The organism is Pedobacter sp. R20-19 (genome assembly GCF_000708265.2).
Lineage (GTDB): Bacteria > Bacteroidota > Bacteroidia > Sphingobacteriales > Sphingobacteriaceae > Pedobacter.
Genome location: NZ_JCKI01000004.1, coordinates 288,358 through 402,839, shown reverse-complemented (window position 1 = coordinate 402,839; position 114,482 = coordinate 288,358). Strand labels below are relative to the sequence as shown.

Sequence of the window (114,482 nt, the reverse complement as noted above, 5' to 3'; positions counted from 1 at the left end):
GGCGTTTAACCAGGACCCTTGCAGTAACAACTGCAGGGGTTTCTGCGTTTATAATAAAAAAGCTGAAAGATCAAAGTGGAAAGGTAAAAGCTTAAAGACCAAAGCGAATAGCATGGCGTACAAGCTTTTCGGCATACGCCATTAACGGACAGGTTTCCATCATCTGGAAATGCTTCGTGCCTCAGCATGACAGCAACGGAGTAGATGTATTCATCGATACCCGTCGATCGTCTTCCTCAACTTGATTCAGGATCTGATGAAAATAGGTGCTGAACTAAATCCGATAACTATCGGATCAGCATGACGGTTTGGTTAGTGTACCTATACGAAAGATCGTCTTTGCGAAGCAGATTCTTCATTTGCTGAAGCAATCTCCATCGAAGCATCTATAAAGGACATAGCTTTCCCGAAAAGAATCGAAGAATAGCTAAATACTGGATATCAGTTATTAATGGACAGGATTCCAATGCCTGGAGATCTCAAGATTACAGCAACTAAGGATTGGTTAGATTTATCTAATGAAAAAAAGTAGAAATGATCAACTCATTTCTACTTTTCTTATCCTAATAATATGAAGTATTAAGATTAGCATTTTCTTTTTCTGCCTTTTCAATAGGGGCATAATCGGATAAGATTAAAGCCTGACCTTTCTTTACACAAACATCATGTTCGAAATGTACTGATGGCTTACCATCAGCGGTTCTAATTGTCCAGCCATCTTCATCAATAAAAACTTCTTTTTTGCCTAAGTTAATCATAGGCTCTATGGCTAAAACCAGATTTTCTTTTAATAATGACCCCGATCCTTTTCGGCCATAGTTAGGTACCTGAGGATCTTCATGCATATCTTTACCAAGGCCATGACCAACTAAATCGCGAACTACACCATATCCTTGCTTTTCATTGTGTGATTGAATGGCATAACCAATATCGCCCATTCTCTTACCAGCAACGGCCTGCTCAATACCCAGAAATAGTGACTCTTTGGTCGTTTTTACTAGTTTTAGTATCTCAGCAGAAACTTCCCCTATTATAAATGTATAGGCATGATCACCATGAAAACCATTTTTTATTGTACCAACATCAACGGAGATAATATCACCATCTCTTAATTCCTGATTGGTTGGAAAACCATGAACCACCACATCATTCACAGAAGTAATAATATGAAATGGAAAACCATTGTAATTATAAAATGAAGGCACTGCCCCATGATCAAGAATAAAAGTATTTGCGAGATGATCGATTTCAAGTGTAGTCATTCCAGGCTTCAATACTTTAGCTACCTCAGCTAAGGTATTACTCACCAATTGTGCACTGATTTTCATCAACTCTACTTCCTCGTTTGTCTTGTAAATAATCATGTTGCAAATATAGTTAATATACATTAAAGGGTATTTCAAACTGAATGTGTTTATATTTTATTCATGAACGAATTAAATGGATTTTTGAAATAAATTAATGCTGTATTGTTATAGGCGAAGTATTGATGAGAAGTACATATTTATAATACTAAGATTAACAAAGATTTAAAACATACCTTATTTATATATAGCGTGTAGAATAAATTATATTTGTTACATGTTTGTTTTTTTGGATTTTAACACTATTTTTATTTAATAAAATTAAAATAACAATCTACAACATGAAAAACGGTACAGTAAAATTTTTTAACACAGAAAAAGGATTTGGATTTATTAAGGAAGAAAATGGTTCGGAAATCTTCGTTCACGTAAGCGGACTTATTGATAAAATTAGTGAAAATGACAATGTAGAATATGAAGTGCAGGAAGGCAAAAAAGGTTTAAATGCAGTTAAGGTAAGACTTGTTTAAGAAATAAATTTTAAGATTCTATACAGGCATGGCCTGTTTTTTATCTCTTTGTTTACACAATTGATTCATTTGCGTTCGGCATTATCTATTCTTGATATGAATTTATGATTGATTAATCGATGTATTTATTTTGAGGAATCAAATATTCATAATTAAATTTCTTTGTTTGAAAGTTTCAAACATTAATGATTTCCACTTGTTATTATAACATCTACCAATTATAAGATTATAATTTACTATGGAAAATCAAGAAAAAACAGTTGAGGTATTAAATGACCTTATTGAAATTAACAATGACAGAGCAGATGGTTTTGATAAAGCATCAAGTGATTTAAGCGATGAAAACATTGATTTAAAAGCTACTTTTGATAAACTGTCATCTGATAGCAGACAAAATGTAATTGAGCTTGCAGGTTTAGTAGGAAGAAGCGGTGAAAATCCTGATAGTGGAAACACTGTTTTAGGTACTTTACACCGTGCATGGATTGATATTAAAGCTAGTTTTGGCGGTGATGATCGTCATAGTATTTTAGCCGAGTGTGAGCGTGGTGAAGATGCTATAAAAAAAGCATATAAAGATGCTTTACAGGAAAATGAACTAGGTGAGCATGTTAGATCTATTCTATTAAAGCAACAAGAAGGCATTAATGTTAGTCATGATGCAATTAAAGCATTAAGAGATGCACATAAAGCTTTATAATTAAGAGAAATCTAAAATTGAAAAACCGCTGAAGATATAATTTTAGCGGTTTTTTTATGTAATTGTTTGATTTATAAATATAAACTTTTACAATACTTGTTTTTTATTAAAATGGCCTTATAGGCAACTTTCCTTTTTATGTTTAGTTTTTAACCTGCTAAAGGTTTCTTCTCTCATTAAAAGGTAGCTGGCTAAAATTCTTGCTGGTAAATTGTACCTATCAGTTGCCTTGCTAAAAACACTATAGCGATGAATTGCGGATGGAAGCCGGCAGAGCCTTGATTCGAGTACGCTTTTTTGATATTTCAATGAGAAAATTTTTCTTACCATTTTTTCAACTTCAGGAAAGTTAATATATAAATCTTCTACAAAATCCTTTGGTAGCAGAATGAGTTCTGAATCACAGATGGCTTCCAAACCTTCATCATCTAAATACTGTGAGATTTCGGTAAATCCAATCAATTCATTTTCTCCATAAAGAGAAAGTGTAATTTGCTTTTTATCAATAATAGTATATTTTCTTAATGTTCCGCTTGCAATGAAGAGCGCATTTTTTTCGGAACTACCATCTGGATGTAATCTGGTATTTTTGCAAACTGTAATCGCAGTAGCATGTTTACGAACTTGTTCTATAAGTTCATCTGATACTGGTTCTAAAGCATTAAAAAAATTAAATATAGGATAGAATTTCATGTGCACTTTTATAATTTTTTTGGAGTGCGCGGTGCAAATCTATATTTTTTTAATCAAATTTTAATGTTTAAACCTTTAAAAAAGTACTTAGGGATTAGCAAGTTAATTTGATCTATGTTAAAGAAATCATTTTCTATTCAAACTGAATAATAGATACTAAGAGCATATAGACGGTGGTATCATATGAAATTTACAGCATTGAGGTTATATAGTAATATATTAAAATTGAGGTTGGTGTATGATAAAAACTCTATTGATTAATGTTTATCAATTTAAATTTCGTCACTATTCATATTCAATTTAAATATTGCATTTTCGCATCAAATTCACCTAAATAATCTAATATGATTATTTTAAATTGGAAAAAAAAGTGTTTATGTAGAAGGAGTAGCCTGGGCTTAAAACAATCATGATATAAATTTAATATTTATTTGGATGTATTTCTTTAGTGGATTTATAAATACATTTTTAAAATAATAGATATTCTAGTTGTCTGTATCATCATACGGCTAGATTTAACCATCAATATCCGCTAAAATCTTTTCTTTAGCTAACAGTAGGTCGTCATTTGAGACCTCAAGTTGCTCATTTTGCATTTCTGCAGATGGCGTATATTTTAAATCTACACACATAGGAAAATGATCCGAACCGCAACTGGCTAATCGCTTAATAGAGCTGAGGGCAAAATCGGTTGAACAAAAAATATGATCCAATGGAAATCTAAGTAACCAATATTTGGCATTAAAACTATTAAAAAAACCTCTTCCTCTGCGTGGATCGAGCAGTCCGCTAACCTTACCGAAAAGCTCAGTGGTATAACTCCATGCAACGTCATTCAAATCGCCCATTACTATTACAGGGATGTTACTTTCTTTTGCTTTAGCACCTACGATTAATATTTCTTTATCTCTTTCTGTACTTTTTGGATTTTCCTGTGGAACAGGTGGTTCGGGATGTAAACAAAATAATTTTACTTTTTGTCCGGATCTTAATTCAACAGTAGCTTCCATAGAAGGAATATCTGACTTTACCAGATAATTTACCTTTTTCTCACTTAAGGCAAGTTTAGAGTATAATAACATTCCATAGGTATTTTCTAACGGTGCCTTTAATTGGTGAGTGTACGTATTCTGAATAGAATCCATTTCTTTTTGCCACCATTTATTAGTTTCTACCATCAGAATCACATCAGGGTCGCATATTGAAATGAGTTTATGGTATTCGCCAGATTGGCGGTTTTCCTGATATACATTGGCGATTAAAATTTTGAGATTCTGAATACCATCTGTTCTTATACCAGTAATGATTTGCTTTTTACCTAATACTGTAAATGGAAAGATTAGGTATAAAAGATAAAACATATTGAGGGTTAAAGCTGTGAATACCGACCAATCCTTTATTTGTAAAGGAAATGAAAAACAAAGAATAACAATGATTAAAAGAATATTTAGCGTTAATTTTTGTAATCTGGGATACTCAAATACCCTGAAAATCCAAAAATCGTGACGAATAAAAGGAATAATCGTAGATAGGATAACAAGAAGACTAAAATAAAAAAGGATGTCGTGTATCAAGGGCGTTCTTTTTAATGTAAGTAGCTAACAAGCAACTTGCAAAAATGTTTCCCCAGTAGTTCTAAGAAAAATAAAGAATAACCCTATTCTACTTACTGTTACACCATAAGAAAGGCAAAGGTAAAGTATGTAAAAAAAAGGAATTGTATGGATATCAATTGTTTGGCTTATACAGCCATTGAAAATTGCCTGGTATCAGTTAAGCCTATGGTAAAATCATATCTTTTTAACTCATATGCTATTGCCATTTTCTGTAGCTCAGTTAATTCCTCAAAATTGAAGGTGGTATCTTGCTGTGTTGCAGATAATGTTTTAATTCTGAAGATAACTTCAAGATAACTTTCGTGATCAATGATTTCGTTCATTTGTTTTGCTGATGGGATAAATTCAGCTGTATAACACAACAGTAAGTTAAAAGTTTTTGATTGCGAATAATTTCTATCTAACTGACTAACTAAGCATTATAAATTGGTTGGAAGGGCTTGCCTGAACAAGCCCGTTCTATTAAACTTGAGTGGACACTGGTAAGGTATCTAGCCAATTGGCAATATATTCAGCTACTTGTTCCCAACCTGGTTCTCCACAGATATAGTGGCTTCGATCAGGAAATGCTTTGAATGCTGTCGTGCTTGATGGATCTACGTAGCCTTCAAAATTTTTCTTAACGAGTGTATCTGGAATGATTTCGTCTTTTTCTGCAGCAATTAGCAGAAGTGGGGCATGGGGCAATTCTAAATCTAGTTCTCCTGCTGTACCCATGCAATCTCGAAGTACATTGCGACTATCATGAGTAGCAAATTCCTGATAAGCTAAATTTGATTCCTGCTCACTTAATGTATTTGCAAATGATCCATGAAAGCTCTTTTCATCCATAAAGAAAGGTTCATTTCCTTTAAATGGGTTTGCAATTAGTGCACTATTTTTAAAAAATCCCCAATCAAAATCCAACATGGCATTTGGGGCAACAGAGCTGATGGCTACCCCTGCGCTTGCCACACCACGATTAATTAATAACTGTAGGATTAATCCACCTACTGAATGACCAATTATAATTGGTTTATCCATCTCTAATACCTGCGTTTCGATAGGTACTATGATATCATCCAAATGCAAATCACCGAGACCAGCAGGAGGATTCTCTCGAAGGCTTACTGGCTCACCTTGATGTAATGGCCAGTCTGGAACTAAACAGTTATAGCCTCTTGTTGTGAAATAGTCTTTCCACTTATTCCAGCTTTTTGAATTCTGAAACATACCGTGTATAAAAATGATGTTTTTCATAATTTTAGTTTATTTCGAAACAGGATGAATAAAGAACTGGTTTTAAAACCAAACTGATTATTCGTATAAGGAGATTCTTTAATACTATATTTAAATATTTTCATTAATAAACACATTCGTTAAAACTAACTACCTATCATATTGGTTTACAAGAAGGAAAATGTAAGATAATATGGAAAAGCGCATCTATGTGTTAGAAGATAATGATGATATAAGAGAGATCGTTTCGATGCTGCTTGAAGAGGAAAAATATGAAGTATTTGCATATCCAAATATTGCAGCCTTTCGGTCTGGTATTGCAAAAGGCAAACCAGCAGATTTATTTTTGCTTGATGTGATGTTGCCTGATGGCAATGGCATAGATTACTGTTGTGAATTGAAATCTTCTCCAGGCACTGCAGGCAGACCTGTGGTAATGATGTCTGCTAACTTTTCAAAAGATGGTATGTATAAACGCTGTTTTGCACAGGATTACATCCATAAACCATTTGAAATTGATGATTTCGTAAAACGTATTTCTGCGCAGATTCATTAATCATACAGTCTGTAATACTTTAATCAACTTATCCTTCACTTTTTTTATCGCTGTAACTTAATCTAAGAATAATGATTACCTAAAATGTGTGTGGTAATCAGAATAAATGTCATTAAGTTTGCGGCAGAAATTGATGAAAAGAGAACAGAACGAAAACTTTTTAATGGGATATTCTCGAAAACTAAAGGATTTTGCCATCCGGATACGTTATAGTGAATATTTAACTGATGCCCTTAGAAGTACATTTGCCATCATCATTCCACTTATCGCATGTGCTTATTTCGGGCAGGTTGTAGCGGGCATTAGTATCAGCATCGGTACGCTTTTTATGAGTCTTTGTGATATTCCTGGCAATAGGAGAGACAAATTAATCGGATCAATCATAGCAATTTTTTCTCTCGCGCTCACTTCTTTTATAATAGCCATTAGCTTGCCTCATCCATACTATGTGGCTACGAGCGTAGTTATTATAACCTTTATATTTTCGATGCTTTCGGTATTTGGACATCGCTTATCACTTATTGGATTGATCGGCACAACGTTAATCGCTTTCACCCTTGGCTTACATCCAAAGCAACCCTTAGTTTTTAGTACTTATATTGTAATTGGTGCCGCATGGTATGCATTGATCAGTCTTACTCAAATTTATTTAAGGCCATATCGCTCTTTGCATCATGCAATTTTTGAAGCCATTCAAGGAACGGCAGCTTTGATGCGGTTACGTGCAAGTGCTTATAATGAGGGATTTGATCTTCGTGATTTTAATGCACAAAATATTTCTCTGCATTTAAAATTAAATGCAAGGCAGGAGTTAATCAGGAGTTTGTTGCTTCGAGACCGAATTGCGATGTCTCCAGATAACCAGACAGGAAAAAAGTTACTGGCGGCTGCACTGGATATTATTGATCTTTATGAGCAAGTAACTGCCATTCATCATGATTATGGCGAAATCAGGCAGGCCTTAGCGCCGATGGGTGCCCTTACTAAAATACAGGAAGTTATTTCGCAACTTACTGATTTGTTAGAATATAGTGCCGTGCAATTTTCCATTACCAGAAAGGTTAATCCTGTTACAGTTAATCATGGTAATATCGAAGAAAAAATTAATTTATTACTGGCGCTATCTGCTAGTATACCACTTCAGGGTAAAGACTTGCTTGCTGGAATAACCAGAAATCTAAAAGATATCTCTAAAATAGTTGAGCGCCTATCGATGAGCTATCAACTGGAATTGCCTGATACAGATATCATAGAAACAGAGGTTTATAAAGATTTTATTCCTGAAACATCAGTCAGTTGGAAAAATATAACAAGTCAGTTTTCTCTACGTGCACCAGTATTTCGGTTCGCACTCCGCCTGAGCTTACTTTGCTTAATTGCCGTAATGCCAACCTTACTTTTTCCAGATCAGCGTTACAGCTATTGGTTACTGCTTACTGTTGTGATTGTAAACAGACCGAGTTTCGGTTTAACCCGAAAACGAAATATGGAACGTTTGTGGGGAACATTAATTGGCTTAGTGATTGGATTGTTACTTGCTTTTGCATCTGTTCCGGTACAATTGGGGTTGGCTGCATTTGGCCTGCTTGGTTTTTTTCTCTTTAACAGAACGCATTACTTATGGGGGGTAGCCTGTGTAACGGTAATGGTAGTATTAGGCCTCAATGTTTACCATGGGCATGTGTCGCAGATTATTAGCGACCGCCTATTGTTCACATTAATTGGTTGCGGATTATCCTATCTTTCAATTTTTATTTTTCCAATCTGGGAAACACCACGCATCAGTGCACTCATTTTGAACGGCCTTGCCGCAAGCAGGCATTATTTATTTTGTGTGGCAACAGAAAGAAAAGGATTTCAACACTATTATTATCGCACTAAACTGGCCAGGAAAGATGCTTACATCAGCTTCTCTTTTTTAAGTGAGGCTTTGCAAAGTATTAGAAAAGAACCCCTTGCAAACCACATTGATTTAGTTGGGCTAGAAGATATTCAGGTTTTAAATTATCAGTTAAATGGTGCAATCGCAGCTCTATCGCTAGCAAAAGAGGGAAATGATGTAATGAATGACCAGGAATTTCAAGACTGTTTAAATAACCTGGATTTCTGTATTGAAAATGTACCATTGGCAGATTTAACTTCACTAACGGGATCGAAACTAAATACTACATACACGCCCAAATTACTTAGCTCCCTAACTTATCGTTTGAAAGCTTATTTTGAATAGTGTTGTTTCTTTCTTCTTGTATGATCATTAATTTAATCAATGGAATAATATTTGCAACATGATGTTTAAAATATCATTATGGATAAGCAAATCAAAAATACTGCCCGGATATTACTGGGTGCCGGTTTAATTGTAGCCGGAATTGGCCATTTAACTTTTTCTAGAAAAGAATTTCAGGCGCAGGTACCGGATTGGGTTCCATTAAAAAAAGATGATACCGTTGTGTATTCCGGTCTGGTTGAAATTGCTTTGGGTACCGCTTTAGTAGTCGCACCAAAAAAATACAGGTCAACATTGGGTTTATTCGCGGCCTCACTTTTTGTAGGTGTTTTCCCTGGCAATGTATCTCAATATGTAAACAGAAGGGATGGCTTTGGATTGGATACAGATCGTAAAAGAATGACCAGGTTATTTTTTCAACCGGTATTGGTTTTATGGGCATGGGGGAGTACGCGGAAATAATCCTCCTTTAACAAAACTTTTATTTTGATCAAGATAGCTTTAAAGTCTGGAGTCTACAGTCTTTAGGCAGAAGTCTTGGAGGTAGATGAGTTTTTATTAATAAGTACAGAGTTTGGAGAAATAGACTAAAGAATAAGGATTAATTTAAAATAATTAATCAGGGGTTTAGCAATTTATTATATTTGATGTATGAACCAATTTTACATGAAATTCCTCCAACTGGTTAAATATTTTGTACTTACCAGCCTGTTTCCGGTTGTTAGCTTTGCAGCTAGTGTAGATACTGTTACCACTTATAGTAAGGTGATGGATAAAGAAATTAAAGCTGTTGTGGTGAAACCAAACACTTATTCAGCTTCTAAAAAATACCCTACCTTATATTTATTACATGGTGCTGGAGGCAATTATGCTGATTGGGTAAATCAAACTCCAGATCGCGAAACAGTAAAAAAATTAAGTGATCTATTTTCGATGGTGGTTGTGTGTCCGGATGGGGGCGTAACCAGCTGGTATTTTAATAGTCCAATAGATAAGACTTATCAATATGAAACCTACGTATCGTCAGAATTGGTGAATTACGTTGATCAACATTATGCTACGGTAAAAGATCGATCGGGCCGTGCAATCACTGGATTGAGTATGGGTGGTCACGGTGCTTTATATCTTGCATTTCGGCATCAGGATGTTTTTGGCGCTTGTGGAAGTATGAGTGGTGGTGTAGATCTGCGCCCTTTCCCTGAAAACTGGAATATTTCTAAAAGATTAGGATCGTACAGTGAAAATCCGGAGCGTTGGGAGGCTAATAGTGTGGTAAATTTAACCCATCTACTTGTACCTAATAAACTGGCTATGATTATTGATTGTGGTGATGGCGATTTTTTTTACAAGGTAAATGTTGCTTTACATGATAAATTGCTGGATCGAAATATTCCACATGATTTCATTATTCGTCCGGGCGTACATAATTGGGTTTACTGGGGAAATGCAATCCAATATCAAATGCTTTTCTTTAGCCGGTATTTCGAAAAAAATCATTTGTAAAAACCCTTTAAAAGAAGAACGGGCCAAAGGTAAAACTACCTCCGGCCCGTATCTAAATTAACGCTCTCGGGACGAAAGTAGAAGTTTTGTGGTTACTTTCCAAACTAAATACCGATTTTTAATATTTCTTCATATTTTCTTCATTAATTTAATGTCGCAATTGTATGGTTTTATGCTATACCTTTTTTAATATAAAAAAAATGATAAAGCCTTTAATATCAATTGAGTACTGTCCGCGTTGTGGGTGGATGCTTCGGTCAGCCTACATGGCGCAAGAGTTACTCACAACATTTTCCGAACAACTAAAAGGGGTAACTTTATTGCCAAGTGAAGTGAGCGGAACATTCCAGATAAGCCTAAACGATAAGATTATATTTGATCGGAAGGAAGCCGGACGTTTCCCTGAAATTAAGGAATTGAAAAAGTTAGTTAGAGATCATATTGATCCGGAAATGAATCTAGGGCATACCGATCGGTAATTAAGAGACCTAAAATTTTCTCGCATCAAAATCAACAGAAATCTTCTGCCATGGTTAACTACTCATTCCTAAAATGATTCAGTTTACTAAAAACAATGAACTTATTTTAAAGTTATATCTGTGTCAGCTTGTTACTTTGTATTAAAGCAAGTTCACTATTTACGCAAAACAAACAGATATGAAACATTACGATGCGATCATCATTGGTGCAGGCCAGGCAGGGGTTCCGCTTGCGAAAAAAATGGCTGAAGCCGGAAAAAAAACAGCAATAATAGAGAAGAGAACTATAGGTGGTACTTGTATAAATGATGGTTGTACACCTACAAAAGCGATGATTGCTTCTGCCAAGGCTGCCTATCAGGCAAGAAAGGCATCAGAACTTGGCATTATCATCGATAATGTTAAAGTTGATTTAAAAAAGATTAAAAAAAGAGCCGACAGCATTGTTGAAAAGTTTAGAGGAAGTGCAAAGAATGGTATCGAAGAAACTAAAGGCTTAAAATTATATATGGGTGAGGCGAGTTTCACGGGTGAGAATGAGATTGTGGTTAAAAGCAAAGATGGGACAACAGAAACACTGACTGCTGATTTGATCTTCATTAATACTGGTGCGAAAACCATCATTCCTGAAATTGATGGAATTGAAGAAATTGACTATCTTACTTCTACCTCCATCCTTGAATTGGAAGAGATTCCAGAGCATCTGGTAATTATTGGTGGCAATTATATTGGATTGGAATTTGGGCAGATGTTTAGTCGTTTCGGTAGTCAGGTTACGATTTTAGAGCAATCATCTGTTATCTTATCAAAAGAAGATGATGATATATCGAAGGCAGTAACTGATATCCTGACTGCTGAAAAGATTGATATTTTTACAGATGTTAAGATTAACCACATCGGATGGAAGGGTGACCAGATTGAAACGACAATTACATCCGGAAAAAAAGATAAAAAAATTACCTCGACTCATTTACTGGTTGCAGTAGGCAGGGCACCACAAACGAAGAACTTAAACTTAGAAAATTGTGGTGTTGAAACGGACGAGTATGGTCATATCCTGGTGAATGATCAACTGGAAACTAATGTGAAAGGGATATATGCTTTAGGGGATGTTAAAGGTGGACCAGCATTTACGCATATTGCTTATAACGATTATACCATTGTTTACCGAAACCTGATTGAAAATACAAATTTATCTACTGCCAACCGACCTGTTCCTTACTGTATGTTTACTGATCCACAACTGGCCAGAATCGGACTTTCAGAACGGGAAGCGAAAGAAAAAAAATTAGATTATCAAGTAGCTGTTTTGCCAATGGAGAATGTAGCCAGGGGTATTGAAACCGATGAAACAGCTGGATTGATGAAAGCAATTGTAGATACAAAGACCAATAAGATTTTGGGCGCAGCAATTCTTGCTTCTGAAGGTGGTGAAATTATGTCGGTATTGCAGATGGCAATGCAGGGAGGTATTACTTCAGAACAAATCAGGTATGGCGTATTTGCACATCCAACTTATACGGAATCGTTGAATAACCTGTTCATGAAGATCCATAAATAATATGATAAAGCTGGAAAAGGTTAGTAAATCCTTCCATAATATACCGGCTGTTAAAGCAGTTTCATTTGAGGTGAAAGAAGGAGAAAACCTTATCCTTCTAGGTACCAGTGGCTGTGGTAAAACCACCACATTAAAGATGATTAACCGCCTTATTGCGCCTGACCATGGAACAATTACGGTTAATGGGAAAGATATTGAGCAAGAAAACCCTGAATTATTAAGAAGGGGAATAGGTTATGTGATGCAAAATAATGGTTTATTTCCTCATTACACAGTTGGAGAAAATATAGCCATTGTGCCACAGCTGCTAAAATGGGATCGAAAGAAAACTTTGGACAGAACTAAAGCGCTCATGGCAAAACTTCATCTTTCGGATGAGTATATTAATCTCTTTCCTCATGAACTTAGTGGCGGGCAGCAACAGCGCGTTGGTTTAGCGAGGGCCTTAGTTGCTGATCCTGCTGTGTTGTTAATGGATGAGCCTTTTGGTGCGTTGGATAATGTGACACGGGCCAGTATCAGAAAAGAATTTAAAGCACTGGAAGAGTTAAAGCGTAAGACAATTGTAATGGTTACGCATGATATTCAGGAGGCTTTCGAACTTGCAGATCGCATTTGTTTGATGGATAAAGGTGAAATCATTCAGATTGGAACACCAAAATCATTACTGTATCAACCAGCAAGTGATTTTGTGGTGAAATTTATGGAAAGCGAAAGGCGCTCACTTGAATTTAGAGTCACCACGCTTAATGATTTATGGCATCACTTACCAGTGAAAAATTCTGCAAATGCTACGGTAGTCAATTCAGATTTAAGTGTATGGGATGCTTTAAATTGTTTTCGTTCGGTGGGGCAGGAAATTGCTTTTTCGACAGATGAAATCCAGGAACAAAAATCACTCAATATAAATGATTTAACCGTAGCCTTTAATCATTATCACATGCAGTATCTACATGAATGAGCCTCAACAAAATTTATGGCAATTCATGTCAGGGGAGTCTGATAAATTGCTCAATCAAACCTTTCAGCATTTGGGTTTAACTTTTATTTCTCTTTTTTTAGCTGTGGCTATTGGTTTACCCTTGGGTATCTTCATTGCCAGAAAACGAAAACTTTCTGGTTCTGTTTTGGCTGTAGCCGGTGTTTTACAAACGATTCCTAGCATTGCATTATTAGGATTTATGATTCCGATACTCGGAATTGGCGCCAAACCAGCCATTGTGGCTTTATTAATTTATGCTTTATTACCCATCATCAGAAATACTTATACCGGTATAGTAGGCATTAGTACCGAAGTTAAGGAAGCTGCAATAGCCATGGGAATGAGTAAGATGCAGGTTTTGTTTAAGGTAGAACTTCCTTTAGCTATGCCTGTAATCCTGGCTGGTGTTCGTACAGCAACGGTAATTAATGTCGGTGTAGCCACGTTGGCCTCCTATATCGCGGCAGGAGGTTTAGGTGAATTTATCTTTGGTGGCATATCTCTTAATAACACCAATATGATTTTAGCGGGTGCTATTCCCGCTGCGCTACTGGCCATTATCCTTGATGCTATTTTAGCTGCTATCCAAAAAATGAATGTCAAAAAGTTCAGGAAGACGTTGTATATTTTTCCAATATTGTTTTTGGTATTGGGTGGTTTTTACCTGCTCCCAAAAGCTTATGGCAGTTCGCTTACAGCTGGTTTTACTCCAGAATTTATGGGTAGACAGGATGGTGATTTAGGGCTGAAATCAGTCTATGGCTTAAAAATTCACACGATAGTGATCAGTGATGCGGTGATGTACCAGGCTGCATATGAAAAGGAACTCGATATTATTAGCGGATACTCAACAGATGGACGTTTAAAAGCATTCAAGCTTACGATTCTGAAAGATGATAAAGGGATTTTTCCACCTTACTACGCAGCACCGATTATCAGGGAGGCTTCCTTAAAGAAATTTCCAGAGTTAGAAGGTGTGTTAAATCTTTTGGCTGGAAAAATTACTGATTCAATTATGACAGATTTGAACTACCGGACAGATTATCTGCACCAAACTCCTGAACGGGTGGCCAAAGATTTTTTAATTGGATGTGGCTTATATAAAAGTGCAAAAGGAGGCAAAAAGAGTGTGATTAGAATTGGTTCAAAAATTTTTGGCGAGCAATATATTCTCGCAGAAATGTACCGGATGCTAATTTTGGGAAATACAGACTATGAAGTGGCCACCAAAACTGGTTTAGGTGGTACTAAAATATGTTTTGATGCTTTAATGAACGATCAGATTGATTTTTATCCTGAATATACGGGTACAGGTTTACTTGTTCTGCTAAAACCTGATCCGAAGGTTTCCAAAAAAATGGCTCATGATAGAGATAGCACCTATCAGTACGTGAGCAGGCAATTTTCGCAAAAGTTTAATATTAAATGGCTTAAACCAATTGGCTTCAATAATTCGTACGCATTAATGATGCGGCAAAAACAATCAAAAGATCTTGATGTTAATAGTATAACAACATTACAACAATATCTAGATAAAAATTAATGAGCTTAGTTGATCAATTTCTGACCATCAGGAAGTATACTGAATCGATTTGTGAGCCGCTGCAAACGGAAGATTATGTAGTTCAGCCTATTGAAGATGTAAGTCCACCTAAATGGCATCTCGGCCATACCACCTGGTTTTTTGAAACCTTTATCTTAAAACCACACGCAGCCAATTATCAGGAATACAATCCCGATTATAATTTTGTGTTTAACAGCTATTATGAAACGGTTGGTGCAAGGGTTATCCGCACCGATCGTGGCAATTTAAGCCGTCCAAGTGTGAGTGAGATTTACCTGTATCGGCATTATGTAGATGAGGCGATGACTGATTTACTTAGTGAAACGATTACTGATGAGGTGATGGAACTTCTAATTCTGGGATTTAACCACGAGCAGCAGCATCAGGAACTTTTGCTTACCGATATCAAATATATTTTAGGCAACAATCCGCTTTTTCCGGTGTATTCCAATGATTGGAAAGAGCATGAGGAAATCCAAACTCAGCCTGATAGAATAGTCATAACAGAAGGGATATATGAAATAGGTTTTGCCGGAAGTGATTTTTGTTTTGACAATGAATTAAACCGCCATAAAGTATATCTGAATGATTTTGAAATCAGTGCTGTTTTAGAAACCAATGGATCTTACCTGGAATTTATTAAGGCAGGTGGCTATAGTGATTTTAATTACTGGCATGCAGAGGGTTGGGATTGGGTGAAAACAAATGGCATTAAAGCCCCCATGTATTGGCATGAAATAGATGGCGAATGGTTTAATTACACTTATGCAGGTTTATTGCCATTAAATAGTTTACACCCTGTAACGCACATTAGCTATTATGAAGCATATGCTTATGCCAGTTGGAAAGGTATGCGGTTGCCAACAGAATTTGAATGGGAAATTGCTGCAGGGCAATTTAACTGGGGTAAAAGGTGGGAGTGGACCGAAAGTGCATACTTACCTTATCCTGGATTTAGTAAGGCCCCTGGCGCTATTGGAGAATACAATGGCAAATTTATGGTGAACCAGAAAGTACTTCGTGGTGCATCTGTAGCTACGCCAAAAGATCATGGGCGTATCACCTACCGAAATTTTTTTCATCCACATTTGAGATGGCAGTTTACAGGGATTAGATTAGCAAAATAAAGTTACATGAGTACGATTATTTCAAAACAACATGTCCCTGTGGGATCAACATTTTTAAATGATGTTTTAGCAGGTTTAACGGCTGAACGCAAGTCACTGAGTTCTAAATATTTTTATGATGAAATTGGAGATGGTATCTTTCAACAGATCATGGAAATGGGGGATTATTACCTCACCGATGCGGAGATGGAAATTATGCAACATCAAACAGAGCAAATTGCTGATGTTATTGCTGCAGATCCAAGTGCTTTTGACCTGATTGAATTGGGGGCTGGAGATGCCACTAAATCAGTTCACCTGTTGCAATCATTAATTAATCGCCAGCTAAAGTTTACTTATTTACCCATTGATATTTCACGGCATGTTATTGAAGACCTGGAAGAAAATCTCCCTAAGAAGTTGCCTGCGCTAAAGGTAGAGGGTTTAAATGGCGACTATTTCGCCATGGTAAAAAAGGCAAAAACACTATCCAATCGTCGTAAAGTACTTCTGTTTATGGGAGCCAACATTGGAAACATGAATGTAACTGAAGCGGAAGAATTTTGTAAGGCATTGCGAAATGAGTTATCTGCTGAGGATATACTTATTATTGGATTTGATTTAAAGAAAAATCCACGTCAGATTTTGGCTGCATATGATGATGAGGCTGGTATAACGAAATCATTTAACCTGAATTTATTAAGCCGGATAAATCGCGAATTGGATGGTGATTTTGATGTGAGCGGCTTTGATCATTATGCCAGTTATGACCCTGAATCAGGTGCCTGCAAAAGTTATCTGATTAGTTTAAGGGATCAATTGGTTAACATTGGAGATGAAACCATTCGTTTCCATGTAAACGAGCACATTTACATGGAAATTTCGCAGAAATATTCATTAACAGAAGTGAATGAAATGGCTGCCTCAAGTGGATTTATACCCGTTGCTGATTTTTTTGATCAGCACCATTATTTTGTAGATGCCATTTGGAAAGTAAAAAGGTAAGCGATTTTAGCTTGCCTGTTGAATTTTCTTCCCATCTAAAACAGCTAAAAGCTTTTGTAAATCTTCTTCGGTGTTATAAAAGTGAAACGAAATCCGGGTTCCGGTACCTCTTGGTGAGCATAAAATTTTAGCTTCTGCCAAATGGTTAACCTGCTGTTGAGCAAGTGGTAAAATCATGATGGTAGATGCATATTTTTGGTCGGCTAGATAATCTGGCAACAGGCCGCGGTGATGAAGTTGTATCCTGGCTTGTTGGCAAAGGGCCTGTGTAGTTTGCTCTATCGTAGAAATACCAATATTTCTGATCATATTTAAACTTTCATTTAAAGATCCAAAATTCAAGGTATCGAGATGGCCGGGTTCAAAACAAAAGGCTAAAGGTTTTTTGCCTTTAACAAAGGGGGCTGAAGGAAGCTGAGCAAGTTTTCTATCTTCGTAAAGGTGGTTTTTCAATTGATCGGATAATAAGATGAAGCCATTTCCAAAGCCTGCCAGTAACCATTTATATCCACTGGCACATAGTGCATCTAACCCCGAATCTTCAAAACTAAAATCTGTTGTACCGCAAAATTGCGTGCCATCTGCAATGAGTAATAATTTGGGGTATGTTTTTTTAAGTTTTTTTATGAATTCCGGATTCATCCGATAACCACTGATGTACTGCACGATGCTAAAAGCAAAAACAGTTGGCTGATTTTTTTCAATCGCTGCTAAAACATTATCTTCCAGATTTTCATCTATATCTACATAACTGTGTGAAAAGCCACGGCTGGTTATCGGGTATGCCACTGATGGATATTCATCGTTAAGCAAAAGAAATCGTTCTGTTTTTGGCAGTCCATCAAGTAGTGTATTAAAACCAAATGAAAAATTCTGCGTTAGAAAAACATTCGAAACCGCTGTTTTGAAAAAGTCTGAAAGGTTAGATCTTAAGGTTTCTATAATTAGCGAATTATTTAATCTGAATTCACTACCACCCTCTATTAACTGTTGGTCGTGTTTTGTTCTCCAGCTCGCTAACTCAGTTGATAAGATACCGGCGTAAGCTGTGTTTAAGTAAGTATAATTCGAAAGGATCGGGAAGGAAGGGGATAGGTTCATACTCAAAAATAATAGAAATATTTCGTTTATAAATGTGCTTGCCAGTTTTTTGACAAACCTTCGTGTATTTGGTATGTTGTTTAATAAATCATTTAATTTGATGGAGAAGCATATACAGATTTTATTGGAAGAATTGAAAAAATTACTAAACGGCGGTGGTGCGCATGTTGGTTTTAATGAAGCGGTTAAGGATTTTCCGTTTAAGCTTTTAGGCGAAAAGCCATATGGCCTGCCATACAGTGTCTGGCAATTGGTTTCGCACATTCGGATTGCCCAGTGGGATATGCTAGAATTTAGTAAGGATGGGTTACATCAATCGCCAAAATGGCCGGATGGATACTGGCCGGAGGAAACGGCCCCATCAAGTGAAGAGGAATGGACACAAACACTGGAAGCTATTGATTATGATTTAAAAAGTTTTATCAATTTATTAGAATCAAAAGATCTTTATGAAACTATTCCTCACGGAGATGGTCAATCCCTGTTGCGTGAAGCTTTACAAATTGCAGATCATAATGCCTACCATATTGCCGAGATTGTGGTGATCAGGAGGTTATTAGGAATTTGGAAAAGCTAGAGCGTAAACAAATCAGAAGTTTAGCGGACAGAGAAGAAGGATTGTAATCATTATCGGTTTTAACGTAAAAGAGAATTTCGGGTAGTGCAAATGCCTGATTTCTTTTGCCCCAATTACGGGTTGATTCCCCTCTTCAGAGGGGTGTCCGCAGGACGGGGGTATTCTAATAGTCGGAAAATTCTCTTATAATTAATTCCTATCTCCAATGGATAACATTACCACACAAATAACCTCTGCAAAAACAAATACCTAAACTAAATTATCACTGCAACAAGCGATAACACTGGCTGGCAATTTCAAATTCTTCGTTGGTTGGGATGATTAGGATCTTCACTTTTGAATCATCCGTACTCACATCCACTAAACCACCCTGGTATTGTCTGTTACTTTCGCTATTCATTTCGATGCCTAAAAATTCCAGTTCTGTACAAACCGCTTCACGCATATCCCGGTCATTTTCGCCAACGCCGGCCGTAAATATAAGGGCATCCATTCCATTAAGAATAGCGGCATAAGCACCTATAAATTTCTTGATGCGATAGGCATAAAGTTCCAGGGCAAGAACAGCATATTCGTTTCCAGCTTCCGCTAGTTTTCTAATGTCCCGCATGTCGCTTGAACCTCCAACACCTAATAAACCTGATTCCTTATTAAATAAAGTGCTCAATTGATTCAGGCTGTATCCGGCATGTTCTATTAAATGAAAAATAACAGAAGGGTCGATGTCGCCTGATCTGGTACCCATCATTAAACCGCTTAACGGACCAAAGCCCATACTGGTATCAACAGACTTTCCATTTCTGATGGCGGTGATGCTACATCCATTGCCCAAGTGAATACTGATAAGTTTCGATTCTTTTTTATCCAACCATTGAACAGCTTGTTCACTTACATATTTATGACTGGTACCATGAAAACCATAAACCCTGATTCCCTCTTCCTTATAATAGCGATCCGGAATAGCATATCGGAAAGCTTGCTGCGGAATGCTTTGATGAAAAGCGGTATCAAAAATCGCTACCTGTTTGGCGTTTTTAAATGTTTCTTCTGCGACTTCAATACATTTTAAATTCACTGGATTATGAAGTGGAGCAAGGGAGAAAAGTTTCTTAATCTGTTCTTTTACTTCTGCCGTAATTAAAGTCGGACCGGAAAAATTTTCCCCGCCATGTACCACGCGGTGGCCAACAGCATTGATGTCATCCGGTGTGGCAATTACGGCAAGTTTACCTTCACTTAATAAAGCGAGCACCTGCTTTAAGCCCTCGCCATGATCGGCTATAAATGCAGTTTTTTCTGTAACAAATTTCTCTGTTCCCTGGAAAACGGTATGTTTTATATAGGAACCTTCAATGCCAATGCGTTCCACCAGTCCGCTGGAAATTGGCGAAGGAACAGGCATTTTAAAGAGTTGATATTTAAGGGAACTACTTCCTGAATTGATGACTAAAATGTTCATGTTTTATTTTTAAATGTCCTGACATTGAATAGCTGTAATCACTACCGTATTAAAAATGTCATCTACCGTGCAGCCACGGCTTAAATCATTAATGGGTTTATTTAAGCCTTGGAGCATGGGGCCAATGGCTAATGCGCCTGTTTCACGTTGTACTGCTTTATAAGTATTATTACCTGTATTTAAATCCGGGAAGATGAGCACACTAGCCCTTCCGGCTACTTCAGAATTCGGCATTTTTTGTTTGCCCACCTTTGGATCTACCGCTGCATCATATTGAATAGGACCTTCAATTTTTAATTCAGGATACCTGGCTCTTACAATAGCTGTAGCTTCACGTACGCGTTCTACATCCTCACCCTCACCTGATGTTCCGGAGGAGTAGGACAACATGGCAATGCGTGGTTCGATGCCAAATTTAGCACTACTTTCTGCAGAAGAAATAGCAATTTCCGCCAGTTGCTGTGCAGTTGGATTTGGATTAACAGCACAATCACCAAAAATAGCTACCCTTTCTGGCAGACACATAAAGAAGATAGAAGACACCACTGAAACACCCGGACGTGTTTTAACAAATTGTAAAGCCGGACGGATGGTGTGTTGAGTGGTGTGCACCGCTCCGGAAACCATTCCATCAGCATCACCTTTATACACCATCATGGTTCCGAAATAGGATACATCTGTCATCATATCTCTTGCCATTTCCAGGTTTACGTTTTTAGCTTTTCGTAACTCATGCAATGTTTCTACATATTGATCGTAGTGTTCAGAATGTGCCGGGTTATGGATGTGAATAGCATTTGGATCGAGGTTTAAGCCTAGTCGCTTGATGGAATTTCCAATCTCAAGCGGATCGCCAAGTAAGGTAATGTCAACAATATCCTGTGCAATTAATTTTTCTACCGCTTTTAAAATGCGCTCATCATTTCCTTCGGGAAGAACGATGTGCTTTTTCTCTCGTTTGGCCCATTTCACCAATTGGTATTGAAACATGTGTGGGGTAATGCCTTGATAACTAAAGGTGATAATTTTATCGTCAAGGGCTTTAAGGTCTACATGTCTTTCAAAAATATCAATGGCGAGGGCAATTTTCTTTTTATTATCGATGGTGATTTTAGAGTGGATGGAGCCAATAGTCGTAGTGGTCTCAAAAGTGCCTTTTTGTACTGAAATAATAGGAATGATGGTTTGTAAGCCTTCAATTAACCTGATCATGGGCTCATCAGGCAAACTGCCTGCGGTAAGTACAATACCTGCAATTTTAGGGTAATTGGCAGAAAGGTTAGCCTGAAGCGAACCAATAATAATGTCGCCACGGTCACCCGGAGTAACAATTAGCAAGTTATCTTTAATGTGCCTTAAAAAATTGGGCAGCATCATGGCACCGGTAACAAAATTGTCTACCTGGTTATCCAATAAGTCTGCTCCAAATAATACCTCGGCATTCAATGCCGTCGTAATTTCCTTCATGGTGGGACTCTGCAAGCCACTTTCTACCGGAATAACGGCAATTAATAATTCAGCAGGTAATTGGTTGGTTAGTGCCTGTTTAATGCGCTCCGCTTCTTCTGGTTGAACCATATTGGCCACCACACCCAGCACCTGAACATCACGCAATAAAAAGTTTTTATAAATATTAATAGCAGACTTAAACAACTGGCTGGCCGATTTTCCTTTTCCTGATACCACGACCAGAACCGGAGCGCCCAGGTTTTTTGCCATTAAAGCATTAGATTCGAACTCGAAAGCACTTCCTTCGCCCAAAAAATCACTGCCTTCAATTACGGTAAAATCATAATTATCTTCCAGTTTCTTATACTTGCTGATGATTGTGTTGATCATCGTTCCGCTATCATCAGATTGTTGAAGCATATCCTGCCTGGTAAAAGCAAAGGCATCTTCATATTTTACCGGAAGCGAAAAATAATCCAACATGGCTTCTACATGTTCGTCCCGTTTATCAGGATCTTCCTGAGCAATAATGGGCTTAAAATAACCCACCTTTTGCGTTTTGGCAAGTAGCATGTTGATCATACCAAATGCAATAACAGATTTCCCGGTGTAGGGTTCGGCAGATGCAATAAAGATATTTTTAGTCATATGTAAGAAAAGAAGGATCTGAATAATAACGAACTTGTGCCAATATAGTTGGAAATTTTTAAATAAATAAAATACTTATTTAGTTTTTACCCGATGGAAAAGATTATACAAGACAGTGCTCTGAAACTCAAGATTTTCAACCTTTGTTGCGATATATTGGATTTGGACATGAAAAATGAATATTTGTTAACTGAAAATAATAAAACTGATTTGCCAATCACGAATAAGTCATTTAAGTTTTATGATGCAGGTAGTTGATTTTTTATCGGATATTTTTGTGATCAGATTAAGAAAACCAATACCATGAATCATCAATCACTTAAAAATATACCCTATTCTGTACTCGATTTGGCAACGGTACTGGAAGGACATACTGCTGCTGATACTTTTAAAACAAGTTTAGAAATTGCCCAACAATCAGAACGTTTAGGTTACCGTCGTTACTGGTTTGCAGAACACCATAACATGGCAGGTGTAGCCAGCTCTGCAACAGCGGTTTTAATAGGTTTTATTGCCGGCGGAACCAAAACTATTCGTGTAGGCTCGGGTGGTATTATGCTTCCTAACCATTCACCTTTAATCGTGGCAGAGCAATTTGGAACGCTGGCCTCGCTATATCCTAATAGAATTGATCTAGGATTAGGTCGTGCGCCAGGAACAGATCAGGTGACGGCAATGGCCATTAGAGGTGAAAATTTTAATTCCCCACATTATTTCCCAAGAGATATTGAACGCCTTCAACAATTTTTTTCAAGTGATAACAGGGGTTCAAATGTAAGGGCTTTTCCAGGCGAGGGTCTTGATATTCCAATTTGGGTGCTGGGTTCAAGTACCGATAGTGCACGGTTAGCAGCAGAAAAAGGATTGCCATATGCCTTTGCCAGCCATTTTGCACCAACCTATTTTGAACAGGCCATAGCCATTTATAGAAATAACTTTAAGCCATCTGCATTTTTACAAGAGCCTTACGTAATGGCATGCGTGAATGTAGTGGCGGCAGATACAGAGGAGCAGGCTGAGTTCTTATCCAGCTCGGTAAAACGAATGTTCCTGGGTGTGATCACCGGGAAGCGTGAATTGTTAAAGCCTGCCTTTGATAATATCAATGGCTATTGGGATCGGATGGAAAAAGAAGCGGTTGAACAAATGCTTTATTATTCTTTTATTGGAAGTAAAGAAACCATCAAAGGGAATTTAGAAGATTTTGTAGAAAAATATGGTGTAAATGAGATCATGAGTACTTCTCATATTTACGATCAACAGGCTAAACTTCATTCTAACAAGCTATTTTCAGAGGTATTCGGTTAGTTGAATTTATTGAGGTTCTACTAAAGATTAAAATCAAACTATCCAAAACTTAATCACTTTTTTTATTGTTGAATTTTTTAAAAGATTCTATGATGAAAACAAAAACAAGTGAAGAAATTCAAAAAGGAATAGTGCTGGATGGAATGAAAGCTGTTGGCCATGGCTTAGGGATTTATGCCACTAAGCCTGCCATTAAAAATACGGTTAGGAAGAACATGCACCTGGTAGATCATTTACTACAGGTTGCATTTTCAAAAAGAAGTACGCCTGCTCACCAGAATAAAAGGGTAATTGAACTGGCCGGAATAGGCGCCATTGCTTTATACACTTTATATCAGGGTATTGAACGCAAAAATAAATCGCTACTGATTCAGGGTGCTTTTTTGGGTGCCGCATTGTTAACGGTTAGTTTAGCATCCTCAACGAGTCATCGTAAGCTGGTATATAAACGATAAATGAATCAGGCGTTAGCCTCAACTAAAAGTTTCAGCATTTTTAAGCGATGAAGCAGTGGCTGGTTAACTTTAGAATCGAGGTTTAATTTTAGGGGTAAGAAATGGCTTTCTAAAAAATAATCGTAATCTGTAATGACAGTAGCTTCATTAAGGTAAATGGGTACTTGCTGTTTGCCAGCTTTTGAAAAAAAATCTTCCAGCTCCTTTAATTCTTGTAATGTCATGCCACAAATTTACTATTCATAGCCGATGTAATCCTAGAAAAACACCATCTATTTTTCATTGGCATGATGTTCAGCCTGGTAAATATTTACTGAACCCTGCGTCGATCTATTGCTTTTAACCACTCCTCATTTTTACAGCGCTTGCAACTGTGCTTACCCATCACTTCAATTTGTTCAACCGCACCACAAAATGAGCAGGCGTAATGATCTTTGGTATTGATTAGCTTAATTTTTTTCTCAAAAAGATCAGGAAGAATAGGCAGGCCAAATTTCACGGCATCATCCGGATAAAGGTATACGCTAAGCGAACCGGAAGTTTCTAAAATGGTGATTTCAATTTGTCCAAGATGTGAGATTCCTTGCTGGCGTAAGTCTGCAAAAAATTCATCCTTAGCCAGTGCTTCTTTTCTAAAATCATCGATGTTAAATACGCCATCACGAATAAGATAAACACATTTGCCTTCAATCAGATCATCTATTTTGTCGCTTTTTGCGGTTAAATAAGTGGTGAAGCGGTAGGCACCAACAATAACCAAAAAGATAACAACGGGTATTAACAGGCCAATTTCCTTGTAGAACATGGGATCGCCGGCGGCAGAACCCAGACTAATAATAACCACCAGTTCAAATACGGAAAGCTGGCGTACACCTCGTTTGCCAAGCAACCTTAATCCAACGAGTATGATGAAGTACATGATGAATGTACGGAGGGCGATCTCTAATAAAAATTCGAAATTCTCTTCGCCAATTAAAAATTGTTTCCAGTCTATTGCCTGCAATTTGTCTTCTTTTAGAATATTAAGGGAATATAAAAACTGGCAAAGGATTCAGAAATAGGTATTTCTCAATCTTTTGCCAGCCAAATAAGGAAATCAATAATCATCCCTTATGCTTACCTACAGAAACAAATATTCATCTGTTGGTTGATTGCGATTTCGGTGATCAGATATTCATCTGGTTAAATCATTCTCTACGTTTTGAAATTTAGTTTCAAATTCTCTTTGGTAATCTTTTGCTTTTTCTTTCCATTCAGGTGCCTTATCTTTAAGATCATCTACTACTGATCTTCCGGTAATCGGATCTTTCTTGGTGATGTATTTGAAGCCTGCATAAACTGCAGCGCCAATAATTGCGGTTTTTAAAAGTCCCATATATCTTTTCTTTTTTATTAAAAACAGTACTGTAGGTTAAAGGTTTTAGAAAAAAAATAGATTTATTAAACCTTATAGGTTTTTAAAACCTATAAGGTTTGATCGTAAAAAAGTGACTTACATCATTTTATAAGGTAACCTATATCTGCCATGGCCTTAGGTACATTAAATAGGTTTGTGCTTTAAAGAAATATATTATGCCACATACTTTTCATATCCCTGTTTTAGGACTTGGATATTCTATAGACACGCCATTAAAGGTTGCCCGTTATGGCATTTCCTCTGTATTATCCATTGTAGATGATGAATTGATAGAACGGATGAGGGAGTACCACTCACGCCAGATGGAACTGGATTTTTCACCAATACTAAAATCTGCATCAAACAGTAGGGCGAAAAGAATTACTGCTTATTTAAATTTTCTTGCAGATGCCATTTCAAATCAGGTTGCACAACTTAAAAGGCAGGCCTTTGAAGCTGGAAGCGATATTTGTCGGTATTTTGAATTATTACCAGAAGGTTCCAGCTTAAAAAACGGATATGAGCTGATGATGGATTATCCTGAAGGCTCAAGTAAAGAAATGTTTCAACAGGTGCTGCGGAACAACATTAAACCTGGAGCAATTGATGTAAATATTATGGCCAAGGTTGATAAGATGAATATCGATGCTGAATTTACCAGTGATGAAAATTCTGATGCCCTTGCAGCCTTACGTGGTTTTGCACTAAGCAAACTGTCATCTTCGGTCATTTTATCCGCCGGGATGAATCCACGGTTATACAGTTATTTAACTCAGTTTGATGATTTTTTTCCTGATAAAAACGGCCATATCAGTAAAAAGATTGTGTTGAAGGTAAGCGATTTTAGGTCAGCATTAATTCAGGCTAAATTCTTAGCGAAAAAAGGATTATGGGTAGCCGAGTTTCGGGTTGAATCTGGATTAAACTGCGGTGGACATGCCTTTGCAACGGAAGGTTATTTGCTCGGACCAATTTTGGAAGAATTTAAGGTCAGAAGAAATGACATGCATGCAGAATTATTCGCCCTATATGAGCCAGCACTTAGCCAAAGAAATGTGAATATTAGTGCTGCCCCTTCACAACGAATTAGTGTGCAAGGCGGAATTGGTACCGCTGAAGAAAACCAGTTTTTAATTCATCATTATGGATTGGATGCCACGGGCTGGGGAAGTCCGTTTCTTTTGGTTCCGGAAGTAACGAATGTGGATAATGAAACCCTGGATATTCTGGCCCATTCAAAAGAAGATGATTATTACCTGAGCCATTCCTCACCATTGGGCATTCAGTTTAATAATTTTAAAAACAGTACCATTGATGCTCAGCGCTTAGGGAGGATAGATAAAAATCGTCCCGGAAGCGCCTGTACCAAAAAATATTTGTGCAACAACACCGAGTTTACCGAACAGCCCATTTGCACGGCATCCAGGGAATATCAACATTTAAAAATCAAACAATTGAAATCACAAGCACTGCCAGCAAATGAATTTCAACAACAGTTTGATACCATAACAGAAAAAATTTGTCTCTGTGAAGGTTTATGCGCATCTACCTATTTAAAATATAATATGCTTAAGCCTAAAGAAAGTAAGGCGGTAGCCATTTGTCCGGGACCTAATCTGGCTTATTTTTCAGGTATTTATGCTATGGATGATATGGTGGGTCATATTTACGGACGCTTAAACTTGTTGGAAAAAATTGAACGTCCGCACATTTTTGTTAAAGAGCTTGGGTTGTATATCGATTATTTTCAGGGAGAGTTACAGCAGTTTTGTAATCATTTTACTGAGAAAAAGAAAAAACAACTGCTTCATTTTAAATTGCAGTTATCAGAAGGGATCTCTTATTATAAACAACTATTTAATGAAATTGCTGATGGTGCAGATGATCAATTAAATTCATTGCAGACAGAGTTGAATATTTCAGAGAACAGATTAGAACAGCTGCTAATTGATTAATATTGAAAGTGGTCTCAATTAAATTTATCTTTACGACCTCAGCAAAGCAGATAATATGGACAGATCGAAATTCCTGGATGCAATTATAGAAAATGCGATTGATGGCATTATAACCATTGATGATAAAGGCATTATTGAGCATTTAAATCCGGCAGCATTGAGGCTTTTTGGTTACGAACGTGTTGAACTGGTCGGTAAAAATGTATCTGTTTTAATGCCAGCGCCAGATAAAATCAAGCATGATGGCTACATTCAGAATTATAATGAAACGGGCAAGAAACATATTATCGGCATTGGAAGAGAGGTGCTTGGGCAAAAGAAAGATGGTTCTACTTTCCCATTCCGATTGGGCGTGAGTGAAGTTAAATTTAGCGATCGTAAAATTTATACCGGGTTTATTCATGATCTGTCAAAAGAAAAGGCTAATGAGGAACAGATTAAATCCTATACCGAAAAGTTAGAGAGTAAAATTAAAGAACGTACACGTGATTTAATTAAACTGGTTTCGGAACTGGAAACAGCAAAGGAAAACATGAGCGCTCTTTTTCAAAAAGAGAAAGAGCTTAATCAGCTTAAAACACGTTTTGTTTCTATGGCTTCGCATGAGTTTAGAACCCCTTTAAGTTCAATGCAGTTATCAGCCTCATTAATAGATAAATATACGGTTAAGCAAGACGCAGTAAACGTAGAGAAACATACTGCAAAAATTAAGAATTCTATTAATAACCTCACCACCATTTTAAATGATTTTTTATCATTGGAAAAACTAGAAGCGGGTAAAGTACAAGCTACTGAGCAGGTATTCAACATCATTAGCTTTGCAGAAGAAATTACGGAAGAGATGCAATTGATTACCAAACAGAACCAGCATATCATCTACGAGCATACCGGCACCAAAGCTGATGTATTACTTGATCCAAATTTACTTAAAAACTGTATAATCAACTTGATATCCAATGCCATTAAATATTCTGGAGAGGATACCTTAATCCAATTCAATAGCCTTCTTAAGGAAAATGAACTGATTCTGGAGGTGCAGGATAATGGCATTGGGATACCAGAAATTGATCAACATAACCTTTTCGAGCCTTTTTTTAGGGCACATAATACAGGTGACATTCCTGGTACAGGTTTGGGGTTAAATATTGTAAAGCGTTATGTTGGTTTAATGAACGGCACTGTATCATGTAAAAGCGAGCAAAACACAGGTACGTTATTTACCTTAACGTTCCCCATCTAAATCAATCATAAATCCCTATTCAAATTTTCTGATGAATAAAAAAGTTTTAATAATAGAAGATAACGACGATATCCGTGAAGGAACTGCTGAGGTGCTGGATTTAGCCGGCTATGAAACCTTTACTGCCAAGCATGGTAAAATTGGTGTAGATTTGGCGTTGAAGCATTTACCAGATGTGATTCTTTGTGATATTATGATGCCTGAACTGGATGGTTATGGCGTATTATATCTGATTAATAAAAACCCGCAAACGGCCAATATTCCATTTATCTTCATTACAGCTAAAACCGAACGTGCAGATATGAGAAAGGGAATGGAAATGGGGGCAGATGATTATTTAACAAAGCCATTTGACGATTTAGAATTGTTTAAGGCCATAGAAAGCCGTTTTAAAAAGAAACAGCAATCAAAAACCATGGGTACATCAGCCGGAAGTATTGATGCCGTTTTTGAAGAACTTAAGGCAAAAGGCAAAGCCAGATCAGTTGCAAACAAACAAATTATTTATGTAGAGGATGATGAACCTTTGCATCTTTACTATATTGTGAAGGGACAAGTTAAAACATATAAACGTTTTAAAGATGGTCGGGAACTTTCCTCCGGCTTATTTCATGATGGTGATTTCTTTGGTTATGAAAGCCTTTGTAATGGTGTACCTTATGCTGAAAATGCGGCAACACTTGCACCATCAGAAATTATCCAGATTCCCAAAACAGATTTTATGGAATATCTGCTCAACCACCAGTCTGTATCCAAAAAGTTTATCAACTTGCTATCTGAAAATGTACAAGGTAAAGGAAAACAAATGTTGCAATTGGCTTATTCATCGGTAAGGAAGCGGGTAGCTGAAGCATTGGTGCAGGTGGCTGAAAAATTTGGCAGTGTAGAAAGTGATAATTGTACCATCAAAATTTCAAGAGACGATCTTGCTGCGTTGGTTGGGACTGCAAGTGAGACTGTTAGTCGGATGCTAGCTGACTTTAAGGATGAAAAATTGATTGATAAAACGGGTAATGCCATCAACATATTATCATTGAAAAATCTTAAAAATGTAAAGCAATAAATCATTTACACCTATCCTTTAAAAGTAATTAATGTCACTTTTTAGTCTAAGCAGCCTCATCCTCTCCAAGTGATGGCTGCTTTATTTTTGTGTACTTAAAAATTGTACATGAAAGCAATAGCCTATAATATTAAGCCTGTCGAAAAAGAATGGCTGGTTCTCGCAAATTATAAGAAACATGATATTACCATCATAGCCAATAGTTTAACTATTGATACTTTGTCTTTTTCTGCAGGTAAAGAAGTGTTATTGGTTTTTAATCATGACGACTTAGACGCGCAAATGATTGATGGATTAAAGTCATTGGGGATTCGATATATCGCCACATCATCTGTCGACACTGGACACCTGGATTTACTGGCCGCAGGTCGTGCCGGAATGAAAGTAGCAAATGTACCACTGCTGGATGAAAACCAGGATCCTAAATTGCGAATGGAACAGGTTATCAAGAATCTGGATCAATGGGCTGCCGGTAAATGTGTAGGCAAAGCCTGTTGCTGTCAGAATAATTGTGGTGTAGCTAAAGCCTTAAAATAATGGAAACAGCTGCACTACTTCAAAAATATAATGTTGCTGCACCACGTTATACGAGTTATCCAACAGTTCCATATTGGGATCAGACTACATTTAGTCCCGAAAAATGGATCAGTGCTGTTCAAACCATTTATGCGGAGCACGGAGATGGCGGAATCAGCCTTTATATTCACCTGCCTTATTGCGAAAGCTTATGTACTTATTGTGGATGCAATACACGAATCACAAAAAACCATACGGTGGAATTGCCTTACATCAAGGCCGTTTTAGCAGAATGGAAAATGTATCAAAATCTGCTGGGAAGTAAGCTGAAAATAAAAGAGTTGCACCTAGGCGGTGGTACGCCTACTTTTTTTCAAGCTGAAAACCTGAAGATATTAATTGAAGGTATTCTTACCGGGGTTGAAGTTTCGCCTGATGCTACATTTTCATTTGAAGCGCACCCGGCAAATACCACCGAAGCACATTTGCAAACCCTGTATCAATTAGGCTTTAAACGATTGAGTCTGGGGATTCAGGATTTCGATCCAAAAGTGCAGATGATGATCAATCGATTTCAAACACCACAACAGGTAACCTCGATCATGCGTCAAGCTAGAGCAATTGGTTTTGATTCTATAAATTTTGATTTAATTTATGGATTACCTGCTCAGAACATTGTTGGTTTATCAGAAACAATTGAAGCCGTAATTGAGATGAAGCCCGATCGGATTGCGTTTTATAGTTATGCGCATGTGCCTTGGCTTAAGCCTGGTCAAAGGCACTATACCGTTGAAGATCTTCCTGCTGGAAATGAGAAATTTGCGCTTTATCAAATGGGTAAAAAGATGTTGTTGGAAGCTGGATATGAAGACGTGGGAATGGATCACTTTGCCCTAGAAACTGATACGCTATTTATAGCAAGTGCGGAGAAAAAATTGCATCGCAACTTTATGGGCTATACTGATCAGCACACGCATTTGCTGATTGGTTTAGGTGTTTCGTCTATTAGTGATAGCTGGACTGCATTTGCACAAAACCCTAAAAGTGTTGAAGCTTATCTAGATAAAATTAATGCTGGTTTATGGCCGATAGAAAAAGGTCATTTGCTCTCTGAAGAAGACCTGGAGATCCGTCAGCATATTTTAAATATCATGTGCCGGGAAAACACCAGCTACCCCGAAGCGATACCCGATGCAATTGTTAAAAGACTTTCTCCGCTCATTCAAGATCAGCTGATTCAGGTTTGTGGAAAGGAAATTAACATCACACAAAATGGTAAATCATTCTTAAGAAATGTGTGCATGGCTTTTGATGAGAAGTTATGGGCTAGGCAACCGGAAACTAAGCTATTTAGTGCTGCCATTTAAATTCTATGCCATGAAAAACCAACAACAAACCACAACTTATACCATCTGTTATCATTGTGGAGAAGAGGTTACAGACCATGTTCATCGATTGGATGATAAAGAATTTTGTTGTGCTGGTTGCAAGGGAGTTTATCAAATCCTTTCAGAAAATAACCTCTGTAATTACTATGCATATAATCATAATCCAGGTCAGCGATTTAATCACGATACCCGGTTAGAATACCTGGATGAACAGCAGATTATAAACCAACTGATTGATTATACTGGCAAAGACTCCAGTATCATAACCTTTTATATTCCAGCAATTCACTGTAGTTCATGTATCTGGTTACTTGAGCATCTTTATAAAATCAATCAAGCCATCTTCAGCTCACGAATTGATTTCATCAGGAAGCAAGTTACCATCACTTTTAGCCATAAAGAAATCTCACTAAGGAACTTGGTAGAAACACTAATTCAGATTGGCTACGAGCCTTTAATCAGCCTTCAGGATGTGGTGAAGGAACATCAAAAGGCCTTGGATAAAGGTTTGATTTTGAAAATAGCTGTAGCGGGATTTTTAATGGGCAATGTGATGCTTTTCAGCTTTCCCGAATATTTTGGTTTGTCTGGCCTGGAAAAACAATTTCAAGTGTTATTTGGCTGGCTGAATTTAGCTTTTTCCATTCCGGCAGCATTTTATTGTGGTAAAGATTATTTTATATCCGCCATCACCAGTTTAAAACATAAGCATGTAAATCTGGATACGCCTTTAGCATTAATCATTGCCGTTCTATTTTTACGGACAGCATTTGAAATTATATTTAACACCGGACCTGGCTTCGCTGATACCCTGACGGGTTTGGTTTTTTTGCTGTTAATGGGGAAGTGGTTGAAACAACGAACTTATAACCACATTTCCTTCGATCGTGATTATCGTTCCTATTTCCCGATTGCGGTAACTACATTAATTAACGGTCTGGAAAAACCAGTTTCCATCAATGAAGTGAAAATTGGAGACCGCTTATGGATTAGAAACGGCGAATTACTCCCTGCTGATGCGATTTTAATGAAAGGTGATGCCTGGATGGATATGAGTTTCGTAACTGGCGAATCTGAACCTGTACACAAGGTTTTAGGTGAAATTATCTATGCCGGAGGTCGACAAACAGGAGAGGCTATAGAATTAGAAGTGATTAAGCCTGTATCTCAAAGTTATTTAACGGGTTTATGGAACCATGATCATTATAAAAACCATGTTCAAAAGCAGAACTTTAATGATAGCATTGCCAAGTATTTTAGCCTGGCCGTATTTACCATTGCCTTTTCAGCCACTGCTTACTGGCTTTTGCAACACGATAGCCACAAAGCCTGGTCGGCATTTACAGCTGTAATTATTGTGGCTTGCCCATGCGTACTGGCTTTAAGTACACCATTTACACTTTCAGCCATTTTATCTGTGTTTGATAAAAAAGGTTTTTATGTAAAAAATACTGATGCTGTAGAACAGCTGGCTAAGTGTGATGCCATCGTTTTTGATAAAACCGGAACACTAACCACCACCCGAAATGCGCAGGTTTATTTCAATGGTAAATTGGATGATCACGAGAAAAAAATAGTGGCTTCACTGTTCAGAAATTCTGCGCATCCATTGAGCAGGCACATTTTAAAGGAATTAAAAACAGGTGATTTTTTTCAGGTGAAGAATTATCAGGAAATGCTGGGTAAGGGTTTATCTGCAACTATTAACGGCTCAAGTGTTTACGCCGGAAGTTTATCGTCCAATTTAAAAGCGGTGGATCATCAGCCTTTCAGCGGTGTGCATGTGGTGATTGATAATGTTTACATGGGGAATTTTGTGATTGAACAGGAGTGGCGACCTCAACTCAATGTGCTGATTGCACAATTAAATCGTTCATTTGATGTACAATTGCTTTCTGGTGATACCAACAAAGATGAACGCCATTTGAGAACCATCTTTCCGGAAAAGAATCAAATCAGATTCAGGCAAAGTCCTCATGAAAAGCTCGATGCCATTTCGGCTTTGCAAGACAGCGGAAGGGCAGTGATGATGTTAGGTGATGGGCTGAATGATGCAGGTGCCTTAAAACAAAGTGATTTCGGCATTGCCATTACAGATGATATTAACAATTTTACCCCCGGATGCGATGCCATTTTAAAGGGCGATTCATTAAGCTTGCTGCCCAATTTTATTGGCCTGAGTAAAGATGGAATTAAGATTATCAAAGCAAGTTTCGCTATTGCTACTGCGTATAATTTTATCGGAATCTTTTATGCCGTTCAGGGTACGCTTTATCCCTTAGTTGCTGCGGTACTCATGCCGATAAGCACCGTAACAATCATCTGCTTTACCACTTTCGCTACACGCATTCTGGCGCGTAGAAATAAACTATTTACCTGAGTTCGATTAATATTCAACGCTTTTAACACCCCGGTCTGCGACCATCCTCCGATGTATCGGAGGGTGCCCAAAGGGCGGGGTGGTTAAAAAAAAACTGTTAAAACGGTATTCTAATAAATATTACTAACGAAAACAAGCTGTTATGAATATTCTCTATTTTTTAGTGGGCTGCAGCGTTTTAATGGCACTCATTTTTCTGGGTGCGTTTATCTGGGCTGCCAAAACGGGGCAAAACGACGACGTTTACACCCCGGGTATACGGATTCTTTTCGATGATGAGCTGGAAGAAGCAAAAAGTGAAGAAGATCACTTTTCCAGCTAAGCCACATCATCCTTTACCTGCCCCATGCAGGATACCTTTGACCTATCAATACAAACAAAACATTTCTGTTTATGCAATTAGAGCGATTTACTTACGATAACAAGATTGTCAGAAACTTCGGCATTGCCACCCTCGTTTGGGGGATTATTGGGATGACGGTGGGTTTGCTGGCAGCGATGCAGCTTTTCAAACCTGCAATGAATTTAGGAAACCAGTATACCACCTTTGGTAGGATCAGGCCCTTACACACCAATGCGGTGATTTTTGCCTTTGTAGGCAACGCCATTTTTATGGGGGTGTATTATTCTTTACAGCGCCTGCTTAAGGCCAGAATGTTTAGTGATATTTTAAGTAAAATTCATTTCTGGGGCTGGCAGCTTATCATCGTATCAGCAGTGATTACCCTTCCACTTGGTTTTACCACCTCGCATGAATACGCTGAACTGGAGTGGCCAATAGATATTGCCATTACCATCATTTGGGTAGTATTTGGAGTGAACATGTTTGGTACCATTTTTAAAAGAAGAGAGCGGCATTTATACGTAGCCATTTGGTTTTACATTGCCACCTTTGTAACCATAGCAGTGTTGCATATTGTTAACTCATTTGAGTTGCCTATCTCTTTTATGAAAAGTTATTATGTGTATGCAGGCGTTCAGGATGCATTGGTACAATGGTGGTACGGACACAATGCGGTAGCTTTCTTTTTAACCACACCTTATTTAGGTATGATGTATTACTTTCTGCCAAAAATGGCTGGAAGACCGGTATACTCTTATAAACTAAGTATTTTACACTTTTGGTCGCTGATTTTTATTTACATCTGGGCTGGTCCGCACCATTTACTCTATACCTCTTTACCAGGTTGGGCACAATCTTTAGGCGTTGCTTTTTCAATTATGCTGATTGCTCCAAGCTGGGGCGGAATGATTAACGGTTTACTAACCCTTCGGGGAGCATGGGATAAAGTTCGGGAAGATGTTACCCTGAAATTTATGGTAGTGGCTCTAACAGCTTATGGTATGGCCACCTTCGAAGGGCCAATGTTATCTTTAAAGCAAATTAATGGTGTGGCCCACTTTACCGATTGGATTGTGGCCCACGTACACGTAGGGGCATTAGGATGGAATGGCTTTTTAACTTTCGGCGTATTGTACTGGTTAATTCCAAGAATTTATAAAACGGAACTATATTCTAAAAAACTGGCCGGCTTTCACTTTTGGATAGGCACGCTCGGCATTCTTTTTTATGCTATCCCGATGTACTGGGCAGGTTTTACCCAAGGTTTAATGTGGAAAGAGTTTACCGGCGAAGGTTTACTGAAGTATCCAAACTTCCTGGCCACCACGCTACAGATAATTCCCATGCATGTATTGCGATCAATAGGTGGTGCAATGTATCTGGCAGGTGTAATTGTGATGACTTATAACCTGGCCAAAACCATGAGAAGTGCTAAACTGGTTGCTAATGAACCCGCAGAAGCAATGCCTCTGGCAAAAGAAATTGTAGATCATTCTGCTGCGGATAAAGCCTGGCACAGGGTTTTAGAGCGTAAGCCAATGAAATTTATGGTTTTATCATTGATTATCATTCTGATAGGTGGAATGGTGGAAATGATGCCTACATTTACGATACAGTCTAACGTGCCCACTATTGCCAGTGTAAAACCTTATTCTGCTTTAGAATTGCAAGGAAGAGATCTTTATATCCGCGAAGGTTGTGTAAACTGCCATTCCCAAACAGTTAGGCCTTTCCGTTCAGAAACAGAACGTTATGGCGAATATAGCAAGGCTGGTGAGTTTGTTTATGATCACCCTTTTTTATGGGGAAGTAAAAGAACCGGACCAGATTTGCATCGCATTGGCGGAAAATATTCAGATGCATGGCATTATAATCACCTGGTAGATCCCACTTCAATGTCGCCGGGCAGTATTATGCCACCGTACCCATGGCTTGTAAAACAGCAACTTGATATCACCACCACGGCAAGTAAAATTAGGGCGATGCAAACACTCGGTGTGCCATATGCAGCTGGGTATGACCAAAAGGCTAATGAAGATCTTAAAATTCAGGCTGATCAAATTGCTGCTGATTTAAAACAAAACAACATTAAAGTAAAAAGTGATCGGGAGATTGTGGCCATTATAGCCTATCTACAGCGCTTAGGTACTGATATTAAAGCCAATAAAGCAGAAATTCCAACCAACTAAAATTATGTTCAATCAAATAAAAGACCTGGCCGGAGGTGAACTTTACCTCATCAGCTCACTGATCATGTTTATGGTATTTTTCATTATCGTAGGCATTTACCTCCTTAAATTAAATAAAAAGCATATCGAAGTCATGAGCGAATTGCCAATCCAGGAAAATCAAACTCAAGGGTATGAAGAAGATTAGTTTATTTATTTTGTTGCTGCTCGGTCAGGTGTTGGCATTCGCAGCAGATGAAAAAACAGTTGCTGAAAATGTAAAGCCTTCAGCGCCATCACTTGGGCTTACGCAATCAGAATTATTGATCGTTATTTTATTGCTATTTGCTGTTGTACTGGTATTTGTGTCGCTTACCTTACTCAACGCTTTCAAGGTGATGTATAAGGAACAGCTCAATCCTACACCTTATTTATCACCAGAGAAGGCTGAACAATTAAACTATGATGAATGGTTAAAGAGCCGGAAAAAAGGCTATTCTATCTGGGAAAAATTATTGAGTTTAAAACCCATTGAACAGGAAAAAGATCTGGAAATTGATCACGCCTATGATGGTATTAAGGAACTGAATAATCCGGTTCCAGCCTGGTTTAACTTCTTGTTTTTCGGTACCATGATTATTGCGGCAGGTTACCTGTTCTATTACCACATTGGTGGCTATGGCGATCTCCAGGATCAGGAATATAAAAATGAAATAGCACAGGCGCAAGTTGAAAAAGCGGCCTACTTACAAAAATCAGCAAATGCAATTGATGAAAATACGGTGAAAGTTGATATCACAGAATCGGTATTGGCTGAAGGGAAGAATATTTTCGAAGGAAACTGTAAAGTATGTCATGGCGATAAAGGGCAAGGAATTATCGGTCCGAATTTAACTGATGATTACTGGTTACACGGTGGGGGCATTAACAACGTCTTCAAAACCATTAAATACGGTGTGCCTGAAAAAGGTATGATTAGCTGGGAGAAAAACCTGAATCCGAAACAAATCAGTGCTGTCGCCAATTACATTTTATCGCTGTCGGGTACAAATCCGGCAGGGGCTAAGGCTGCTCAGGGTGAGAAGTATGAAGAAAAAGATCCACAGGATAATGCCATGAAAGAACCCGCAGATAGTTTGAAAACAACAAATGCCACAAAATAATAAGAAAAAAGAAAGCAAGGGCAGGGATTTTCTATATCCTAAAAAGCCATCGGGAAGATTATATACTTACCGGAAATGGGTAAGCTATGTGCTGCTTTTGCTTTTATTCTCTTGCCCTTTTTTAAAATTGAATGGTGAGCAGTGGGTGCTATTAAATTTCATCGAACGAAAATTTGTATTCTTTGGATTGATTTTTACCCCGCAGGATTTTTATCTTTTCGCATTGGCGATGCTCATATTCATGATTTTTATTGTCTGTTTTACAGTGGTTTTGGGCAGGCTTTGGTGTGGTTGGGCCTGCCCGCAAACCATTTTTATGGAATTGGTGTTCCGGAGAATAGAATTCTGGATTGAAGGCGATAATCAGAAGCAAAAGAAACTAAATGCACAGCCCTGGAATAGGGAGAAGATTTTTAAAAAATCGGCTAAACATTTTATCTTTTTAGTGATTTCATTTGCCATCGCGAATACCTTTTTAGCCTATCTTATTGGTTCCGAAAAACTATTCAGCATCATCACAGAACCAGTTCATCAGCATGTATCAGGCTTTATTTCCATCTGTATTTTTACCTTTCTGTTTTATGGTGTTTTTGCCTATGTGCGTGAGGTGGTTTGTACGGTAATTTGTCCTTACGGCAGGTTACAGGGTGTTTTGCTGGATAACCAGAGCCTTATTGTAGCCTATAATGTTAATCGAGGTGAACCCCGAGGGAAGATTCAGAGACAAAATGTAGATGAAGCTAAAGGCGATTGCATAGATTGTGGATTATGCGTACAGGTTTGCCCAACGGGCATAGACATTAGAAAGGGAACACAGCTGGAATGTGTAAATTGTACAGCCTGTATTGATGCCTGCGATGAAGTGATGCTAAAAATCAACAAACCAGAGCGGCTAATAGGATTTTTCAATCAGGATTATATTAGCCAACAGAAGCCATTTAAAATAGGGGCCAAAGCCTATGGATATGCAGCTGTTTTATTTGTGGTATTCATGGTTTTTTCTGCACTCATTTATAAAAGGTCATCAATTGAAACTACCGTGTTGCGGGCGAGTGGTACGCTTTATCAAAATAGAGGAAGCAATCAAACCAGCAATCTGTATAATGCAGAGTTGATCAATAAAACCAATAAAACGATAAAGTTTGAATTCAGGGCGAAAGATCAACATGATCAAATCGAATTTATACAAGCAGCAAATGTGCTTCCAAAAGACGGATCTGCACAAATTACCTTCTTTCTCATCAGAAATAATAACCAGATTAAGGAATATAAATCTGATGCCGAATTTGAAGTGGTGGTAGATGGAAAAGTTTTAAGCCAGGCAAGCACAAGTTTTTTTGCACAGCCTGATAACCAATAACAATAAAAAAAAAGATGACAATGAACTGGGGTACTAAAATTTTATTGGGGATGGGCTGTTTCATGCTTTTCATCATCGCAATGGTCATTTATATGTTTGCCAAACATGATGGTGATGCTTTAGTGGAAGATGATTATTATGAGAAAGGAATTACTTATAATACAACTTATAACGCAGAGCAAAACATGTTGAATGCTGATGCACAGCCGAAAATTGTGATTGATCAAAAGCAATTGGTCATCAGCTTAAAAGATAGCGCCAGCTACCAGCTCGTATTGATGCGGCCATCCAATAAGGCGGAAGATTTAAAGTTTGAAGGTAAAACGATCGGAACTAATCACCTAATTCTCGTGAGCCGGTCTCATTTACCAAAAGGGATGTGGTTTTTGAATATTCAATGGCGCAGCAACGGGAAAGATTATCTGTATAAAACTAACCTTACCCTATGACAGATTTCTTGCCATTAGCTTTTTTAATGGGCCTGTTTGGCAGTTTACACTGTGCAGTAATGTGCGGACCAATTATGCTGGGTATGCCTTTTCAGAAGCAGCATTTTTTAGCTTCTGCCTCACAATTGCTGTTATATCAGCTTGGAAGAATCTTCGTTTATGTGGTTTTAGGCCTGTGCGCAGGTGCACTTGGTGGCAGTATAGCCGTTTTTAGCAATCAGCAGATACTCAGTACCATTATAGGTTTACTGTTGATTTTTTTTACCTTATTGCAACTTGTTCCGCAATATGTGAAGCGTTTTGCCGCGTTACAAAACCATTTAATACGTCCTATCAGTAAATTAATGGGCTACGTATTCAAGTTGCCGCTCTGGGGCTTTTTTGCAGGCGCACTCAATGGCATCATTCCTTGTGGAATGGTTTACCTGGCGTTTGCAACTGCCCTGAATACCGGGAGTTTTAAAGCTGGCGGTATTTTTATGCTTTTATTTGGTATGGGCACCACACCGCTGATGCTAATGATTTCATTGGGAGGAATTTTTATTAAACAGTATATTCCGTTCAACACACAAAGGCTAATCCCCTGGCTAATGTTGATGATGGGTTTTTTGTTAATTGTACGTTCAGCTAACCTTGGCATTCCTTTTCTATCTCCTGCGCCAACAGGTATGTATGGTCAGGCCGTAGATTGTAAATAAATGATCCTGAATATTTTCTGCAGATTTTTTTTGAATTAATGACTTGATGCATTACTTCAAATCTTATCAGGTATAGATCAGACGGAAGGACGTCATGTATAAGTGTTGAGACATTTATTCAAAAAAATGTGCTGTGTAACGTTTCGGTTAAATAACCAGCTAAATCCCATTATCCCTCTTTAGGAAGCCAAATAAGCCTAATTAAAACCAAATCTTATTTGGACTTGATCTAAATAGAGGTTATATTTGCGGCAGATAAAAAATGCCACACGGTTCAGACCCGTGTGGCTAACCGGAAAATCGGCTCACCTTTAATCTCCATTAAAAGTCATGCAAATTAAGAAAATTTTGCTATTGGGCATCTTATGTGCCTGTGTAATTTTTACCTCCGCCCAAAACCGGCTATCCGGTGTCTCAGGGCAAATCAAAAGTGCTAATGGCGAACCCATACCGGGGGCAACCATTAAAATTCAGAAAACCACTTCTGGTACCTTCTCTGATGAGAGTGGAAACTTTAGAATTACCAATCTTAAGGTTGGTAATTACCACATTCAGGTTACAGCCATCGGTTTTGTAACCATTAAAAAAGAAATAACCCTATCCGAAAATCAGGAAAGTAAATTGAGTTTTAGCCTAACTGCTTCTTCTGAAGATATGGAAACGGTTAATGTAATTGGTAGAACAGCAAATCAACAGGTAAATAGGCAAGCCTTTAATGTTACCTCCATCGATGCGAAGAAATTGCACAATAGTACATTGGATATTTCTCATGCACTAGATCGTGTATCTGGTGTTCGGGTTAGAGAGGCTGGTGGATTGGGATCACGAATGGATTTTTCGTTAAATGGATTCACAGGTAGACAGGTAAAGTTTTTTATTGATGGAGTGCCTATGGATAATTTTGGCTCATCCTTTCAGATTAATAATATTCCAATTAACCTGGCTCAGCGTGTGGAAGTGTATAAAGGCGTGGTTCCGGTATGGCTTGGATCTGACGCATTGGGCGGTGCCATCAACATCGTTACCGATAATACCACAAAAAGTTATGCAGATGTTTCTTATTCATACGGTTCCTTCAATACGCATAAAACGGCTATCAATGCTGGTTATACCTCACCTTCAGGATTTAAAGTGCAGTTAAATGCTTTCCAGAATTATTCTGATAACGATTATAAAGTAACTACTGATGTGGCTTCTTTTGATGGACGCTATTTCAGAAATCAGGTAGTGAAACGTTTTAACGATACTTACCATAACGAAACTGTAATTGTAGGTGCAGGGGTGGTTAATAAATCATTTGCAGATCAGCTGATGTTTGGTTTAACCGCTGGAAAAAACTATGCAGAAGTGCAAACGGGTGCCAGAATGGTAAGTGTTTTTGGCGATTGGCATAGAAGAGGGAGCATTTTAATGCCAACTGTAAAATACCAGAAAAAGGACTTATTTACCAAAGGACTTGATCTTCGTGTAAATGGTAACTTTAATTTCGGCACAGAACAAAATATTGATACGGTATATCGCCGATATAACTGGTTTCAGGAATATAAACAATACCCGGGAGCCGGAAGCGAAAGGGAACGCTCCATGTATAAATTCCGTAACAATAATGGATTGGCCACTGCCAACTTAACGTATACCCTTAATGAGCGTCATTCCTTTTCATTAAATAATGTTTACAATTCGTTTAACAGAAAAGGTTCTGATGAACTCTTCCCACAAAACCAAAATTACGAGCAACCCCGTAAGAACAATAAAAATGTGTTAGGGTTAGGGTATAAATTCAGCGCTTCGGAAAAATGGAACACCTCTGTTTTTGCCAAGCAGTTTTATCAATCAAACAAATATGCTCAAAGCTATAATCCTAGCGGTAATTGGGGCGATGTTGCTTATCTGCAACAAGAAAACAGCTACAGTAAAACTGGCTATGGCATTGCGACAACCTATTTTATCGTTCCGAATTTTCAGTTAAAGGCTTCATATGAGAAAAGTTACCGATTACCGGAAACTGATGAGCTTTTTGGCGATCTTTTAAACCTGGAAGGTAGCATTAGCCTTAAACCCGAGCAGAGTAATAATTACAATTTAGGATTTAGCTATCAGGCACAAGTCAACCAGATTCACCGTTTTAGTTTTGATGGTAACGTCATGTATCGCGATGCGAAAGATTTTATTCGCCCGCAACTTAATAATAATCAAACTAAACAGGTGATGGGAAACCTGGCGGATGTAACCAATTTAGGTTTCGAATCAGAAGTGCGGTATTCTTATAAGCAACTCTTTACTGCAGGGGTAAACCTAACTTACCAGAACTTAAGAAACAATACCCGTTTTGAACAGGGACAAACAATGGAAAGTCCTTTGTATAGAGATCGTATCCCCAATATGCCTTATCTTTTTGGTAATGCAGATGCATCACTTTTCTTTAATAACGTAGGTAAGAAAGGAAATACATTAACCCTTGGTTACAATGTACTGTATGTTCATGCTTATTATCTATCATGGCCAAGTCAGGGAACTTCAGATACCAAATATGACATTCCAAGACAGTGGATGCAAGACGTGAATGCTGTTTATACTTTAGGCGGAGGGCGATACAATATTGGCTTGGAATGTAAAAACCTGGTGAATAACCGCATCTATGATAATTTCTCTTTACAAAAACCAGGCAGGGCTTTTTATGCCAAGGTAAGATACTTTTTTAGCAACAACAGATCATAAAATTTTAAGATTTACAAATATGAAAACAAGATATTTACTTCCATTTTTAAGCTTTTCTTTATTCGCTTTATTTGCCGGCTGCGATAAGGAGCTTGATTCATCTGAAATTGTAGATGTGGATACGGAACTAACCGGGGCCACTAAATATATCATTTCTGCAACACCCATTGGTACCACCGGAATTGCCGATTATTTATTAACCACCAATAGCCTCGACTCTGGAATGGTGACCACACAAGGTAACGGAATTGAACAGGATGGTTCTTACCGTTATTACCTTACCCATAGAAATAGATTTTTTAGCTTACTATACGGACAAGGAAATCCGGGTGCGGTAACCACTTACCGGTTGGATGCTACAGGTAAATTAAATAAACTTACCAACTTCCAAACGGAAACCGTTCAGCTTTTTGCCCCGGTGAAGGATGATATATTTATTGCCAAAATTCCAAGATCTGGAAATGAATTTTCGAGTTTCTTTCGGATTGATGCCCGTAAATATCAGATTGTTGGAGAAAAACAAGTGAATATTGTAAAGCTTGCCGGAAATGGCGAACGTGCGCATTTCACCTGGGCCACACAAGTGGGCGATAAACTTTTTGCACCTTATATGAGCATTAAGGGTGCTGCACCTGATGTATTTGGTACTGCCTACCCGGATAGTTCATGGGTTGCTGTATACAGTTATCCTGATTTAACCCTGGAGAAAGTGATAAAAGACAACCGTACGAGTTATATTGGGGCTTACTTTGTAAATGGTTTAGTTGAAATTGAAAATGGCGATGCTTATGCTTTTTCATATGCTTCTGCAACTAATTCCGGAACTCCAAGTTCAAAAAATCCATCTGCGGTGATCCGAATCAATAAAGGCACAACTGAATTTGATAAGAGTTATTTTTTTAATGTGGAAGAACTTTCAGGAGGTTACCACATGGCCGGGCAAAGCTATTTGGGAATGGGCAAATTTGTAGTGCAAATGTACGCTCAACCTAAGTCACTTGCCGGTACCGCCAGAAAGTTTGCCATTGTGGATGTGATTAATAAAACATTTAAATGGGTAACTGGTGTGCCGAATGATATTACCAGAACCACTACCATTAATAATTATGCACCAAAAGATGGCAGAACCGGATACATTGGCATTACTACGGCAAGCGAGGGCAGTTATGTATATGTTTTCGATGCCAATATCGCGGTAGCGAAAAAAGGTTTAAAGGTAGTGGGTGGAACCATTACGGCTATTAATGCACTTCAATATTAATTCAGAATTTCTATTTCCAATACTTATACCATGGCAACAGTAAACCAAAACAACCCGGCAAAGAAAAAGGTAAAAGATTCAACATTTACCAGAATTAATAAATGGCTTCACCTTTGGCTGGGCCTGGTATCTGGTCTTATTGTTTTGGTGGTATGCCTTACAGGTTGCATTTGGGTTTTTAATGAGGAAATTACCGGGTTACTGGAACCTGAAACCAAAATTGAAAAACAAAACAAAGCGGTGATAACACCGGGTCAGCTCACCGCTATTGCAGCAAGTGTGTTCCCCGATAAAATGCCTGTATACGCGAATTATCAACAGGGAAGGGCTATTAACCTAAATCTGAAAGGTGCAAAGGAGGAAGGCCGCCGCGGTGGAGGAACAACTTTAACCATTAACCCTTACACAGGCGAAGTGATCAGCAAGGTGGTGCACAAGAAAGGCGAGGTAGATTTCTTCAGGTTTATTCTGAATGGACATCGCTTTCTTTGGTTGCCGTATGCCATTGGGCGCCCGATTGTTAATTATGGAACACTCATCTTCGTTATCCTGTTGATTACGGGTTTAATCTGGTGGTACCCTAAAAAATGGAACAAATCTACCCGTGATAAAAGTTTCAAAATCAAATGGGGTGCATCATTCAAACGCGTTAATCTGGATTTGCATAATGTATTAGGTTTCTATTCGCTCATCTTTTTGCTTTTTATCGCCCTTACAGGTATGGTTTATGGTATCAAATGGTATAGCGAAGGCTTGTATTGGGTAACCAGTGGTGGTGATAAATTAGGTGAATTTGATCGGTTAGCATCTGATTCTTTGCAAACAGGTAAGTTTTACACGCCAGAAAAAGCAATGGATCTCGCCTGGAATGCAGTCATTAAAAAGCACCCGAAATCTGAAGGTTTCTATTATAATTTCCCGGATACATCAAAAGCAAAAGCCACCATTAATATTACGGTTTACCCTAATAAAGGGCAGTTTTATAATAACTTAAGTTATACTTTTGATCAGCATACCCTTCAGGAACTTAAAGGAAAAGGAGTCTATTCCATTCCATATGAAGCTTCGGGTTTTGGTGGAAAATTAAGAAAAATGAACTATGATATTCATGTAGGAAGTATCCTTGGTTTTCCTGGAAAGGTAATGGCTTTTCTTGCCTCCTTAATTGGTGCAAGCTTACCAATCACAGGTTTCCTGATTTGGTATGGTAGAAAGTTTAAGAAAAAAGCTAAAACTAAAGAACCTGTAAAAACTGAGGGTGCCGTTAAAAACTTAAATAGTAAACCACGGGCTAAAATTCCAGCACGAAAAATGGAAGATGTGGTAGGCTAGGTATATTTTGATGTAAAGATTGCAATCTCTACGATCATTTTGTCATTCAGAGCGCAGCGAAGAATCCCTGCGGTTCTAATCACTTCCATCTGCCAGGCCTCAACTCTTTTTCAATCGCAAGTTGTAATAAAATAGAGGGGGGCATACCAAAAAAAGGCTGCAAAATAATGTAAATATATTTTGCGGCCTTCTTCTTTAAAAGAACAAACTTACGCTTGTTTAATTTTTCTTGCACGTCCACCTTCAGCTTTTTCAGGTTGTTGAATCGATAAAATTAAATCGATGCTTTCAGAATTTACTTCATATTCTGATGCAATTTTTTCCCATTTAACTAATTCTGACTGAAGATTTTCAATTTCTTTGGTTAAAGATTCAATCTTCGTTTGTATAGATTTCCTCACGTTTATATTTGCCATAACACAAAATTATGATTTGAATATTATTTAAATAATGCTTTTGTAAACATTATTTAAATAATTTTCTTTAACTGCTGTTTTACAGTTATTTAGCGTCTGGAAGATTTTTCAACATTTTTGTTTAGGAATATATATTAATTTTTTTTACCTGTTAGCCAGTCTGTAAGCAGGCAATCAACGAAAAATCCGCTTTCAGATCATTGATGGATGAAGGCAAAATGCTAAATTTACAACTTGCCTGTGTATTTTAATATGCAGCAAAGGAAACCGAACAACTTTATTTTGCAACTGTCTATTTTATCTTTTCAGGAAGGGCATCATGCTCCTCTGCTCGATTTTCAGCATTTTCTTGCAGAGGCGGCGCATTATATTATGGCGCTTAATTTTCAGCAGGAATTTGAATTGCTATACATTGATCTTCATCCCAAGCCTGAAGGGAAGGCGGGGATTGCCGGACTTAAGTTTATCAGAGATGCTAAAAAGACCATGCATCCTAAAATTTATGATCATTTGGCGCTCATTGATATTTCTTCCGTATGTGCGGCCACTATTCATCAATATGGGAAGGAAATCATCAGCATAGAAAAGTCGAATTTTCCATCAGATGCCACCATGATGATTACTAAAGATTGTGGTGAAGATTATGTGCTTTTCAGCAAACATTTGCTTCCTGTATCCCGATATTTTTTGCTCAGGCCCATGCATACCCAATGGAATACCATTTTACAAGCTTTCGACTTTTTCTTAATGGATGGCGTTTGGGATGCTGTTATTTTTATTGCAGCGTTTTTAGCTGAAAATAAAAATATGAACAGCGTCAGCCATACCCATCTTTTGGAGGGCCTAAATAAAAAAGACTTTTATCCCATGTTTTGTGCTGCTATGGAAAATTTTCTGGCACAACGTTATCCTCTTACTAAAAAGGGACTACAGCTGCTTATTTAATGCGCTAAAAATACTGATCTATACTTAAACCATAGGTGAGGTTAAGGTTTTCCCTTCCTGTGATATTTAATTTGTTATAATTGAGGGCGGTGGTCAGGCTAATCCATTTTCTTAGTTTCAAACCAACAGAAGTCGTTGATCTGATGATGTGGTCTCCTTTGCGACTAAACGAATTTTGTAGGAAATGGCTTCCATCAATTACAATGATTTCTTTAATGGCAAAATGATATTGCAAGCGTAAAGAGTTGCGATAGGTATTGTAGCTTTCGCCAACAATCAGGCTACTTTGGTCAAATAAAACGCCATCACTTAAATTCACATAAGCATTGGGGCGGTCTAAAAAACTATAGGCAATTCCGCCACCAGCAAGCAATTGGTTCTTAAGTTTTAAGGAATAGCTGGTGTTGTAATTTAGTAATCCCCAATAGTAAAAATGAGGAAAGGTTTTGTATAGGTTAAAGTTTAAGGTACTGGAGAAATCATTATTGCTTAAACTGTTATTTTGTTTACCATAAAGCCAGCTGGATGATGAATTTAAAACGAAATGTTCCCTTTTCATTCCTAAATTCAGGGCATTGTTTAACAGGTAAGCTTTGTCTTCATTGGTACGGTTAACTGATCCGGTAGAAGAAAGTACGATGTGGTATTTGGTGGAGTCGCTGTATTGTGCTTTCAGTTCAAGATGTAAAAGCATGCCTAAGAACAGAAGTAAAGTTAGCCGCATGTAAACTTAACACTATTCTGCTTTTGATGTTTGGCTTTTTTTAAAATTGATTAACTATTAAAGATTGGATTAGCCGAATAAAACCAAAACCATGGCTTTGTTTTCTCTGTTAAATCAAGATCAGATAACTTAAACCGATGATATGAAAAAGCAAAAAACACCAGCCAAACAAGATCAGCAGCCAGGAATCGAAGCCGAAATGAATCCGGCTCCCGAAGTAATCAAAGCAAGTTATCGCGGTTCAGAAAAGCTAAAAGATAAAGTTGCCTTAATTACTGGTGGTGATAGTGGGATTGGACGTGCAGTCGCCGTGCATTTTGCCAGAGAAGGAGCTGATATCGCTATTGTATATCTGAATGAAGATATTGATGCCGATCAAACGAAGCAAATGATTGAAGACGAAGGCCGTAAATGTTTACTGATTAAAGGAGATGTTAAAAAAGCTGATTTCTGCAAAAAAGCGGTTCAGAAAACGGTTAAAACATTTGGTCAGATCAATATCTTAGTAAATAATGCAGGGATGCAGGTTCCTCAAAAAGACCCGGGAAAAATTGATGATCAGCAGCTTGAAGATACTTTCCGGACAAACATTTTTGGTTATTTCTATTTTGCTCATGAGGTACTAGAGCATTTTAAGGCAGGTGATTGCATTATTAATACCACGTCTGTTACCGCTTACCGTTCTTCGCCAAACCTGATTGATTATTCTTCTACCAAAGGGGCCATTACCTCATTTACACGTTCACTGGCTACCAACCTGGCTAAAACTGGGATTCGGGTAAATGCCGTAGCACCCGGCCCGGTATGGACACCATTGATTGTTTCAACTTTTGACGAAGAAAAAATTAAATCTTTTGGTGCAGAAACCGCCATGGAAAGGGCAGGGCAACCTTCGGAAGTTGGACCAGCTTATGTGTTTTTAGCTAGTGATGATGCTTCATTTATTACCGGGCAGGTGATCCATGTAAATGGTGGTGAAGTGGTGAACGGCTAGGTTAGCAGATAAAAAATCACTATTATTATATTTGAGGAGGGATTAACGCCGCTTATTTCCTCTAAATTCTTTTTAAAATTAATTTCTGAACCCAATTGAAATACGACGATATTAAGCCAGGTAGCAAAACAGATTGGCGCTTTAAGCTACACGAGGTCATTTATGAATCCAATACACCTGGCGGAAAAGCTTTTGATATCGGTTTACTCATCGCCATATTCACCAGCATTATGGTCGTAATGCTGGATAGTGTTATCAGTATTCATCAGCAGTATGGCACCTTATTTAATATCCTGGAATGGATTTTTGCCGCACTATTTACTGTAGAGTATATTCTAAGATTGATCAGTGTGCGAAAACCAATTTTGTTTGTGCTAAGTCCGCTAGGCATAATTGATCTGATTGCACTACTCCCTTCTTATTTAAGTATCTTTTTTATTGGCGCACAATCTTTGCTGGTTTTCAGAGCCTTAAGGTTGTTGCGGGTATTCAGAATATTTAAACTCGGGCAATTTCTATCTGAGATTAATTTTTTAACGCAGGCGCTCAAAGGTAGCTTAAGAAAAATCAGTATTTTTTTGCTTACTGTGCTCACGATTACCATTATTCTAGGTTCGATTATGTACCTGGTTGAAAAGCGGGAGAATGGTTTTTCTAATATTCCGGAGAGTATTTATTGGGCCATTGTCACCATCACTACGGTAGGTTATGGCGATATTTCTCCCATTACGCCAATGGGTAAATTGGTTGCCTCAATAGTGATGCTCATTGGTTATGCCATTATCGCGGTACCAACAGGCATTATTACGCACGATATAGCAATTGCGGCCAGACAGAAAAAAGAATTACCAGAATCATGCCCAAACTGTAGCCGGGAAGGCCATGACAGTGATGCGCTGTTTTGCAAGTTTTGTGGTTCTTCCTTATATCGATAGTAAAGTCAATTGCTTACGTAATGCTGTACCCTATTGGCAAAATCATTTAAATCAAAAGGTTTATTAATAAAATCTTCTGCGGTGCATTTTGCCTTTACCTCACTTAAATGATTGTTGGCCGACATCATCATCACCGGGATATGATGTGTTTTAGCGTTTTGTTTAAGCTTATTGCAGATGTCTATTCCATTGGCATCTGGTAACCTGATATCCAAAATAACCATATCAGGGATATTGTCCTGCATCCTTTCCCAGAAATCTGCTGAATTTGGAAAAGCTTTTACTTCATATAATTCTTCCGTGAGTAGAAATTCGATAATTTCTCTGATGGCCGGATGATCTTCAACAACATAGATGCACTTTTTCATCGCTTTATGTTTTGGTATAAAAGCTCAACGTTATTCATTTACAGTTGTTTATGATAGTTCTTCACAATCGTTGCGTTATTAACTTTTTTCAACTACTTAACCCATTTTAGGATGATGGTAACGAAACATTTTCTACACTAATAGGGTTCTTATTTAAGATAAAAGAACTAAATATGAAAAACATCTTCTCCAACCTAGCCAAAACAGCTGTTGTTTTACTATCTGTTTCCAGCTTTAATCAATTGGCCTCGGCCCATGATCATCAACCCTTAGTCATTCAAAGCAAAATGATTGATATCCCTGTAGAAGTATTCATCAGGCAGGCAATGTTATCAGGAATGAAGGAAGTACAACTAAGCGGCGTAGCCAGTGAGCAATCTACTGATTCCAAGATAAAGGCTTTTGCCATGATGATGATTAATGATCATAGCAAAGTGAATGAGGAACTGAAATTATTGGCAAAAACTAAAAGCGTTAGTTTGCCAATGAGTAAACTTCCTGGTGGAATGAGGCCTGATGGTCGGGTTGATTCTCAACTGGAAAATATGAAAGATACCACCAGAAACCAAAATGTGGCTGAAGCTGCTGGAAATATGTCGAGTTCTGTCACTTCAAATCCAGATGGTGATACCGAAGCTGATATATTAAAGTCTGTTGAGGATTTAAAGAAAATGAAAGGTGCTTCTTTTGATCAGGCTTATGTTAACGTAATGATTAGCGACCACCAGAAAGCGATTGCTTTATTTGAAGAAGGTGCTAAATCTAAAGATAGTGCAATCAGGAAGTTTGCTTCCAAACACTTGCCTCATTTAAAAGCACATCTAAAGCAAGTTTCTGCACTTAATAAATCATAAATAAGTTAATCAGTCAAAATAACTGTTAGCTATTTTTCTATAATAATAAACCCAAAAGAGCGATCATTACTGATCGCTCTTTTTTTATTCTTCTGTTTTTTCTTCTTCCCCGTCATCTATCCACTCGTCTAGTTTCGTTCCTTCGCCATCGGCAAAAGGAATTTCCTGTTCGGTGTATTCTGAGTCGTCCTTTTCCTCTTTAGGTAAATGACCTTCCCCGGCGTTTCCACCTGCACGGTGCATTTGGAACTGGTCAGAATCCTCAATTTTTTTTTCGTCTTTAGGTTGATCTTCCTGGTCTCTCATAACTTTATATTTTTCTTTAAATAACAGTTTCAGTCTGGCATAAGTTTTTATTTTAAGAAAAATGAATTCATGTAAAAAATCGTTTTAGTTTTTTTTTATCCGTTTAGTCTAAAAATGCGTACTTATTTTAGTTGCAAAACTATTAGGTTAAATATATTTTTGCTTTATTGCCGATATTATCAACGTTCCTACAAATGAAAAATCCCTCCATAAGTTTAACTCCAGCTAAATGTGAGCTTTTGGATAACATCCTGAATGAATTTGATGAAGAAGTTTACATCAAATCAGATCGTGTACTTAAAATTTTCAGAGGTAACGGAACACTCGCGTCTGATTATTTAGATTTCCTCGTTCAGATGAATCTGGTTATTCTTGTCGGTCAGGTAGATGGCGTTCCATTACCCGCCATGGTGGGAAAACAGGCAGGCGTTGACATGTTTATTAGTGAAGGTGGTTTTAAACGCCGTTATGCTCTAAACAAACTGGAGCAAGATACAGGTAAAAGTATTTTCGATTTACAGAATGAGAATCTGGATTTAAAGGAAAAAGTTGCTAAACAAGATCAGTTGCTAAAGGGTTTAGAAGATAGCCTTACGCAGCAGGGAAAGGATATTTTAGAAAAATGGCTCATTAGGGTCTTATTCTTTTTTGCAGGCATATTAATTACTTATGCTTATTTTAAAATCTTTCATGAAGTTTAAAATAGTGTGCTTGCACCTAAAAAGTCATTCACAATCCTTAAAATTTCTTTACCCAAATCTACTGCATTTCCAATACCTACACCTTTTACAGCAGCCAGTTGATCGGTAGACCTTGGTGGTTTGGCCGCTATGTTTAGCAACGCCAGATCAGATAAAATAGAATGAGCCGGGACATTTCGCTGCTGACTCAAGTTTTTCCTCCAATCCATCAGGCTTTGATATAATTTTTTGTTAATCACTTCTTTAGGTAATTCAGTTTTCGCCTGGGTTGTTTTTTTAGGTCGCTGATCAAACCTGTTGGCAGCTCCAAGATAAACTTTTGTGTAATCTTCAAGCGAAAAAGGACTCCATGAAAAATTAAAAAGTGCAAGTTTAACATTTAAGGCATTGGCACAGAAACTTAGTGTAGCTAGAATCTTTTCAGATTGTTCGTCCAGATAAATATTCAGGGTAGCAAATTTGCTCATTTCATGGGTCACCGTTTCCAGTTTCGGAATAAAATATTGGGCAGCCTTTTCGAGTCGCGCTAAAAATGATTCATCTTCATCAAGATTTGAATCCTTAGCTATTTTAGCCAATTCCTGATCTTTGAATTTCCTGGCAATCCGAACGAGGTCTTTTTCCAGTAAATCACCAATAGCATTCCTGAGGTTATCTAAAGCAGCATTTTCATCATTAGCCCTGAATTTTGAATTTTTCAAGATCTCCCAATAGCCCTGAATGGCACTAAAATCGAATAAATCATCAATCAGGTTCCAGGCATATTGCTTTTGGAAAGTGCCTAAATCATTTAGGGAAGGTTTCTTACTCACCGCCTGGGCTGTAAAAGCAATAATCCTTTTATCAGTCATGATGTTTTCCATCTTAACGGGAGATTTAAGCAACAGGCCATCAAGACTTTTACACCTGCTTAATGCCACATAAGCCTGGCCATGTGTAAATGAAGCGCTGATATCTACAATGGCTTTTTCAAAAGTTAAGCCTTGGCTTTTATGGATGGTAATTGCCCAGGCCAGCTTAAACGGATACTGTGCAAATGAACCGGTATTGGTTTCATTAATTTTATTTTCATCCTGATCCAGCGCATATTTAACGTTCTGCCATTCTTCACGTTCCACTTCAAATGCTTCACTGTCGTCTAAAAACTGCACCCGCACACTATCATTTCCTATTCCGACAACTTTGGCTGCCTTACCATTGTAATAAAGTTTTTTTCCTGAAGAATCATTTTTGATGAACATCACCTGTGCACCTACCTTTAAATGGAGCACTTCATCAACCGGATAGGCATCTTTAGGGAAATCGCCTGTTACCTTTGCAGCAAAAGCATGGGTTTCGCCTTCCAGTTTTTCAAGGCATTCCGTGTTAATCTGTCCAACCAGGTTATTGTGGGTAGTTAAAGTAATGTAATCTTCTTTCCATGCATCAGCCAATGTAGGATCGTAATGTTCGTTCAGCTGATTTAAAAGGGCAGGGGTAAGTGTGTTTTCTCTGATCCGGTTTAAAATATCTAAAAATAAGGGATCAGACTGGCGATAAACTTTCTGAAGCTCGAAGGTAACCAGTGAAATCCGTTTTAAAATTATGCTATCAAAAAAGTAAGGACTTAAATAATAATCTTTCAGGATATGCCAGGCATCATGCGCAATTGGCGAGAGCTGGTAAAGATCTCCAATCATTAAAACCTGTGTACCACCAAATGGTAAATTGGATGCCTTTACGGTTCTAAGCGTCTGATCAATAAAGTCGAGCATATCTGCCCTCACCATACTAATTTCATCAATCACCAGAAGTTCAAGGCACTTTAGTAATTTAATTTTATCTTCTGCATATTTAAGCTCCTTGTTTGGTTCACCTGGCTGAGTTGGAATAATTGGCCCAAAGGGCATTTGGAAAAAAGAATGAATGGTAACACCACCAGCATTTATGGCGGCTACCGCAGTGGGTGCAACCACAGCAAAATTTTTAGTGGTGGTTTCTTTGATTTTGCGCAGGAGTGTTGTTTTTCCGGTTCCAGCTTTACCTGTTAAAAATATGGGCTGATTCGTAAATTTAATAAAATCGAGGATGAGCTGTTGATCTTGATTCGAATTTTCTAAACTGTGATTGTTATCCATCTTTACTTACTAATCTCCTGAATGCATTTCGCTATTTTTTGCAAATATGCACAGAATTGAGTTGATCCTGATGTTGTTTAAGGCAGATGTTATGCACAAAATGCTTGCTAACGTCATGTAGATTGGTTGATTTGAAAGAAAAGAATATTGTTACCTGTAAAATATATTGGCTATCTTATTGAAGCACAGCTGCATTTTTCAAAATGACATTCAGCTAAAGAAAATATCATCAAATATATTTGTTTGCTAAATATTTTAGTATAAATTTGTTTTTCTCGCATAGGAGATTATTGATGATTTAGCGTAGAGAGCAGTTTTTTCTGTTTTCGAAGAATATGGAATAATATGACTGTTACAGTTTTAGCAATATTAGAAACAGATTTTCGACCCGATCTTTCACTGGGTAAAATTATGAATGAGCGGCTTAAAGTTGCTGCGGATGACTTACGTGATATACATTTACAAGCCATGGAAGCGATTGGTCAGCGTAGTGATGATCTGGTTGTATACATCAGCTACAACCCAAAATATAAAATTCGCTGGCGTATTGTAAATGATGTGCCTGAGGAAGTGGAACATTTTGTAGGTCGTGTATGTGGAGATTTAGGCTACATTCAGTGGAAAACAGCTGTGATGAATATTTTTAAAGGAAACGAATAATTCTTTAAATGCAATATGCCCTTGTAAACGGAATAAAAGCCGAAGCTGTAAAGGGAGCGAGTGGTAATTGTATTGGCTGCGGACAAAAAGTAATTGCCAAATGCGGCACTATAAAAATCAGACACTGGGCACATGCTGTTGCAGAAAAATGTGATTCCTGGTGGGAAAACGAAACCATCTGGCACCGGGAGTGGAAGGAGAACTTTCCAACTAGCTTTCGAGAGGTGAATTTTTTTGATAATCAACTTCAGGAGTTTCACCGTGCTGATATTCATACCGCTGCCGGAGTAACCATTGAACTTCAAAACTCACCCATATCTTTAAAAGAGTTGCAATCTCGTGAAGCATTCTATCCTAAGTTGATTTGGGTCGTAAACGGATTGAAGTTTAAGGGTTTTAAAATTTTAAAGGCGATTCCCGACCCCAATCATATCGCATTAAATGATTTTGAATTTTGCCATACCGAGCATCTTTCTATGATTCGGAAAAGTGACGCGCTCGCTCAAAGCCCAAACCCAGACATACTTAATTTTTACCACAAGGATTTAAAATCAATCCCAGTAAGTACAGTATTTTATGCTTTTAGCTGGCGAAATGCACATCAAGCCTGGATGCATGTTTCCTGTCCTCTTTTTATCGATTTTGGTGGGCATTTTTTATACCGATTGAGAAAAAGATATCAGATTTCTGGAAATTATAGTTATTTGCAGCTTATAAGTAAGCAATCGTTTTTAGCAAAATACGCTACAGATTAACTTCTTAAATCAACAGGAAGAATATATGTTGCAGCATTATCATAATTTTTTTCAGTACAAACATTAAGAATCATTTTCAAGTTAATAAACCATAGCATCTCTTTTTTTAAATTAAAAACTTTAGAAATGACAAATACGAATTTAACATTCAAAATTGGTGATATCGAAATTAACCGATTAGGTTATGGAGCCATGCAATTAACCGGTCAAGGCGTTTTTGGTGAAGTGGAAGACCGTGAAAATGCAAAGAAGGTCTTACAGGCCGCCGTAGCCAATGGTGTAAATTTTATTGATACTGCCGAAGCATATGGCCCTAAATTTAATGAATTATTGATTGCTGAAGCTTTACACCCATACGCATCAGGATTATTTATTGCGACTAAAGGTGGTTTTGACAGAACAGGGCCTAACAAATGGATTCCAAACGGAAGTCCGAAAAAAATTAAGGCAGATATTGAAGGCAGTTTAGAAAGACTTCAGGTAAGTCAGATTGATTTGTGGCAATTGCATCGGATTGATCCAAATACGGATATTGAAAAAACACTGGCTCCGGTAATTGAAGCTGTTAAGGCCGGTAAAATTAAACACGTAGGTTTATCTGAAGTAAGCATTGAGCAAATTAAACATGTACAAAATTTATTGCCAATTGTATCGGTTCAGAATATGTATAACCTGGTTGACCGAAAATGGGAGGATGTTCTTGATTATACCGCTGAGCAAGGTTTGGCTTTCATTCCCTGGTTCCCTTTAGCATCAGGGCCAGCTAAATTAGAAGATAAAATTAAAGTTATAGCAGAAGCTCATCAGGCTACTACAGCTCAAATTGCTTTGGCCTGGTTACTTAAACGTTCTGAAAATATTCTGCTTATTCCTGGTACCAAATCAGTTGCACATTTAGCAGAAAACCTAAAGGCTGCAAATATTAATTTATCTGATGAGGAGTTTAAAACACTATCCAATCAATAATGAAGTGATTGGATCTGCAACAAGCAGATTTTTACTTAAACCCACCTTCTGTATGAATCAAAAAGTGGGTTTAATTTTGATATTATCCAGGTGTGCTAAATAGTACCATCAATGAGTACCACGAGCATTGAATGTAACTTTGTAATTGGGTTTCCATAAAAAACAGAAATTTTCAATAGAATTGATCGATAAAATCAGATATTTAAGAATGAAAAAAATTATTTTTCCTTCGCTTTTATTGCTCTCATGTTTCTTTTTTCAAAAATCTATGGCGCAACAAGCCCCTGCTGTATTAAATCATATTGCTGTTTATGTATCTGATTTGGGTAAATCTACTGCTTTTTATGGTAGTGTTTTTAACCTTAAGGAGATTCCAGAACCATTTAAAGATGGTAAACATACCTGGTTTTCATTAGGCAATGCCGGTGCACTACACTTAATTCAAGGTGCAAAAAGCAATCAAACTTTTGATAAAAACGAACACCTTTGTTTTAGCGTAGCCTCTATTGATATTTTCGTTAAAATGTTAACCGCTAAAAATATTCCGTTTGAAGATTGGCCAGGTAAGGCAGGCGCAGTTACTACAAGAGTTGACGGCGTAAAACAGGTTTATTTTAAAGATCTCGATGGACATTGGCTGGAAACAAATGATGCCAAATAGTAAGGTCGGAAACTGCCAGAATAATTTACTGATCAATATCCTTATCTAGTTTAAACCATGATGCAATCTTTCTTTTCTAAGCTATTAACAATGATGCTATTGCTGCTTCAATTTAACATGGCATGTGCACAACATGAAAGTGCCGAAGCAGATTTTGAACAAGTAATGAGCAGATTTAATGCTATTGGTGCATCGGTTGCCGTAGTGAAAGAAGGTAAAATCATCTATACCCATTCTTTTGGTTTTAAGGATCTGGAGAATAAAACGCCATTAACGGATCAGGATATTTTCCGAATTGCTTCCATTTCAAAATCTTTCTCCGCAACATCAATTATGCAATTAATTGAGGCTGGGAAGTTATCTCTGGATGATGATTTTGGTGATTTAGTTGGCTTTAAAATCCGAAATCCAAAATTTCCTGATCTGAAAATTACGCTCAAAATGGCACTTTCGCATACTTCCAGCTTAAATGATAGCCAAGGATACCTGAACCTGGATTTAATTAATCCGGATAAAAATCCGGATTATGCTAAATGTTATAACAATTATGCGCCAGGAAAAGGGTATCAGTACTGTAATCTGAATTTTAACCTTATTGGTACGATTATCGAAAAAAAGTCAGGCGAACGTTTTGATCAGTATGTCAATAACCATATCCTCCAACCGCTAGGGCTTTATGGTGGCTATTGCGTTGATTCTTTAGACAGCAATCGGTTTGTAAAGCTATATGAATACCATACTGATACAAAAAGTTTTACACCATCTCCAGCTGCTTACGCACCAAGGCGTACAGAAATCAGAGATTATGTAATAGGTTACAGCACACCCATTTTTTCGCCAACAGGCGGAATGAAAATTTCAGCAACAGATTTAGCAAAGTATATGATCATGCACATGAACTATGGTATAGCTAATGGTGTAAAAATCATTTCCAAAAAACATTCTAAACTCATGCAAACTAAAATCACGGATGAAGAAGAATATGGGCTGGCACTTCGCCAAACGGGTAATTTAATTCCTGGTGTAATGCTTATTGGCCATACCGGTTCTGCCTACGGATTATACAGTACCATGTTTTTTAATCCTAAACAAAAGTTTGGCTTCGTGATTATTACCAATGGAATTAATGCAACCTATACCGGAGATTTCCCAGATTTTAGCAGGGCTGCAATCAACACTTTGTACCATCATTTTATAAAGTAATTGGTTTATTAACAGTTCTTTGTAAACTACAATATTAATTTATCATTACACTTCATAAAATTGTTTTTGCTGGCAAAATCATTTTGTTAAAACTTTTAGCGCTATATATTACTTTTAAATAGGTTGATCGGAAAAATATACCTGTAAGCATTACAACTCATTTTACCCGTTGCTAAAAATTTATCAATCTAAATTAAAATATAATGCCAGAAATTTTACAATTTCCAGGAGATGCTTATCCGTTAGGTGCCACATGGGATGGTGAAGGAGTGAATTTTGCACTCTTTGCGGAAAATGCAACTGCTGTTGAACTTTGTTTTTACGATCATGAACATGCAGATACAGAAACAGATAGGATAACTATTCTGGAACGATCTCACGAAATCTGGCATGCCTATATTCCAGATATAAAACCAGGCCAGCTTTATGGTTATCGTGTGCATGGCCCATATGAACCTGAAAACGGATGTAGATTTAACCCAAATAAAGTATTGCTTGATCCTTATGCAAAAGCGATAGCAGGAAATATTAAATGGGACGATTCACTCTTTGGATATAAACTTGGAGATCCGCAGATGGATCTTAGTTTTAGCGAAAGTGATAATACTGCTTTTATTCCTAAATCTGTAGTGATTGATCCAGCTTATAATTGGGAAGGTGATACCCATCCTAAAACTGATTATCATGAAACGGTGATTTACGAAATGCATGTAAAAGGTTTTACGAAAATGCATCCTGAAATTCCCGAAAATCTCCGTGGAACCTATGCTGGTTTAGCACATCCGGTTGCCATTCAATACTTAAAAAAGTTGGGGGTTACTGCTGTAGAGCTGATGCCGGTTCATCATTTTATATCTGATCATCACTTACAGGAGAAAGGGCTGACTAATTACTGGGGCTACAATACCATTAGTTTCTTTGCACCTGATTCTGGCTATGCCTCATCAGATGTACGCGGAGAACAAGTAAATGAATTTAAAGACATGGTTAAGGCACTTCATGCCGAAGGCATTGAAGTGATTTTAGATGTTGTTTATAACCATACTGGCGAGGGCAATGAGTTAGGGCCAACTTTATCTTTTAAAGGAATAGATAATGGTGCATATTATCGGCTGGAAGAAAACAGACGTTATTATACTGATTATACAGGAACTGGAAATACCTTAAATTCCATGTTACCGAATGTGCTTCGTTTTATTATGGACAGTTTAAGGTATTGGATTCAGGAAATGCATGTTGATGGCTTTCGCTTTGACCTGGCTTCTACGCTGGCCAGAGAATTACATGAGGTAAACAGACTAAGTGCTTTTTTTGATATCATTCATCAAGACCCTGTAATTTCTCAGGTAAAATTAATTGCAGAGCCCTGGGATGTAGGAGATGGGGGCTATCAGGTTGGTAAATTTCCGCCAGGCTGGGCCGAATGGAATGGAATGTACCGGGATGTGATGCGTGATTACTGGCGTGGAAATCCGAATATGTTAGGCGAATTTGCACAGCGATTTTTAGGTAGCCCTGATTTATACCAGGAGGATTACAGAAGGCCAACAGCCAGTGTAAACTTTATTACCGCTCACGATGGATTTTCACTTCATGACCTCGTTTCTTATAATGAAAAACATAACGAGGCCAATTTAGATCACAATACAGATGGTGAAGACCACAACAGATCCTGGAATTGCGGCGTGGAAGGTGAAACCGATGACGAGCAGATCATTCAGTTACGCCAGCAGCAAAAGCGAAATTTTCTAGCCACATTATTTCTATCTCAGGGTATTCCGATGCTGGTATCTGGCGATGAAATGGGTAAAACACAGCGTGGAAATAACAATTCCTATTGTCAGGACAATGAATTGTCCTGGTTGAACTGGGCTGCTGCAGATGAATCATTATTGTATTTTACACAGCAGTTAATAGATTTGCGCTTAAATCATCCAAGTTTAAGAAGAAGAAAATGGTTTAATGGACAGGAAGTTGGAGATGATGGCGTTAAAGATATCGCTTGGTTTACGCCTGATGGTAATCCAATGAAAGGCTATAACTGGGAGAGTGACTTCGCCCGATCTATTGGGATTTACTTTCATGGCGAAGGTATTCAAAGCAAAGGACCTATGGGAGAAGATATTCTAGACAATCATTTCTTCATCATATTTAATGCACACTACGAAGGGCTGGATTATAAATTACCAAAAAAAGATTATGCAAAAAGATGGCGAAAGGTTTTAGATACAGGTACCGGAGAAATCTCTAAGCATGATTTATCTTTACATGAAGCTGCTGAGATTCTTACTGTGGGCGGAAGATCAATATTGGTTTTAAAATCTGAAGAATAAAAAAGCAGCCGTCTCATAATTGACTTATGAGACGGCTGCCTATTGATCTTTTTTATCAAGAGTTTTACTTTTAAGCAGTTCGCTTAAGAATAAATTTCTTTTCTGGCAGATGCCAAAGTATTTTTTAACAAACCAACAATAGTCATTAATCCAACGCCGCCTGGAACAGGGGTGATGTAAGATGCTTTTGGTGCTACGCTGTCGAAATCAACATCACCGTAGAGTTTAAAGCCTGATTTTGTTTCGGTTGATGTTTCTCTGTTAATACCCACGTCAATAATAATCGCACCAGGCTTAACCATATCGGCTGTGATAAAATTCTTTTTACCAATTGCTGCAATGATGATGTCTGCTTGTAAAACTTGTTCTTTTAAGTCTTTAGTACGAGAGTGTGTAAGTGTTACTGTACAGTTACCAGGATTGGCATTTCGAGCCATCAGAATGCTCATTGGACTGCCCACAATATTACTTCTGCCTACTACAACACAGTGCATTCCGGTAGTATCAATATCATATTCCTGTAGCATTAACATAATGCCATATGGAGTTGCCGGGATAAAACATGGTAAATTCCTCATCATTCTACCCAGATTTACCGGGTGAAATCCATCCACATCTTTACGATGGTCGATTGTTTCTGTAACCTTTTCCGGATCAATATGTTTTGGCAAAGGCAATTGAACAATTAATCCATCAACATCAGCATCCTGATTGATTTCTTGAATTTTGGCTAATAATTCTGCCTCTGTAACTGAATGATCATAACGATAAAGTGAAGATTTAAAACCTACCTTTTCGCAGTTTTTCATTTTACTGGCTACGTAAGTTTCACTGCCACCATCATTACCAACTAAAATGGCTACCAAATGTGGCTTACGACCACTTTTATTCAAAAATTCAGCTGCTTCTTCTGCAATCTGAACTTTTACTTTTTCTGATACGTATTTACCGTCTAATAATTTCATTCTTATAATATCGAGTAGCGATAATCAAGTATTAAGACCAATAGTCAACCCATCAATCATCCGCTATGCTTTTAAATATATTATCTGATTTGCTTTGAAATCTTGATACCTGATAATTGCATCTTGATTCTATTTTTAATCCAATTTCAAAACTGCCATGAATGCCGATTGTGGAATTTCTACATTTCCAACCTGGCGCATGCGTTTTTTACCTTTTTTCTGTTTTTCTAATAACTTACGCTTACGGGAAATATCACCACCATAACATTTAGCAGTTACATCTTTACGTAAGGCGCTTAGCGTTTCGCGGGCAATTACTTTTGCACCAATTGAAGCCTGTATTTTGATTTCAAACTGCTGACGGGGAATGAGTTCTCTTAATTTTTCGCAGATTTTTTTTCCAAAATCATAAGCATTACTGCGGTGAATTAGAGAAGATAATGCATCAACAGGTTCATCATTTAGTAACATATCTAAACGAACCAAATCTGATTTACGATATCCAATCTGATGATAATCAAAAGAAGCATAACCTTTTGAAATCGTTTTCAATTTATCGTAAAAATCAAATACAATTTCGCCCATTGGCATCTCAAAAATTAACTCAACACGATCAGATGTTAAGTAAGATTGATTTACAATAATTCCACGTTTTTGAATACACAGTGACATGACCGGACCAACAAACTCTGCTTTGGTGATGATGTTTGCTTTAATAAACGGCTCTTCAACAGAATCCAGTTTACTTGGATCTGGCAAATCAGATGGGTTATTTACAATAATTTCATCACCTTTAGTGGTATGTGCAATGTATGATACGTTGGGTACGGTTGTAATTACCGTCATATCAAATTCGCGTTCCAGGCGCTCCTGGATAATTTCCATGTGCAACATCCCCAAAAATCCGCAACGGAAACCAAAGCCTAAAGCTGCTGAACTTTCTGGCTCGAAAACAATAGAAGCATCATTCAATTGTAGTTTATGCATTGCTTCACGAAGTTCCTCAAACTCATCGGTATCAACAGGATAAATTCCGGCAAATACCATTGGCTTAACTTCTTCAAAACCTTGAATGGAATCAGGAGATGGCCTGTCTACGGTAGTGATGGTATCACCAACTTTAACTTCGCGTGCTTCTTTAATGCCAGAAATAATATAACCTACATCACCAGTTTTAACCACGTTCCTTGGAGACATGTCCAGTTTTAAGATCCCCACTTCATCGGCCAGATATTGCTTACCAGTGTTAATGAACTTAACTTTGTCTCCCTTTTTAATCTCTCCGTTAACCACTTTATAGTAGGCAATAATCCCTCTGAATGAATTAAAAACAGAATCGAAAATTAAAGCTTGCAAGGGTGCCTCAGGATCACCAACAGGAGCGGGTACACGGTCTACAATGGCTTGGATAATATCAGGAATTCCCATACCTGTTTTACCAGATGCAGGAATAATATCTTCACGTTTACAGCCAATCAGATCAATAATCTGATCTTTTACCTCTTCTGGCATTGCTCCGGGTAAATCCATTTTATTTAGAATCGGAATGATCTCTAAATCATGTTCTAATGCTAAGTATAAATTTGAAATGGTTTGCGCCTGAATTCCCTGTGATGCATCTACAATAAGCAATGCGCCTTCACAAGCGGCAATAGATCGCGAAACTTCGTATGAAAAATCAACGTGTCCGGGTGTATCAATCAGGTTAAAATTGTATTCAATGTCTCCAACTTTATAGTTCATTTGTATGGCATGACTTTTAATAGTAATGCCTCGCTCGCGCTCCAAATCCATATTATCGAGCAATTGCGCCTGCGCTTCACGCTGCGAAATCGTCGCTGTATATTCTAATAACCGATCAGCCAAAGTGCTCTTGCCATGGTCGATATGTGCAATAATGCAAAAATTACGTATATGCTTCATCTTTGCGCAAAGATATAGTTTTTAATGGAAAATAGGAGATGGAAAATCTGATGTTAAGACAGTTCAATTTCACTCGGTTTTTAATAGAATCATGTTAAATTAAACCATCGTTTTTTTCCATTTCCCTTTTTTAAATAAAATAAAGGCAGCAATGGCAATTCCTATTTCAGCTGTTGGGATGGCAATGAAAACACCAGTTGGACCCATCTCTAAGTATTTAGCCAGAAAATAAGCTAATGGAATCTGAAATAACCAGAATGCAAAAATATTAATTTTAGTAGGTGTCCACGTGTCACCTGCACCATTAAAAGCACTGGTCAACACCATCCCCATTCCATATATAACAAAGCCAATACTTAGAATCTTTAATGCCCTGCTTGCAATTTCAATCACTTTTTCATCGGATGTAAAAAAAGCCGCAAATAAATGTCCGCAAGTTAGAAAGAGTACACTCACTACGGCCATAAAAACGAGAATGTATTTCATGGTTTGAAAAACTGATTTTTCGGCCCTGTCGATATGTCCGGCACCCAGGTTTTGGCCAACTAATGTTGCAGCAGCATTGCTTAAACCCCAGGCAGGCAATAAAAAGAACATCATTAACCTTAATGCGGTTTGGTAACCAGCAGAACCTTCATCTCCACCAGTGGTAGCTACCAGTTCTGCCAAAAATACCCAGCTGCAGCTTGCGATTACGAATTGGAAAATGGCGGGTGCTGCAATTTTTATGATGGCTTTGATTTGATCAAAATCAGGGATGAAATGACTAATTCTAATCTTCAGAGCATTTTTTCCATTAAATAGATTATAAACCTGATAGCTTACCCCTAAACCACGACCAATTGTTGTGGCTATTGCTGCACCCGTTAATCCAAATGCAGGTACTGGGCCAAAGCCATTAATAAAAACAGGGCAGAGGATAATGTTTGCAATATTGGCGATCCACAAACTTCGCATGGCGATTGCTGCATTACCTGCACCCCTGAAAATACCATTAATTAAAAAAAGCAGCACAATGATAATGCTTCCACCCATCATAATGCGAACGAATGTAGTTCCGTGATCAGCAGTTTCGGTTGATGCACCCATGAGTAAAAGGATGTCTCTCGCATAAATTAAGCCTGCAATGCTGATCAGTATATTTAAAGCCACTGCAATAACAATGGTTTGCATTCCGGCTTTAGATGCTGCTTCTGGGTTTTTCTCTCCAATTCTTCTCGAAACAACAGCAGTAGCCGCCATACTTAAGCCTATTGCTAATGAATAAATTATCGTAAGAACTGATTCTGTTAAGCCTACTGTTTGTATAGCATGGCTGCTGTTTTCCAGATGACCAACAAAATATAAATCAACTAAGGCGAAAACTGATTCCATAGCCATTTCCAGCATCATCGGAATGGCTAATAATATAATAGCCCTTTTAATACTGATTGAAGTTAAATCTACTTCATTTCCTTTTAATGATTGTATGAGGACATCAAAAAATGAAGATAGTTTGCCCTTTGTCTTAAGTGACTGTGACATATAAAAAATTGTAAAATGTATATTTAGACCAATTGATATGCGGTTAGCTGTACATATCTTAAATAAAAATGGGAGGGAATCCTCAGTTACTTAGAACCTCAAATGGATTGCAGATACTATCATGGCGCTGATCTTTTGATGGGCAAAGATAAATAAAATTTTCGATTGCCAAATTATGATCACTGATTTTTAGTGTGTTGATTCAAAAAGATGCTGAAATAAATTTAACCTGACGATGAATCTATATGCTGTATGCGCTAATCATTTCGTCAGTAACTTTTGTTCCACGACTGGTGTTTAAATCAATTAAGACATAATCGAAAATTCCATCGGATGCAACTTTGCCGGTTTTTTTATTGATAATTTCGAACTGAACAGCACAACCTTTATCATTCATCGTTAATATTCCTGTTCTGATCAACATTAAATCATTCATTAAAAGCGGGCGTTTAAAATTAATATCTACATGGCTAACTACCCAGCCTAAACCTTGTTTGGTGAAGTGCTCCCAGGGCATTCCATAAAATTTTTCCATTTGCTCGTAGCGGGCAGCCAGCACATAATCCAGGTATTTGCTATTATGCACATGGTTAAACATGTCTATATCATCCGGACGTACACGTAATTCGCTTTCAAAAATGCTGTATTGGTTCTTTTTCAAGGGTAGATGTTTTATGCAAAAGTATAATATATATTTACGTCATTACATCTTTACGTCGCAAATTTCGTATTTTTGATATAAAATGGGAAAACTTAAATTATATGACACTTCAATTCCACGTGAATTAATTGCTGAAGAGCGTGAAAGTGTTTATTTAAGTCGTAGTCCGGAGCAACGTTTTCTTAGCGTGTTGCATCTCAATCATATTTCAGTGGTTATGAATGGCGGTAGGCCTTTAAAATCTCCTCAAGGCAAAGGCCTGGTCATCCGTAAGCCATCTATCTAGTTTTTGTATATGTCTTTTGATAAAGAAAACCCAGAAATGCTTTTGCTGTTAGCAACTTTTCAACAGTTTGATTTACATTATTTAATTGTAGGTGGCTTTGCTGTAAACCGTTATGGTTATAACCGTACTACAGGAGACCTGGATATATATTTAAAAGATACAAAAGAAAACAGGCAAAACTTAATTTATGCACTGGATAAAATGGGTTATGGCAAATACGAGATGTTATTGGATGTTCCAATTATTGCAGGGTATTGCGAAGTGATGATGGATGATGGGATGTATGCAGATTTAATGACAGATATTCCCGGATTGGATAAAAATAATTTTGATGAGTATTTTCAAATGGCAACTGTTGATGAAATAAATGGGATCAAAGCCAGATTTCTTCATTATAACCATCTCCTTGATAACAAACGCGCTACGAATAGACCGAAAGATCAATTAGATGTTTTAGAACTGGAGCGTATTAATAAGAAAAACTAAGTCTCTTGCACAATCTTATTTTTCTAAACCCGACTTAGCGGAAATCCTTTTTCTGCAATTTCCGAATGAGATTGCTTCGTGGTTCCTCCTTGAAAAGACCACAAATGAAGTACTACAGGCAAAAATATTGCAGCGAGTATATGACTGAAGTAACAAACTAAGAAATAGCGTTACTTTTGAAATGATTTTAACGATCAAGCAATTAAACAATGCTTTGCTACTATGTAAAAAATCTTTATCTTTGCGGCATTATTAATTAATTTTATACACTTTAATATTATTCAAGAATGTATTTAAGTTCAGAAAAGAAAGCCGAAATTTTTAAAACACACGGCGAAGTAGAAACCAACACGGGTTCTGCTGAAGGTCAGGTAGCGTTGTTTACATACCGTATTGCGCACTTAACAGAACACTTAAAGAAAAATCGTAAAGATTTCTCTACTCAGTTGTCACTTCAAAAATTGGTAGGTAAACGCCGCGGTATTTTGGCTTACTTATACAAAAAAGATATTGAGCGCTATCGTGCTATCATTAAAGCTTTATCGCTTCGTGATATCATTAAACAAAAATAAGCGTAATTTTATCATTAAAAGCCATTCTCTAGAATGGCTTTTTTACTTTCCTGTTAAATATTTTGACGGGATTTATTATAGATAGGGTTTTTTAATCTTATCTTCGTTTGCAAAAACAAAAACATATATAAACAACGGTGTGTAGAAAGAGGAAAACACACCACAATTCTAATTAAATGAATGTAATAAAAAAATCGTTCGATTTGGGCGATGGCAGAACAATTGAGATTGAAACTGGTAAATTAGCTAAACAGGCTGATGGTTCGGTAGTAGTGAAAATGGGCGATACCATGTTGTTAGCAACTGTAGTATCAACTGTAGGTGCTAAACCAGGAACTGATTTCTTACCATTATCAGTTGATTATCAGGAAAAATATGCGGCTACCGGCCGTATTCCAGGCGGATTTTTACGTCGTGAAGCAAGGTTATCAGATTATGAGGTTTTAATCTCACGCTTAGTAGATAGAGCTTTACGCCCAATGTTCCCTTCTGATTATCACTCCGATACTCAAGTGATGATTTCATTAATTTCTGCTGATAAAAATATTTTGCCTGATTGTTTAGCTGGTTTAGCTGCATCAGCTGCATTATCAGTTTCAGATATTCCTTTTAACGGTCCGATTTCTGAAGTACGTGTAGCTAAAATTGATGGTAAATTGGTGATCAATCCATATGCCAGTGACTTAGAGCGTGCAACATTAGAATTCATGGTTGCAGGTTCTGCAAATGATATTGGCATGGTTGAAGGTGAATGTGATGAAATTCAGGAAGATGAAATGGTTGAGGCATTGAAATTTGCCCATGATGCCATTAAAATTCAATGTGCGATCCAAAAAGAATTAACAGAAGCTACTGGCAAAACCGTTAAACGTGAATATAGCCACGAAGATCATGATGCTGATTTAAAAGCAAAAGTGTATGCAGATACCTATGAAAAAGTTTATGCTGTAGCAAAAGCTGGTGGAAATAAAGATGTTCGTAAAGAAGGTTTTACTGCAATTATTAATGATTTCTTTGCAGCAATGCCAGAAGATACTGCAGATTTAACTAAAGCAATGGCTAAACATTATTATCATGATGTTCAGTATGATGCCATCAGGAATTTATTATTAGATGAAGGTATTCGTTTAGATGGTCGTAAAACAACTGAAATTCGTCCAATCTGGAGTGAAGTTGGTTATTTGCCTGCTGCTCACGGTTCAGCCGTATTTACACGTGGTGAAACTCAATCTTTAACATCAGTTACCTTAGGTAGCAAAGATGATGAGCAAATGATTGATGGTGCTTTCTTCAACGGTTATAACAAATTCTTATTACACTATAATTTCCCAGGTTTTTCAACTGGAGAGGTTAGACCAAACAGAGGTGCAGGTCGCCGTGAAATTGGCCACGGTGCATTAGCGCAACGCTCATTAAAAAAGGTATTGCCACAGGGTGATGCTAATCCATATACCATCCGTATCGTTTCTGATATTTTAGAATCAAATGGCTCGTCATCAATGGCAACTGTTTGTGCTGGTACATTGGCATTAATGGATGCCGGTATTAAAATCAAATCTCCGGTTTCAGGTATTGCAATGGGTTTAATCACTGATGAGAAAACTGGTAAATATGCCATCCTTTCTGATATTTTAGGTGATGAAGATCACTTAGGTGATATGGATTTTAAAGTAACTGGTACTGAACATGGTATAGTTGCTTGTCAGATGGACTTAAAAATCAATGGTTTATCTTATGAGGTTTTAACTAAAGCTTTATTACAGGCTAAAGAAGGTCGCTTACATATCTTAAATGAGATGAAGAAAACCATCAGTACGCCAAATGAAGATTATAAACCACATGCTCCACGTATCGTTTCTTTAACTATTGAAAAAGAATTTATTGGTGCAATTATAGGCCCTGGAGGAAAAATCATTCAGGAAATGCAACGTGAAACTGGCGCTTCAATCTCTATCGAAGAAGTTGATGGTAAAGGAATTGTAGAAATTTTTGCTGATAATAAAGCAGCTATCGATTCAGCTGTTACCCGTATTCGTAATATTGTGGCTAAACCAGAAATTGGTGAAGTTTACCAGGGTAAAGTAAAATCAATTATGCCATTTGGTGCATTTGTTGAGGTGATGCCAGGTAAAGATGGTTTATTACACATCTCTGAAATTTCATGGGAGCGTTTAGAAACTATGGATGGTGTATTAAAAGAAGGTGATAAAATCGAGGTTAAATTATTAGACATCGATAAACAAGGTAAAATGAAACTTTCTCGCAAAGTTTTATTGCCAAGACCAGAAAAACCAGCTGCGCCACAAGCGTAGAAAAAGTCCGGAGTCGGAAGTCCGAAGTCGGGAGATATATAAAAACCCTTTCAGTTTACTGGAAGGGTTTTTTGTTTATATAATATAACTTCGGCCTTTCCAACTACAAACTTTCACAGTTCTTTTGTAACTTGCATTCTTAGTAAATTGTATAAACAAATCATCATTGCTAGGCACGAAGTAATCTCACTATAATCCGAATGCATTAAGATTGCTTCGTACCTAACAATGACGAAAAACAATAAAAAAATGAAATACATTATTGCCCCATCCATACTTTCAGCCGATTTCGGCAACTTACAACGCGATATCGAAATGATTAATAAAAGTGAGGCAGATTGGTTTCATGTAGATGTGATGGATGGCGTTTTTGTACCAAATATCTCCTTTGGCTTTCCAATAATGGCGGCTGTAAAAAAACACGCAACAAAACCATTAGATGTGCACTTAATGATTATAAACCCTGATCAATACATTGCCGAATTTGCAGAAGCAGGGGCAGATCGGATTACTGTTCATTACGAGGCTTGTACGCATTTACATCGAACCATTCAATTAATTAAAGCTTCAGGCTGTAAAGCAGGAGTGGCGCTAAATCCACATACACCAGTTACATTGTTGCAGGACGTTATCGAAGATCTAGATTTGGTATTAATTATGTCAGTAAACCCGGGTTTTGGCGGGCAGCAATTTATCCATAACACCTATAAAAAAATAAGAGATTTAAAGCAATTGATTCAGGGTGTAAATGAAAATTTAATTATTCAGGTTGATGGTGGCGTAGGTTTACAAAATATAACCAATTTGGTATCTGCAGGAGCAAATGCTTTTGTAGCAGGTAACGCTATTTTTGTTGCTGAAAATCCACCTGAAATCATTTCTAATATGAAAAGCCTGATGGATAGCTCAATAAATATTTAACTTGTGAAATATTTTATTGCTAAATTGTTTTTAGGATGAGGTGCAAACATCTTAATACCTGGTACTCTTATATTGATATCAAAAATGCTCCAGATTCGGCTAATCATTTTTCTGTTAATTGCCGGTTGTGGTTTAGCTTTTGCACAGCCATTGGTTAGAATTTCAGGAATTGTTTACAATGAGCAACAACTTCCTTTGGCACATGTTACGGTTATTGTATTAGGTCAGGCTCAATCCACTATTACAGATGAATTTGGTGTTTATACCATTTATTCCAAATCAAAGTCATTCCATATTAAATATTCTTTGCTGGGTTATCAGCCACAGATTTTAAAGTTTAATGAGCGTTCAGGAGCACGGATTACGCAACGGGTAAATTTGTTTACCAATATTAATGAACTGGAACAAATAGATATCACGAACAAGCAAAATCAACTTAGCAATACCACTACCATAAATATCGCTGATGTGGCGTCAATGCCTCTGGTATCAGGGAATTTTGAAACCATGCTGAAAACGCTACCAGGCGTTTCAACAAATAATGAGCTAAGCGCACAATATAGTGTTCGTGGGGGTAATTTCGATGAAAATTTAATCTATGTTAATGATGTTGAAATCAACAGGCCAGTTTTAATTCGAAATGGACAACAAGAAGGATTAAGTTTCATTAATGCTGATCTGGTTAGTAAAGTAAAGTTTTCTGCCGGAGGCTTTGAGGCCAAATATGGTGACAAATTATCTTCGGTATTGGATATTAAATATGATAAGCCAGACAGTAATCAAACGATTATCAGTACCAGTCTCTTAAATACTTCGTTAACAGCCAAACGGGTTTTTAAACGCAGTTTTTTGCTGGTAGGTTTAAGATATAAAAATAATTCAAGCGTGCTCATTAAACAAGATGACAAGGGAAGTTATAGCCCAAATTTTGCTGATGGGCAATTCATGTATCAATACGATTTCTCTCCTAAGTTTAACATTAGTTTTTTGGGAAACTTAAATCTTGGGCAGTTTAAGCTGGTGCCAACAAACAGAGAAACAGCATTTGGTACTTTAAATACAACACTTCGATTGGATGTTGATTATACAGGCCAGGAAATTGATGACTACCAAACACTTGGTACAGCAGTTACCGCAACCTATTCTCCAAAGTCAAATCTGGTGATTAAATTTATAAATAGTTATTTTAACACTATCGAACGGGAACGGTTTGATATTAATGGAAGTTATATCTTTAATAAAGTTGATCCAAGTACATCATTGGGAAATTTGGTTGCGAATAACAAAAATAGAGCAATAGGGAATTATTACAATTTTGGCGACAATAGCCTAAATACACAGATTTTGGTTTCGGAAATTAAAGTAGACCAAAATTTTAATAATCATGTTTTTTCCTGGGGTTTAAAGTTTGATCGCTCACATTATGCAGATCGGTTAGATGAGTATAGTTATGCCGATTCAACAGGAATGATAGTGGCCAATCAGCCGAAGGATGTTGTATTGCAAAATGTAGTTAACGTAGAAAATAGCATAGATATTAAAAACTATAGCACCTACATTCAGGATAGTTATTCACTTTCCGATTATGCAGAGTTACAATTAGGTACACGTGCAGGTTACAATTCTTTAAGCAGGCAATTGATTATTAGTCCGAGGATGTTAATTGCTTACCGACCGAATGGAGACAATAAGATTTTACGATTTACTGCTGGTGTTTATAAGCAGCCGCCATCTTACAGAACCATTCGCGATTTCTCTGGAAAATTAAATATCAATCAAAAAGCACAAAGTTCTTACAATACTTCTTTTGGATATGATTATGCATTTGATGCCTTTGGTACCCGTTTAAAATTTACTTCTGAAGCATACTTTAAATATTCTGACCGTTTAATTCCTTATAAAATTGATAACTTAAGAATCAGGTATCTGGCTAATGAGGTATCAAAAGGTTATGCTTATGGGGCAGATTTTAGTATTGGAGGTGAATTTGTTAAAGATTTAATATCCTACTTTAGAATGTCGGTGATGCGGGCAACCGAAGATATTATCGGTGATAGTTATGTGCAAAATGGAAAAACCATTTATCCCGGATTTCTAAAGCGCCCAACTGACCAAAGGTTAAATTTTTCATTTTTCTTTCAGGATAAATTGTTAAATAGTCCAACTTATAAGGTGCATCTAAATGCAGTATATGGCTCTCGTTTACCAATCGGACCGCCTCAAACACCAAAGTATTTGGATAAATTTTTCATTCCATCCTATAAGCGTGTTGATATTGGTTTTTCTAAAGATTTTTTAGATGATGTTGCAGTACATAAGCCTAAATTTTTAGATAAAAACTTTAGTTCAGTGATTCTGTTTTTTGAAATTTTTAATCTGTTAAATATCAATAACACTGTTTCTTACTTATGGTTAAATGATGTTGATAAGGTACAATATGCCATCCCAAATTATTTAACCGGCAGACAATTTAATCTTAAATTAATTGTCAAATTGAAAACAAAATCTGATTAAATCACAATTTGGGTATTTGATAAAACCTGATCGGGTGAAAAAGATTGAAGAGAATGGCAATATAACCGCAAGCTAATAGTTGCTTCTTTTTTCTTATTTAATAATCAAAAATGCATATTCTTACCTGAACTGATATTATTGCAAAAACTGCAATAAATCAATCAATTTTCTGTTATATTTTAACAATATTTGATTTTTTAGGATACGATTTTTTAAGATAACTCCTATAAAAATTTTACATTTACGCCCATAAAACATTATATAATAAGATGAAGCATAATTTTGGCGCAGGCCCTTGTATTTTACCTCAAGAAGTGTTTAAACAAGCTGCACAGGCAGTTTTAGATTTTAACGATGGATTATCAATTTTAGAAATTTCGCATAGAACAACAGAGTTTGAGGCCGTTGTTGCTGAAGCTGAAAAATTGGTAAAGGAGTTGCTAAACGTGCCATCGGGTTATTCCGTTTTATTTTTACAAGGCGGTGCAAGTTTACAATTTGCAATGGTTCCAATGAATTTACTTGGAGATGGACAAACTGCCAGTTATTTAGATTCTGGTGTTTGGGCTACTAAAGCATTAAAGGAAGCCAAATTTGTAGGAAATGTTAATGTTGTTGCTTCTTCAAAAGATGCAAACTATACATTCATTCCTAAGGATTATGAAATTCCGGCAGATAGTGCATATTTCCATTATACATCAAACAATACGATTTATGGAACTGAATTATTTGAAGCACCTAAAACTACTGTTCCGATAGTTTGCGATATGTCATCTGATATCATGAGTCGGGTAATTGATGTTTCTCAATTCGACTTAATTTATGCTGGTGCGCAAAAAAACATAGGACCTGCAGGTTTAACGATTGTAATTGTGAAAGATGAAATTCTTGGTAAAATCGACCGTAAAATTCCATCAATGTTAAACTATCAATCGCATATTGATAATGGTTCAATGTACAATACACCACCTGTATTCTCAATTTATGTTGCTTTATTAAATCTTCGCTGGTTAAAGTCAAAAGGTGGCGTTGCTGAAATTGAGAAAGAGAATAAGCAGAAAGCTGAGGCGCTATACAGAGAAATTGACCGTAATCCGTTATTCAAAGGAACCTGTACTGTTGAAGATCGTTCAAAAATGAACATTTGTTTCGTAATGGAGAATGCAGAATTGGAAAAACCATTTCTGAAATTTGCAGAGGAGCAAGGTATTATAGGAATTAAAGGCCACAGAAGTGTTGGTGGTTTCCGTGCATCCATGTATAATGCGTTACCAATTACAAGTGTTCATGCTTTGATTGATGCGATGCAATCATTCGAAGAAAAACAAGCAAAAGCAAATTAAATTAATTTTAACGGATAATTGATTCGCACAGCAATCTGTTGTAATCAATTTAAGGAGTGATATCAAATTATGATTAAGATATTAGCAAACGATGGAATAGATCCCATTGGAAAAGAGTTATTAGAAAAAGCAGGTTTCCAGGTTGATACGGAAACAATTCCTCAGGATCAGTTGGCTGAAGCTTTAAAAAACTACGATGCCATCACTGTTCGTAGTGCAACAAAGGTTAGAAAAGAATTAATTGACGCCGTGCCAAATATCAAATTAATTGGCAGAGGTGGTGTAGGTATGGATAATATTGATGTGGAATATGCACGCAGCCAGGGTGTTGCCGTGGTAAATACACCTGCAGCATCTTCATTATCTGTTGCTGAGCTGGTTTTCTCTCATTTATTTACTGGAATCAGGTTCTTGCAGGATGCAAACCGTAAAATGCCGGTTGATGGGGCCACTCAATTCAATAACCTTAAAAAAGCTTATGCCAAAGGAACTGAATTAAGCGGTAAAACCATTGGTATTATTGGTTTTGGTAGAATTGGTCGTGCAACAGCAAAAGTAGCCTTAGGTTTAGGAATGAATGTTTTGGCTTATGATTTATACCCTTCTGAATCTGAAATTACTTTAGAATTTCAAGGTGGAAAATCAGTAAGTATTCCAATCAAAACAGTTTCATTAGATGAGGTAATTGCGGGCAGTGATTTCTTTAGTTTACATACTCCATTTGCTGAAAAGCCAATTTTAGGTGCAGAAGAATTTGCTAAAATGAAGAATGGTGTTGGAATTGTAAATTGCTCACGTGGTGGAACCATTGACGAGCCTGCATTAATTGATGCTTTAAATTCTGGTAAGGTTTCTTTTGCTGGTTTAGATGTTTTCGATAATGAGCCTACACCATTAGCAGAAATTTTAACACATCCTAAAATCTCTTTAACACCTCATATCGGTGCATCAACAAACGAAGCACAAGAACGTATTGGTACGGAATTAGCAACGTTAATTATTGAGCATTTTAAGAAATAAATTGAATTTTAGCGTTACTAACTTTTTAAAAGCTAGTAACGCTTTTTTATTTCATTAATCCAAAGCTTTAGTTAATACCCAATACCGATAACCTAATATCGCTTTCTGAAAAGTGCTAAGCTTATTTGGATCTTTCTTATATAAACTTGGTAAAACCAACTTGTTTATTTTTACTAAAGCTTTAAATATTCCCTTTTTCATATTTTTGAATCTTCTTATTGTAGAAATAAAACACTGCTACCAGAGTTAGAATCAGCAAAATAATGATGTAAGTAGATATCCCGTCACTATTTTTATTAGATTCTTTTTGAAGTATTTCATTCTGATCTTGTAGCTTTTTAATGGTTTTCATATAGCCCTCAATCCTTTCCTGTGAATGATCGGCAACAGCAACTTTTTGCTGATTCTGTAGATCTTTATATTCCATTAATATTTTCAATTCTTTAAAAATGTTGTTATCCGTTAATACCACCTCACGCAGAATTTCATTAGAATTTTTAATATCTTTTTTAGTTTGCCAACCAAATATGCCGGTTCGTTGATTCAGGCTTTCATCGTACTGACCAAATTTTTCACTTCGCTCTGCCAGTAAAGCATTTACCTTTACACGTTGAGCTGCGTAAGTTGAAGTATCTTGCTGAGCTTTGGCTTGAATTTGAAGAAATAACAATAAGAGGAGATAGATGTATTTTTTCATGTATAATAAACGTGAAAAGAGTAGAGTTGTTTGAGGAGGAAAGTTCATTAGTTCATTTGCCACTAGTTTAATAGTTAGCACAATGGATAATAACCTTAGTAGAGGAGAATGTGACTCATTTGGCATTTTGCCTTCTGGTTTCGCTATTTAAGCTTTAGTCTTTCTGCTTTAATCTTTCTGCTTTAATCTTTCAGCTTTGGTCTTTTAGCTTTAGTCTTTTAGCTTTCAGCTCACTTAAGAATGAAACTCCACTCTAACAATATCACCAAGGTGCAAACCCAATAATCCACTGGCCTTACCTTTATTAATTGCAATTTCGAGGTGATTACTTATACCAAATAAGCAAAGTTTTTCACCTTCCTGTACTTCATTATAATGCCAGCTCAATTGTGTAATGGTTTCACTCTTTCGGAAATATAAAGTGAAATCTCGATTTTTCTGAATCCTTGTAAAAAGATCTTTAGTAATGTTGGTAATTACGTTACAAAAGGTATCGATATAAACCACACTTCCTCTAATGATATCACGCTCAATTACAGGGTGTAAAAGCATTTTTTGTTCAATTTGAGCTACAGGTAAACCAATGTCTTTTAATCGGCCACCCTTGGCCAGATGTGTAGCAGCTTTCACAAAAATATCTACCAATGGAAAGTGAAGATATTTTAAATCCTGCATGATATTGAGTTCAACTACATCTTCTGGAACATCATCAAAAAGTAGAGAAAATATGCCATTATCTGCACCCACAAAAAAGTGATCACGATGTTTGATGGCAATGTATTTGGTACTTTCACTATATACAGAATCTATCCCAATTAAGTGGACCGTATTCTTTGGAAAGTAAGGATAGGCATTCTTTAATACGAATGCAGCATAGGAAATATTAAATGAAGGAACTTCATGGGTGATATCAACCAAATTAACATTAGGCATAAGACTTAGCAGGCTACCTTTAAGGGCACTCTGGTAAAAATCTTTCGAACCTAAATCTGTTGTTAAAGTAATTATCCCCATTAAAAATTCATTATTATTGCTTATTCTTGTGTACAGGCCTAAGCGTCTGCAAATATTCAAATTTTAATTAATATACCCCGATAACTTTTTAAAATACTACAGTTTGAACGAATTAAAATTAACTCTGGATAGCGTAAATCCTGCTCACTTTTGGGGAGCAAATAATGAGAATTACGAAATGATTAAAGGTGCTTTCGCTAAGTTAAAGCTGGTAGCGAGAGGAAGTGAGATTAAGGTTCTCGGTGATGAACAGGAACTTAAGGCTTTTGAAGAAAAATTTAATCAGCTGGTGGCGCACCTGGAAAAATATAGCTCGTTAACTAATAATGATGTAGAATCTATATTAGGTGCCAAAGCAAATAATGTTGCAAAAAAAGATGTTGAACAGCCTACAGGTGGAGGCGGTGAGGTAATTGTATTTGGTAACAATGGGCTTTTGGTGAAAGCAAGGACTGCAAACCAACGCAGAATGGTGAGTAGCATTGCTAAAAATGATATTCTTTTTGCAATTGGCCCAGCCGGAACCGGAAAGACATATACTGCGGTGGCCTTAGCCGTTAGGGCATTAAAAAACAAAGAGATTAAACGCATAATATTAACCCGTCCGGCGGTTGAGGCAGGGGAGAACCTGGGCTTCTTGCCGGGAGATTTAAAAGAAAAAATTGACCCGTATTTACGTCCGCTTTACGATGCATTGGATGATATGATTCCTGCTGAGAAATTGAAATTCTACATCGAAAACCGCACGATTGAAATCGCACCTTTAGCATTTATGCGTGGCCGTACCTTAGATAATTGCTTTGTAATTTTAGATGAGGCACAGAATGCAACCGATATGCAATTAAAGATGTTTCTGACGCGTATGGGCCCAACCGCGAAATTTATTGTTACCGGTGATGTTACCCAGATCGATTTACCTAAAAAACAGATGTCAGGCTTGTTTAACGGCTTACGCATTTTGGAAGATATAAAGGGCATAGATATTATTTATTTAAGCGGTGAAGATGTGGTTCGCCATAAATTGGTGAAAGATATTCTGAAAGCCTACGGCGATATTCAATAGCTGAGTCCAAAGTCGGGAGTCTGTAGTCTTAAGTCAAAAACAACTTGGGACTATGGACTAAAGACTTTCGGACTTTCGGACTTTTTCCCTATTTTTATCCCCTCATGAAAGCACTAAAAGAAACCCACTTTAATTTCCCAAATCAGAGTAATTTTTACAAAGGTAAAGTACGTGATGTATATACCATAGCCGATAAATTAATGGTTATGGTGGTATCAGATCGCATCTCTGCCTTCGATGTTGTACTACCTGAAGCCATTCCTTTTAAGGGGCAGGTTTTGAATCAAATCGCTGCTAAATTTTTATCTGCTACGCAGGACATTGTTCCAAACTGGGTTTTAGATGTTCCGGATCCGATGGTTACCATTGGTTGTATTTGCGAACCTTTTAAAGTTGAAATGGTAATTAGAGGTTATTTAGCCGGACATGCCTGGCGGGAATATAGTGCCGGGAAACGTTCAGTTTGTGGCGTATCATTGCCAGATGGTTTAAAAGAAAACGACAAATTGCCACAACCCATTATCACGCCTACCACGAAAGCATCGGTTGGTCATGATGAGGATATTTCGAAGGAAGATATTTTAGCCAAAGGAATTGTTTCCATCTCTGATTATGAACAATTGGAAAAATATACTTTTGATTTATACCAGCGAGGGACTGAAATTGCAGCAAAAAGCGGATTAATTTTAGTGGATACGAAGTATGAATTTGGAAAGGCTGATGGAGTAATTTACCTAATAGATGAAATTCATACGCCAGATTCTTCACGCTATTTTTATGCAGAAGGTTACGAGGAGCGCCAAAAAACTGAAGAACCTCAGAAGCAACTTTCTAAAGAATTTGTAAGAAAGTGGTTAATTGAAAATGGTTTTCAAGGTAAAGAAGGCCAGGTGGTACCGGAAATGACTCCAGAAATTGTAAGTTCCATATCCGAACGTTATATTGAACTTTATGAACAGATTGTTGGTGAAGCTTTTATAAAAGCTGAAGCCGATGCCATTTCAGCACGTATTGAAGCTAATGTTTCAAACGCATTGCAAACACTTTAGAATTCGAATGAATTTTATACATTAGTAAAACAGAATAAAAATGAAATTTTCAGTAGATAAACACGATAAATACGTCACCTTAAAATTAGAAGAACCTAAGTTTACCAATGATAATGCTCCAGGTATTAAATCTGAATTGTATTTACTTAACGCAGAAGGGTTTAAAAATATTATTGTTGATTTAAGTGATGTAAAAGAATGTAATGATGCACAGGATCTCAGCTGCCTTTTGGTTGGTTACAGGCTTTGTAAATCTGCTGGTGGATTATTTATTGTAACCGGTATTAATGATCAGCTTGAACCTATTATCGAATTGTCAAACATATTTCAATCTGTAACGTTTGTTAATACAATAGAAGAGGCTACCGATTTCATCTTTATGGATGAATTGGAGAAAGAGTTCAGAGGCGATAAATAATAACGTTTTTTTTAATTAAAATATAGCCTCGTAGTTACTAAACCTACGAGGTTTTTTATATCATACCATGATGAAATTTGAAGTTACTATTCTTGGAAGTAGTTCGGCGACACCTGTGTTTAATAGGAATCCATCTGCGCAGCTTGTGAATTGTAATGAAAAATATTATCTGATTGATTGTGGAGAAGGAACGCAGCAACAGCTAACCAAGTATAATTTAAAGGCAGCAAGGATTGATCATATTTTTATCAGTCATCTGCATGGCGACCACTACTTCGGCTTAATTGGTTTACTATCCAGCCTCCACCTTAATGGACGAATCAAACCCATGCAAATTTTTGCACCTGGGCCACTTTTAGAGATTTTAGAAATTCAGTTTAAATACTCTGATACCAATTTAAGATACCCTATTGAGTTTTTTCCTATCGAGGCTGATGAATCAAAACAAATATTTGAAAACCAGGATTTGATTGTGAAAACAGTTGTATTAAATCACCGTATTCCAACCACAGGATTTGTTTTTCAGCAAAAACCAAGGCAACGTAAATTAATTAAAGAAAAAACTGAAGATATACCCATGGCCTATTATGCAGCCTTAAAAAAGGGAAAGGATGTAGAGCAGGCCAATGGCGAAATTCTTAGAAGTGAAGATTTTACAACACCTCCCGAACCACCAAGATCATATGCATATTGTTCAGATACCATGTATGATGAACGCTATTTTGAAACCATTAAAGGATGCGATACCTTATATCATGAGGCTACCTTCATGCATGAGCTCTTAGACAGGGCCAATGAAACACATCACACTACCGCAAAACAGGCGGGTGAAATTGCTAAAATAAACGGAGTTAATAAATTACTCATTGGTCACTTTTCATCTCGCTACAAAACACTTCAAATGCTTTTGGAAGAAACTCAATCAGTTTTTGAGAATACAGAATTAGCAGTAGAAGGCAGAACCTTTCAGCTTTAATTTATTACATTTTATGAAATGAATACTAAGCAGGAGAGGTAGGTCGTAAAATCTAGTTTACTAGAAAGTTCATTGCGCAGCGTTTACCGCTCAGTTAAATTCTATTACAAAGTTTTTCAATCTCAGGTATTTTCTGTTGATGCTTTTTATAATCTTTAGGAAATGTTTATGATTTCAAGTCATTCCTTTATTTACTAGTATTCGTACAGAAAATTTAAAACATAAAAAAAGCCTTGCAATATCAATTACAAGGCTTTAACATTTATAATGTTAATTACTTATCTTTTTTGTTTCCACCGCCAAACACGGAAAAGTGCACGTAACGTTTAGGATTGGCTTTTAAATCAATCATTAACTCATCAAGATTTTTTGAAGCACTATTTAGGTTATTATACATTTTATCATCATTTAATAATAAACCTAAACTTCCTTTGCCATCCTTAATTCCTGAAATTACACCTTGCAAATCTGCAATAGCATTGTTGGCATTGTCTAAAGTTTGTTTAAAGTTTGCTGCTGCAAACTTATCAGTCACTGTATTGATATTGGTAAGAATATCACTAATTTTTTTATTGTTGTTGTTAAGATTGGCTGTAATGCCTTCAACATTTTTAAAAATAGCCTCGATACGGGCACTTTCAGATCCCACTAAGCCATCAACTTTTTTTGATGTAGTTTCCAAAGAAGCAAGGGTTCCGGCAATACTATTGAAACTCTTATCTACATTTTTCTGAAAATTCGGATTTAAAATAGAATTAACGCTGCTCAAAATAGAATCCATTTTGCCGATAATTAATTCTGCTTTCTTTTGAACAGGCTGTACTTGTTCCATTAAACCTTTTTCTACGTTAGCATTTAAGGTAAAGCCATCTTCTGCAATTTTCTTTGAATTTCCAAGAGACATTACAATAGCCTTGCTCCCTAAAAGATCTGTACCTTCCAGGCGTGCAACACTATTTTCTGGAATGTCATATTTGCTATTGATGCTTAATGTCGCTAGAATTGTTCCACCTGGTTCTAATTGCAATTTAGCTACCCGACCAATTTGATAACCATTAATTAAAACCGGTTTAGATACAGTTAAACCATCAACACGTGTATATCTTGCGAATAAAGTAGTTTCACTGGAGAATATGGAATTCCCTTTTAAAAAGTTATATCCGATAATTAATAAAGCAATGGCGAATGCAGCTAAAATACCGACTTTGGTTTCGTTCTTAATTTTCATGTGTTTCTATTTATTGGCTGCAAATATGGTTTTAATTCAAAATCTGCATGAGCGCTATCATTTTTGTAGTGCAAAGGTATTATAATTACATAATGTTTGCACCAACGTTTTTGTTTGGTATTTGTTATAATTTTTTAAATACTATTCAATACCACTTATAATGCCAAACTAATCAATCTCTATATCTTTCTTATACTTCATTATTGCAGCAAGAATTGATTCGGCAATTTCATTTTGCCCACTATTGGAATTGATGTATTTTTCTTCTTCCTTATTGGAAATAAAACCAACCTCTGTTAATATTGCAGGCATTCCGCAACGCTGTAAAACTAAAACTCCTTGTTCCTTAACCCCTCTACTTTCTCTGTTATCTCGGTTGATGTAGCTGTTTTGTATCAGTTTTGCAAATTTAATGCTTTTATCTCTAAAAGTATTTTTCAATAGCGACATTAAAATGAATGTACCGGGTTTATTTGGATCATAACCATCATATTTACTTTTATAGTTTTTTTCCAATTTAATATCCGCATTTTCTCTAATAGCTGCATCCTGTTCTTTTAACCGATGAGAACCAGCAACCAGTGTTTCCGTACCTTTTACATGTTTATTTCCAGGTGGCATAGAATTACAATGCACAGAAATAAATAAATCAGCATTTGCATTATTGGCAATTTCAGCACGGCGATACAGATCAACATCTATATCCTTTGTTCGGGTGTATATTACCTTAATTCCAGGCATATCTTCCTGAAGTTTAGCACCAAGTTTCAAAGCAACTTTAAGTGCGATATCTTTTTCTTTTGAATAACTTCCAGAGGCGCCGGGTTTTCTTCCACCATGTCCGGGATCAATGACAATGGTTTTAATTTTATATCCTTGGGCAAATAAAATCTGAGCTGAAAAGAGTGTTAAGATAAAAACTGATGTTACTGCAAGTTTAATCTTCATTTATGGGATGTTAGAATGATGTTTCTGCTATGCGTTTATAATTTTTAATTGCTTTAATAATACCATCTACAATTTCTTTCTGACCTTCAGGTGAATTCATATAATCTTCTTCGTCTGGATTACTCACAAAACCAATCTCCGTTAAAACGGCTGGCATTGCGGCCCTTGCCAGTACTGCTAAGCTTTTTTCCTGTACACCACGATTAATTCTGCCTGCACTAACATATTCCTGTTGCAGCAATGATGCAAACTTCAAACTCCGGTCACGATTAGTTTGCTTCATTAATGAAAGCATAATGTCATTTTCAGGCGTATTAGCGATAAAACCTTCATAGTTTTTTTGATAATTATCCTCTAAAAACATCGCGGCATTTTCACGTTTGATTACTTCATCCTGCTCACCTAAACGCCCTGTTCCGGATACAAAAGTTTCTGTGCCTTTTGTTGAGGTACTTTTGGCAGCGATTGTTCTGTAAACAGGAACACTTCTTCCTTTTACTTTTTTATAATAATCTACTACACGTGATACCCTTACAGGCATATCATTTAAGTGAATGGAAATGAAAAGATCTGCTTTTGCATTATTGGCAATATTGATTCTTTCATAAAGTGGGATAAAAACATCTGTTTGTCTGGTGTATACCACCTTAATATCTTTTATACTATCCTGAAGTGCCTGACCTAAATTTAAGGCTGTTCTTAAAGCAACGTCTTTTTCTTTTGAATAAACACCGTGTGTAGCGCCGTCCTTGCCACCGTGGCCGGCATCTATTACAATTGTTTTAATTTTATATTCTTGTGCAATTGCTTGATTATCAATGGCATTATTAAGAACAAAATAAATAATAAATGTTAAAATGGTTTTAAGATACATCAATGGTATATTTTTCACTAATTTTGAACGTTTCTGATTAAACATCTGTGCAAAAATAACATTCAAATACGAATTTGAAACTTCTTAAGGGTTCTATTTTACTAATTTCTGTCATTTTATTAACACATGGTGTTAGTAAAGCTAACGCGTTTTCTCGTTTTTCATTGCAGCAAATCGTTCAACAAGATACTTCCAAAAAGGATACTTCAAAAAAAGTAGCCAAAAATAATAGTGGTCTTGATCAAAAAGTAGAGTACAAAGCAGACTCTGTAAAATTCAATAAAAACAAGAGTGTTGTTTATTTATACGGAAATGCAAGAGTGCTTTATGGCGACTTTGAATTAGATGCCGATTACATCCGATATGATTCAGATAAAAAAGTAATTTTTGCCAGCGGCAGAACAGATCCAAAAACAAATAAGTATGTAGGAAAGCCAATTTTTAAATCTGGTCCCGAAGGATCTGCAATAGCTGATTCTATATATTACAACTCAGAAACTACACGTGCAAAAGTATTTGGGGTATTTTCTGAACAGGAAGGCGGTTTCTTTTCCGGCGGACAAAGTAAAAAGCAAATTGATGATGAGTTGCACATTAAAAATGTAATGTACTCTACCTGTAATCTGCCACATCCACATTTTGGTTTAATGATTTCTAAGGGCGTTGTAACAGAAAAACAAATTATTACTGGCCCAGTTTACATGATCATTGAAGATATTCCAACCCCATTGGGATTGCCTTTTGCATTTTTTCCTAAACCCAATAAACGAACTTCAGGAATTATTTTGCCATCACCCGGAGAAGATGCCACACGAGGGTTTTTTCTTCAGAATGGAGGTTATTACCTTGGTTTAAATGATTACTGGGATGCCAAATTTTTAGGTAGTATTTATACCAACGGTTCTTATGAAACCAGTGTAAACTCACAATATATTAAACGATATAAATATTCGGGTAATATTGGTATTAACTATGCCAGCGTTAAAAATGGACTGGAAGGAACAGAAGCTTTCGATAATCCGAAAAAAGATTTTAGCATAAGGTGGTCACATTCTCAAAATGCTAATGCAAATCCTGGAACTACTTTTAGTGCGAGTGTAAATATCACTTCAAGCAGTTACTATAGAAATACGGCGGCCAATCAATCATACGATATCAGGGCAATAGCGAATAATACCACCAACAGTAGTATTAGTTATTCCAGAACGTTTTCTAATAATATGAACTACTCGTTATCGATGACGAGTAATCAAACTTTAAGTACCAGGGATGTTTCAATCAGATTACCTGAAGCAACTTTCAACGTACCGACTTTTAGTCCATTTGATTCTAAAACAAGGGTTGGTGAACAGAAATGGTATCAAAAAATTACTGTGGGATATGCTTTACAGGGAACCAATGCCATTGATACTAAGGATAGCTTATTGTTCCAGAATGATGGTTTGAAAAGATTGAAGTCTGGTTTCTCCCATAACATACCTATTAACATGTCATTCACTGCGCTAAAGTATCTAAACTTCTCTTTGGGTGGAACTTATAACGAGGTTTGGAATTTTCAAACCATTAGAAATCGTTATACTACTTTTGCTGATAATACTTATACAGTTAGATCTGACACAGTAAGTGGTTTTAAAAGGGCCGGTAGTTACAATCTTTCCACCAGCATGTCTACCAAAATTTATGGATTAAAAGTTTTTAAAAACCTGGGGAACATTAAGGCCTTAAGGCACGTTATGACCCCGAATGTATCTTTCAGTTATTCTCCTGATTTTACAAAGGCAGGTAGTGGACCATTTTTAGCGGCGGTTTCTGAAAATGAATTTGAAAGTGACGGGAGTAAGAAAATCATCAGAGATGCGAATGGTGTTCCCTTAACATATTCTATTTTTCAAGGAATGGCTTACCAGGGATCCTTTGCACCAAAAACTGCTTCGATTGGTTTCGGTGTTGATAATACCGTGGAATTAAAAGTAAAATCAAGTAAAGATACCACGGGAACGGGAGAGCGAAAAATCCCCATCATTCAGGGCTTAAGTATTAACGGATCCTATAATTTCTTAGCTACCAGAAATAAACTATCAACCCTTGGCTTTAGCGGACGTTCGCAATTCACAGATAAATTGGGGATAAACTATAATGGTACTTTTGATCCTTATGATTTAGAGGTATCAAGAGACTTGAGTAATAACGTTATCCGTAATGCGGATGGAAGTGCGGTTTACGTTAGAAGTAATAATTATTTACTAAAAAGGGGCAGGTTAGCCCGGTTAACTTCTATTGGTTTCTCATTCGATTATAGTTTGAATCCGGAGGCTTTAAAAAAGAAGAATGAAGCCAACGATAAATTAAACGAAACAGCTAAGCAAAAAGGTTTGTCTCCATTGCAATCAGAACAATTGGCAGCAATAAGCCGTGATCCAAATGCTTTTGTTGATTTTAATATTCCATGGAATTTTTCATTCTCTTATAGCTTTCAGTACTCAAATGATTTAGGTATAAGCAGAACCAGTAATACCTTAAACTTTAATGGCGATCTAAATCTTACTCCAAAATGGAAGGTTACTTTTAATTCAGGGTATGATTTTCAGAATAATGGTTTAACACCAATGAACATTGGTATTTATCGTGATTTGCATTGCTGGGATATGAGTGTAAACTGGGTGCCTTATGGTGCCTATAAAAGTTATTCATTAACACTTAAGGTAAAAGCATCGATACTGCAGGACTTGAAACTAAGCAAAAGACAGGGCTTTTATAATACTTATCAATAAAATTATGTTAGCGGAAATAATAACCATTGGTGATGAAATACTCATCGGTCAGATTGTTGATACCAATTCAGCCTGGATGGCAAAGCAACTCAATTTAATTGGCGTTTCAGTAAAACAAATTACATCGGTTTCTGATGATGAAGATCATATTCTAGCTTCACTTTCACAAGCCCAGGAACGTGCCGATCTGATTTTTATTACCGGAGGTTTAGGTCCAACAAAAGATGATATTACTAAAAAGACCATGGCAAAGTATTTTGGTATGGGTTTCCGAAGAGATGAAGGTGCGCTTGAAATGGTCACCTCTATTTTCAAAAAATATAACCGGCCATTACTTGATATTAATATTCAGCAAGCTGATGTTCCGGATGGTTGTGAAGTTATTGTAAATAAGAATGGTACGGCACCTTGTATGTGGTTTGAGCATCACGATAAAATTTTTATATCAATGCCAGGTGTTCCTTACGAGATGATGTATTTAATGGATGACGAAATTCTTCCAAGAATTAAATCAAAATTTACCTTGCCGTCAATCGTTCATAAAACTATTCTCACTGCTAATATTGGAGAATCATTTTTAGCTAAAGAAATCGAGGACATTGAAGATCAATTGCCTAAACATATTAAATTGGCCTACTTACCAAAACTAGGGCAAGTACGCTTGCGGTTATCAGCCAGTGGAGCTAATGAAATGGCTTTAAGCGCTGAGGTTGAATCTTATGCAAAACAGATTATGGAAAAAATTCCAAAATTTGTAGTGGTAGATGAAGATATTCCGTTTGAAAAAGCCATTCTTAATATCATGAAAAGTCGTGGCCTTACTTTATCTACCGCAGAAAGCTGTACGGGCGGATACATCGCCCATTTAATTACACAACATCCTGGTTGTTCATCAGTTTATTGGGGTGGGGCAGTAGCTTATGCTTATGAACTGAAAGAATCAATATTAGGGGTTAAGGAGCAAACATTAAATGCTTTTGGTGCAGTAAGCGAAGAGACTATTACTGAAATGGCTGAAGGAGCAATTAAACAATTTAAAACCGACTATTCTATTGCAGTAAGTGGAATTGCTGGGCCAGATGGTGGTACACCGGATAAACCAGTAGGTACAGTTTGGATTGCAGTATCAAATAAAAATAAAACGGTAGCTAAAGTATTTACTTTCAGCAATAAACGTATTCAAAACATAGAAAGATCAGCTGCATCTGCACTAACAATGCTTTTAAATCTACTTAAGGAAGACGGGTTGAAAGAATAAAAAACGTATTTTTGTCGCAATACCAATATAATATACTTTAATTTAATATGGCTCAATACGAATTATTGTTACCAAAAATGGGTGAGAGCGTTGCCGAAGCAACGGTAATTAAATGGGTAAAACAACCTGGTGATGCTATCGATTTAGACGATACCATTTTAGAAATTGCTACAGATAAGGTTGATTCTGAAGTTCCTTCGCCAGTTGCTGGTAAATTGGTTAAACAATTATTTCAAGAAAATGATGTCGCTCAGGTTGGCGATGTTATTGCCATTATTGAAACTCAAACTCCAAATGATATAAATGTTGAAGAAAGTATTACTGCTCCTTCAACACCTCAAGAAAAGGCCGAGCCTATTCCAGGGATTGCACAACTTACTGTAGAAGATCATAAATTACCACAATCTAATTTTTCTACTTCAGAACGCTTTTATTCTCCATTGGTTAAAAGTATTGCCACTCAGGAAAATATTTCTGTTTTAGAATTAAATGCCATTAAAGGTACAGGTGCAGATGGTCGTTTAAATAAAGATGATTTATTAAGTTACATCGCTAATAGAAATGGTGGACAGCAGGTTGAAAAAGCTGAAACACAAAGTGCACCTATCGAGAATAAGCCTACGGCAGCTCCAGTTATAACCCATATACCTAATAAAACATCAACAACGTCAGTTTCTGGTGTGGATGAAATTATAGAGATGGACAGAATGCGTAAACTGATTGCCGATCACATGGTGATGAGTAAAACAACATCTCCGCATGTCACTTCATTTGTTGAGGCTGATGTGACCAATATGGTTTTATGGCGTAATAAAGTAAAAAACAATTTCGAAAAGCGTGAAAATGAGAAAATAACCTTTACACCAATTTTTGTAGAGGCAGTTGCGAAAGCCATAAAAGATTTTCCTATGATTAATGTGTCCGTAAATGGAACACAAATTATTAAGAAACGTGATATTAATATTGGAATGGCTGCTGCCTTACCGAGTGGGAATTTGATTGTTCCGGTAATCAGAAATGCCGATCAGTTAAATTTGGTAGGTTTAACCAAAGCGGTTAATGATCTGGCTTTGCGTGCGAGGAATTCTAAATTGAAACCTGATGAAACACAGGGTGGAACATTTACACTCACCAATGTAGGTTCATTTGGAAATGTAATGGGTACGCCGATTATTAACCAGCCTCAGGTAGCTATTTTAGCTGTTGGTGCCATTAAAAAGAAGCCAGCAGTTTTAGAAACCGAGCATGGCGATGTTATTGCTATTCGGCATATGATGTTCCTTTCGCTTTCTTATGACCATAGAGTTGTTGATGGTTCATTAGGAGGGATGTTTGTGAGAAGAGTTGCAGATTATCTGGAAAACTGGGATTATAACAGAGAAATTTAATACATCTGAGATACAAAAGAAGTCAAGTTTTAGTTTGACTTCTTTCGTTTAAAACCAAATTAAACATCACTTGTTCTCTACTAAAAGTAATATAGTTATGGCTAAATTTTCAGAATTAATAAATGGCGATAAACCTGTATTGGTTGACTTTTTTGCTGAATGGTGTGGACCTTGTAAAATGATGAAGCCCATTCTGGAACAGTTAAAGTCTCAAGTTGGTGATTCAGTTTCCATTATTAAAGTTGATATTGATAAGAATCAAGCTGCAGCATCTGCTTATAGTGTTCAAAGTGTTCCAACGTTAATGCTGTTCAAAAATGGTAAGCAAGTTTGGCGTCAGAGTGGAGTTTTACAAGCTTCGCAATTGAAACAAATAATTGATGCACACGCATAATTTTATACCTCAACAACGGTATTGGGTGTCACGGCAAAAATCTGTTCATTTGTTTTAGGGTAGATATTGTAAAGGCCAGTAAATGTGCTGAATGCTGGTAATACTGCATATTCTTTCCCGAAATAGAAGCAAGGAAACTTTAGTCTTTGTTTTGCTTTTCCAACGATAGTAACCCCTGGATGGATATGTCCACTAATGGGGTACAATTCTTCTTCAGTACATTTAGGGGCATCATGAATAAAGCAGAAAGGACCAAGGCAATAACTCGTATCGTGTATATCAATATTCATTGAAGCATAATCTGCATTTGACAATCTATCATGGTTACCTTTTACAAGGAGGAAATTTAAATGCTGATAATCCTTTTGCCATTCTGAAAAGTCATCTATATCGGTATTTAAACCATGATGAAACATGTCTCCATTAATAAGTAAGGTTTTTGGATTATACTTTTCGATCAATGAACCTAATCGTTGCAAATCGTTTTGTGCAATAGTGGATGGAACCTGAACACCAGCAGATCTAAAATGTGCAGACTTGCCTAAATGCAAATCGCTAATGGCTAAAAGTTGATGGTTGGGTAAATATAAAGCCCTTTCTTTATCTAAAATTAGTTCTTCCCCGTGGCTTGTAATGGTCATTTGTATCTATAAAGTTTTACTACTACTATGTAGGAAATGTAAGTTGATGTAAGCGCATAGACTTCAAGCTTATATTTTCTTAGATGTCTTACATGGTTAAGATTAAATTAGGTTGTAACAGTTATCGGTTTGTATCTATAAAGTTTTACCATGTAAGAAACGTAAGTTCATTTAAGCGCATAGTCTTCAAACTTGTATTTTCTTAAATGTCTTAGATGGTCAAGATTAAATTCGGTTGTAATAGTTATTTATTTTTATCGGTTAAGTTTTATCATAAAAGAAATGTAAGTTCATTTAAGCGTATAGTCTTCAAACTTGTATTTTCTTAAATGTTTCATATAATCCAGGATAAATTAAATTATTTTATTTTCTCCGATTCTGCTTTCATTCTGGCAATGCGATGTTCTAATTCTTCAGAACTCATGTTTTCCCTCAAACTATCAACTTTAATTGGAAACGATAATGGTGTAAAACTTTTAGGATTTGTAATAATAACCTCGCTATTTTGAATTCTTTCCAAAGCTGCACCTAATCTGGGCTCTTCCAATTGCTGATAAAATACCTCATCGTAAGCCTGTCGCAAAAGTAAATTATGTTTATCATAATCACTAAAAACATTGAAAAACAAACCTGCAGATGACTGCAAGTGTTTATTCGCAACATATTTGCCTGGATAACCTTGAAATACCAATCCGGAAATACAAGCAATATCCCTGAATTTTCTTCTGGCCATTTCTGTTGAATTGATGCTTAAAGTAATATCTTCAGTTAAATTTTTTGGTGAGAAAACTTCATAAGCAATCGATTCATCCATTGGGATTTCTGTTTCACTAAGTAATTCAAAGCCATAGTCATTCATAGCGATAGAAAAACTGATTGGTAATAATTTACTTAGTCTGTAGGCTACCAATGCAGCTAAAACCTCATGTACCAGTCTTCCTTCAAAGGGGTATGCAAAAAGATGAAATCCCTCTTTATTATTGATCAGTTCAATTAATAATTCATCATTTCTAGGTACATGTGACCGCTTTTCCTGTAATAGAAATAGCGGATAAACAGAGTCTAATTCCTCATCCTGATGTGTTTTATCCAATGCTTCATTATATTTTTTTCTTAAAACCGATCCTAAATTGGATGATAAAGGTAGCCTGCCACCATTCCAGCTGGGTGATATGGCATTATGCTGCTTGCTGTTTCTAACAATTACCGTCATATCTTTGACATGTACAAATTCCAAAACACGACCTGCCAGACGAAAATTATCACCGGCTTTTAAACGAGTTACAAAATACTCTTCAACCATGCCAATGTAACCACCCGAAAGAAATTTAACCTTCAGCATGGCATCACTAACAATTGTGCCGATATGCAAACGGTGCCGCATAGCCAATTGCCGGCTCTTTACTTTCCAAAGGCCATCTTCATCTTTAGTAACCTTTTTAAACTCATTGTAAGCGCCTAAACTGTCACCACCTGATGTAATAAACTGCATCACCCAAGTCCATTCTTCAGGCAAAATTAATTTGAAAGCATGCGTATTTTTGATTTCTTCATAAATGATTTTATCATTAAAACCATCGCCGATGGCAAGGGTAACCAAATATTGTACTAAGGTATCAAAGACCATAATAAAAGGTTCTCTGCTTTCAATATTATTGGTTTTTGCTGCTTCCTTAATTGCAGCGGCTTCAACCAATTCCAGTGCATGGGTAGGCAGAAAATAGATCTTGGAAACTTCATTAGGTGAGTGTCCTGAACGGCCCGCACGTTGCAAAAACCTGGCTACACCTTTTGGCGATCCAACTTGCACAACGGTATCTACAGGTTTAAAATCTACGCCTAAATCTAAAGAAGAAGTTGCAATTACAGCCTTTAGCTGACCAGTATGTAAAGCATCTTCAATCCAGTTTCTCAACTCAAAATCTATAGATCCATGGTGAATTGCAATTCGGCCCGCCAATTCTGGTTCTATATTTAACAGATGCTGATACCACATCTCAGACTGGCCACGTGTGTTAATGAAAATTAAAGTCGTTTTACTTTTTTCAATAATGGGCAACAGCTTGTAGGCTAATTTTAAGCCCAAATGGCCGGCCCATGGTAAGGTTTCAATATCATCTGGCAGAATAGACTTAATTATAATTTTCTTTTCCAGATCGGCTTTTACAATAATTCTTTTTGCTTCCTCATTGGGCTCTAAAACATCCAGGGCCTCTTCTATATTTCCAATGGTTGCTGAAATTCCCCAGACTCTTAAAAATTGATTTTGTTCCAACTTCTGTAGTCCCTTTATTCTTGATACTGCAAGTTCTACCAACACGCCCCGTTTACTACCTAAAAGCTCATGCCATTCATCTGCAACAATACATTTCAGGTTTTTAAATAGGGTAGAGGAACCTTTCTGCGCGAGGAGTAAATGCAGACTTTCTGGTGTTATCAATAAAATTTCTGGCATTGATTTCTTTTGCTGAACTTTCTCTGCCTGTGATGTATCTCCATTTCTAACACCTACATGCCAGTCTAACTCAAGTTCAATTAAAGTTTCCCTCATGGCTCTTGCTAAATCTTTAGCCAGCGAACGTAGCGGTGTAATCCAGATTAATTGTAAACGATCTTTTGCCTTTTTATTACTAGCCTCTGATGCATTTAAAGCTTCGATGGCTACAGCTAAAAATAAAGAAAAAGTTTTTCCAAAACCAGTTGGAGCATTTACCAAACCACTATAGCCATTAAGATAATATTGCCAGGCATCTTCCTGAAATTTAAAAGGTTTACGCTTGTTTTGCTTAAGCCATGCTTTTATCTTTTTGTAACCTTTGGTTTTGGTTTGATCCATGTACAGTTTCGTATTTTATATTTTTTTCAGGGCTTATAAGATTTCTAGCCATTTATAAACGTTGATTCCAGCAGCTGGCGTAAATCTTCAAGTGTATTAATTTCGGCTGCTTTTTTATCTTTTCGCCAGCGTAAAATTCTTGGAAAACGAAGAGCCAAGCCAGCTTTATGTCTTTTACTCTCGGCAATTCCTTCAAATGCGATTTCAAAAACCAGTTCTGGTTTAACTGTGCGCACTGGTCCGAATTTTTCTATAGCGTTTCTGGTTACAAATGAATTTACCTCTTTAATTTCCTTATCTGTTAAGCCTGAATAAGCTTTGGCTATAGTAACTAAATTTTCCCCATCACGAACGGCAAAAGTATAATCAGTAAAGAAATTTGCTCTTCTGCCACTACCTTTCTGTGCATAAATCATTACGGCATCTACTGTGTAAGGATTGATTTTCCATTTCCACCAATCACCACGTTTTCTACCACTATGATAATGAGAACTCAGCTTTTTAAGCATAATGCCCTCACTGTTGATGGATCTTGAGGTTTGTCTCAATGTTGCCAATTCTTCCCAGTTTTTGCAATTAATCACCGGCGAAAGAATAACAGCACTTTCATCTAAATTTTCAAATAACTGCTCTAAAATAGCTCTTCTTTCGCTTAAGGGATGTTCTCGAAAATCATTGGTTTCATACTCCAGAATGTCGTACACAAAAAAACCGATCGGCGCATCATCCAACTGCTTTTTATTAATCGTTTTACGGTTTAATCGCTGTTGTAGGGTGCTAAACGATAAAACCTGTTTATCTTGTACGGCTAGAATTTCTCCGTCTAGTACAACCCCATCAGGCAATACATCAATTAAAAAATGAAGTTCCGGAAACTGATCGGTTACCAGTTCTTCTCCACGGCTCCAGATAAAAAGTTCACCATTTCTTTTCACTATTTGTCCTCTAATGCCATCCCATTTCCATTCAGCCTGCCATTCGGATAGATCAACTAATTTTTCTGGCTCCTGCTCTAGGGCATAAGCCAGGCAAAAAGGATAAGGCCATGAATTATCGGTATTAACATGGGTACCATTAATTAACTCATGGAAAGTTATTTCATATGGATTCCACTTACCCATAATGCTATGCATAATTTGCGCACTATCTAAACTACTTTGTTTAGCCAGTGCATTGACCAGCATTTTGTTTGAAACACCAATTCTGAAATTTCCTGAAATGAGTTTGTTAAAAATGAAGCGTTCCTGTGTTTCCAGGTGATTCCAGGCATTTAAAATAAACACTTTCTTAGTTTCATCGTCTTTACCTTCTAAATCATGCAGGTCTTCAATCCATTTATGTAATGAAAAATCCGATGTATTTTCAGCAGGCGGCAGGAGTAGTGCGATGGTTTCACTTAAATCACCAACATTTGAATAGCTTTCAGAAAATAGCCATTCGGGGGTCTGTGTAATATCTATAGCCCAATATTTGAGTAAAGCAGACTTAATTGGACGTTTGGGTTTTTTACCTGTAAACAGTGCAATTACCCAAATTTTATCCTGATCATCTGCGTGATTAAAATAATCAACCAGTGCAGCAATTTTATCATTGGTTTTATTGCTCAGCTCAAGCTGTTGAATTAGTTTTGCGAAACGTTTCATTCTGACTTTTTATTTTCTGTTTCAACATGATGATTTTCAGCATCGGCTAAATCAACTTTATTTTCTTCGTCATCTTCCTGGCCAAACTTGGTCATTACTTCTTCTGATTCAATTCCCTCATCATTTAGAAACCGACTAAAAGCAGCGGTAAAGCCATGTGTAACATAAACCTTTTCTGCACCAGTTGCAGTAATGGCATCCATTAAACCTGTCCAATCGGCATGGTCGCTTAAGGCGAAACCTGCATCTGCACTTTGCCAGCGGCGATGTGCCCTTACCTGCATCCAACCTGAACAAATTCCTGTTACCGGATGAGATAAGTTCTTGATCCATCGGCTATCTCTCATGGCTGGCGGAACAATAACAATTCCTTTTTGCAACTCATCTTTTGTAGTTTCTGGTGTAATTCTAATGGTTTCAGGAAGGTTTACACCCGCATCAATAATCACTTCGTTTAAATTTGCGATGCTATTGTGTACATAAATGGGAACATCGCCCGCAAGGTTTTTAATCAGGCGTTGTGCTTTACCAAGGCTATAGGCAATTAATACACTGGTTTTTTGCTGTTGGATATTATCATTTACCCAGCTTTTAATTCCATTGAAAACCACTTCTTGCTTTTGCCATTTATAAACGGGTAAACCAAAAGTACTTTCCGAAACAAAAGAATGGCATTTTACAGGTTCAAAAACGTCGCTAATGCCGTCATCTTCAGTTTTATAATCACCAGAGATAACACATACTTCTCCTTTATATTCTAAACGAACCTGAGCTGAACCAATAATATGACCAGCAGGATAGAATGATATATTGACCCCATTCCGAACAATACTTTCACCATAATTCAATGTTTCTACATTTAAATCCTCACTGATACGCCTTTTAATGATCGGTTTAGTGAGCGTATGGCATAGATAATATTTGTTACCAAAACGAACATGATCACTATGTCCATGCGTAGTTACAGCATAATCTACAGGCCACCAAGGGTCTACATAGAAGTCGCCTTGTTTGCAATAAATGCCTCTTTTTGTAAATTCGATTAATGCCATATATATTAAACAATAAATCAGAATTTAAGTTTTGAAATGATATCGGCTAATTGTCCGATAAAATGAAATATCGGCTAATTAGCCGATAAAATGAAATATCGGGTAATTAGCCGATAATTTTGTGAAATTGAATAATTTCAAATATCTTAGTGTTATGATTTGCATTATAACAGGTGATATTGTAGGCTCTAGAAAAGTAAAGGATAGTTGGTTATCGAACTTAAAAAGTGCGCTTAAAGTGATTGCAGGGCAATACAACAAATGGGAGATTTACAGAGGAGATAGCTTTCAGATAGAAGTTGAACCTGAAAATGCAATCAAAGCAGCAGCGTATTTAAAAGCCTGCATCAGGGTTAATAAGCCAGCTGATGTTAGAATGGGAATAGGGATTGGGACAGTTAAAAGTAAACGCAAAAAGCTTTCTGAATCAAATGGTGATGTATTTGTGAATTCAGGAATTGCTTTTGATAGCTTAAAACAAGCAAAAGTTAATTTGGCTATCAAAACTGATTTTAATGAATTTGATGAAGATATTAATGTAATGATTAGGCTTGCATTAATTGCGATGGATAGCTGGGGAATTGTTGCTGCAGAGATGGTAAAACTTGCATTAGAACATGAAAATCTATTACAAAGTGAGCTGGCTACCCTTTCAGGTAGAACACAATCATCTGTTAGTGAGGCCTTAAAGCGTGCACACTACTCTGAATTAATGGATATGGATAAACTGTATCGTAAAAAATTGAATCAAATATTTGCTAACTGATGGATATCTATCTAATTAAGCTCATCCTTGCACATTTAATAGGTGATTTCTTTCTACAACCAAATTCCTGGGTAAAGGATAAGGCAACTAAAAAACTAAAATCAAGAAAACTATATATACATGTAGCTGTACATATAGTGTTGATTTTTTTAGTGTTCCTAAGTTTTAGCGAATGGAAGGTAGCACTTTCAATAGGGTTATTGCATTTGTTTATTGATGGGATGAAAGCTATTTTTCAGACTCGAAAAAACGCTCGTGTATTGTTTTTTGTCGATCAGATTTTTCATTTTTCTACCATTTTTTTAGTCTGGCATCTTTTTTTCAATGGGCATCTGGATATGAGTTATCTTAATGATATTAAGTTCTGGATTTTAATTTCCTGTGCTTTGTTTTTAACCATGCCAACTTCCATTATCATGAAAGTAATTATTGCCAAATGGTTACCAGAAAATGATGATGAAAGCCCTAAATCATTGCAAAATGCAGGAAAATATATCGGAATTTTGGAACGGGTATTAATTTTTATCTTTATTACGACCAATCATTTTGAAGCAGTAGGATTTTTACTTGCTGCAAAATCTATCTTCCGCTTTGGTGATTTAAAAGAAGCTCATGATTTAAAGTTAACGGAGTATGTTTTAATTGGAACTTTACTAAGTTTTGGAATTGCTATTGGCATTGCGCTGGCAGTAAAAGGATTTTTAGTTTAGAACCTTTTTAATGATAAAACTTAATTAAAATAAAAAGCGGGGCTATCGAAACTGATTCCCCGCTAAAATTACTTTATAAATTGGTATTTATCTTGCTCCCGGAGGACAGTTGTCTTTCAAGAATTTAGTAAAAGTAAGTGATAAATGCTCACTTGTTCCTTCACCTTCAGAGATGCTGTGGGTACGATTTGGATAACTCATCAATTGAAAAACTTTTTTGTTCTTAATTAATTCATTGATCAACATTTCAGCATTTTGGTAATGAACATTATCATCTCCGGTGCCATGGATATATAATAAATTACCCTTTAGGTTTTTAGCATATGTAATAGGAGAGCCTTTTATATAAGCATCCTTACTTGGGAAAGGTGTCCCCATATAACGTTCCTGATATACATTATCATAAGTAAGTTGATTACCTACTGCTGCAATGGCAATTCCTGTTTTGTAAATTTCCGGATATTGGAACATCAGGTTTAAAGTTGATGAACCGCCACCACTCCAGCCCCAAACTGCAACACGTTCTTTATCCATAAAAGAATTTGTAGCTAGTAATTTTTTTGCAGCCATTGCCTGATCATGAACATTCAGTACACCAATGTTTTTATAAATGCTTTTGCGCCAGACCGCACCCTTTGGAACAGGTGCACCTCGGTTATCCATTGATATATAGATGTAGCCGTCTTTAGCCATATCACCTGCATATAACCTGTTCATGCCGGCGCCATAAGTATCAGCAGCAGTTTGTGATGCCGGTTCGCCGTAAACATAAAATACCACCGGATATTTTTTGTCAGGATTAAAGTTGTCTGGTTTTTTCATCCATCCGTCTAATTCTACGCCATCTTCGGTAGTTACCTTAAAAAATTCTACTTTATTTTTTGGCGGTTCTTGTTTAGATAGCTGCGTAGTGATACTTCCATCCATTGTAAATGGATTACCTGTTGTGAAGTTCATCCACTCCGTAATAGGTCTAACTACAGAACTATTATAAGTATGACGTGCAAAAGCAGCGTTTGGCGAAATGTCGTAATTATGTGTTCCAGGTAGAATGGATGGCGTTATTTGCTCCAATTTACCTTTGCCATCCAATTTGGTTTTAAATAAATATTTTTGAGTGGCATTGGTTGGTGATGCTGTAAAATAAACATAATTATTTTTTTCATCTATTAACTTGATGTCGATCACATCATAATTTCCTTTAGTAACCAATGTTTGTTTCTTGCCATCGCGGCTTACCCTATATAAGTGGTTCCAGCCATCCTTGTCAGATAGAATGGTAAATTCTTTATAATCGGATAACCATTTCCACTCATCCTGAGCATCAATCCAGGCTTTGGCAGATTCGGTATAAATTGCCTTTGCTACACCAGAATTTGCATCACAAAGGAAAACTTTACTTTCATTCTGCTCGCGGCTAAGTTGCTGTAAAATAATCTCATTGCTATTTGGAACCCATTGCATACGAGGAATATAATGCTGTATATTATCTCCTGGAACATTTAGCCAGTTGGTTTTCGCTGTTGTGATGTCAACTACTCCAATTTTGCATGCCGATGGATTTTCACCCACCTTTGGGTATTCTACTGGTATGGTAAAGGGATAAATAGAATCAGTATTGTTAATCATCAAAAAGTTTTTAATTTTCGTAGCATCTATTTGCCAATAAGCAATGGTTTTGCTATCTGGGCTCCACCTGAAACCATCACGGCAATCAAATTCTTCTTCGTAAACCCAATCAAAAGTTCCGTTAATCATGCGATCAGTTCCATCTGTTGTTAAGGCTTTTGTTCCTGATCCGTCAACATTTTCTACATACAGGTTGTGTTTGCTTACATAGGCCACTTTGTTTCCGTCAGGAGATATTTTAGCAAACATCAGGGAAGAGGCAGGTTTATCTTTTCCAATCTGGGTAATTTTATTTGCTGTTAAATCTGCGAGCCAATAATCACCCCGGGTATCATAACGCCATACTTTTTTACTATTGGTATAAATTAATGCCTTTGTTCCATCAGCTGAAAATTGAAAACTTCTCACGGCGATTGCATTACTTGAACCCGCTGGTGTAAGTAATCCTCTGGAAACAACTGTTTTTTTATCGTTCTTAGGAAGGGTGACTAAAACAATTTCCCCGCTTGAAATCTGATAATAAGAGTTTCCATCTTTTGCCCAATTGATGCCTTGTGCATGCGCATCAAATACAGCAAAAGCAGCGATGCAAATGATGGATAATTTGAATAATAAGTTTTTAATCATATATTTTTTGATCATAAAAAAAGCTTTTTAACTTTTCGGCTAATTTAAATAAAAAGCCGGCAGTTAAAAAGCCTAATATTAATCGATAGTGTTTAATTATTCACCACCACCTTGCATTTTAGCAAGGTCTTCCATGGTAACTACTTCGTAGCCAGTTGGAACATCTTTAGAGATTGCGCCAACCTTTCCTTCAGCAATAGATTTAAGGGTTGTTGTTGTTTCGATACCACGTTGCACTAAAGTATATTTTACAGGGAAAGCGCCAAGACCTGGAAAGTAATTCTGAGAACCAACATTTGGTAAGTCTACTTCTTTAGTTGCCCAAAGTTCATGTGCGCCACCTTTATCATCTTTGAAAGTATATTTTTCAGCATTAAAACCACCAACAGTTTGTTTCTGACCAGTAGCTTTGAAATCAGAGAATTTCGGCATTTCGCCCATTACTTTTGCAACATCTTCTTTTGATTGTTTTACAGCAAATTGTTTTTGGGCAATTGGCACATCAATTAAAAGTAAGCCTGTTTTATCATTATTGTCAGAAACGATCCCAATCATTGCTGGTCCTTGTTCCATTTCAATTTTAGTAAGGCCATTGTTAAATTTAACCTTTAATTCTGCTGGTGGTTCTTGTCCACCCATTGCAGATTTTTGCTCATCCGTTAATTTATATTCCATTCCATAGATAAGCGTGCCTTCAGTTATTTTCTTTTGGGCATGAGCGATTACAGCTGTACCTACTAATATAAAGGCTACAACACTTGTTTTAATTGATTTGAACATGTTTTTATTTCAGTTTAGTTATTTACCAGTTAATTTTTTCTTTATTCAGAAATGATGCCACACCTTTTTTAAAATCGGCACTTTCACGCACCCGGGCATTAATCTGTACAGCGGTTTCTAAAGTTTTTTCTAAAAGCGGTTTTGTAGTTTGACTAATCAGTTGTTTCGTAATCATTAACGAATTTCCCGAACTCTCGCTACACAAACTTAAAGCAAATTCTTTAACCTTTTGATTTATTTCTGGTGAATTTGTTACAAAATTTATTAAATTATATTCCAATGCCTGCGCTGCCGGAAAAATGTTCCCAGTAAGTAAAATCTCTCTGGCAATGGTTTCGTTAACTTTCTGCATCAAAAAGCAAGAAACAATTGCAGGTACAAAACCAATCTTTACTTCAGTGTAACCAAAGCTACTTTCCGGAGTTGCAAAAATAATATCACAAATGGTTGCCAATCCGCAGCCACCCGCAATGGCATGTCCTTCTACCTGGGCAATTACAACTTTTGGCAGGTAATAAATAGTGGTAAAAAGCTTTTTCAAACGGTTTGAATCAGCTATATTTTCTTCAAAATTATTATTTTGCAGCTGTTGTAAATATTCTAAATCTGCTCCAGCACTGAAAGTACTTCCATTGGCATTCAATACAATTACTTTAACCTGCTCATCTTCTTCTGCCTGAAGGAATGCTAGTGTCAACGCATCAATAAGTGCTGGATTCAGCGCATTACGTTTTTCAGGACGGTTTATCGTAATGGTGGCTATTCTGTCATTTACACTGTATAAAACCAGTTCTTCCATATTATTCGGTTAATTGAACCAAATATGCAGGATTTTTCTTTAAAATTTGAAGGTGTGCTTTAATATTATGCTCATTTTCTTTAAACCATTTAATTTTGTAATCTTTATTCGTTGCGTCTACTATAATATTTTCATATTCAACTTCAGGTGGAAGTTTATTTATTTTAAAAGTGGTATTGCCCGTAAGCCAGATGGCATTAAACTTTCCTCTAGCATCCAGTTTTTTATAATTGAAGGAATTATCGATAATCAAAATTTTGTATTGATTAAAAATAATCTGCTTGTTTTTGAGCACAAAATGGGGCGTAATGGTATCAGTTAATAAATTAATAGTTTTAATCAAACTAACCTTTGATTGATCTAGTGCCGGTTGAATGAAAAACTGAAAGGTCTTATCATCGGGATTTAAATCGGTAACCAAAATAGCTTGGTTGCCTTGAATAAATGCTGTAGCATAGCTTTTTCTTAAAGTATAAAAGATAATTTTCTTTTGGTTAACAGCCTTATAGTGATCATAAACCATTATGAATTGGTAACCAATGAAAATGGCAATAGAGGCAAAAAGAAACTTTTTATTGTACTTCGCCATTGAATATATAAAAAATGCAAGTGATAAAGTCAATAAAATTAATGCAGATAAGCTCATCCACAATGATGAAAAAGTGGCATAAGGTAAGTCGGCTATCCATTTTAAAACCTGATTGGTAGAAATAATTATCCATTCAAATATTGGTGCAAGTTTATCTAATAAGGGAAGGAGTATGGCAATTCCTAAAATCATAATGACTATGAGTGGAATTGAAATAAATAAGTTACCCAAAAGAAAGTATACCGGAAATTGATGAAAATAATAAATACATAGCGGGAATGTAGCCACCTGTGCAGCTATGGAAAGGGCTATTAATTCCCAAACCTTATCAAGCCATTTGTTTTTAATATAGACCCATTTGTAAATTTTTGGTTGAAGATAAATAAGTCCGAAAACTGAAAGATAAGAAAGCTGAAATCCAACATCCCAAATCAAAAATGGATCATAGATGAATTGGCAAAAAGCAGCAAAAGCCAAAGTATTATAGCCGTTTTTGTTTTGGGCAAAAGTTTTTGCGGTAATAAATATAGTGATCATAATCGCAGAACGAACTACGGATGGCGATAACCCCGTAACTAGTGCATAAATCCATATCAAACTGCATATAAAAATGAATTTCAAGACTTTAAGAGATTTTATTTTATCCAGAAACATTAATAAAAAATCAAGTACCAGGAAAATAATGGCCACATGACTTCCTGAAACGGATAAGGCATGAATAGTTCCTGTTTTTGAATATGCAGCCAATGTTTCTTTTGAAAGATCGGCTCGATAGCCTAAAATAAGTGTGGATGCAACTGCAAAGGCTTCATCGTTTTTAATGAATTTTCTATATTTATTTACCTGCTGCTCCCGCCACTCTATTGCAAATCTTAAAATTGGGTTTCCAATATTCCGGCCGGTTTTTAATACATGACTTTGATTAATAAACGTTTGCTCATAAACGTTTTGTATAGCTAACCAGTTTTGAAAATCAAATTCTGCAGGATTATATGGTGGTTCAACTGTTGAATACTTTGCAGTAATAATTAATTCATCTCCATACTTAATTTTTAATGGCTTAGAATCATCTAGCTTTAATGCCAGCAGAATTTGGCCGCTCACTTTTGTCTGTGTGTTTTTGGTGTAACCGGAAATGACGCTTGCTCTGAATCTTAAAATGTCATGATTTAATACAGGCTCATTGGTCACTCGAATTTTTAAATAATTAACATTTTTTTTTGTAAAGTAATCAGGTTTAAGCTTTTCATTATTAGTAAGGCTAAGTAAACCACCAATAAAGAAAAACAACAGGTATATTAAAATTCCAGTAAAACCTTTGTATTTATAAACGTTTAATTTCTGGTAAGAAATATTTAGCAATAGGATTGAAAAAAATAATATTGTACAAATTGAGCCAACAATAAAGATTAGATTTTTATGAGGCAAGAAATAAAATATTCCGATGCCGAGTATAAGCGGCACTAATACTCTGACGAAAAAATATTCCTCCTTAAACATATATTAGAATTGGTAACGCAGCTGAATTTTAACTTCTGACTTGTTGTTTCCTTCAATCTGATCTAGATAGGTACCGATAGTTGTTACCTGCTGATAATGAAACATGGCATATCTTGCCCACAGATTTAACTTTTTAGCCAAGGTATATTTCATATTCAGATAGGTTCTAAAACCTTTGCCACTATACATTCCGAATGCAAAGCTGTATAACACATCATCTTCATAAGCATAAATCCGACTATTATAACTGGGTGTATTGAAATAAGCAATCCTGAGATTTCCAGTGATTTTGGAGAATAAGGGCGAATAATCAATATCCTGATAAAGCAGGTAACCAAATTCAGCATTGGCATCACCTTTTTTATATTGAGACATTTCGATTCGGTTTTGAAAACCCCATTTCGCATTTGCCTGCCAGGAGGATTCGATTCTATATCCTTCTTTTTTAACGTCATCAATAAAGTTTATAGGCACATCTAAATCTGTATTTTGCTGTTTGTTTTCTGTTTTATAGCGAAGCAATACTTTAAAGATTTTATTTGGTGTGTAAGCAACCTGACTTAATACCTCATAGCCTTTGGAAGGTGCATCTACTCTATATTTAAGCCATGGAAACCGGAAATAGTCGCCATAAACAGAAAAGGCCCATTGCTTATTCGGATTGATATTTAACCCCGTGTAAATGCCTTTCTCATTAACAGGTTCACTTGATTCTGAAACAGCCTGATTAAAGAAATTATGATAATCTTTGGCATAATTGCGATAGGTTACTGCTGCTGAAACGGTTGGAGATAAGCTGATTAATGCACCATTTATATATGCAAAACCACCTGGAAAGCTTTTTCCACCTTCGCCATATAAATACATATTTCTGTAAGTGTAGTTGTAGTAGATCCCATAATTGGTTAATGAATTTCCTGTAAAACTAAATTTGTCATAAGGTGCAGTTTGCGTGATAAAACTATTTCCATATTTGCTCTGATAAGTAATAGCACCAACTGAAAATTCATTTTCATGGTATTGGATTACAGTTCCATAGATCTGCTGAGTAAGATTATTTTTGTTTTTAATTTCTGTCGGAGTTCTATGTAAACCCGTTTGGTTGATCGTTGATTGAACGCGTGCTCCATCAATGCCAATGGCCTGGCTGGCATCTAATTTTCTAAATGAAATAAAGGGAGTGATATCAAGACCATTTAAAAGATTAATGGTGGCAGAGGTGCCTCTTAAAAAAGAATATTCATTAGTAGAATTATAAGGTCTTAATCCAAGGTCCTTTTTTGCAACACTGGTCACATCCGGACCTTTGCCAAATGAAAATCCAGACCATAGTGTTAAACCCTGTCCAAATTGCATGGTGTAATCTCCAATGACTAATTTCTTTACTTTTCCAAGTTTAGAAAGTGTAATATTCCCAGAGTAAAAGTCAAATGGCTTACCAATGAATTTTTCACCTGCATCCTTATCCAATGTAATAGCTGCCGATAAAATAGTACTATAGTGATAACGGTACCGGGTTTGAAAACGTTCTGGTGAGCCTAAGTAACGATTGCCAGGTAAATCTGTAAATCCTTTTTGCTTTTGTAATGTTTGAGCAAAACGCATGATTAAATCATTTTCACCTAAATGAATGATATTACGTAAGGATAACTTCTCATATTCTGTTGTATTATTGGTTGTTACAAAAGGCAAGAGGCTTTGAACTGTTTTGGTATCAAAACCATCAATAGATTGAAGTTCTAACACGTCTGCTAAATTTCCACTTTCTTTAATGTGACTGAAGAAATTACTAATCTGTAAAGGAGAAAGGAAAACCAATGTTTTTAATTCTTCAGACGAAGTTTTATTTAGATTAATAGGGTGCTTCCGATATCGGGTTAGGATATCTATAAGTTCTGAAAAATCATAATCATCTGGTAAGTTATCAGCTACACTCTCCAGTATATCTTTAACATCGGGCTCTTGTTCCAAGATTTGAGCATTTGCAATGAATCCCATCAAAACAAACAAAGTAGTTAGCATTCTAAAACGCATAGCCGATTGCGATTTGAGGTGCATAACCTAGATTGGCATCATAGTTTGTTGCCATATCCAATAGAAATTGTTTGTAGTTCAGTCCGAAACCAACAGATTGTTTAAATGGTTTTGCACTTATTCCTCCTCTGAGACTCAATAAATCAACTATTTTATATTCTATTCCTAGTTTAACGTCTATAGGTTGATTAACAATCTTTGTAACCGTAGTAGCAATCAGCACTTTATTCGTAGCCAGATAACTTGCTCCAAGGTTAAATGATGTAGGAATTTTAGCAGAGATGAGTTGACTATTAAACTTTTGCTTTGATGGATTGTTGGTGAAAGCCCCTATACTAAAATGATCGTCAAAATGATATAATACTCCAAAGTCAATTGAGAAGCCAGTTGAAGCGCCATAATGATCAATTTTTAGTTGATGATAGTTCCCATTAAGTCCAAGGGACAGTTTTTCGCCAAAGCTCTTTGCATAGGTGAAACCAATTTTACTTTCATTGTATACGGAAAAACCATAACGTTGAAAACTTGCGCCTACATAATTGTTTTTAAAAGGAATGACTCCAACAATACTCTGTGAGCTGATCTCATCGCTTAGAAGATGTTTAATGTAGTTTAATGAAATTGCAGGGTGATCTAAAAAAGTTATTCCGGCAGGATTAGCTTGTATTGCCCAAATATCATTAACGGCTGCTCCGTTATCAGCCATGGCAGAAAGCCTGGGGCCTAAATTGTTTTGGGCATGAAGGTAAGGCGTGAATAGAAACACTATCACCAAAAAACACAATATTTTCATAATCTCGTATTAAGCGGGATGTATAAAAAATAGAGTGATTTTGATTATATACTAAATGTATAAAATAAATTACTAATTTGAGGTTTTAATTAGTTTAAAATTGTAGTTTTTAAATATTAATCCATTTTAGCGGCAAAAACTTCTTGCTGATTGGAAACCATGCTAGCTGCTAAAGTCTCATTTAAAAACTGAGAATTATAATTCTGATCTGAATTGTTGATGAATAATACGCTTCTGCCTGAAATCATATCGATAATTTGATTCGCCAGTTTTGAAGAAACTGCTGGACAACCCTGACTTCGACCCAGTCTCCCCAATTGATCAATGGTTCCTTGTGACACATAATTAGCGCCATGCAGTACAATAGCCCTTTCCCTTGCTTTATCATTAAAGCCTAAATCCATTCCATCAAGTTTTAAAGAGCGGCCATGTTTGCCATTATAAACTTCGCCTGTAACATAAAATCCTAAGCTACTTTGATTGGAATTGGGTGTATTGGAAAAACAATCTGGTTTATCTCCACCGCTGTTTTGCCCATGAGCAACCCAGGTATTTAATAGCAGTTTATTTTCTTGCAGGTCAATAATATAGAATCTTTTTTTACAACTTTCCTGGTCAAAATCAGCAATTGTTAATATTGATTTTGATGAATTCAATCCAGAATATCTTAAATTATAAAAACCAGTTAATGCTTTTTCAAAAACGGTTTCGCTTAATCCTGCAGAATCAAGTTTAGTTTGATGATAAATATTAGAAACGTAAAGGTTATAAATACTGTCTTTAGCAGTTGTGATTATTGATTGTTGTTTGTTTTCAATTTCTACTGATCTCCAGCTGGTACCAATAATGCTAATGGCTACTAAAAAAATAGGAGCAATGCGCAGGATGCTTCTTCTCATTTATAATATTTAGGTCAACACTAAGGAATAATACGGTTAATATATTATTTTATTATTAGCAAAGACTTGTATATTTTAAGTTACAAAGTGTTTTACGCTACTATGACTATTTACTTATTTGCAACAAAGCTGGGTAAAATCTGTTATTCCTGAAATAATCATCAGATGAAAATTTTATTAACAGGAGCGAACGGTTATATTGGTACCCGGTTATTGCCTTTATTAATTGCTGAAAATCATGAAGTGGTTTGTATGGTGAGAGATAAACGGAGGTTTATTTTACCATCAGATGCGAATGGAAAGGTTACTGTTATTTCTGGCGACCTACTTAATATTAATACTTTAGGCGAGATACCTAAGGATATAGATGCTGCATATTACCTGGTTCACTCCATGTCTTCCAGCGAGCAGGGATTTTCTGATATGGAAAGGAAATCTTCGGAAAACTTTTCTGCTGTAATCAAAAAGACATCTTGTAAACAGATTATTTATCTTACCGGAATTGCTAATGACGAACATCTATCGAAGCACCTGGGGTCCAGACTTGCTGTAGAAGATGAATTGAAATCCTCTCAAATAGCCTGCACTATTTTAAGGGCTGCCATTATTATTGGTTCCGGGAGTGCTTCTTTTGAAATTATTAGGGATTTGACAGAGAAAATACCTGTAATGGTGGCTCCAAAATGGGTAAAAACACTATGCCAGCCGATCGGTATAAGAGATGTTTTGGCTTATTTAACAGGTGTGTTGTTAAATGAAAATGCTTATAATGAAACTTTTGATATTGGAGGACCTGATGTTTTATCTTATCGGGATATGCTTTTGGGCTATGCTAAAGAGCGAAAACTTAAAAGATGGATTATAACCGTACCAGTACTTACACCTCGGCTTTCATCACTTTGGTTAAACATGATTACGCCAGTACCTTATGCTTTAGCTAGAAGTTTAGTAGATAGCATGAAAAATGAAGTGGTTTGTAAAGACAACAGGATTCAGAATGTAGTGCCTAGAAAATGTTTAACCTATAGCGAAGCTTTACATCTGGCTTTTGAAAAGATTGATCAGAATTCTATTGTATCCAGCTGGAAAGATGCATTGAACAGGGGATACCTGCATACCGATTTTATGGATCAGATCAAAGTGCCTCAAAATGGTACTTTAGAATACAAGGTGAAGATGCAATTTGACAGAGAAGCAGGAGAGGTTTTTGAAAACATCTGGAGCATTGGTGGAAACAGGGGATGGTATTATATGGATTGGTTATGGCAATTCAGAGGTTTTTTAGACAAGATGTTCGGCGGCGTAGGTACCAGACGGGGAAGAACGAGTAACACAGATTTACAAGCCGGAGATGTTCTTGATTTTTGGCGGGTGTTACTGGCTGATAAAAAGAACAAACGACTTTTGCTTTATGCTGAAATGAAAGTGCCGGGTGAGGCCTGGCTGGAACTTAAATTAATTAATTTTCACGGCAAAGCATTTTTATCTCAAATTGCCACTTTCAGGCCTCGGGGGTTATGGGGCAGAATGTATTGGTATGCCATGTGGCCATTCCACTTAGTGCTTTTTAGGGGCATGGCCAAACAGATTACAAAATATCGACCAGATAATTAGCTGAATTTATTTACATTTGGCTATAAAAATTGTTGATATGCCAAACCAAGATCATGATTATTCGTTCTGGACTAAATATAAACGCTTTGCTTCAACAGAAATCATCATGTACCTCATTATGATCATCGGAATAGGACTTGGCATTATTATTTTAAGTTAAGTACTAGTTTTAAATGATCTGCTGCATTCACATCATTAATGAACTTAGAAAATTCAGTATACTTTTCGGCAGGGAATGTACCATCATGAAGGATCAGCTTTCTATAGTAAATTAATTTATTCTCTTTCTTACTTACCTTTCTTTCATATTCGCCAAATGAATTGGTGAAGTTTTTGTCCTCAATAAGAACCAATTCAGATTTTAAATTTTCTGGTAACTCATATTCTATCCGATCTTCATCTGTAAAACCACGATTGATGTAAACTGGTAAAGTACGACTTCCTAATTCTTGAACGGTTGGCTGCACATTAAATGCATTCAGTTGCAAAAACATTTTATTACCATTTACAGGCGCATAATTTTTAATGCTCAGGTTAATATCTTCCGTTATTTCCGGATTAGTTGCTTTCTTCTCAGTAAAGCCAACACTTTCAAAATTAATGTTATCAACGTTATAGGCATCCTTTAAAAGCTTGTGTTGCGCTGTTATTGGCTCATTAATCAAAGATTTACGGTTATCATACTGAACTCCTGAAAATACCGTATTCATCTTTCCTTTAACATTGCCGTCAGGGCTGATGGTAAACGTAGCTTTCCGAACCTGCAGGTTATCTTTAGTCATTAACTTAGGCGTATGCATTAGTTTGCCACCTGCAGGCGTACAGGCAAATACAATTCTGTCATCAGTAAAATCACTCAGAAATCCGAAAGGGATTTTTTGATTGGTACATTCCAGCCAGGTAGTATCACCTTTAAGGGGCATACATAAGATAACATGGTTGCCCTGGGCCATACTTGCATAAGTTGGATCGACATTTCTTTTTAAAGATCCGGCTTCTACCACGCAATAATAAGATTCAATGTCTGCTGCTTTAAGTAGGCTCTGCATATAATTTACCAATGCCTTGCAATCTCCATAACCCAGGCGATCAACCTCACTGGCAGCAATAGGCTGGAAACCACCAATTCCGATTTGAACACTAATGTAACGGGTTTTTTCTTGTAAAAATTGGTAAATCTTTCTGGCTTTTTCTTTATCATTCACTTCAGCTTTAACCAGTTCTTTTACCATTTGTATGGTAGCTGGAGGCAATGTCATTCTATCTCTAAGCAAATCATCATATACCCATTTACCCAAATTTTGCCAGTTATCATAACTTCCCTTATGCCCATAATAATAAAACTGTTCAGGTGCAATCTGTACTTTAGTAATGTAGCGTTCAGGGTCAGGGCTATACGGTTCTGGTTTGGTTGCCATGTGATTGCTGATGGACCAACTCAGTTTTTTCTGCTTTTCATCAATGATTTCGATAGGTTTTCCATCATAATGTTGTGTTTTAATCCGTATCTGATCTGTTGGCTTACAAATAAAGGTGTAACTGCTTTTTTCAACCGAGACTTTATTTTGAAGTGTTGGCATCCAATCGCGGATAATCAGATTTTGTTTATTTCTGATCTCAATTTCATATGCTATAGTATAGGGATATTGATTAACAGACGGTGTGAAGTATTTTAATCGACTATCTGTAAACAAAGAAAATCCATCTACAGCACTTATATCAGAAAAATTATTTTGGTTGAATTTATTAATTAATATTCCTCCAGAATTGTAAATTTCAGCTTTAATACTTTTTATGGATGTATTTTTATCATAGCCAATAGCCATCCGGGCATCATCATCCCCGTTTTGGTTGAAGACCGTAATTATCTTTTTTTGTAGATACATTACATTGTCTGGCGCCCTCATATCTATGGTAATTTCTTCATTTCTAATACATGCATTTGCCCTGCTATGGAGCTGAGACGAAATCAGATCAGCATCATAATTTACCTGTGCTAAGCCTAATTTAGCCATTAAAATGAAAAATATTAATGTGATCATCAATCTCATCAGTTAGCTTTTTTAAATAAATACTCACTTTTTTGAGTTTGAATAATCTTGCTGTAAAATTCTTTTAAATAAAGATATTGATCAGGTTCATAAATAGCATGGTTCAGCTGCAGCGCCTGAGTTAGTGTTAATATATTATTTTCAAATGATGTATTTAGTAAATATCTGCCGCCAGAATCCGGTAAGCCCATGGCCATATCTTTAGGTTTTTCTAAAACTTCGTATTGATATGGCATTGTAATTTGAATGGAAATTCGCTCATCAGTAGCGGCACCTAAATCAACAGGATATGTCCTTTCATTCAAATTGAAAGGGTTTTTAGTGATGGTATTAATGAAAAACGGGCTCAGGTAAAATTGCTTGTTTGCAGTTCCATCAATCATATTAAATTCTACTTCAAACTTTTCGGTAAGTGTATTTTCAATACTGTCTACATTGTTGATTTCGAAGTGTTTGATTTTAATTCTGGGCAAACGCTCATCAATCTTTTCCACATATTCATCTATTGATCCATATTTTTTAATGTCTTTCCTTTTATTATATGCTGCATAACCTTGACTATAGGTCGTCAGTAATCCTGTTAATTTCCCATCAGGATTCAATTTGCCTTGTAATATATAACTGGTCGTATTTTTCTGGCTTGCTTTTAAATCAATCCAGTAAGATGCTTTTTTAAGGTTAATAACCCTTCCCTGGTCATTTATACATCTCAATGGCAATAAGCCAAAGGGTAGTAGTGGCTCAGAGGCATCTAACAAATAGCTTTTGTCACCAATATTAACTTTAGCCACCACATAATTAAAATCAGAAATTACGGGATATAATTTATTAATGCTCCCATTTTCGCGGGTGGATAGAATAACTGCTTCAGCATCCAGATTTGCTGCTGATAGGGCTGCAATTAAATTAAGATTAATATCGGCAACGCTTCCAGATCTGGTTTCTAAAGATTTTTTAATGTTGTCTTCAGTAAAAACGCCATAATAATTATTCCATTTAATTTGCTTTTTAATATAAGCATAAATGGCATTGGCTTTTTGCAAATCATCAGGAGCATCCTTTATAATGGTTGCCATTAAATCCTTATACAGATCTTTCCTTTTCATCTGTGCGCCAAATGATTTATCAGTTGTTAATTCATAGTCAACATCTTTCCATGTTTTAGTGTATGATGTTTTTGCACCATTAGGGCTGGTGAAATCAGATAATTCGAAATAAATAGCAGATTTGAAATTACTAGGTGCAGTCATGTTCTCTTCTTCCACAAATGCCGGAATATCCTTCATCAGGTAAGTGATTTTTGAACAATCTATATTCACACCATTAAACCTTAAACAATCTTTAGAAAGTTCTACTTTTTGGTCGGTTAATTTCTGGTATCCCCTTAATGATACGTTATAGTTGTATATGCCTGGAATGTACACTAGATACTCGCTGTATACCTTGGGTAGATCAGATTGGAACTCCCAGGTTTTGAAATTAAATAATCTTGGAGATTTTAAACGATAACTGTATTCGATTACGGATCCTTCTTTTAAATTAGGTAAGGTAAACTTGGTTAATCTGGTGTATTTTGATCTGTTCTCAAGAAAAATAGCTTTTCTATCCATCACCGTTTCTACAAAATTTCCATCAATATAATTAAAGGTAGAGGCTTTTAGATCACTAAAAAGCTCTTCACGATTTTCATCTTTATACATCGGGATAACGATATTTGCAGCGCTGAACCCTTTTTTATTATATATTTTGATTTTAGTATGGTATTCAAAAATGAGTTCAACCTGACCTGTGTTATCATCTTTTTGAATGGAAGTTGTTCCAAATTCTTTGAGAACTACTGCATTGGCAGTACTATCAATTTTTTTTCTGTCGAAATCCATTTCGTCATAAGTAATCTGTCCGAAAGTAAAATTTTGAGCAAAAGACGTTAATGTAAGTAAACAAAGGGCTACAGGCAACAATAAGATTTTCATTTTAAGCGTAATTTTCCGCAATTTAATGCTAGGAATGATAACTAGGAAATATTTCCAATTAAATAAATGTGATGTACAAACAATCAATCCTTTTTAGCACTTTTGAATAAATATATATTAATGGATGTTGATTACAGCTTCATCTAAATCTGATATTAAAAACTGATGAAATTAAATTTAAAGCGCCCTTTAGCATTTTTCGATCTTGAGGCAACTGGTATAAACGTAGGAGCAGACAGGATTGTAGAAATTGCCATCTTAAAAGCAATGCCAGATGGAACTGAAATAGTTAAAACCTGGCGTGTAAATCCTGAAATGCCTATTCCATTACAAACCTCTCTTATTCATGGTATTTATGATGAGGATATTGCTGATGCGCCAACATTTAAAGCTTTAGCGGCAGAAATTGCTGAATTTATAGGAGAGAGTGATCTTGCCGGTTACAACTCAAATAAATTTGATATCCCAATGCTTCTGGAAGAATTTCTGAGGGCAGATGTTGATTTCGATATGACAGAAAGAAAGTTTGTTGATGTACAGAATATTTTCCACCAGATGGAACAGCGTACATTAAAAGCTGCTTATAAGTTCTACTGCCAGGAAGATTTGGTCAATGCACATGCCGCAGAAGCAGATGTTATTGCCACCTATAAAGTACTTTTAGGTCAGTTAGAAATGTACAAGGAAACTGAATTTGAAAGCAAACAGGGTGTTAAAAGTATTCCGGTTGTAAATGATGTAGATGCTTTGCATGTATTTACCAACATCAATAAACCTGTTGATTTTGCTGGTCGTTTGGTTTATAATGATCAGGATGAGGTTTGTTTTAATTTCGGCAAGCATAAAGGCAAAACCACTCAGCAGGTTTTTGCGGTAGAACCTAGTTATTATGCATGGATGAAAAATGGTGATTTTCCATTGTATACTAAAAAGAAACTGGATGAGGAATGGGCGAAGTTCAGCGCCAAAAAGAATGAAAATAGAGCACCAAGACCCCAAAATAATCCTCTGGCTCCTCGACCAGAGTTTAAAAAACCTCAGTCAAAACCTGATAAACCTGCAGAACCTATTAACACGGATATGCTGGAACAGTTGAAAATGAAGTTTGGAAAATAGGTTAGATGTGGAATTGGGAAGGTGAGAAGTTGGATAGATACGAGAGTGATAGCATTGTTCCCTAATTATATTTAAAATTCAAAAATGAAATTTATAAAAATATTTAGCCTGTTATTGGGTACGGCATTTTATGCGAGTGCACAAACTGCTTTACCGATAGCGCCTGAATTTCAGAAAACTTATCAAATTGAAAGCAGAAATGTTAGTGGAAAGCCTGGTAAAAATTACTGGCAAAATGCCTCTAAATATAATCTTAAAATAGATTTCAATCCGGCCAATCGTTTATTAAAAGGTATGGTCAGTGTGGTTTATACCAATAATAGTCCAGATGCATTAAGTGAAATCTGGTTTAAGTTGTATCCAAATCTTTATAAAAAAGGCACACCCAGAAAATCTAAAATTGCTGAATCTGATTTAGGCGAAGGGGTGGCTATCGAAAAATTAACGGCTGCTGGCAAAACGATCAGCAATTATCAAATTGATGGTACAAATATGACGGTTAAAGTGCCGGTAGTTTTACCGGGTAAAACCATTAAATTTGATATAGATTACCATTATACTTTAAATAAAGGTTCACACATGCGCACTGGTCAGGTAGATGACGGTTCACATTTCGTTGCTTACTTTTTTCCTCGAATTGCAGTGTATGATGATGTTGACGGATGGAATAAATACCCTTACACTGGCGCTGAAGAGTTTTATAATGATTTTGATCAATTTAATGCAGAGATAACAGTTCCGGGTGGTTATGGTGTTTGGGCAACTGGTGATCTTAAAAATGCTTCAGATGTTTTTCAGGAGCAGGTTGTAACCAGGCTAAATGCTGCTGAGAAGAAAGATGAAGTCATTGATGTGATCACAGATCAGGATTTGGCTGCTAAAAGAGTGACTAAGAATAATGCTTACAATACCTTTAAATTTGAGGCAATTCATGTTACAGATTTTGTTTTTGCCTTAAGTGATCATTATTTATGGAAATCAACCAGTTTAGTTGTTGATCCAAAAACGAAAAGAAGAACCCGTGTGGATGCCGTTTTTAATCCAAAACATAAAGACTATTACGAGGTTATTGATTTTGCCCGTAAAACGGTATCATCTATGAGTTTTGTTTTTCCAAAATGGCCCTTCCCATACAATCACGAAACTATTTTTGATGGTTTAGATCAAATGGAATATCCAATGATGGTTAATGATAACCCCGTTGATAGTCGTGAGGATGCCATTACTTTAACCGATCATGAAATTTTTCATACCATGTTTCCATTTTATATGGGAATTAACGAAACCAAGTACGGATGGATGGATGAGGGCTGGGCAACCATAGGAGAGTGGCTTATTTCTCCAATGATTGATTCGACAATGGTGGATGAATATGGGATTCAGCCAACTGCATCATCGTCAGGTGGTAAAGATGAT

102 protein-coding genes (1 of these 102 running past the window's edge) are annotated in these 114,482 nt (G+C 36.6%); 64 read left to right on the top strand and 38 right to left on the bottom strand.

The window, feature by feature from the left end:
- Window positions 1–563: 563 nt before the first annotated feature.
- Window positions 564–1,364, bottom strand: coding sequence for a type I methionyl aminopeptidase (gene map / locus AN34_RS12050; protein WP_029285707.1), 801 nt, complete (start codon window positions 1,362–1,364; stop codon window positions 564–566).
- A gap of 281 nt (window positions 1,365–1,645) precedes the next feature.
- On the opposite strand from map, the gene AN34_RS12045 reads away from it, so the two are divergent.
- Together AN34_RS12045 and AN34_RS12040 are read left to right on the top strand one after the other, a co-directional pair.
- Window positions 1,646–1,834 (top strand): cold-shock protein, encoded by a 189-nt coding sequence (locus AN34_RS12045; protein WP_029285704.1) that lies wholly within the window; start codon window positions 1,646–1,648, stop codon window positions 1,832–1,834.
- Between the two features lie 238 nt (window positions 1,835–2,072).
- Entirely contained in the window at window positions 2,073–2,534 is a 462-nt protein-coding gene (locus tag AN34_RS12040) for a PA2169 family four-helix-bundle protein (RefSeq protein WP_029285702.1), read from the top strand.
- Window positions 2,535–2,651: 117 nt separating this feature from the next.
- Here the strand turns inward: AN34_RS12040 and AN34_RS12035 are convergent, their stop codons facing one another.
- The 4 genes from AN34_RS12035 to AN34_RS12020 all read right to left on the bottom strand — a co-directional run bounded on the left by AN34_RS12035 (window position 2,652) and on the right by AN34_RS12020 (window position 6,082).
- A complete protein-coding gene (locus AN34_RS12035) occupies window positions 2,652–3,227 on the bottom strand; it encodes a Crp/Fnr family transcriptional regulator (RefSeq protein ID WP_029285700.1) in 576 nt (191 codons plus the stop codon).
- Window positions 3,228–3,742: 515 nt separating this feature from the next.
- On the bottom strand, window positions 3,743–4,588 hold the full coding sequence (locus AN34_RS12030) for an endonuclease/exonuclease/phosphatase family protein (RefSeq protein WP_231625539.1): 846 nt from the start codon (window positions 4,586–4,588) through the stop codon (window positions 3,743–3,745).
- 380 nt (window positions 4,589–4,968) lie between these two features.
- Window positions 4,969–5,166, bottom strand: coding sequence for a hypothetical protein (locus tag AN34_RS12025; protein ID WP_029285696.1), 198 nt, complete (start codon window positions 5,164–5,166; stop codon window positions 4,969–4,971).
- Between the two features lie 139 nt (window positions 5,167–5,305).
- A complete protein-coding gene (locus AN34_RS12020; protein ID WP_029285695.1) occupies window positions 5,306–6,082 on the bottom strand; it encodes an alpha/beta hydrolase in 777 nt (258 codons plus the stop codon).
- 172 nt (window positions 6,083–6,254) lie between these two features.
- Between AN34_RS12020 and AN34_RS12015 the strand changes: the two genes are divergently transcribed.
- From AN34_RS12015 to AN34_RS11970, 10 genes are all read left to right on the top strand, one after another.
- Complete coding sequence (locus AN34_RS12015; RefSeq protein ID WP_029285692.1) at window positions 6,255–6,617, top strand: response regulator transcription factor; 363 nt, start codon at window positions 6,255–6,257, stop codon at window positions 6,615–6,617.
- A 133-nt stretch (window positions 6,618–6,750) separates the two neighbouring features.
- Window positions 6,751–8,844, top strand: a complete 2,094-nt coding sequence (locus AN34_RS12010) for an FUSC family membrane protein (RefSeq protein WP_029285690.1) — start codon at window positions 6,751–6,753, stop codon at window positions 8,842–8,844.
- Window positions 8,845–8,922: 78 nt separating this feature from the next.
- Entirely contained in the window at window positions 8,923–9,306 is a 384-nt protein-coding gene (locus tag AN34_RS12005) for a membrane protein (protein ID WP_029285688.1), read from the top strand.
- A 204-nt stretch (window positions 9,307–9,510) separates the two neighbouring features.
- Window positions 9,511–10,347, top strand: a complete 837-nt coding sequence (locus tag AN34_RS12000) for an alpha/beta hydrolase family protein (protein WP_029285686.1) — start codon at window positions 9,511–9,513, stop codon at window positions 10,345–10,347.
- A gap of 200 nt (window positions 10,348–10,547) precedes the next feature.
- Window positions 10,548–10,826: a SelT/SelW/SelH family protein gene (locus AN34_RS11995; RefSeq protein WP_197285513.1), complete on the top strand. Its 279-nt coding sequence runs from the start codon at window positions 10,548–10,550 to the stop codon at window positions 10,824–10,826.
- A 178-nt stretch (window positions 10,827–11,004) separates the two neighbouring features.
- Complete coding sequence (locus AN34_RS11990) at window positions 11,005–12,387, top strand: mercuric reductase (RefSeq protein WP_029285682.1); 1,383 nt, start codon at window positions 11,005–11,007, stop codon at window positions 12,385–12,387.
- Window position 12,388: 1 nt separating this feature from the next.
- Window positions 12,389–13,348 (top strand): ABC transporter ATP-binding protein, encoded by a 960-nt coding sequence (locus AN34_RS11985; RefSeq protein WP_029285680.1) that lies wholly within the window; start codon window positions 12,389–12,391, stop codon window positions 13,346–13,348.
- A gap of 25 nt (window positions 13,349–13,373) precedes the next feature.
- Entirely contained in the window at window positions 13,374–14,912 is a 1,539-nt protein-coding gene (locus tag AN34_RS11980) for an ABC transporter permease/substrate-binding protein (RefSeq protein ID WP_231625538.1), read from the top strand.
- Entirely contained in the window at window positions 14,912–16,060 is a 1,149-nt protein-coding gene (gene egtB / locus AN34_RS11975) for an ergothioneine biosynthesis protein EgtB (protein WP_029285676.1), read from the top strand. The genes AN34_RS11980 and egtB overlap by 1 nt, the downstream gene beginning before the upstream one ends.
- A gap of 6 nt (window positions 16,061–16,066) precedes the next feature.
- Window positions 16,067–17,044, top strand: a complete 978-nt coding sequence (locus AN34_RS11970; protein WP_029285674.1) for an L-histidine N(alpha)-methyltransferase — start codon at window positions 16,067–16,069, stop codon at window positions 17,042–17,044.
- A 6-nt stretch (window positions 17,045–17,050) separates the two neighbouring features.
- Here the strand turns inward: AN34_RS11970 and AN34_RS11965 are convergent, their stop codons facing one another.
- Complete coding sequence (locus AN34_RS11965; protein WP_029285672.1) at window positions 17,051–18,145, bottom strand: aminotransferase class V-fold PLP-dependent enzyme; 1,095 nt, start codon at window positions 18,143–18,145, stop codon at window positions 17,051–17,053.
- Between the two features lie 100 nt (window positions 18,146–18,245).
- Here AN34_RS11965 and AN34_RS11960 point away from each other — a divergent pair, with 100 nt between their 5' ends.
- Window positions 18,246–18,722 carry a DinB family protein gene (locus AN34_RS11960; RefSeq protein ID WP_029285670.1) on the top strand — a complete coding sequence of 159 codons (477 nt, stop codon included), beginning with the start codon at window positions 18,246–18,248 and terminating at the stop codon, window positions 18,720–18,722.
- Window positions 18,723–18,984: 262 nt separating this feature from the next.
- Here AN34_RS11960 and AN34_RS11955 read toward each other — a convergent pair whose 3' ends face one another.
- Together AN34_RS11955 and pta are read right to left on the bottom strand one after the other, a co-directional pair.
- Window positions 18,985–20,181 carry an acetate/propionate family kinase gene (locus AN34_RS11955; RefSeq protein ID WP_029285668.1) on the bottom strand — a complete coding sequence of 399 codons (1,197 nt, stop codon included), beginning with the start codon at window positions 20,179–20,181 and terminating at the stop codon, window positions 18,985–18,987.
- Between the two features lie 9 nt (window positions 20,182–20,190).
- Window positions 20,191–22,278 (bottom strand): phosphate acetyltransferase, encoded by a 2,088-nt coding sequence (gene pta / locus AN34_RS11950; protein WP_029285665.1) that lies wholly within the window; start codon window positions 22,276–22,278, stop codon window positions 20,191–20,193.
- A 303-nt stretch (window positions 22,279–22,581) separates the two neighbouring features.
- On the opposite strand from pta, the gene AN34_RS11945 reads away from it, so the two are divergent.
- Both AN34_RS11945 and AN34_RS11940 read left to right on the top strand, forming a co-directional pair.
- The gene (locus tag AN34_RS11945) at window positions 22,582–23,586 is read left to right on the top strand and encodes an LLM class flavin-dependent oxidoreductase (RefSeq protein WP_029285663.1); all 1,005 of its coding nucleotides are present in this window, start codon (window positions 22,582–22,584) and stop codon (window positions 23,584–23,586) included.
- 89 nt (window positions 23,587–23,675) lie between these two features.
- On the top strand, window positions 23,676–24,041 hold the full coding sequence (locus tag AN34_RS11940) for a hypothetical protein (protein WP_029285661.1): 366 nt from the start codon (window positions 23,676–23,678) through the stop codon (window positions 24,039–24,041).
- A gap of 5 nt (window positions 24,042–24,046) precedes the next feature.
- Here AN34_RS11940 and AN34_RS11935 read toward each other — a convergent pair whose 3' ends face one another.
- From AN34_RS11935 to AN34_RS11925, 3 genes are all read right to left on the bottom strand, one after another.
- Window positions 24,047–24,265 carry a hypothetical protein gene (locus AN34_RS11935; protein WP_029285659.1) on the bottom strand — a complete coding sequence of 73 codons (219 nt, stop codon included), beginning with the start codon at window positions 24,263–24,265 and terminating at the stop codon, window positions 24,047–24,049.
- Between the two features lie 86 nt (window positions 24,266–24,351).
- Window positions 24,352–25,044, bottom strand: a complete 693-nt coding sequence (locus AN34_RS11930) for a DUF421 domain-containing protein (RefSeq protein ID WP_029285657.1) — start codon at window positions 25,042–25,044, stop codon at window positions 24,352–24,354.
- A gap of 171 nt (window positions 25,045–25,215) precedes the next feature.
- On the bottom strand, window positions 25,216–25,416 hold the full coding sequence (locus tag AN34_RS11925; protein ID WP_036677046.1) for a hypothetical protein: 201 nt from the start codon (window positions 25,414–25,416) through the stop codon (window positions 25,216–25,218).
- Between the two features lie 197 nt (window positions 25,417–25,613).
- Between AN34_RS11925 and AN34_RS11920 the strand changes: the two genes are divergently transcribed.
- The 16 genes from AN34_RS11920 (at window position 25,614) to AN34_RS11845 (ending at window position 45,471) form a co-directional block, all read left to right on the top strand.
- Window positions 25,614–27,392: a hypothetical protein gene (locus AN34_RS11920; protein ID WP_029285655.1), complete on the top strand. Its 1,779-nt coding sequence runs from the start codon at window positions 25,614–25,616 to the stop codon at window positions 27,390–27,392.
- A 55-nt stretch (window positions 27,393–27,447) separates the two neighbouring features.
- Window positions 27,448–28,632: a PAS domain-containing sensor histidine kinase gene (locus AN34_RS11915; RefSeq protein ID WP_029285653.1), complete on the top strand. Its 1,185-nt coding sequence runs from the start codon at window positions 27,448–27,450 to the stop codon at window positions 28,630–28,632.
- Window positions 28,633–28,663: 31 nt separating this feature from the next.
- Window positions 28,664–29,695 (top strand): response regulator, encoded by a 1,032-nt coding sequence (locus AN34_RS11910; protein ID WP_029285651.1) that lies wholly within the window; start codon window positions 28,664–28,666, stop codon window positions 29,693–29,695.
- Window positions 29,696–29,803: 108 nt separating this feature from the next.
- Entirely contained in the window at window positions 29,804–30,232 is a 429-nt protein-coding gene (locus AN34_RS11905) for a hypothetical protein (protein ID WP_029285649.1), read from the top strand.
- Complete coding sequence (gene hemN, locus AN34_RS11900; RefSeq protein WP_029285647.1) at window positions 30,232–31,578, top strand: oxygen-independent coproporphyrinogen III oxidase; 1,347 nt, start codon at window positions 30,232–30,234, stop codon at window positions 31,576–31,578. Before AN34_RS11905 ends, hemN begins: the two co-directional genes overlap by 1 nt.
- Window positions 31,579–31,588: 10 nt before the next feature.
- Window positions 31,589–33,979 (top strand): heavy metal translocating P-type ATPase metal-binding domain-containing protein, encoded by a 2,391-nt coding sequence (locus AN34_RS11895; protein ID WP_029285645.1) that lies wholly within the window; start codon window positions 31,589–31,591, stop codon window positions 33,977–33,979.
- 142 nt (window positions 33,980–34,121) lie between these two features.
- Window positions 34,122–34,301 carry a cbb3-type cytochrome oxidase assembly protein CcoS gene (ccoS, locus tag AN34_RS11890; protein ID WP_029285643.1) on the top strand — a complete coding sequence of 60 codons (180 nt, stop codon included), beginning with the start codon at window positions 34,122–34,124 and terminating at the stop codon, window positions 34,299–34,301.
- Between the two features lie 71 nt (window positions 34,302–34,372).
- Window positions 34,373–36,511 (top strand): cytochrome-c oxidase, cbb3-type subunit I, encoded by a 2,139-nt coding sequence (gene ccoN, locus AN34_RS11885; RefSeq protein ID WP_029285641.1) that lies wholly within the window; start codon window positions 34,373–34,375, stop codon window positions 36,509–36,511.
- Between the two features lie 4 nt (window positions 36,512–36,515).
- Window positions 36,516–36,698, top strand: coding sequence for a hypothetical protein (locus AN34_RS11880; RefSeq protein ID WP_029285639.1), 183 nt, complete (start codon window positions 36,516–36,518; stop codon window positions 36,696–36,698).
- Window positions 36,685–37,653, top strand: a complete 969-nt coding sequence (locus tag AN34_RS11875) for a cbb3-type cytochrome c oxidase N-terminal domain-containing protein (protein WP_082468378.1) — start codon at window positions 36,685–36,687, stop codon at window positions 37,651–37,653. Before AN34_RS11880 ends, AN34_RS11875 begins: the two co-directional genes overlap by 14 nt.
- Entirely contained in the window at window positions 37,640–39,013 is a 1,374-nt protein-coding gene (ccoG, locus tag AN34_RS11870) for a cytochrome c oxidase accessory protein CcoG (RefSeq protein ID WP_029285635.1), read from the top strand. Before AN34_RS11875 ends, ccoG begins: the two co-directional genes overlap by 14 nt.
- A gap of 20 nt (window positions 39,014–39,033) precedes the next feature.
- Complete coding sequence (locus AN34_RS11865) at window positions 39,034–39,462, top strand: FixH family protein (protein ID WP_029285633.1); 429 nt, start codon at window positions 39,034–39,036, stop codon at window positions 39,460–39,462.
- Entirely contained in the window at window positions 39,459–40,160 is a 702-nt protein-coding gene (locus AN34_RS11860; RefSeq protein WP_051666472.1) for a sulfite exporter TauE/SafE family protein, read from the top strand. The genes AN34_RS11865 and AN34_RS11860 overlap by 4 nt, the downstream gene beginning before the upstream one ends.
- Before the next feature lie 330 nt (window positions 40,161–40,490).
- A complete protein-coding gene (locus tag AN34_RS11855) occupies window positions 40,491–42,878 on the top strand; it encodes a TonB-dependent receptor (protein ID WP_029285629.1) in 2,388 nt (795 codons plus the stop codon).
- A 19-nt stretch (window positions 42,879–42,897) separates the two neighbouring features.
- Complete coding sequence (locus tag AN34_RS11850) at window positions 42,898–44,139, top strand: DUF4374 domain-containing protein (RefSeq protein WP_029285627.1); 1,242 nt, start codon at window positions 42,898–42,900, stop codon at window positions 44,137–44,139.
- Between the two features lie 30 nt (window positions 44,140–44,169).
- On the top strand, window positions 44,170–45,471 hold the full coding sequence (locus tag AN34_RS11845) for a PepSY domain-containing protein (protein ID WP_029285625.1): 1,302 nt from the start codon (window positions 44,170–44,172) through the stop codon (window positions 45,469–45,471).
- 209 nt (window positions 45,472–45,680) lie between these two features.
- Here AN34_RS11845 and AN34_RS11840 read toward each other — a convergent pair whose 3' ends face one another.
- Window positions 45,681–45,887, bottom strand: a complete 207-nt coding sequence (locus AN34_RS11840; RefSeq protein ID WP_029285623.1) for a hypothetical protein — start codon at window positions 45,885–45,887, stop codon at window positions 45,681–45,683.
- 252 nt (window positions 45,888–46,139) lie between these two features.
- Between AN34_RS11840 and AN34_RS11835 the strand changes: the two genes are divergently transcribed.
- Window positions 46,140–46,832 (top strand): hypothetical protein, encoded by a 693-nt coding sequence (locus AN34_RS11835; protein WP_029285621.1) that lies wholly within the window; start codon window positions 46,140–46,142, stop codon window positions 46,830–46,832.
- Between the two features lie 4 nt (window positions 46,833–46,836).
- Here AN34_RS11835 and AN34_RS11830 read toward each other — a convergent pair whose 3' ends face one another.
- Window positions 46,837–47,526, bottom strand: coding sequence for a DUF481 domain-containing protein (locus AN34_RS11830; protein WP_231625537.1), 690 nt, complete (start codon window positions 47,524–47,526; stop codon window positions 46,837–46,839).
- 172 nt (window positions 47,527–47,698) lie between these two features.
- Between AN34_RS11830 and AN34_RS11825 the strand changes: the two genes are divergently transcribed.
- Window positions 47,699–48,550, top strand: coding sequence for an SDR family oxidoreductase (locus AN34_RS11825; protein ID WP_029285617.1), 852 nt, complete (start codon window positions 47,699–47,701; stop codon window positions 48,548–48,550).
- Between the two features lie 95 nt (window positions 48,551–48,645).
- A complete protein-coding gene (locus AN34_RS11820; RefSeq protein WP_231625536.1) occupies window positions 48,646–49,485 on the top strand; it encodes an ion transporter in 840 nt (279 codons plus the stop codon).
- Between the two features lie 5 nt (window positions 49,486–49,490).
- On the opposite strand, the gene AN34_RS11815 is transcribed toward AN34_RS11820, so the two are convergent.
- Window positions 49,491–49,853 carry a PleD family two-component system response regulator gene (locus AN34_RS11815; protein WP_029285613.1) on the bottom strand — a complete coding sequence of 121 codons (363 nt, stop codon included), beginning with the start codon at window positions 49,851–49,853 and terminating at the stop codon, window positions 49,491–49,493.
- Between the two features lie 173 nt (window positions 49,854–50,026).
- Here AN34_RS11815 and AN34_RS11810 point away from each other — a divergent pair, with 173 nt between their 5' ends.
- On the top strand, window positions 50,027–50,707 hold the full coding sequence (locus AN34_RS11810) for a DUF4142 domain-containing protein (RefSeq protein WP_029285611.1): 681 nt from the start codon (window positions 50,027–50,029) through the stop codon (window positions 50,705–50,707).
- An 84-nt stretch (window positions 50,708–50,791) separates the two neighbouring features.
- Here the strand turns inward: AN34_RS11810 and AN34_RS11805 are convergent, their stop codons facing one another.
- Complete coding sequence (locus AN34_RS11805) at window positions 50,792–51,013, bottom strand: hypothetical protein (RefSeq protein ID WP_029285610.1); 222 nt, start codon at window positions 51,011–51,013, stop codon at window positions 50,792–50,794.
- Window positions 51,014–51,207: 194 nt separating this feature from the next.
- On the opposite strand from AN34_RS11805, the gene AN34_RS11800 reads away from it, so the two are divergent.
- Window positions 51,208–51,714, top strand: coding sequence for a hypothetical protein (locus tag AN34_RS11800; RefSeq protein WP_029285608.1), 507 nt, complete (start codon window positions 51,208–51,210; stop codon window positions 51,712–51,714).
- Here AN34_RS11800 and AN34_RS11795 read toward each other — a convergent pair.
- The gene (locus AN34_RS11795) at window positions 51,711–53,831 is read right to left on the bottom strand and encodes an HRDC domain-containing protein (RefSeq protein ID WP_051666470.1); all 2,121 of its coding nucleotides are present in this window, start codon (window positions 53,829–53,831) and stop codon (window positions 51,711–51,713) included. The genes AN34_RS11800 and AN34_RS11795 overlap by 4 nt on opposite strands.
- A gap of 345 nt (window positions 53,832–54,176) precedes the next feature.
- On the opposite strand from AN34_RS11795, the gene AN34_RS11790 reads away from it, so the two are divergent.
- From AN34_RS11790 to glgX, 6 genes are all read left to right on the top strand, one after another.
- On the top strand, window positions 54,177–54,491 hold the full coding sequence (locus AN34_RS11790) for a hypothetical protein (protein WP_029285604.1): 315 nt from the start codon (window positions 54,177–54,179) through the stop codon (window positions 54,489–54,491).
- 8 nt (window positions 54,492–54,499) lie between these two features.
- A complete protein-coding gene (locus tag AN34_RS11785; RefSeq protein ID WP_029285602.1) occupies window positions 54,500–55,246 on the top strand; it encodes a competence protein CoiA in 747 nt (248 codons plus the stop codon).
- A gap of 126 nt (window positions 55,247–55,372) precedes the next feature.
- A complete protein-coding gene (locus AN34_RS11780; protein WP_029285600.1) occupies window positions 55,373–56,212 on the top strand; it encodes an aldo/keto reductase in 840 nt (279 codons plus the stop codon).
- 208 nt (window positions 56,213–56,420) lie between these two features.
- Complete coding sequence (locus AN34_RS11775; RefSeq protein WP_231625535.1) at window positions 56,421–56,873, top strand: VOC family protein; 453 nt, start codon at window positions 56,421–56,423, stop codon at window positions 56,871–56,873.
- A 57-nt stretch (window positions 56,874–56,930) separates the two neighbouring features.
- Window positions 56,931–58,076 carry a serine hydrolase gene (locus AN34_RS11770; RefSeq protein WP_029285596.1) on the top strand — a complete coding sequence of 382 codons (1,146 nt, stop codon included), beginning with the start codon at window positions 56,931–56,933 and terminating at the stop codon, window positions 58,074–58,076.
- Between the two features lie 203 nt (window positions 58,077–58,279).
- Window positions 58,280–60,409, top strand: coding sequence for a glycogen debranching protein GlgX (gene glgX / locus AN34_RS11765; RefSeq protein WP_029285594.1), 2,130 nt, complete (start codon window positions 58,280–58,282; stop codon window positions 60,407–60,409).
- 83 nt (window positions 60,410–60,492) lie between these two features.
- On the opposite strand, the gene AN34_RS11760 is transcribed toward glgX, so the two are convergent.
- From AN34_RS11760 to AN34_RS11745, 4 genes are all read right to left on the bottom strand, one after another.
- The gene (locus AN34_RS11760; RefSeq protein WP_029285592.1) at window positions 60,493–61,374 is read right to left on the bottom strand and encodes a bifunctional 5,10-methylenetetrahydrofolate dehydrogenase/5,10-methenyltetrahydrofolate cyclohydrolase; all 882 of its coding nucleotides are present in this window, start codon (window positions 61,372–61,374) and stop codon (window positions 60,493–60,495) included.
- A 135-nt stretch (window positions 61,375–61,509) separates the two neighbouring features.
- Window positions 61,510–63,297 (bottom strand): translation elongation factor 4, encoded by a 1,788-nt coding sequence (gene lepA, locus AN34_RS11755; RefSeq protein ID WP_029285590.1) that lies wholly within the window; start codon window positions 63,295–63,297, stop codon window positions 61,510–61,512.
- Between the two features lie 99 nt (window positions 63,298–63,396).
- Window positions 63,397–64,821, bottom strand: coding sequence for an MATE family efflux transporter (locus AN34_RS11750; protein WP_029285588.1), 1,425 nt, complete (start codon window positions 64,819–64,821; stop codon window positions 63,397–63,399).
- Window positions 64,822–65,062: 241 nt separating this feature from the next.
- Entirely contained in the window at window positions 65,063–65,482 is a 420-nt protein-coding gene (locus AN34_RS11745) for a thioesterase family protein (protein WP_029285587.1), read from the bottom strand.
- 82 nt (window positions 65,483–65,564) lie between these two features.
- Here AN34_RS11745 and AN34_RS11740 point away from each other — a divergent pair, with 82 nt between their 5' ends.
- The 8 genes from AN34_RS11740 to AN34_RS11705 all read left to right on the top strand — a co-directional run bounded on the left by AN34_RS11740 (window position 65,565) and on the right by AN34_RS11705 (window position 74,936).
- Window positions 65,565–65,768, top strand: coding sequence for a hypothetical protein (locus AN34_RS11740; protein ID WP_029285585.1), 204 nt, complete (start codon window positions 65,565–65,567; stop codon window positions 65,766–65,768).
- Window positions 65,769–65,777: 9 nt separating this feature from the next.
- Window positions 65,778–66,254 carry a hypothetical protein gene (locus AN34_RS11735; protein ID WP_051666469.1) on the top strand — a complete coding sequence of 159 codons (477 nt, stop codon included), beginning with the start codon at window positions 65,778–65,780 and terminating at the stop codon, window positions 66,252–66,254.
- A 287-nt stretch (window positions 66,255–66,541) separates the two neighbouring features.
- Complete coding sequence (rpsO, locus tag AN34_RS11730; RefSeq protein WP_029285581.1) at window positions 66,542–66,826, top strand: 30S ribosomal protein S15; 285 nt, start codon at window positions 66,542–66,544, stop codon at window positions 66,824–66,826.
- 176 nt (window positions 66,827–67,002) lie between these two features.
- Window positions 67,003–69,138, top strand: a complete 2,136-nt coding sequence (pnp, locus tag AN34_RS11725; RefSeq protein ID WP_029285579.1) for a polyribonucleotide nucleotidyltransferase — start codon at window positions 67,003–67,005, stop codon at window positions 69,136–69,138.
- Window positions 69,139–69,387: 249 nt separating this feature from the next.
- Window positions 69,388–70,059, top strand: a complete 672-nt coding sequence (gene rpe, locus AN34_RS11720) for a ribulose-phosphate 3-epimerase (RefSeq protein WP_029285577.1) — start codon at window positions 69,388–69,390, stop codon at window positions 70,057–70,059.
- Window positions 70,060–70,143: 84 nt separating this feature from the next.
- Window positions 70,144–72,573 carry a TonB-dependent receptor gene (locus AN34_RS11715; protein WP_029285575.1) on the top strand — a complete coding sequence of 810 codons (2,430 nt, stop codon included), beginning with the start codon at window positions 70,144–70,146 and terminating at the stop codon, window positions 72,571–72,573.
- Window positions 72,574–72,842: 269 nt separating this feature from the next.
- A complete protein-coding gene (gene serC, locus AN34_RS11710; protein ID WP_029285573.1) occupies window positions 72,843–73,916 on the top strand; it encodes a 3-phosphoserine/phosphohydroxythreonine transaminase in 1,074 nt (357 codons plus the stop codon).
- Window positions 73,917–73,985: 69 nt separating this feature from the next.
- Window positions 73,986–74,936, top strand: coding sequence for a D-2-hydroxyacid dehydrogenase (locus AN34_RS11705; protein WP_029285572.1), 951 nt, complete (start codon window positions 73,986–73,988; stop codon window positions 74,934–74,936).
- A gap of 181 nt (window positions 74,937–75,117) precedes the next feature.
- On the opposite strand, the gene AN34_RS11700 is transcribed toward AN34_RS11705, so the two are convergent.
- Both AN34_RS11700 and AN34_RS11695 read right to left on the bottom strand, forming a co-directional pair.
- Window positions 75,118–75,633, bottom strand: a complete 516-nt coding sequence (locus tag AN34_RS11700; protein ID WP_029285570.1) for a hypothetical protein — start codon at window positions 75,631–75,633, stop codon at window positions 75,118–75,120.
- Window positions 75,634–75,867: 234 nt separating this feature from the next.
- Entirely contained in the window at window positions 75,868–76,647 is a 780-nt protein-coding gene (locus tag AN34_RS11695; RefSeq protein WP_029285568.1) for an S-adenosyl-l-methionine hydroxide adenosyltransferase family protein, read from the bottom strand.
- Between the two features lie 103 nt (window positions 76,648–76,750).
- Between AN34_RS11695 and AN34_RS11690 the strand changes: the two genes are divergently transcribed.
- From AN34_RS11690 to AN34_RS11675, 4 genes are all read left to right on the top strand, one after another.
- Window positions 76,751–77,710: a PhoH family protein gene (locus AN34_RS11690; RefSeq protein ID WP_029285566.1), complete on the top strand. Its 960-nt coding sequence runs from the start codon at window positions 76,751–76,753 to the stop codon at window positions 77,708–77,710.
- Window positions 77,711–77,814: 104 nt separating this feature from the next.
- The gene (locus tag AN34_RS11685) at window positions 77,815–78,759 is read left to right on the top strand and encodes a phosphoribosylaminoimidazolesuccinocarboxamide synthase (RefSeq protein WP_029285564.1); all 945 of its coding nucleotides are present in this window, start codon (window positions 77,815–77,817) and stop codon (window positions 78,757–78,759) included.
- Window positions 78,760–78,799: 40 nt separating this feature from the next.
- Complete coding sequence (locus AN34_RS11680) at window positions 78,800–79,177, top strand: STAS domain-containing protein (RefSeq protein ID WP_029285562.1); 378 nt, start codon at window positions 78,800–78,802, stop codon at window positions 79,175–79,177.
- Window positions 79,178–79,247: 70 nt separating this feature from the next.
- On the top strand, window positions 79,248–80,153 hold the full coding sequence (locus AN34_RS11675) for a ribonuclease Z (RefSeq protein WP_029285560.1): 906 nt from the start codon (window positions 79,248–79,250) through the stop codon (window positions 80,151–80,153).
- Between the two features lie 274 nt (window positions 80,154–80,427).
- Here AN34_RS11675 and AN34_RS11670 read toward each other — a convergent pair whose 3' ends face one another.
- The 3 genes from AN34_RS11670 to AN34_RS11660 all read right to left on the bottom strand — a co-directional run bounded on the left by AN34_RS11670 (window position 80,428) and on the right by AN34_RS11660 (window position 83,203).
- Window positions 80,428–81,381 carry an MlaD family protein gene (locus AN34_RS11670; RefSeq protein ID WP_029285558.1) on the bottom strand — a complete coding sequence of 318 codons (954 nt, stop codon included), beginning with the start codon at window positions 81,379–81,381 and terminating at the stop codon, window positions 80,428–80,430.
- 168 nt (window positions 81,382–81,549) lie between these two features.
- The gene (locus AN34_RS11665) at window positions 81,550–82,329 is read right to left on the bottom strand and encodes an N-acetylmuramoyl-L-alanine amidase (protein WP_029285556.1); all 780 of its coding nucleotides are present in this window, start codon (window positions 82,327–82,329) and stop codon (window positions 81,550–81,552) included.
- 10 nt (window positions 82,330–82,339) lie between these two features.
- Window positions 82,340–83,203 carry an N-acetylmuramoyl-L-alanine amidase gene (locus AN34_RS11660; RefSeq protein ID WP_036677073.1) on the bottom strand — a complete coding sequence of 288 codons (864 nt, stop codon included), beginning with the start codon at window positions 83,201–83,203 and terminating at the stop codon, window positions 82,340–82,342.
- A 74-nt stretch (window positions 83,204–83,277) separates the two neighbouring features.
- On the opposite strand from AN34_RS11660, the gene AN34_RS11655 reads away from it, so the two are divergent.
- The 4 genes from AN34_RS11655 to trxA all read left to right on the top strand — a co-directional run bounded on the left by AN34_RS11655 (window position 83,278) and on the right by trxA (window position 89,014).
- On the top strand, window positions 83,278–85,974 hold the full coding sequence (locus AN34_RS11655; protein ID WP_029285552.1) for a putative LPS assembly protein LptD: 2,697 nt from the start codon (window positions 83,278–83,280) through the stop codon (window positions 85,972–85,974).
- 4 nt (window positions 85,975–85,978) lie between these two features.
- On the top strand, window positions 85,979–87,232 hold the full coding sequence (locus AN34_RS11650; RefSeq protein WP_029285550.1) for a competence/damage-inducible protein A: 1,254 nt from the start codon (window positions 85,979–85,981) through the stop codon (window positions 87,230–87,232).
- Between the two features lie 47 nt (window positions 87,233–87,279).
- A complete protein-coding gene (locus AN34_RS11645; RefSeq protein WP_029285548.1) occupies window positions 87,280–88,620 on the top strand; it encodes a dihydrolipoamide acetyltransferase family protein in 1,341 nt (446 codons plus the stop codon).
- 97 nt (window positions 88,621–88,717) lie between these two features.
- The gene (gene trxA, locus AN34_RS11640; RefSeq protein WP_029285546.1) at window positions 88,718–89,014 is read left to right on the top strand and encodes a thioredoxin; all 297 of its coding nucleotides are present in this window, start codon (window positions 88,718–88,720) and stop codon (window positions 89,012–89,014) included.
- A gap of 2 nt (window positions 89,015–89,016) precedes the next feature.
- Here the strand turns inward: trxA and pdeM are convergent, their stop codons facing one another.
- The 4 genes from pdeM to AN34_RS11620 form a co-directional block, all read right to left on the bottom strand.
- Window positions 89,017–89,655 carry a ligase-associated DNA damage response endonuclease PdeM gene (gene pdeM / locus AN34_RS11635; RefSeq protein ID WP_029285544.1) on the bottom strand — a complete coding sequence of 213 codons (639 nt, stop codon included), beginning with the start codon at window positions 89,653–89,655 and terminating at the stop codon, window positions 89,017–89,019.
- 358 nt (window positions 89,656–90,013) lie between these two features.
- Window positions 90,014–92,491: a ligase-associated DNA damage response DEXH box helicase gene (locus AN34_RS11630; protein WP_029285542.1), complete on the bottom strand. Its 2,478-nt coding sequence runs from the start codon at window positions 92,489–92,491 to the stop codon at window positions 90,014–90,016.
- A 44-nt stretch (window positions 92,492–92,535) separates the two neighbouring features.
- Window positions 92,536–94,134 (bottom strand): ATP-dependent DNA ligase, encoded by a 1,599-nt coding sequence (locus AN34_RS11625; protein WP_029285540.1) that lies wholly within the window; start codon window positions 94,132–94,134, stop codon window positions 92,536–92,538.
- The gene (locus tag AN34_RS11620; protein ID WP_036677040.1) at window positions 94,131–95,186 is read right to left on the bottom strand and encodes a ligase-associated DNA damage response exonuclease; all 1,056 of its coding nucleotides are present in this window, start codon (window positions 95,184–95,186) and stop codon (window positions 94,131–94,133) included. The genes AN34_RS11625 and AN34_RS11620 overlap by 4 nt, the downstream gene beginning before the upstream one ends.
- A 154-nt stretch (window positions 95,187–95,340) precedes the next feature.
- Between AN34_RS11620 and AN34_RS11615 the strand changes: the two genes are divergently transcribed.
- Both AN34_RS11615 and AN34_RS11610 read left to right on the top strand, forming a co-directional pair.
- Window positions 95,341–95,952, top strand: coding sequence for a SatD family protein (locus AN34_RS11615; protein ID WP_029285535.1), 612 nt, complete (start codon window positions 95,341–95,343; stop codon window positions 95,950–95,952).
- Entirely contained in the window at window positions 95,952–96,662 is a 711-nt protein-coding gene (locus AN34_RS11610) for a DUF3307 domain-containing protein (RefSeq protein ID WP_029285533.1), read from the top strand. The genes AN34_RS11615 and AN34_RS11610 overlap by 1 nt, the downstream gene beginning before the upstream one ends.
- An 87-nt stretch (window positions 96,663–96,749) precedes the next feature.
- Here the strand turns inward: AN34_RS11610 and AN34_RS11605 are convergent, their stop codons facing one another.
- The 7 genes from AN34_RS11605 to AN34_RS11575 form a co-directional block, all read right to left on the bottom strand.
- Window positions 96,750–98,933, bottom strand: a complete 2,184-nt coding sequence (locus tag AN34_RS11605; protein ID WP_231625534.1) for a S9 family peptidase — start codon at window positions 98,931–98,933, stop codon at window positions 96,750–96,752.
- Window positions 98,934–99,014: 81 nt separating this feature from the next.
- A complete protein-coding gene (locus AN34_RS11600; protein ID WP_029285529.1) occupies window positions 99,015–99,698 on the bottom strand; it encodes a hypothetical protein in 684 nt (227 codons plus the stop codon).
- 22 nt (window positions 99,699–99,720) lie between these two features.
- Entirely contained in the window at window positions 99,721–100,497 is a 777-nt protein-coding gene (locus tag AN34_RS11595) for an enoyl-CoA hydratase/isomerase family protein (RefSeq protein ID WP_029285527.1), read from the bottom strand.
- Between the two features lies 1 nt (window position 100,498).
- On the bottom strand, window positions 100,499–102,586 hold the full coding sequence (locus tag AN34_RS11590) for a ComEC/Rec2 family competence protein (RefSeq protein WP_082468377.1): 2,088 nt from the start codon (window positions 102,584–102,586) through the stop codon (window positions 100,499–100,501).
- Between the two features lie 3 nt (window positions 102,587–102,589).
- Entirely contained in the window at window positions 102,590–104,557 is a 1,968-nt protein-coding gene (locus tag AN34_RS11585; protein ID WP_231625533.1) for a helix-hairpin-helix domain-containing protein, read from the bottom strand.
- Window positions 104,558–104,609: 52 nt separating this feature from the next.
- Entirely contained in the window at window positions 104,610–105,413 is an 804-nt protein-coding gene (locus AN34_RS11580) for a hypothetical protein (protein WP_029285521.1), read from the bottom strand.
- 116 nt (window positions 105,414–105,529) lie between these two features.
- Window positions 105,530–106,312 carry a murein L,D-transpeptidase catalytic domain family protein gene (locus AN34_RS11575; RefSeq protein ID WP_029285519.1) on the bottom strand — a complete coding sequence of 261 codons (783 nt, stop codon included), beginning with the start codon at window positions 106,310–106,312 and terminating at the stop codon, window positions 105,530–105,532.
- A 165-nt stretch (window positions 106,313–106,477) separates the two neighbouring features.
- On the opposite strand from AN34_RS11575, the gene AN34_RS11570 reads away from it, so the two are divergent.
- Window positions 106,478–107,926, top strand: a complete 1,449-nt coding sequence (locus AN34_RS11570) for an SDR family oxidoreductase (protein WP_029285517.1) — start codon at window positions 106,478–106,480, stop codon at window positions 107,924–107,926.
- Window positions 107,927–107,963: 37 nt separating this feature from the next.
- Window positions 107,964–108,086: a hypothetical protein gene (locus AN34_RS22010; RefSeq protein WP_255353654.1), complete on the top strand. Its 123-nt coding sequence runs from the start codon at window positions 107,964–107,966 to the stop codon at window positions 108,084–108,086.
- On the opposite strand, the gene AN34_RS11565 is transcribed toward AN34_RS22010, so the two are convergent.
- Both AN34_RS11565 and AN34_RS11560 read right to left on the bottom strand, forming a co-directional pair.
- Window positions 108,073–109,968 (bottom strand): DUF3857 domain-containing transglutaminase family protein, encoded by a 1,896-nt coding sequence (locus tag AN34_RS11565; RefSeq protein ID WP_231625532.1) that lies wholly within the window; start codon window positions 109,966–109,968, stop codon window positions 108,073–108,075. The two genes, AN34_RS22010 and AN34_RS11565, sit on opposite strands and share 14 nt — an antisense overlap.
- Before the next feature lie 8 nt (window positions 109,969–109,976).
- A complete protein-coding gene (locus tag AN34_RS11560; RefSeq protein ID WP_029285513.1) occupies window positions 109,977–111,950 on the bottom strand; it encodes a DUF3857 domain-containing protein in 1,974 nt (657 codons plus the stop codon).
- A 165-nt stretch (window positions 111,951–112,115) separates the two neighbouring features.
- Here AN34_RS11560 and AN34_RS11555 point away from each other — a divergent pair, with 165 nt between their 5' ends.
- Both AN34_RS11555 and AN34_RS11550 read left to right on the top strand, forming a co-directional pair.
- A complete protein-coding gene (locus AN34_RS11555; RefSeq protein ID WP_029285511.1) occupies window positions 112,116–113,066 on the top strand; it encodes a 3'-5' exonuclease in 951 nt (316 codons plus the stop codon).
- An 84-nt stretch (window positions 113,067–113,150) separates the two neighbouring features.
- Window positions 113,151–114,482, top strand: the 5' portion of a protein-coding gene (locus tag AN34_RS11550; protein ID WP_029285509.1) for a M1 family metallopeptidase. 528 nt of this gene lie beyond the right edge of the window; only the first 1,332 of its 1,860 coding nucleotides appear in the window; it begins with the start codon at window positions 113,151–113,153; its stop codon lies off the right edge, out of view.

Coding starts and splice junctions, on each gene's coding strand:
- AN34_RS11895 (WP_029285645.1), top strand. CDS start 31,589: ATGAAAAACCAACAACAAACCACAACTTATACCATCTGTTATCATTGT.
- AN34_RS12030 (WP_231625539.1), bottom strand. CDS start 4,588: ATGTTTTATCTTTTATACCTAATCTTTCCATTTACAGTATTAGGTAAA.
- AN34_RS11980 (WP_231625538.1), top strand. CDS start 13,374: ATGTCAGGGGAGTCTGATAAATTGCTCAATCAAACCTTTCAGCATTTG.
- AN34_RS11775 (WP_231625535.1), top strand. CDS start 56,421: ATGAAAAAAATTATTTTTCCTTCGCTTTTATTGCTCTCATGTTTCTTT.
- AN34_RS11685 (WP_029285564.1), top strand. CDS start 77,815: ATGAAAGCACTAAAAGAAACCCACTTTAATTTCCCAAATCAGAGTAAT.
- AN34_RS11595 (WP_029285527.1), bottom strand. CDS start 100,497: ATGGAAGAACTGGTTTTATACAGTGTAAATGACAGAATAGCCACCATT.
- AN34_RS11660 (WP_036677073.1), bottom strand. CDS start 83,203: ATGTATCTTAAAACCATTTTAACATTTATTATTTATTTTGTTCTTAAT.
- AN34_RS11840 (WP_029285623.1), bottom strand. CDS start 45,887: ATGGCAAATATAAACGTGAGGAAATCTATACAAACGAAGATTGAATCT.
- pnp (WP_029285579.1), top strand. CDS start 67,003: ATGAATGTAATAAAAAAATCGTTCGATTTGGGCGATGGCAGAACAATT.
- AN34_RS11810 (WP_029285611.1), top strand. CDS start 50,027: ATGAAAAACATCTTCTCCAACCTAGCCAAAACAGCTGTTGTTTTACTA.
- ccoS (WP_029285643.1), top strand. CDS start 34,122: ATGAATATTCTCTATTTTTTAGTGGGCTGCAGCGTTTTAATGGCACTC.
- AN34_RS11695 (WP_029285568.1), bottom strand. CDS start 76,647: ATGGGGATAATTACTTTAACAACAGATTTAGGTTCGAAAGATTTTTAC.
- AN34_RS11555 (WP_029285511.1), top strand. CDS start 112,116: ATGAAATTAAATTTAAAGCGCCCTTTAGCATTTTTCGATCTTGAGGCA.
- AN34_RS11805 (WP_029285610.1), bottom strand. CDS start 51,013: ATGAGAGACCAGGAAGATCAACCTAAAGACGAAAAAAAAATTGAGGAT.
- AN34_RS11670 (WP_029285558.1), bottom strand. CDS start 81,381: ATGAAAATTAAGAACGAAACCAAAGTCGGTATTTTAGCTGCATTCGCC.
- AN34_RS11945 (WP_029285663.1), top strand. CDS start 22,582: ATGAATCATCAATCACTTAAAAATATACCCTATTCTGTACTCGATTTG.
- AN34_RS11940 (WP_029285661.1), top strand. CDS start 23,676: ATGATGAAAACAAAAACAAGTGAAGAAATTCAAAAAGGAATAGTGCTG.
- AN34_RS11735 (WP_051666469.1), top strand. CDS start 65,778: ATGTCTTTTGATAAAGAAAACCCAGAAATGCTTTTGCTGTTAGCAACT.
- AN34_RS11570 (WP_029285517.1), top strand. CDS start 106,478: ATGAAAATTTTATTAACAGGAGCGAACGGTTATATTGGTACCCGGTTA.
- AN34_RS11770 (WP_029285596.1), top strand. CDS start 56,931: ATGATGCAATCTTTCTTTTCTAAGCTATTAACAATGATGCTATTGCTG.
- AN34_RS11625 (WP_029285540.1), bottom strand. CDS start 94,134: ATGAAACGTTTCGCAAAACTAATTCAACAGCTTGAGCTGAGCAATAAA.
- hemN (WP_029285647.1), top strand. CDS start 30,232: ATGGAAACAGCTGCACTACTTCAAAAATATAATGTTGCTGCACCACGT.
- AN34_RS11860 (WP_051666472.1), top strand. CDS start 39,459: ATGACAGATTTCTTGCCATTAGCTTTTTTAATGGGCCTGTTTGGCAGT.
- AN34_RS11970 (WP_029285674.1), top strand. CDS start 16,067: ATGAGTACGATTATTTCAAAACAACATGTCCCTGTGGGATCAACATTT.
- AN34_RS11575 (WP_029285519.1), bottom strand. CDS start 106,312: ATGAGAAGAAGCATCCTGCGCATTGCTCCTATTTTTTTAGTAGCCATT.
- AN34_RS11600 (WP_029285529.1), bottom strand. CDS start 99,698: ATGTTCAAATCAATTAAAACAAGTGTTGTAGCCTTTATATTAGTAGGT.
- AN34_RS11910 (WP_029285651.1), top strand. CDS start 28,664: ATGAATAAAAAAGTTTTAATAATAGAAGATAACGACGATATCCGTGAA.
- AN34_RS11880 (WP_029285639.1), top strand. CDS start 36,516: ATGTTCAATCAAATAAAAGACCTGGCCGGAGGTGAACTTTACCTCATC.
- AN34_RS11630 (WP_029285542.1), bottom strand. CDS start 92,491: ATGGATCAAACCAAAACCAAAGGTTACAAAAAGATAAAAGCATGGCTT.
- AN34_RS11780 (WP_029285600.1), top strand. CDS start 55,373: ATGACAAATACGAATTTAACATTCAAAATTGGTGATATCGAAATTAAC.
- AN34_RS11815 (WP_029285613.1), bottom strand. CDS start 49,853: ATGAAAAAGTGCATCTATGTTGTTGAAGATCATCCGGCCATCAGAGAA.
- AN34_RS11990 (WP_029285682.1), top strand. CDS start 11,005: ATGAAACATTACGATGCGATCATCATTGGTGCAGGCCAGGCAGGGGTT.
- AN34_RS11845 (WP_029285625.1), top strand. CDS start 44,170: ATGGCAACAGTAAACCAAAACAACCCGGCAAAGAAAAAGGTAAAAGAT.
- AN34_RS11855 (WP_029285629.1), top strand. CDS start 40,491: ATGCAAATTAAGAAAATTTTGCTATTGGGCATCTTATGTGCCTGTGTA.
- AN34_RS11790 (WP_029285604.1), top strand. CDS start 54,177: ATGACTGTTACAGTTTTAGCAATATTAGAAACAGATTTTCGACCCGAT.
- AN34_RS11960 (WP_029285670.1), top strand. CDS start 18,246: ATGGAGAAGCATATACAGATTTTATTGGAAGAATTGAAAAAATTACTA.
- AN34_RS11915 (WP_029285653.1), top strand. CDS start 27,448: ATGGACAGATCGAAATTCCTGGATGCAATTATAGAAAATGCGATTGAT.
- AN34_RS11615 (WP_029285535.1), top strand. CDS start 95,341: ATGATTTGCATTATAACAGGTGATATTGTAGGCTCTAGAAAAGTAAAG.
- AN34_RS12045 (WP_029285704.1), top strand. CDS start 1,646: ATGAAAAACGGTACAGTAAAATTTTTTAACACAGAAAAAGGATTTGGA.
- AN34_RS11665 (WP_029285556.1), bottom strand. CDS start 82,329: ATGAAGATTAAACTTGCAGTAACATCAGTTTTTATCTTAACACTCTTT.
- AN34_RS12010 (WP_029285690.1), top strand. CDS start 6,751: ATGAAAAGAGAACAGAACGAAAACTTTTTAATGGGATATTCTCGAAAA.
- AN34_RS11935 (WP_029285659.1), bottom strand. CDS start 24,265: ATGACATTACAAGAATTAAAGGAGCTGGAAGATTTTTTTTCAAAAGCT.
- AN34_RS11995 (WP_197285513.1), top strand. CDS start 10,548: ATGATAAAGCCTTTAATATCAATTGAGTACTGTCCGCGTTGTGGGTGG.
- AN34_RS11715 (WP_029285575.1), top strand. CDS start 70,144: ATGCTCCAGATTCGGCTAATCATTTTTCTGTTAATTGCCGGTTGTGGT.
- AN34_RS11965 (WP_029285672.1), bottom strand. CDS start 18,145: ATGAACCTATCCCCTTCCTTCCCGATCCTTTCGAATTATACTTACTTA.
- trxA (WP_029285546.1), top strand. CDS start 88,718: ATGGCTAAATTTTCAGAATTAATAAATGGCGATAAACCTGTATTGGTT.
- AN34_RS11955 (WP_029285668.1), bottom strand. CDS start 20,181: ATGAACATTTTAGTCATCAATTCAGGAAGTAGTTCCCTTAAATATCAA.
- AN34_RS11560 (WP_029285513.1), bottom strand. CDS start 111,950: ATGAAAATCTTATTGTTGCCTGTAGCCCTTTGTTTACTTACATTAACG.
- AN34_RS11925 (WP_036677046.1), bottom strand. CDS start 25,416: ATGGGACTTTTAAAAACCGCAATTATTGGCGCTGCAGTTTATGCAGGC.
- rpe (WP_029285577.1), top strand. CDS start 69,388: ATGAAATACATTATTGCCCCATCCATACTTTCAGCCGATTTCGGCAAC.
- serC (WP_029285573.1), top strand. CDS start 72,843: ATGAAGCATAATTTTGGCGCAGGCCCTTGTATTTTACCTCAAGAAGTG.
- AN34_RS12040 (WP_029285702.1), top strand. CDS start 2,073: ATGGAAAATCAAGAAAAAACAGTTGAGGTATTAAATGACCTTATTGAA.
- AN34_RS11850 (WP_029285627.1), top strand. CDS start 42,898: ATGAAAACAAGATATTTACTTCCATTTTTAAGCTTTTCTTTATTCGCT.
- AN34_RS12020 (WP_029285695.1), bottom strand. CDS start 6,082: ATGAAAAACATCATTTTTATACACGGTATGTTTCAGAATTCAAAAAGC.
- AN34_RS11705 (WP_029285572.1), top strand. CDS start 73,986: ATGATTAAGATATTAGCAAACGATGGAATAGATCCCATTGGAAAAGAG.
- AN34_RS11620 (WP_036677040.1), bottom strand. CDS start 95,186: ATGGCATTAATCGAATTTACAAAAAGAGGCATTTATTGCAAACAAGGC.
- AN34_RS11605 (WP_231625534.1), bottom strand. CDS start 98,933: ATGATCAAAAAATATATGATTAAAAACTTATTATTCAAATTATCCATC.
- AN34_RS11905 (WP_029285649.1), top strand. CDS start 29,804: ATGAAAGCAATAGCCTATAATATTAAGCCTGTCGAAAAAGAATGGCTG.
- AN34_RS12005 (WP_029285688.1), top strand. CDS start 8,923: ATGGATAAGCAAATCAAAAATACTGCCCGGATATTACTGGGTGCCGGT.
- AN34_RS11645 (WP_029285548.1), top strand. CDS start 87,280: ATGGCTCAATACGAATTATTGTTACCAAAAATGGGTGAGAGCGTTGCC.
- AN34_RS11675 (WP_029285560.1), top strand. CDS start 79,248: ATGAAATTTGAAGTTACTATTCTTGGAAGTAGTTCGGCGACACCTGTG.
- AN34_RS11610 (WP_029285533.1), top strand. CDS start 95,952: ATGGATATCTATCTAATTAAGCTCATCCTTGCACATTTAATAGGTGAT.
- AN34_RS11800 (WP_029285608.1), top strand. CDS start 51,208: ATGAAAAATCCCTCCATAAGTTTAACTCCAGCTAAATGTGAGCTTTTG.
- map (WP_029285707.1), bottom strand. CDS start 1,364: ATGATTATTTACAAGACAAACGAGGAAGTAGAGTTGATGAAAATCAGT.
- ccoN (WP_029285641.1), top strand. CDS start 34,373: ATGCAATTAGAGCGATTTACTTACGATAACAAGATTGTCAGAAACTTC.
- AN34_RS11785 (WP_029285602.1), top strand. CDS start 54,500: ATGCAATATGCCCTTGTAAACGGAATAAAAGCCGAAGCTGTAAAGGGA.
- AN34_RS11580 (WP_029285521.1), bottom strand. CDS start 105,413: ATGAAAATATTGTGTTTTTTGGTGATAGTGTTTCTATTCACGCCTTAC.
- AN34_RS22010 (WP_255353654.1), top strand. CDS start 107,964: ATGCCAAACCAAGATCATGATTATTCGTTCTGGACTAAATATAAACGC.
- rpsO (WP_029285581.1), top strand. CDS start 66,542: ATGTATTTAAGTTCAGAAAAGAAAGCCGAAATTTTTAAAACACACGGC.
- AN34_RS11650 (WP_029285550.1), top strand. CDS start 85,979: ATGTTAGCGGAAATAATAACCATTGGTGATGAAATACTCATCGGTCAG.
- AN34_RS12015 (WP_029285692.1), top strand. CDS start 6,255: ATGGAAAAGCGCATCTATGTGTTAGAAGATAATGATGATATAAGAGAG.
- lepA (WP_029285590.1), bottom strand. CDS start 63,297: ATGAAGCATATACGTAATTTTTGCATTATTGCACATATCGACCATGGC.
- AN34_RS12035 (WP_029285700.1), bottom strand. CDS start 3,227: ATGAAATTCTATCCTATATTTAATTTTTTTAATGCTTTAGAACCAGTA.
- pdeM (WP_029285544.1), bottom strand. CDS start 89,655: ATGACCATTACAAGCCACGGGGAAGAACTAATTTTAGATAAAGAAAGG.
- AN34_RS11795 (WP_051666470.1), bottom strand. CDS start 53,831: ATGGATAACAATCACAGTTTAGAAAATTCGAATCAAGATCAACAGCTC.
- egtB (WP_029285676.1), top strand. CDS start 14,912: ATGAGCTTAGTTGATCAATTTCTGACCATCAGGAAGTATACTGAATCG.
- glgX (WP_029285594.1), top strand. CDS start 58,280: ATGCCAGAAATTTTACAATTTCCAGGAGATGCTTATCCGTTAGGTGCC.
- AN34_RS12025 (WP_029285696.1), bottom strand. CDS start 5,166: ATGAACGAAATCATTGATCACGAAAGTTATCTTGAAGTTATCTTCAGA.
- AN34_RS11825 (WP_029285617.1), top strand. CDS start 47,699: ATGAAAAAGCAAAAAACACCAGCCAAACAAGATCAGCAGCCAGGAATC.
- AN34_RS11920 (WP_029285655.1), top strand. CDS start 25,614: ATGCCACATACTTTTCATATCCCTGTTTTAGGACTTGGATATTCTATA.
- AN34_RS11700 (WP_029285570.1), bottom strand. CDS start 75,633: ATGAAAAAATACATCTATCTCCTCTTATTGTTATTTCTTCAAATTCAA.
- ccoG (WP_029285635.1), top strand. CDS start 37,640: ATGCCACAAAATAATAAGAAAAAAGAAAGCAAGGGCAGGGATTTTCTA.
- AN34_RS11875 (WP_082468378.1), top strand. CDS start 36,685: ATGAAGAAGATTAGTTTATTTATTTTGTTGCTGCTCGGTCAGGTGTTG.
- AN34_RS11760 (WP_029285592.1), bottom strand. CDS start 61,374: ATGAAATTATTAGACGGTAAATACGTATCAGAAAAAGTAAAAGTTCAG.
- AN34_RS11590 (WP_082468377.1), bottom strand. CDS start 102,586: ATGTTTAAGGAGGAATATTTTTTCGTCAGAGTATTAGTGCCGCTTATA.
- AN34_RS11985 (WP_029285680.1), top strand. CDS start 12,389: ATGATAAAGCTGGAAAAGGTTAGTAAATCCTTCCATAATATACCGGCT.
- AN34_RS11680 (WP_029285562.1), top strand. CDS start 78,800: ATGAAATTTTCAGTAGATAAACACGATAAATACGTCACCTTAAAATTA.
- AN34_RS11830 (WP_231625537.1), bottom strand. CDS start 47,526: ATGCTTTTACATCTTGAACTGAAAGCACAATACAGCGACTCCACCAAA.
- AN34_RS12000 (WP_029285686.1), top strand. CDS start 9,511: ATGAAATTCCTCCAACTGGTTAAATATTTTGTACTTACCAGCCTGTTT.
- AN34_RS11740 (WP_029285585.1), top strand. CDS start 65,565: ATGGGAAAACTTAAATTATATGACACTTCAATTCCACGTGAATTAATT.
- AN34_RS11865 (WP_029285633.1), top strand. CDS start 39,034: ATGAACTGGGGTACTAAAATTTTATTGGGGATGGGCTGTTTCATGCTT.
- AN34_RS11565 (WP_231625532.1), bottom strand. CDS start 109,968: ATGATCACATTAATATTTTTCATTTTAATGGCTAAATTAGGCTTAGCA.
- pta (WP_029285665.1), bottom strand. CDS start 22,278: ATGACTAAAAATATCTTTATTGCATCTGCCGAACCCTACACCGGGAAA.
- AN34_RS11835 (WP_029285621.1), top strand. CDS start 46,140: ATGCAGCAAAGGAAACCGAACAACTTTATTTTGCAACTGTCTATTTTA.
- AN34_RS11750 (WP_029285588.1), bottom strand. CDS start 64,821: ATGTCACAGTCACTTAAGACAAAGGGCAAACTATCTTCATTTTTTGAT.